Raw genomic sequence first — 96,357 nt, forward strand, 5'->3', positions numbered from 1 at the left:
TCTTGAGCTGGTAGCTGCTACGCTGGTCGTCCTGCTCAACCGCACCAAACTGATTAATGGTTCCGTTGGTGCTCACGTTGATGGTGAACTGTTTCAGGTTGCCATTGCTGCCTTTCGGCGTCAGAACAAACTCATCACCATTCTGTTTGATATTGTACTGCTGCCAGTCGCTGGACTGGTTACGCGCAATCAGCATGAAAGGCGTATTGCTGGTCGCGTCTTTCAGCCAGGTCGCAGTAGCCTGCTCGACAAACGGGTTGTAGAACCACAGGGTCTTACCGTCAGAAACCAGGATGCTCTCATCCGGCTGAGTCATATGCCAGTTAAACAGATTCGGGCGTTTTACCCACAAATCCCCCTGACCTTCCTGCACCGCATTGCCACTGCCGTCAGTCACTTTTTGCGTGAAGCTGGCGTGGAAACTGCTCACTTTATCCAGTCGGCTTTTAAGGTCGCTGGCTGCATCAGCCCAGACGCTGCTGGCGACAAAACTGGTGAGTAATGCACAGGCGATTGCGATTTTTTTCATTGTTATTCCTTAAAATACGTCATCCCAATATGGGGTTCTGCCCTCTATTGTGTACCTGCCCGAAGGCAGGCGACAGAAGAAAATGCTTAATTTTGGCTGATTTACCCTTCTTTGCAATCACTGAAGGTCAATCAAACGGGGGCGGCGCCAGCACCTCACGGTTACCGTTGTGCCCCTGCTCGCTCACAATGCCCTGCGCTTCCATCTGCTCGATGATGCGCGCTGCGCGGTTGTAGCCGATGCGGAACTGACGCTGCACACCCGAGATAGAGGCTTTACGTTTTTCGGTGACGAAGTTAACCGCCTGGTCGAATAACGGATCCAGCTCCTCGCCGCCGTCCAGGCCACCACCGCCGCCTTCGCTTTCGCTGTCGGAGGTAATGCCATCAACATATTGCGGTCGACCGCGCGCTTTCCAGTCCTGCACCACGGCGTGAACTTCCTGGTCGCGAACAAATGCGCCGTGAACACGCACCGGAGAGGTGGAGTTCGGGCCAGAGTAAAGCATGTCCCCCATACCCAGCAGCGACTCCGCGCCACCCTGGTCGAGAATAGTACGCGAATCAATTTTGCTCGATACGGTAAACGCGATACGGGTTGGAATGTTCGCTTTGATCAGACCCGTAATGACGTCCACAGACGGACGCTGCGTCGCCAGAACCAGGTGGATGCCAGCCGCACGCGCTTTTTGCGCCAGACGTGCAATCAGCTCTTCCACTTTTTTACCGACGGTCATCATCAGGTCAGCGAATTCATCCACCAGCACGACGATGTAAGGCAGTTTTTCCAGCACCGGATGTTGAGCATCCATGCTGTCGCCCGGTTTCCAGTAAGGGTCCGGAATCGGACGGCCCATCCGTGCCGCCTCGGCGATTTTCTCGTTATAACCGGCAAGGTTACGCACGCCCAGCGCAGACATCAGCTTGTAGCGACGCTCCATCTCATTAACGCTCCAGCGCAGAGCATTGGCCGCGTCTTTCATGTCGGTAACCACTTCTGTCAGCAGATGCGGGATACCTTCATAGACCGACAGTTCTAGCATTTTCGGGTCGATCATGATGAAACGGACATCTTCCGGCTGCGCTTTATAGAGCATGCTGAGGATCATGGCGTTCACACCGACGGATTTACCGGAGCCGGTGGTACCTGCCACCAGCAGGTGAGGCATTTTTGCCAGATCGGCCACCACCGGCTCGCCCGCAATATCTTTACCCAGAACCACGCTCAGCGGTGACGGGTTATCGCGGAACTTCGCGTTATCCAGGACTTCGCGCAGGTAAACGGTCTGACGTTTCTTATTCGGCAGTTCAAGACCAACATAAGGTTTACCCGGAATAACCTCTACAACACGCACCGCCACGGTCGACAGAGAACGCGCCAGGTCACGGGAAAGGTTAGAAATACGCGCGGCTTTTACGCCTGGTGCCAGATTAAGTTCGAAGCGAGTGATCACCGGCCCTGGGGAGTAGTTGACTACATCAGCCTTGATACGGAAGTCCGCCAGACGCGCTTCCACCAGACGAGCCATCTGCTCAAGAGCAAAGGTATCGACCGGCTCGACTTCAGCCGGCGGTGGGGTTAACAGATCCAGCGACGGCAGAGGCGTGCTTGGACGCTGCAACGGACGGCTGTCGCCGTTACGCATCAGCAGCGGGTGAATGAGACTCTCCTGCGGCTGTGCCTGAGGCTGCTGGAACTGCGGCGGCTGTGGTGGCTGCTGCGGTTGCACGTAAGCCTGCGGCGCCGGTTGTTGCGGCTGTGCATACGCCTGCGGCGCCGGTTGCTGCGGCTGTGCATACGCCTGCGGTGCCGGTTGTTGCGGCTGTGCATACGCCTGCGGTGCCGGTTGTTGCGGCTGTGCATACGCCTGCGGTGCCGGTTGTTGCGGCTGTGCATACGCTTGCGGTGCTGGCGCAGTCTGCGGACGCGTCGGTTCAGCGTCCGGCATCACGCTCGGCGTGAACAGCGGCTCGCTCGGGCCATCATCAACCAGATCTTTCATTGGCGAGAATTCAAAATCCGACAGCGAGAACGGATTCGCTCCGGCGGGCTGCTCACCGGCATAACGCTGCTGCTGCGTGGCCGCGAACTGGCGCGCTAATTCCGCCTCAGCCGCGTCATCTTCGTCTTGTGGATGATGCACTTCATGCTGGTATTCTTCGCCATAGCGCTGATGCTGCTGCGCGGCGAACTGGCGCGCCAGTTCATCCTGATGCATTTCATCAACGTCATCTTCATACTCATTCTCGCGTGCTTTCTCCTCAGCCATACGCTGAGAAGGGAGCTTGATACCGTAGGAGGCTAGCTCACGCCGCGTTGGCACGCGAACACGGTTTGGGCGAGGTAACTGCGGGCCAATGCCCTCTTTCACCTGTGGACGTGGCGCACCGCCTGTGGCGAGGCTAAAGACCGGGGCAGCCGCAGCGGCTGCCGCTGTAGCCTGCTTCACGCTTTCAGCAACAGGTGCAACGGCAGGCGTTGGATCAACCGGAGGAACCGAAACAGAAGGTGCTTTGGTTACAGGCTCCTGCACCGGTTCAGGCACAGGCTGATACCAGGCCGCCAGCTGTTCACGCTCGCGGGCACGACGCTCTTCGACCTCTTCAAAATAGTACAATGGCGGACGAGACGGTTTCGCCTCTTCCACCACGCCAGGCTCTGGCTGAGGCGCTACGTATGGCTGTTCAGGTTCAATCGGCTCCGGCACGTACTCCTGATGAGGCTGTGCGGCAGGCTGCGCGTACTGCGGATATCCCTGAGGCTCATATGCCGGCTCCGGCTGATAAGGCTGCTGCCAGGCTTCCTGCTGGACAGGAACATAGCTCTCTGGCTCTGGCGCAATAACCGGCTCAGGCGTATGAACGCCAGGGGCGGTTTGCCACTCCACCTGAGGTTGCTGAATGGCGGATTCGGGTGGTGGAACCGGTGCTGAAGGCATCACCGCATCGGCTGGAGCGGCATACGCCTGTGAAGCCGTAGTGGCGGTGGCCGCTGCAGCGACCGGCTCGGTCACGGAGTGACCATTTAACAGCGGGTCGTATTCATCAAACGCTCCCGGCGTGGCACGGTTGCCGGAGAAGAGCACATCGTTTGGATCGACAGCCGCACCGGCTGCACGATATTCAACCTGATCGTCTTCATCCATGCGTTTGCCGGAGAAGAGCGCCGCATCGGTTTTACGGCCTAGCGGGTTGGCAAATTTCTCGGCAACACGCTGACGACGCGCCAGCGCGCCGCGCATAATGCGGGCACGACGAGATTCGCGACGCTGAACGGGAGCATCGTCTTCCTCTTCGTACTCATCTTCATATTCATCTTCGTCAACCCACGTATCGTCGCGACGGGTACGGTTGCTGGCGAAGGTCAGGAGGGTGAGGATAAAGCTGCCGATCTTCTCGGCGATGCTCACCCACGACCAGCCGGTGAACAGCGTCAGTCCTGCCGCCCAGATACAGAGCAACGCAAGCGTGCCACCGCTGCTGTGAAGCATGGGCTGTAGCGCAGAACTCAACAGGCTGCCGATCACCCCGCCAGAGGCGAAATACCAGATATCATCGGCGTTGATAGCCGCCAGCCCACACGAGGTGAGGATCAGCGCCAGTGCGCCAATCAGGCGCAGCGACACCGCGAAATAGTCGATATAGTCATCGTTTTGACGATGGCGCCAGGCAAACCAGCATCCGCCAATGATAATGACGGGAAGGGTGTAGGCCATCACCCCGAAAATGAAGAAGAGCGTATCTGCAAGCCAGGCGCCGGGAACACCGCCTAAGTTATGGATAGGCTCATGCCAGGCGGTTTGTGACCAACTGGGATCTGAGGGGTTGAAACTGAGTAGGGCTGCCATCAGCCAGACGGCAAAAAGGGCAATAACAATCAGCAAAGCCTCGAGGAGACGACGTCCGCTGCTTAGCTTCGATAATGTGACTTCTTTGTCTTCAGTGTATTCCTGGCTCAAGAAAGGCTCTCCAGGTATCAGGCATATCCTGCCTGTTTGCTAAAACGGACAACAGCGCCGGGTATCCCCGGCACTGTTGCTGTATGGATTAACAGGAGTGTAATCAAACTACACTGATTTTGCACCTGTTCCGTGTTAGCGCGTCTTAATAACCAGACGATTGCTCTGTTTGACTTCTTCCATCACCACATAGGTACGGGTGTCATTCACGCCCGGCAGACGCAGCAGGGTTTCACCCAGCAGCTTTCGGTAGGCGGACATATCAGGCACACGGGTTTTCAACAGGTAGTCGAAATCACCGGATACCAGATGACACTCTTGAATTTCTTCAAGTTTTTGTACAGCGGCGTTAAATTGCTCAAACACATCCGGCGCACCACGATTCAGAGTAATCTCAACAAATACCAGAAGTGAGGCATCCAGATAATGCGGGTTCAACAGAGCCGTATAGCCCTGAATGAAACCCTGTCTTTCCAGTCGGCGCACACGCTCAAGGCACGGCGTCGGGGAAAGTCCCACACGTTTTGAAAGCTCGACGTTGGAAATACGCCCATCCTTTTGCAATTCATTAAGAATGTTACGATCGATACGGTCGAGATCTTTGCCAGGGCGCTTCTTGCTATCTACCATTATTATTGTCTCTCTGTATTCCTTCCCTACTCCTGCCTGGACCCTGTGCACATCACTGTTCAGAGCCTGTACCCGTTAGTCATCACATCGCCTGGTTATGTATTAGACGCGATGCGGATTCGGGTTCTGTTGGTAAGAAGACCGTTGCCCGAAGGCAGTCACCGATATCACGTATGGCGTCTGTCCACGCCATGCGTAGATTTCACTGACCCGGTAAAAATGGCATTTACGTGCATGCCTATGCGGCATGCGGTTAACGCGGTTTTTTTTCTTCCTTGAATGTTTTCGCAAAAGCGCAGGGGATTGTCAAAGCAAAACATCGATTTTTAGTACAACATGCCGGATATTCATTACGGCAGGGTATTAATCCTCATTTTATTGCCGTACAAACGAGCGAATTTCGGCGCAAAGCGTGATGTTATAGCGCTTAATTCATCGTCGCTGGCTATTGCACATATCGATATCAAAATTGCTGCGCTCTTTTTTTACGGCAACAAATTCCCTACAATCCAGCCAAATGTCTGCCAACAACAATGGGGATCTCATGGGCACGGCCAAACACAGTAAGCTGCTAATTCTTGGTTCTGGACCTGCGGGATATACCGCGGCGGTCTATGCTGCACGCGCTAACCTGCAACCGGTTCTGATTACCGGCATGGAAAAAGGCGGTCAGCTGACCACCACCACGGAAGTGGAAAACTGGCCAGGCGACCCGAACGACCTGACCGGGCCGCTGCTGATGGAGCGTATGCACGAGCATGCGACGAAATTCGAAACCGAAATTCTGTTCGATCATATCAACAAGGTTGACCTGCAGAACCGTCCGTTCCGTCTGACGGGCGACAGTGGCGAGTACACCTGTGATGCGCTGATCATCGCGACCGGCGCTTCTGCCCGTTACCTCGGTCTGCCGTCTGAAGAAGCATTCAAAGGCCGCGGCGTCTCCGCCTGCGCAACCTGCGATGGTTTCTTCTATCGCAACCAGAAAGTGGCGGTTATCGGTGGCGGCAACACTGCCGTGGAAGAAGCCCTTTATCTGGCGAACATCGCCTCTGAAGTGCACCTGATCCACCGTCGTGACACCTTCCGCGCAGAGAAGATCCTGATCAAACGTCTGATGGATAAAGTGGCGAGTGGCAATATCGTGCTGCACACCAACCGTACCCTGGAAGAAGTCACGGGCGATCAGATGGGCGTTGCCGGTCTGCGTATTCGTGATACCCAGAATACCGATAACGTCGAAACGCTGGAAGTGGCGGGTCTGTTTGTGGCGATCGGTCACAGCCCGAACACCGCGATTTTCGAGGGCCAACTGGAGCTGGAAAACGGCTACATCAAAGTGCAGTCCGGTATTCACGGCAACGCGACCCAGACCAGCATTCCTGGCGTATTCGCTGCTGGCGATGTGATGGACCATATCTACCGTCAGGCGATCACCTCTGCTGGCACTGGCTGTATGGCCGCGCTGGACGCTGAACGCTACCTCGACGGGCTGGCGGAACAAGGTAAATAATCTTTACAAGTCAGTAACAAACGTAAATAAAGGCGGCGATAAGTCGCCTTTATTGTCTCTCCGTTGTAACATTGCGCTGCCCAACTTCTAATAACGTCACCTGCTAAGTACGCAATGGAAAAAACCCGTCAACAAGAGTTAACACGCTGGCTGAAACAGCAAAGCGTTCTTTCCCGCCGCTGGCTAACCATCTCCCGTTTTCTGGGGTTTGTCAGTGGTCTGTTGATTGTTGCCCAGGCATGGCTGCTGGCCCGCATTCTTAATCACATGATCATGGAGAACATTCCGCGCGAAGCGCTCCTGTTACCCTTTATCGTCCTGATCCTGATTTTTGTTCTTCGTGCCTGGGTGGTCTGGCTGCGTGAGCGCGTGGGTTTTCACGCCGGACAGCATATCCGCTATGAGATCCGCCGTCAGGTGCTTGACCGCCTTCAGGAGGCCGGTCCGGCGTGGATCCAGGGTAAACCCGCGGGAAGCTGGGCGACGCTGATCCTTGAGCAGATTGACGATATGCATGACTACTATGCGCGCTATCTGCCACAGATGGCGCTAGCCGTCTTCGTTCCGTTGCTGATTGTCATCGCCATTTTCCCGGTCAACTGGATGGCAGCGCTGATCCTGCTGGGCACAGCCCCGCTGATCCCGCTGTTTATGGCGCTGGTGGGCATGGGCGCCGCGGATGCTAACCGACGTAACTTTCTGGCTCTGGGTCGCTTAAGCGGCCATTTCCTTGACCGTCTGCGCGGCATGGAAACGTTGCGCATTTTTGGCCGCGGTGAAGCGGAAACTGAAAATATCCGCCTCGCATCGCAGGATTTCCGTCAGCGCACCATGGAAGTGTTACGTCTGGCGTTTCTCTCCTCCGGCGTACTCGAATTCTTTACCTCGCTGTCGATTGCGCTCGTGGCGGTCTACTTTGGCTTCTCATATCTCGGCGCGCTGGATTTTGGCCACTACGGCACGGCGGTGACCCTTTCAGCCGGTTTCCTTGCGCTGATACTGGCCCCCGAATTTTTCCAGCCGCTTCGCGATCTGGGCACCTTCTATCATGCAAAAGCGCAGGCCGTGGGCGCGGCTGACAGCCTGAAGACGTTTATGGAAACGCCACTGGCGCATCCGGAACGCGGTGACGTGACGCTGAACGCCAAAGAGCCGGTTCCCCTTGAAGCGCGTGATTTCTCCATTCTGTCGCCTGAAGGCAACGTGCTGGCAGGTCCGCTTAACTTTACCCTTCCGGCCGGAAAACGTGTGGTGCTCGTAGGCATCAGCGGTTCAGGGAAAAGCTCTCTGCTCAATGCGCTATCGGGTTTTATGGCCTACACCGGATCGCTGCGGATCAACCAAACTGAACTGCGCGATCTCGATCCGCTTGCCTGGCGTAAACAGCTTAGCTGGGTGGGACAAAACCCTCAGCTTCCTGCCGCCACGCTGCGAGACAATGTGCTGCTGGCTCGCCCGGATGCGCGTGACGATGAACTGCAATCCGTGCTCGACCGCGCCTGGGTCAGCGAGTTTCTGCCGCAGCTACAGCAGGGTGTCGATACCGTTGTCGGTGACCAGTCTGCCGGCCTGTCAGTCGGTCAGGCCCAGCGTGTGGCGGTTGCCCGCGCGCTGCTTAACCCATGCCAGCTCATGCTGCTCGACGAGCCAGCAGCGAGCCTTGACGCACACAGTGAGCAACGCGTCATGGATGCCCTGAATGCGGCCTCGCGGCAGCAGACCACCCTGATGGTCACCCATCAGCTGGAAGGTATTGCTGACTGGGATCAGATCTGGGTCATGGAAAATGGTCATATTGTTGAGCAAGGCGATTACGCCTCTCTCGTTGCCGCGCAGGGCCCGTTTGCCACCCTGCTGGCAAACCGTCAGGAGGATATCTGATGCGTGCTCTGCTTCCCTATCTTGCGCTCTATAAACGCCATAAATGGATGCTGCTGCTGGGCATTGTGCTGGCGATTATTACCCTGCTTGCCAGCATCGGTCTGCTTACGCTCTCCGGCTGGTTCTTGTCCGCTTCGGCCGTCGCGGGGTTCGCGGGTTTATACAGCTTTAACTATATGCTTCCGGCGGCAGGCGTTCGCGGCACCGCAATCACGCGTACTGCCGGACGTTATTTTGAGCGTCTGGTCAGCCACGACGCCACTTTCCGCGTGCTACAGCACCTGCGCATTTACACCTTCAGCAAACTGTTACCCCTCTCCCCTGCCGGGCTGGCGCGTTTTCGTCAGGGTGAGTTACTCAACCGTGTCGTAGCCGATGTCGACACGCTGGATCACCTTTACCTGCGCGTGATCTCACCCATCGTGGGGGCGTTTGTGGTGATTGTGGTGGTCACGCTGGGGTTGTCGGTTCTGGACGTTCCCGTTGCGCTCACGCTGGGTGGCATCATGCTGCTGACGCTGATTATCCTGCCACCGCTGTTTTATCGTGCAGGTAAATCCACCGGAGAGAACCTGACGCGACTGCGCGGCGACTACCGACAACAGCTGACATCCTGGCTGCAGGGACAGGCGGAACTGACCATTTTTGGTGCCAGCACGCGTTATCGCAGTCAAATGGAAAGCACTGAGCTGAACTGGCATGAAGCCCAGCGCCGCCAGTCGGAGCTCACGGCATTCTCCCAGGCGTTGATGATGTTAATCGGCGGCGTGGCGGTCATCGCCATGCTGTGGATGGCTTCAGGTGGTGTAGGTGGAAATACCCAGCCCGGCCCTCTGATTGCTCTCTTCGTTTTCTGCGCCCTGGCCGCGTTTGAAGCGCTGGCCCCGGTGACGGGCGCCTTCCAGCATCTCGGGCAGGTCATCGCTTCTGCCCTGCGCATCACCCAGATTGCCGAACAGGAGCCGGAGGTTACGTTCAGCGGCGCTCAGACCGCAGTGCCGACGCAGGTTGCGCTGACCCTGGATAACGTCACCTTTGCCTATGAAAAACAGGCGCAGAACGCGCTGGAAGGGATCACGCTGTCTGTTAAAGCAGGCCAGCGGATTGCACTCCTCGGTCGTACCGGTTGCGGTAAATCCACCCTTCTTCAGTTGCTGACCCGCGCCTGGGATCCGCAGCACGGTCAGATTCGGTTTAACGATACGCCGCTGACCGACTTCAGCGAGCAGACGCTGCGCAAGACCGTGAGCGTGGTTCCGCAGCGCGTGCACCTCTTCAGCGCGACGCTGCGTGATAACCTGCTGCTCGCGGCACCTCAGGCCTCCGACGATGATCTGCGCGCCATGCTGGAGCAGGTTGGGCTGCAAAAACTGCTTGAGAACGACGGGCTGAACGGCTGGCTCGGGGAAGGCGGTCGTCAGCTCTCCGGCGGCGAGTTGCGCCGTCTGGCGATTGCACGCGCGTTGCTGCACGATGCGCCACTGATGCTGCTTGATGAACCCACCGAAGGGCTGGACGCAACAACCGAGAGCCAAATCCTTGATTTACTGGCCCATGTTATGACCGGAAAAACCGTGCTGATGGTCACCCACCGCCTGCGCGGGCTGGCGAGTTTTGATCAGATAATTGTGATGGACAACGGACATATTATTGAGCAAGGTAGTCACACAGAACTGTTGGCGAAACAGGGTCGCTACTACCAGTTTAAACAGCGTCTGTAGACTATATTTGTACCGATCCTAACTCGCGTATTGGAGTTCTGCTGTCATGCGCCTGGTCCAGCTTTCTCGTCATAACATCGCGTTCCCTTCGCCGGAGGGAGCGCTGCGTGAACCTAATGGGCTGCTGGCCCTTGGCGGCGACCTCAGTCCTGCGCGGCTTTTGATGGCTTACCAGCGCGGCATTTTCCCGTGGTTTTCACCCGGCGACCCGATTTTATGGTGGTCGCCCGATCCCCGTGCCGTGCTGTGGCCGGCGCAGTTTCACCTGAGCCGCAGCATGAAGCGTTTCCATGCGAAATCACCCTACCGCGTCACCCTGAATCATGCCTTCGGTCAGGTCATTGAAGGCTGTGCCGAAGACCGTCATGAAGGAACCTGGATCACCCGCGATATCATTACTGCCTATCACCAGCTGCATGAGCTGGGTTTCGCGCACTCCATTGAAGTCTGGCAAGACGGTGAACTCGTCGGCGGGATGTATGGCGTTGCGCAGGGGACGCTGTTTTGCGGCGAATCGATGTTCTCCCGTGCCGTGAATGCCTCGAAAACCGCGCTGCTGATCTTCTGCCAGGAGTTTGCCCAGCGCGGCGGAAAACTGATGGATTGCCAGGTCCTCAATGAGCATACGGCCTCGCTCGGCGCGGTTGAAATCCCCCGCCGTCACTACATAGAACATCTGGACGTTTGCCGTCAGGAGAAGCTGCCGCGAGACTTCTGGGTACCAAGAACGCTCTTTATGCCCAATGCCTAAATGTTTTCCGCATATTTTTTGTGAGGGTGTTATAATTATGCCGCAGAGTAGGTTCTGCCTGTTGCCTCGCCGCCGTTTGGGTCCTCCGCTTCAGATAACGTCCTGACGTTTATCCTGTTGTATCCCCTTTACGAATGCGCTTTCCGTTCGGTTGTACCGTGACGCTTGGGCAATGCGCCGAAACTATTTTGCTGCGTTTTAAACGCGCAATTCTTTACTTAATTGATGAATTTCGGCATTATCTTGCCGGTTCAAAACTTGGTAGTGATACCCCAGAGGATTAGATGGCCAAAGAAGACAATATTGAAATGCAGGGTACCGTACTTGATACGTTGCCTAACACCATGTTTCGCGTAGAGCTGGAAAACGGTCACGTGGTAACTGCGCACATCTCCGGTAAAATGCGCAAAAACTATATCCGCATTTTAACGGGCGACAAAGTGACTGTTGAACTGACCCCGTACGACCTGAGCAAAGGCCGCATTGTCTTCCGTAGTCGCTAATTGTTTTCGCCTGTAATGGCAGATGAATATATAAAGGTCGGGTTAACCCCGGCCTTTTTTATTTAACGGTTTAATGCCGGGCAGGAAGATGTATTGTCATGCGGGGCTGCGCCGGCGTGATTAAATCCCCGGCCATGGAATGCGCCATCTCATGCAGCAATCCCGTCAGGTACGGCAGCATATCCCGATCAAAATGGGACACCAGCAGCACGTGGTTTACTGCCCGGCAGTAGTCGCACTTTGTTTCGGTATCTTCCAGTAGCCACGCTTTTTGTCGCGGTGGTTCAGCGTCCTCCTCAAATTCCACTAGCTGAAAATCACGCATTGATTCTGTGAGTCCGGTTTTGACCTCTTCCAGATACGCGCCTAAACAGCGGCACACGGGCTGCGTTTGCGGGTGGGCGTTGCAGTCCAGCAGAATTTCGGTGAGCAGCATGCAGCGCCCGGCCAGGGTCGGGAGATCGGGGTTGAGGGAGAGTTCGCTGTAGAGCTGGGAGAAACAGTTTTCTGTATTCATTGGGTAATACCTTCACACACGTTGAGTTACCACCGCAGGAAACGCCAGATTCGCTGGCGGCGGACGAAAAGGAATTGGCGTACCAGTGTGTGTGCTACTGGCGCTTCAAAAGAAGCTTCCGATTCGCCCGCCAGATGCAGAATTATACCCTTTTCCTTAGGGCGAACGAAGCCTGCAGCAATGGTGCTGCTCACACACTTTCAGGACGCCAATCCTGACACCTGATTTTGCAGGTGCGCCGCCATTCTAGGACTGTGAATTTATACAGCAATGAGTGAGATGAAAATATGGAAAGCGCCTCGCAAAGTTTCGGTGCGAGCAGGCATAAAAAAACCGGGCAGTGAGTTGCCCGATTTTTAAGACTAATGCAGGAAATCAGTGAGCCGCTTCCGGCTTGTGCTTCTGCGCACTCTGGAAATCGTACGTCAGCTCATTCTTCTCCTGGTCCAGCGCGACCGTCACCTGACCGCCATCTACCAGCAAACCAAACAGCAGCTCGTTCGCCAGCGGTTTCTTCAGGTTGTCCTGAATCACACGCGCCATTGGACGGGCCCCCATCGCACGGTCGTAGCCTTTCTCAGCCAGCCAGTTGCGGGCCTCCTGGCTCACTTCCAGCGACACGCCTTTCTGATCCAGCTGAACCTGCAGTTCGACGATGAACTTATCCACTACCTGATGGATAACCTCGGTAGAGAGGTGATCGAACCAGATGATGTTGTCCAGACGGTTACGGAACTCCGGCGTAAAGATCTTCTTGATCTCTTCCATCGCATCGGTGCTGTTATCCTGATGGATAAGGCCGATAGATTTGCGCTCCGTTTCACGTACACCGGCGTTGGTGGTCATCACCAGCACTACGTTGCGGAAGTCCGCCTTGCGCCCGTTGTTATCGGTCAGCGTCCCGTTGTCCATCACCTGCAGCAGGATGTTGAACACGTCCGGGTGCGCTTTCTCGATTTCATCGAGCAGCAGTACCGCGTGCGGATGCTTGATCACCGCGTCGGTTAACAGACCGCCCTGATCAAAGCCCACATAGCCCGGAGGCGCACCAATCAAACGGCTGACGGTGTGACGCTCCATGTACTCGGACATATCAAAACGCAGCAGCTCAATGCCCAACGCTTTGGAGAGCTGAACCGTGACCTCGGTTTTCCCCACACCGGTCGGACCGGCGAACAGGAAGGAACCGACAGGCTTATGTTCATGCCCCAGTCCGGCACGGGCCATCTTGATGGCTTCGGTTAACGCCTCAATGGCTTTATCCTGCCCAAAGACCAGCATTTTCAGGCGATTGCCAAGGGTGCGCAGCGTGTCGCGGTCGCTCTGAGAAACGCTCTTCTCAGGGATACGCGCGATACGGGCCACCACGGTCTCGATATCCGCCACGTTAACGGTTTTCTTACGCTTGCTGGCTGGCATCAGACGCGCACGCGCCCCTGCCTCATCAATCACGTCAATAGCCTTATCCGGCAGATGACGATCGTTGATGTATTTCACCGCCAGCTCCACCGCCGCACGCACCGCTTTGGCGGTATAACGCACATCGTGGTGCGCTTCGTACTTCGGTTTCAGACCGTTGATGATCTGCACGGTTTCTTCAACAGAGGGTTCAGTCACATCGATTTTCTGGAAACGACGCGCCAGGGCACGATCTTTCTCAAAGATGTTGCTGAACTCCTGATAGGTTGTGGAACCAATCACGCGGATCTTACCGCTGGAGAGCAGCGGTTTGATCAGGTTAGCGGCATCCACCTGGCCACCCGAGGCCGCACCGGCACCGATGATGGTGTGGATCTCATCGATAAACAGAATGCTGTTGGTGTCCTGCTCGAGCTGTTTCAAAAGCGCCTTAAAGCGTTTTTCAAAATCGCCGCGGTATTTAGTGCCCGCCAGCAGCGAGCCAATATCCAGCGAGTAGATAGTGCAATCGGCAATCACTTCCGGTACGTCGCCCTGCACAATACGCCAGGCGAGACCCTCGGCAATCGCGGTTTTACCGACGCCAGATTCACCCACCAGCAGCGGGTTGTTCTTGCGGCGACGGCACAATACCTGGATCGCGCGCTCCAGCTCTTTATCGCGACCAATCAGCGGGTCGATACCGCCAACGCGAGCAAGCTGGTTGAGATTGGTGGTGAAGTTTTCCATACGATCCTCCCCGCCTGCTTGCTCTTCATTGTTATTGACCTGATTGCTGGAATCCGATGCCTGGTTCGGCTCGTCTTTACGCGTTCCGTGAGAGATAAAGTTAACCACGTCGAGTCGGCTGACTTCATGTTTGCGCAGCAGGTAGGCAGCCTGTGACTCCTGCTCGCTGAAGATGGCGACCAGCACATTTGCGCCCGTCACTTCGCTACGTCCGGAAGACTGGACGTGGAATACCGCACGCTGCAACACGCGCTGGAAGCTGAGCGTCGGCTGCGTGTCGCGCTCTTCTTCACTGGCTGGCAGCACCGGTGTGGTTTGTTCGATGAAGGCTTCGAGTTCCTGACGTAGCGCCACCAGATCCACGGAGCAGGCTTCCAGCGCTTCGCGGGCAGATGGGTTGCTAAGCAGTGCGAGCAGTAAATGCTCGACGGTCATAAACTCATGTCGGTGCTCACGCGCTCTGGCGAAAGCCATATTTAAACTGAGTTCCAGTTCTTGATTGAGCATAGGCACCTCCCCCAAATTTTATGCCTTATCAGGCCTTTTCCAGCGTACACAGCAACGGATGCTCGTTCTCCCTCGCATAATCGTTCACCATCGCGACTTTGGTCTCCGCCACTTCGGCGGTAAAGATGCCGCAGATAGCTTTGCCACGATAATGAACGGTAAGCATCAGTTGCGTTGCACGTTCTACATCATAAGAAAAGAACTTTTGTAGCACGTCAATAACAAATTCCATCGGCGTGTAATCATCGTTCATTAACATAACTTTATACATAGATGGCGGTTTTAGCGCGTCACGCACTTTATCTTCCGCCAGCTGGTCAAAATCCAGCCAGTCGTTGGTCTTACCCATTTTGCATAACCACTTTGAATCTACCTCAGATGTTAGATAACAATCATCTATTACTGTCATCCGCGATGTCTGTCACAAACTGTTGCAATAGCGTTAACTGCTTCAAACTTTGGTTGATTATTGTCCCATCTCAAGCGCCAAACGCTTGACGACTTCTTTCGTTTCTCTAAATTGTACAAGCGTGAGATGGCGAGGTTTTGAACAGCCCCCACTCCACCACCGGTTCATTCCATCTTAACTTATAAGATTTACGAAGGATGTCGAAGCATGGAAATGGGTACTGTTAAGTGGTTCAACAACGCCAAAGGGTTTGGCTTCATCTGCCCCGAAGGCGGCGGCGAGGATATCTTCGCTCACTATTCCACCATTCAGATGGATGGTTACAGAACGCTCAAAGCCGGGCAGTCCGTCCGGTTCGATGTACACCAGGGACCAAAAGGCAATCATGCAAGCCTGATCGTACCCATTGAAGCAGAAACGGTCGCATAGCTCTCTGTTTTATTGTGTACATCCCGCCGTCAAAATGCCAGCCCGATCGGCTGGCATTTTTATTTTCAGCCTATTCGCGAGCCAACGCATCCACAGGATCCAGATGCGCCGCATTGCGGGCAGGCAGCCAGCCAAACAAAATGCCGGTAAAAGTCGAACACAAAAATGCGGTAAGAATGGCCACCGGCGAGAAACCAATCTCCCAGCCGGGTAAAAAAAGCTGCAGAGCAAACGCGATCATCATCGACAGCGCAATGCCCATCGCGCCGCCCACCAGACACACCAGCACCGCTTCAATCAAAAATTGCTGCAGCACATCGCTGGCTCTGGCACCGACTGCCATGCGGATGCCAATCTCCCGGGTACGTTCCGTGACCGATACCAGCATGATATTCATCACCCCGATACCGCCAACCACCAGCGAGATCACCGCCACCAGCGTCAGGAACAGCTGAAGAGTACGTGTGGTCTTTTCCGCCGTTTTCAAGAGACCGTCCATATTCCAGGTGAAGAAATCTTTCTTCCCGTGACGCAACGTCAGCAGCCGTTCCAGCTGTTGCTCGGCCTGCGCGCTGTCGTAGCCCTCCTTCACGCGAACGGTGATGGAGTTCAGCCAGGACTGCCCCATAATCCGCCCGGAGATGGTGGTATAGGGTAGCCAGACGCGCAGGATCTTGCTGCTGCCAAACATCGACTGTTTCTCTTCCGCCACGCCAATCACCGTCGCAGGCATGTTTCCGACCAGGATAACCTCGCCCACCACGTTGGTTTTATTGGGGAAGAGCTGCCGGCGCGAGTTGGCGTCAAGCACCACCACCTGCGCCCGGCCCGCTAACTGCTCGGCATTGAAGGTGGCACCTTCGCTGAAGGTCATGGCATAGACGTTAAAGTAATCGCCGCTGACACCGTTGGCGCTGGCAGCAACGTCAACATTGCCTACCCGCAGACGGAGGTTTTGCGAGACCGCCGGCGTGGCCGAATTCACCCACGGCTGCTTCTGGATAGCCGCCAGATCGTCATACTTCAGCGCCTGCTGATACTGCGGCTCGTCATCGCCAAAATCTTTGCCGGGATAGACATCAATGGTGTTGGTCCCGATGGCCCGAATATCCGCCAGCACCAGCTGTTTGGCCGCGTCGCCCACGACCACAATCGATACCACCGAGGCGATACCAATGATGATGCCCAGCATGGTCAACAGGGTGCGCATTTTGTTGGCAGCCATCGCCAGCCAGGCCATGGTCAGCGCCTCACGAAACCCGCTGGAAAATTGTCCCCAGCCGGTTGACGCCGGCAGGACTTCTTTCGGTGCCGCCGCCCGGGCGTGTCGCGCCGGCGGGTTGCTGACCAGCTCTCCGTCGCGGATCTCAATGATGCGCTCGGCCTGTGCAGCCACCTGCGGATCGTGGGTAACGATGATGACCGTATGCCCCTGATCGCGAAGCTGGTGAAGGATCGCCATCACCTCTTCACCCGAATGGCTGTCGAGCGCCCCGGTCGGTTCATCTGCGAGGATCACCTGACCGCCGTTCATCAGCGCGCGTGCGATACTGACACGCTGCTGCTGGCCGCCGGAGAGCTGCGAAGGCTGGTACTCCACCCGCTCCGCCAGCCCCAGACGCGTCAGCAGCATCTGGGCGCGCTCAAGGCGTTTTTTCCTCTCGACGCCGGCATAGACCGCCGGCACTTCGACGTTCTGCGCCGCCGTCAGGTGAGAGAGCAGATGGTAACGCTGGAAGATAAAACCGAAATGTTCCCGCCGCAGTTTTGCCAGCGCGTCACCGTCCAGCGTGGAAACATCCATTCCAGCCACCCGATAGGTGCCGCTGGTGGGTCTGTCCAGACAGCCGAGAATATTCATCAGCGTCGATTTACCGGAGCCGGACGCACCGACAATCGCCACCATCTCGCCCGCTTCGACGCGCAGGGTGATCCCCTTCAGCACCTCAACCGGGCCATCGCCCGACGGATAGCTGCGACGAATGTCATTCAGCTCAAGCAACGCCGTCATTTAGCGGCTCCGGGCAGGCTTTCGCTGGTGACAACCTCCTCACCCTCTTCCAGCCCTTTGACCACCACCACGTCAGTGTCATTACGCGCACCAATGACCACTTCTCGCTCACGCGTTTCGCCGTTGCGCAGCACTTTCACTTTATAGCGGCTCTCGCCGGTGGATTCACCCAGCGCAGAGAGAGGAATGGTGAGCACATTTTTCACGCCAGTAAGCTGAATGTGCACCTGTGCGGTCATGTCCAGACGCAACACGCCCTGCGGGTTAGGTACCTCGAAGCGCGCATAGTAGAAGATGGCATCGTTCACTTTTTCCGGCGTCGGCAGAATGTCTTTTAGCGCGCCTTCATAACGCGTCTGAGGATCGCCGAGGACGGTAAACCAGGCTTTCTGCCCCGGCTTCAGATGAATAACATCCGCCTCTGAGACCTGGGCTTTCACCAGCATGGTGCTCATGTCCGCCAGGGTCAGAATGTTGGGCGCCTGCTGCGCCGCAATCACCGTTTGCCCCTGCAGCGTGGTAATTTGAGTCACTTCCCCGGCCATGGGCGCCACAATCTGCGTATAGTCGAGGTTGGTTTTGGCCGTATCCAGCGAGGCCTGGTTGCGCTTGATCTGCGCATCGATAGTCCCGATCTGCGCCTGCTTAACCGCCAGCTCGGTGGCAGCCGTGTCTAAATCTTGTTTCGAGATGGCCTGCGTTTTGGCCAGCGCCTGCTGACGCGTTAACGTTACCTGGGCCAGGTTGCGCTCAGCCTGCGCCTGCGCACGCTGGGCACGCAGTTCCATGAGCGTGGCTTCCACCTCACGGATCTGGTTTTGCGCCTGCTCAGGATCGATAACGCCCAGCAGCTGGCCTTTTTTCACCTTGTCGCCAATCTCAACCGACAGCGTTTTCAACTGACCGCTTACCTGTGCACCCACGTCAACCTTGCGCAGGGCATCCAGTTTTCCCGTCGCCAGCACGTTTTGCTGCAGCTCGCCCGGACGGACAATCAGTGTTTGATACTGTGGTACAGGGGCATTCAGGATCTGCCATAGCCAGAACCCTCCCCCGATAACAATTACCGCCAGCAGCAGAAACCACGTTCTGCGTTTTCCCTTGAGGTTCATAAATATTCCAAATAAATGTTCTGGCAATTATAAACGTTGATTCTATCTAAACGACTCCTCAACGAAACCCCCGCGCACCGAAATCGCCTCAATTTGTTGATGAGTTATTGAAATTTCGCCTGCTGAAATAGAGTCCTTCCTTCAGAAGCAGGATCTAACATGTCTTCCATCGTCGATACACTTTTTTCTCATCAGCCCCAGCCTAAATCCGGCTGGCAGCTCTTCAATAATCTGGCCTTCGGGAAGATCACTCCGGGGCTGGCATGGCAAAACCCCGCTTATCGACGTAAGTTCATGCTCCGTTCGCTGATGACACCGTTCAGCACCACGCGTCTGCTGTCAGAGCTGGCAAAGCAGCCGCGCCTGATGCAAATGTTGCAGGTGCAACCAGGGCTGCCGTGCCGCCTGCACCGCCCGTGGTTAACGGTGGACATGGATCGCCGACAGGCGCTGGAATCGCTGACCTGGCACTACCAGACCATGACGCGCCAGCTTCCGGCAACGCTGGTCAAGGGTTACCTTTCGCCGCAGGGGGCAACCCTGCTGACCCTGACCGGAAAAGACGAACAGCAGTTTACTGTGCGCCTGTGCGCCGACGCCTTCATGGATAAAGAGGGTGAAGCCACCCTCGTCTTTTGTAACCATCAGAATACCGTGCTGGCGGAAATGACCTTCACGCTGTGCCCGTTTGAAGGAAAAACAACGCTGTTCATCGGCGGCCTGCAGGGGGCAAAAGCACACGTTCCACATGAACTGATCCAGGGGGCGACCAAAGCGTGTCACGGCCTGTTCCCGAAACGCCTGCTGGTTGAAACGGCAATGACGCTTGGCGCAGCTTTCCCGGTTGAGCATATTGTCGCGGTGAGTAACGCCACGCATATCTACCGCAGCTGGCGTTACCGCAAGAAAAAAGAGGGAAAACTGCTGGCCGATTATGACAGCTTCTGGCTCTCCCTCGGCGGGCAAAAACAGGATAACGGCCACTTCATGCTGCCGCTCGCCATGCCCCGTAAGCCAATGGAAGAGATTGCGAGCAAAAAGCGCGCTGAGTACCGCCGCCGCTATGCGTTACTGGACAGCCTGACGCAACACGTCACGCAGGCGACCCGCGCTTAATCCGCTTTCCCGCGTGCCAGCCACAGCACGCGGGAGAACATCTTGCGCAGCAGCGTCGGCACGGACTCCACGCCACGTCTCCCCGCTTCCGTCGCCACCTCAATCGCTAAATCAGGTTTTGAAGAGCGGTGGATGGCTTTGGCAATCACGCGCCGCATGTTCATTGGCACATCCACCGGCACCATCGCAATCCGGTGGAACACGTCGTCGAACCCCTGACGGTACATAAAGTGCTCCATGTCCATGGCCGGCAGCATGGTTAGGTGGTCGCGCTCTTCTTCGCGCTCATTATTTAGCAGGCCACGCACGGTCGCGGCATATTTTTTCCCCGCCTCGTCACCATCCACCAGCACATGCCATTCAATGCCCATCCGCCGGGCGAATTTGATCAGCGGCTTGATCCCCGACTGGGCAAATTCGATGACCTTGATACCTTCGGCATCAAAATGGTGGCCGCACTGACGCGCCAGTTCGTTGATAACCCAGGTTTCCGTTTCTCCCTCAACCAGCAGCCAGCAGCGGGCGAACAGCGACGACGCACGATTAAAGCGGATGTGGAACGAGATACGACGTCCCTCTTCCGCGTTCATCCCGCCCGGCCCGAGGCGATAGGCGGTGACGCGGGAAGACTCACGTACCAGACGGCAGACGTGCTCAACCGGGGTCAGGGACAATAACTCGCCGGAATTGGTGGTGGTCACGCGCTGCAGCGGCAGCAGATTCAACAGGTGCCACGCCACCGAGAGCATGATCGGGTGCAGGCGCGTTTCCGGGTCTTCCACCAGCAGCAGCGGGCGAGCGTCACGGTCGAGACGAACGGTGCCCTTGGCCTGCAAGAGCGTCGAAAACAGCCCCAGCAAAATCACCCGATGGGTACGGCCACCGGGCCTGTCGATCATCCGGTTAATGATATCGAGGTAACGCCAGCTGCGTTGTTCATCGTGAGAACGGCGGCGCATCAGACGATGGCGCGACTCCGACGTCCCCTGCTCGGAAAAATAGTGTTCCAGCAGTTGTACCATTGCCGACAACCCCTGGCGGATTTGACCATCGGTCAGATTTTGCGGACGCGCCACCAGCTCTCGCGCCAGGAAATCCAGCTCGCGGGCGGTCACTTCCACTTCCGGCATATTCGGCACGGTGCCGTTGCGGATCCGCCGCATAAAACGCGCATCACGCAGGCGCAACACCGGCATCAGGCGAATCAGGTGGCGAGCCAGGTCGTCGATGTCATCCAGCGGAATAGGGTTGGCTTTCTCATCGAGGAAATCACGCAGGGTTAATACGCCCTCGTTTTCTGCCATCTCACCTTCCAGCCGGTAGAAAATCCGGTGGAAACCGTCGTCGCACGGGACCCAGCAGGGTGATAACGGCCGGAAGCGACGCACGCGGTGACGCCCCGGCTCGGATTCGCGGAATGTCAGAATAATGTGCAGGTGTTTTTCGCGGCCGTTCACATCGCCGGGAGGAAACCAGAAATCATCATGGGCAAAGTGATACAGATCGTCTTCGGGCGAAAGCAGCAGCGTCAGCGCATCCAGCAGGCTGGACTTACCCCACGCGTTCTCACCGATCAGGACGTTGTTCTGCTCAAGCTGCAGCGACAGGCGGTTAATACCGCGGAACCCAACAATTTCCACACGTTCGAGAAGCATAAATCCCCCGCGAGATGATCACTTTTTCCTTTAAGTTATCAGCAGTATAGCGGCAGGAACTTTGACACGACAGCACAACCTTCGTGCTGCAGAGAATTGGTCTATGCTCTATTTACCGTCGATTTGAACAAGGAATGACATCACGTTGCCATAAATCAAATTAACCGAATTAATTTTAGTGGCGAAGGGATGTTTTTGTTTTTAAAATAATGGCTCTTTGAGTCGTCATCCCTTTTTTGACGATATCCCGCACGCAGGAACGCGTGTGAAGTTTATTATTGAGGTGGTTATGTTTAGAAAATTAGCAGCAGAATGCTTTGGTACATTCTGGCTGGTGTTTGGTGGCTGCGGTAGCGCCGTTCTGGCAGCAGCATTTCCGGAATTAGGTATTGGTTTTGTCGGCGTTGCGCTGGCATTCGGTTTAACCGTATTAACCATGGCGTTTGCCGTGGGTCATATTTCCGGTGGTCATTTTAACCCGGCGGTGACATTAGGTTTATGGGCGGGCGGTCGTTTCCCTGCTAAAGAAGTCATTGGTTATATTGTGGCCCAGGTTGTTGGCGGTATTATTGCTGCAGCGGTTCTGTACGTTATTGCCAGCGGTAAAGCCGGCTTTGACGCCGCCGCAAGCGGCTTCGCCTCAAACGGTTTCGGCGAACACTCCCCTGGCGGTTACTCCATGCTCTCTGCCATCGTGATTGAAATTGTGCTGACCGCAGGCTTCCTGCTGGTGATCCACGGCGCAACCGACAAACACGCCCCGGCGGGCTTTGCACCTATTGCCATTGGTCTGGCGCTGACGCTTATCCACCTGATCTCTATTCCAGTCACCAACACCTCCGTAAACCCGGCGCGCAGTACTGCCGTCGCAATTTTCCAGGGCGGCTGGGCGCTTGAGCAGCTGTGGCTGTTCTGGGTAATGCCAGTCATCGGCGGTATTCTGGGCGGCGTGCTGTATCGCACCCTGCTGGAAAAACGCGATTAATTGCGTGTGCAGTCGGGTAGCACTTACGCTTACCCGACCTGCATGACAACACTCAGGCCGGGTCAGGCGTTGCTGCCACCCGGCTTTTTTGTTGCTCCTTTACCTGACAACGTTTATTGGGTAGTGTCTCTGGCGCTTAACAGATACTCACAAGGACCCGTTGTTCATGTTTTCAGGACTCCTCATCATTCTGCTGCCTCTGATTGTGGGCTACCTTATCCCGCTGCATCGCGAATCCGCGTTACGGCTTATCAACCGTTTTCTGAGCTGGATTGTCTACGTCATTCTTTTCTTTATGGGGATAAGCCTGGCGTTTCTGGATAATCTGGCCACCAATCTGCTGGCGATCCTGCATTATTCTGTCGTCACCTGCGCCGTTATTTTGCTGTGCAATATTGCCGCACTATTCTGGCTTGAGCGCACTATTCCGTGGAAAAATCACCACCATCAGGAAAAACTGCCGTCACGAATTGCAATGGCGCTGGAATCTTTAAAATTATGCGGCGTCGTGGTGCTGGGTTTTGTTCTTGGGCTGAGCGGATGGAATTTTTTACAGCACGCGACGGAAGCCAGTGAATATACCCTCATTTTCCTGCTGTTCCTTATCGGTATTCAGCTACGAAATAATGGCATGACGTTGAAACAGATTGTCCTGAATCGCCGTGGAATGATCGTCGCGGTTATCGTCGTCATAAGCTCACTGGTGGCGGGCGTGATTAACGCTTTTATTCTTGGCCTGCCGTTAAAAACCGGTCTGGCAATGGCCTCCGGATTTGGCTGGTATTCCCTTTCCGGTATTCTGCTGACCGAATCGTTCGGTCCGGTCATCGGGAGCGCCGCCTTCTTTAACGACCTGGCGCGAGAATTAATTGCCATTATGCTGATCCCGGGCCTGGTGCGCCGCAGTCGCTCGACCGCACTGGGTCTGTGTGGCGCCACGTCGATGGACTTTACCCTGCCGGTTCTGCAGCGTTCAGGTGGGCTGGAGATGGTGCCTGCCGCCATCGTACACGGCTTTATTTTGAGCCTGCTGGTTCCCATTCTGATGGCGTTTTTCTCCGCCTGATACTCCTCTGGCGGTAGGCTTTCTGCCGCCAAAATTGCGCTAAATCAATCTCCCTCTATTTTGTAGAAGAAAGCCCTTTTCACCGTTCAGTCACAGGCATAATCTCAAACATGTATATCAAATATAACTTTAACAGGTGTGATTATGTTTTGTGTGCAATGTGAACAAACCATCCGTACCCCGGCAGGCAATGGCTGCTCTTATGCGCAAGGTATGTGCGGCAAAACCGCAGAAACATCAGACCTGCAGGATCTGCTGATTGCCGCCCTGCAAGGCCTTTCCGCATGGGCATTCAAGGCCCGCGAATATGGCATTATTGACCACTATGTAGACAGTTTCGCCCCCCGCGCCTTTTTCTCCACGCTGACTAACGTTAACTTTGATTCCCCGCGCATCGTCGGCTATGCTCGCGAAGCAATTGCGTTGCGTGAAGCGCTGAAAGCGCAGTGCCTGAGCGCCGATGCCAACGCACGGGTAGAAAACCCAATGGCAGACCTGCAGCTGGTAAGCGACGACCTGGGCGAGCTGCAGCGTCAGGCAGCAGAATTCACCCCCAATAAAGACAAAGCGGCGATTGGCGAGAACATTCTCGGCCTGCGTCTGCTCTGCCTGTACGGCCTGAAAGGGGCCGCGGCCTATATGGAACACGCGCACGTTCTGGGCCAGTACGATAACGCTATCTATGCTCAGTACCACAAAATCATGGCGTGGCTGGGTACCTGGCCTGCCGAGATGAATCCGCTGCTCGAATGTTCAATGGAAATCGGCCAGATGAACTTCAACGTGATGCGTATTCTGGATGCCGGTGAAACCCGCACCTACGGCCACCCGACACCGACGCAGGTTAACGTTAAAGCGACCGAAGGCAAGTGCATCCTGATCTCCGGCCATGACCTGAAAGACCTCTATAACCTGCTGAAGCAGACCGAAGGCACGGGCGTTAACGTCTATACCCACGGCGAAATGCTGCCCGCACACGGCTACCCGGAACTGCGTAAATTTAAACACCTGGTCGGGAACTACGGCAGCGGCTGGCAGAACCAGCAGGTTGAGTTCGCCCGTTTCCCGGGCCCCATCGTGATGACCTCTAACTGCATCATCGACCCCACCGTTGGCGCGTATGACGACCGCATCTGGACCCGCAGCATCGTTGGCTGGCCGGGTGTGAGCCACCTGGAAGGGGATGATTTCGGCCCGGTCATCGCCCAGGCGCAGCAGATGGGTGGCTTCCCGTACAGCGAAATCGAACATCTGATCACCGTCGGCTTTGGTCGCGAAACCCTGCTCGGTGCCGCGGATTCACTGATTGACCTCGTGAGCCGTGAAAAACTGCGCCATATCTTCCTGATTGGCGGCTGTGACGGCGCGCGCGGTGAGCGTAACTACTTCACCGATTTCGCCACCAGCGTACCGGAAGATTGCCTGATCCTGACGCTGGCGTGCGGTAAATACCGTTTCAACAAGCTGGACTTCGGCAACATTGAAGGTTTGCCACGTCTGGTCGATGCGGGTCAGTGTAACGATGCCTACTCTGCCATCATTCTGGCCGTCACGCTGGCGGAAAAACTGGGCTGCGGCGTCAACGATCTGCCGCTGTCGCTGGTGCTCTCCTGGTTTGAACAGAAAGCGATTGTCATCCTGCTGACCCTGCTCTCTCTCGGCGTGACCAACATTGTGACCGGCCCAACCGCACCCGGCTTCCTGACACCGGATCTGCTGGCCGTGCTGAACGAGAAGTTTGGTCTGCGTTCCGTGACCACCGTAGAAGAAGATATGCAGCAGCTGCTGAGCGCGTAAGGAGTTATTCATGACCATGCCAACCTCACAATGTCCGTGGCGGATGCAGGTTCATCACATCCATCAGGAGACGCCGGATGTGTGGACGCTGTTCCTGCTGTGCCATGACTACTATCCGTACCGTGCAGGTCAGTATGCGCTGGTCAGTGTCCGCAACTCAGCGGACACGCTGCGCGCCTACACGATCTCCTCAACGCCGGGCGTGAGCGAGTACATCACGCTCACTATCCGCCGTATCGATGATGGCGCAGGCTCGCAGTGGCTGACCCGGGACGTGAAGCGCGGGGATTACCTCTGGCTGTCGGACGCACACGGGGATTTCACCTGTGACGATAAAGCGGAAGATAAATTCCTGCTGCTGGCCGCCGGGTGTGGCGTCACGCCGATCATGTCAATGCGTCGCTGGCTGGCGAAAAACCGTCCGCAGGCTGATGTTCAGGTGATCTTCAGCGTGCGCTCGCCGGAAGATGTGATCTTCGCCGAAGAGTGGCGTAACTATCCGGTGACGCTGGTGGCGGAACATAACGCAACCCACGGTTTTGTCGCCGGACGTCTGAGCCGTGAACTGCTGCAAAGCGTCCCGGACCTCGCGGATCGTACCGTGATGACCTGTGGACCGGCGCCGTATATGGATATCGTTGAGCAGGACGTGAAAGCGCTGGGCGTGACCCGCTTCTTCAAAGAGCAGTTCTTCACCCCGGTCGCGGAAGCGGCAACCAGCGGAATTACGTTCACCAGACTGCAGCCTGCTCAGACTTTCTTTGGCCGGGTCGGCACCACGCTACTGGACGCGCTGGAAAGTAACAACGTGCCGGTGGTGGCAGCATGCCGTGCTGGCGTGTGTGGCTGCTGCAAGACCAAAGTGGTCTCCGGTGAGTACACCGTGACGAGCACCATGACGCTGACCGAGGCAGAAATCGCCGACGGATACGTGCTGGCGTGCTCGTGTCATCCACAAGGGGATCTTGTGCTGGCGTAATCAGCCAACGCGCGAATGACGGGGGTAAGCGCTCGCGTTTACCCCCGGTTAGTACGCCTACCGCCAGACCGGCGCTTTCCCCAACGCAAAACGCCCAGCGCCTAAGCATGCTATCGCCAGCGCACCGATAAAGAAGTACACCAGGCTCTCTATCGCCCAGGCACCTACCGCGTCCAGCGCAAAGGTTTCCCCCATCCCGACCATCAGCCACGCCACAATCATGGTAAACGCCAGCACCAGCGCCGCCGGGCGCGTAAAAAGCCCCACGATAATCAGGACAGGCGCCACCACTTCGCCAATGAGCACGCCGTAGGCGATAAACCCCGGTAATCCTTTTTCCACCAGCATGCCGCTGATGAACCCCACGCCACCCAATAACTTGTGTAAACCGTGAAAAAGCATCAGCCCACCGACGGCAAGTCGTAACAAGAGTTTGCCGGCATCGTCGCACGATAGCTTTTCATTAACAGCAATTAACAATGATTTAACCATTTGAAATGATTCCTGTTTTCATCTGTGTGATGACCAGATTATGCCGAATCATTGCGGGTGAAAAGCACCTTTTAATAAGGGGGAAAGCGCGGCAATACAGTGACTTTCTTCTAAGCTTGTAAGCGATATCACTTAAAGGAGATGGACACCCATGAAACAAACCGTGGCTGCATACATAGCAAAAACCCTCGAGCAGGCAGGCGTAAAGCGCATCTGGGGCGTAACCGGCGACTCCCTGAACGGGCTGAGCGATAGCCTCAATAAGATGAAGACCATTGAATGGATGCCAACCCGTCATGAAGAGGTTGCCGCCTTCGCGGCTGGTGCGGAAGCGCAGGTGACGGGTGAACTGGCCGTCTGCGCCGGATCGTGCGGTCCGGGCAACCTTCACTTGATCAACGGTCTGTTTGACTGCCACCGCAATCACGTACCGGTCCTGGCGATTGCCGCCCACATCCCTTCTTCCGAAATCGGCAGCGGCTATTTTCAGGAGACGCATCCTCAGGAGCTGTTCCGTGAATGCAGCCACTATTGCGAATTAGTTTCCTCACCAGAACAAATCCCTCAGGTTCTGGCCATTGCAATGCGCAAAGCCGTACTTAACCGCGGTGTTTCGGTGGTCGTTATTCCCGGTGACGTGGCGCTGAAGGCCGCGCCTGAGGGTGCCAGTTCGCACTGGTATCACGCCCCACAGCCTGTCATCACGCCGGCTGAAGAAGAGCTCAAAAAGCTCGCGCAGCTGCTGCGTTACTCCAGCAATATCGCCCTGATGTGCGGCAGTGGCTGTGCAGGCGCGCACAAAGAGCTGGTGGAATTTGCCGGCAAGTTAAAATCCCCGATTGTTCACGCCCTGCGCGGCAAAGAGCACGTCGAATATGACAATCCGTATGACGTGGGCATGACCGGACTGATCGGTTTTTCCAGCGGTTTCCACACCATGATGAATGCCGACACGCTGATCCTGCTCGGCACCCAGTTCCCGTACCGCGCGTTTTACCCGACGGATGCCAAAATCATTCAGATTGATATTAACCCAGGCAGTATTGGTGCCCACAGCAAAGTCGATATGGCGCTGGTAGGGGACATCAAATCCACCCTCGCCGCCCTGCTGCCGCTGGTGGAAGAAAAAACCGACCGGAAGTTCCTCGACAAAGCCCTCAGTGATTACCGCGATGCACGCAAAGGACTGGACGATCTTGCCAAACCGAGCGACAAAGCCATTCATCCCCAGTATCTGGCGCAGCAAATTAGCCATTTCGCGGACGACGACGCCATCTTTACCTGCGACGTAGGCACCCCGACCGTCTGGGCGGCACGCTATCTGAAGATGAACGGCAAACGCCGTCTGCTGGGGTCGTTCAACCACGGTTCGATGGCCAACGCCATGCCGCAGGCGCTGGGGGCCAAGGCCACCGCACCAGAGCGTCAGGTGGTGGCGATGTGCGGCGACGGCGGGTTCAGCATGCTAATGGGCGATTTCCTGTCGGTTGTGCAGATGAAGCTCCCGCTGAAAATCGTGGTCTTTAACAACAGCGTGCTGGGCTTTGTGGCGATGGAGATGAAGGCAGGTGGCTATCTGACGGACGGCACCGAGCTGCACGACACCAACTTCGCGCGCATCGCTGAAGCCTGCGGCATCACGGGTATTCGCGTAGAGAAAGCCTCAGAAGTCGATGAAGCCCTGCAGCGCGCCTTCTCCATCGACGGTCCGGTACTGGTGGATGTGGTGGTGGCGAAAGAAGAGCTGGCGATCCCACCGCAGATTAAACTCGAGCAGGCCAAAGGATTCAGCCTCTATATGCTGCGCGCCATCATCAGCGGACGCGGTGATGAGGTAATCGAACTGGCAAAAACCAACTGGCTCAGGTAAAACATTTCACATAACCTCTTAAATTAAAGGGATGTGAAATGATTGATTTACGCAGTGATACCGTTACCCGTCCGGGTCGCGCCATGCTCGAAGAGATGATGGCCGCCCCGGTCGGGGACGACGTCTACGGTGACGATCCGACGGTGAATGCGCTGCAGCGTTATGCCGCCGAGCTAAGCGGTAAAGAGGCTGCCCTGTTTCTGCCATCCGGCACCCAGGCCAACCTGGTGGCGTTGCTCAGCCACTGCGAACGCGGTGAAGAGTATATTGCCGGTCAGGGTGCGCACAATTACCTGTACGAAGCAGGCGGTGCGGCGGTACTGGGCAGCATTCAGCCTCAGCCGATTGATGCCGCCCCGGACGGCACCCTGCCGCTCGACAAGGTCGCGGCGAAAATCAAAGTCGATGATGTGCATTTCGCCCGCACCAGGCTGCTCAGTCTGGAAAACACCCACAACGGCAAAGTGCTGCCGCGCGAGTACCTGAAAGCAGCGTGGGAATTCACCCGCGAGCGCAAACTCGGGCTGCACGTGGACGGCGCGCGCATCTTTAACGCCGTGGTGGAGTATGGCTGCGAGCTGAAAGACATCACGCAATATTGCGATTCGTTCACTATTTGCCTGTCTAAAGGGCTGGGGACGCCCGTTGGCTCGCTGCTGGTGGGCAATGCGGACTACATCAAACGCGCGGTCCGCTGGCGTAAGATGACCGGCGGCGGGATGCGCCAGGCCGGTATTCTGGCGGCAGCCGGACTGTACGCCCTGAAAAACAACGTGGCCCGCCTGAAAGACGACCATGAAAACGCCGCGTGGATGGCCGCACAGCTACGCGAGATTGGTGCAGACGTTATGCGCCACGATACCAACATGCTGTTCATTCGCGTGGGCGAAGAGCACGCTGCCGCGCTGGGTGAGTTTATGAAAGCCCGTGGCGTGTTGATCAACGCCTCGCCGGTGGTACGCCTGGTTATGCACCTGGACGTTAATCGTCAGCAGCTGGCAGACGTGGTGAAACACTGGCAGGCGTTTTTACAGCGCTAAGGAGCAGAGCGTGCCGCAGCGTATTCTGGTACTCGGTGCCAGTGGGTATATCGGTCAGCATCTCACCACTGCGTTAAGTCAGCAGGGACACCAGGTGCTGGCCGTAGCACGCAACACGGAGCGTCTGCAAAAGCTGCACCTGCCCGGGGTGACCTGTCACAACGTCGATCTCAACTGGCCCACGACGCTGCCGGCGTTACTGGAAGGGGTCGACACGCTTTACTACCTTGTTCACAGCATGGGCGAAGGGGGCGATTTTATCGCCCACGAGCGTCAGGTGGCGATGAACGTCCGCGACGCGCTGTTGCGCACACCGGTGAAGCAGGTGATTTTTTTAAGCTCGCTGCAGGCGCCTGCTAACGAGCAGTCCGATCATCTTCGCGCCCGTCAGCTCACGGCTGAGACCCTGCGCGGCGCCAATATTCCCGTCACCGAACTGCGGGCGGGGATCATCGTCGGGGCCGGCTCCGCCGCGTTCGAAGTGATGCGCGACATGGTGTACAACCTGCCGGTGCTTACCCCGCCGCGCTGGGTGCGATCGCGCACCACGCCGATTGCGCTGGAAAATTTACGCCATTATCTGGTGGCCCTGCTGGACCATCCGGCTGAGCAACACCGCGTGCTTGAGGCTGCCGGCCCGGAAGTGCTGAGCTACCAGCAACAGTTCGAACATTTTATGCGTGTCAGCGGCCGCCGACGCTGGCTGATCCCCATTCCCTTCCCTACCCGATGGATCTCGGTGTGGTTTTTAAACGTCATTACGTCCGTGCCGCCGACGACCGCAAAAGCGCTGATCCAGGGGCTCAAACACGATCTGCTGGCCGACGATCGCGCGTTGCGTGCGCTGATCCCCCAGACGCTGATCCGTTTCGATGACGCGGTACGCAATACGCTCAAGGAAGAGGAACAGCTGATGAACTCCAGCGACTGGGGCTACGACGCCCAGGCGTTTGCCCGCTGGCGGCCTGAGTACGGTTACTTTCCTAAACAGGCGGGCTGCACGGTGAACACCCCGGCAAGTCTGGCGGACCTGTGGGAGGTGGTGAATCAGATTGGCGGCAAAGAACGCTATTTCTTCGGCAATATCCTCTGGCAAACCCGTGGCGCACTGGATCTGCTGGTAGGACACAGGCTGGCGAAAGGCCGTCCTGCGCACCCGTATCTTGCGGTAGGCGATACGGTTGACAGCTGGAAGGTGATCATCGTCGAGCCCGAAAAACAGCTGGCGCTGCTGTTTGGCATGAAAGCGCCCGGTCTGGGACGGTTGTGCTTTACGCTAAAAGACAAAGGCGACCATCGAGAACTGGACGTTCGTGCCTGGTGGCACCCGCACGGTATGCCGGGGCTTTTCTACTGGTTGTTAATGATCCCCGCTCACCTGTTTATCTTTCGCGGAATGGCGAAACGTATCGCGCAGCTGGCAGAACAAAAGACGAAAATAACTCAATAAAACTCTTATTCTTTCACCTTTCCCATTGCAACCCGCCGTAATTCACGAAAGAATGCGCACGAAATTCTTTTTCAACACAGTGGATTGATATGAAGGTACTGGTTACCGGGGCGACCAGCGGCTTAGGCCGAAATGCGGTCGAGTTTCTGCGCAACAAAGGCATCAGCGTCAGGGCCACCGGTCGCAACGAAGCGATGGGTAAACTGCTGCAAAAAATGGGCGCAGAGTTTGTCCATGCCGACCTGACGGAGCTGGTCTCCTCTCAGGCCAAGGTGATGCTGGCCGGTATCGATACGCTGTGGCACTGCTCCAGTTTTACCTCCCCGTGGGGCACCCAGGAAGCTTTTGACCTCGCCAACGTGCGTGCCACCCGTCGTCTGGGTGAATGGGCCGTGGCCTGGGGCGTGCGTAACTTTATTCATATCTCCTCCCCGTCTCTCTATTTCGACTATCACCATCACCGCGACGTGCAGGAAGATTTTCGCCCGGCGCGCTTTGCCTGTGAGTTTGCCCGCAGTAAAGCGGCCAGCGAAGAGGTGATCGATCTGCTGGCGCAGTCGAACCCGCACACCCGTTTTACCGTATTGCGTCCTCAGAGCCTGTTCGGCCCGCATGACAAAGTGTTTATCCCGCGTCTGGCGCAGATGATGCACCACTACGGCAGCGTGCTGCTGCCCCGCGGTGGCGATGCGATGGTGGATATGACGTACTACGAAAATGCGGTCCACGCCATGTGGCTGGCAAGCCAGCCGGACTGCGATACCCTGATTTCCGGTCGCGCGTACAATATCACCAACGGTGAGCCCTGCACGCTGCGCAGCATCGTGCAAAGGTTGATTGACGAGTTGCAAATCGACTGCCGTATTCGTTCCGTGCCCTACCCGATGCTGGATATGATTGCCCGCAGTATGGAGCGTCTTGGGAGTAAATCGGCGAAAGAGCCTGCGTTGACGCACTACGGTGTCTCAAAGCTCAACTTTGATTTTACGCTGGATATCACCCGTGCAGAGAACGAACTGGGGTATAAGCCGATTGTCTCCCTGGATGAAGGGATTGTGCGTACTGCCGCCTGGCTGCGTGACCACGGCAAATTGCATCGCTAGTTGAGCGCGTTCATCTCAGAGAACAGAGACGAAAACGGCAACCCGAAGGTTGCCGTTTTGTTTTACAGCGCCGTCCAGGCGTCTGACCACGCCAGACCCGCGCCTGGCTCGTAGTACGCCGGGGCATTGTTACACCAGCCGCTGTACGGGAACGGTTTGCACTGGAACAGTTTACCGTGGTTATTCACGATATCGCCTGCCTTGTACTTGCTGTTCGCGCTCCACGCGGCATAAGCACCAGAGGTACCGTCGTTTTCAGACGGCGTCGTGGCTTTCGCTTTAACGTTCAGCAGATAGGAAGTGGTGCTGCTCAGCTCGCCATCGCTCACGGTCAGGCTGACTTCGTACTGTTGAGCCGTCGCAGACTCTGGCGCGGTAAAGGTCACCACCGCCTTGTCTTCACCGGTGACCGTCTGGCCATCCTGTGAACGCCAGGTGTAGGTCAGCGTGTTGCCGTCCTGGTCAGTGGATCCTTCTGCGCTCAGGGATACCTGCGCGCCCGCTTCCACCGCACCGATTGGGCCCGCAATCTGCGCGACCGGTGCGTGGTTCACCACGGTCGGTTCTGCCGGCGTTTCATCCGGAACCGGTGCCGGTGCCGGGGTTTCATCTTCCGATGGCGTCGGTGCCGGAGTGACCGGATGCTCGTCCGGCGTCACGGCGGAACCGTCATCGTTGATGATGTTGACGTTATAGAATTTCTTCACGCAGTTCGTGTAGTCACCCTCTTTAAAGGCGCTGAACGGCGTCTGATAACCGACCAGCTGGCAGGAATACGTTTTACCGTCTGGCGTATCGGCACTCCATCCCCAGTCCTGCTCCCAGTAAATCTTCAGCGCACCGGAGCCGCCTTCATCGAACTGCTTCATGTTGGCACAGCCGAGCACTTCATTTGCCGGGACAGGCACTTTCAGGTACTTCGCAAACTCTTTGTAGTACTTGATACGGTTTTCAGACTGGGCAATCTCAGTCGGGCCGCCACACTCTACGCCACCGTTAATGATCTGGGTGGTCACGCCGAAGCCCGGAACCAGGCCGTTGGCTTTGTCATGATCGTTTGGCTGCCAGGTGCCGTCGATAACCTGCAGCATGCTCGGCTTCGGCGGCTGCGGATAGGCGAAGAAGAAGATGGCGCTTGCCAGGTTTAGCCAGGTGTCAGCCACCAGCTCCGGCTTGTCGAGCAGCGTGCGGACAGTGCCGAACATCGCTTCAGAGAACGGACCGTAGTTGTAGTTATAAGACAGCTGTTTTGCCCCACGGCCAAAGTAACTCACGAAATCGCCGTCTTTGTCTTTGCCGCACGGCCAGGTTTGTCCCTGCCAGATATCAGGATTACATTCGCCGTTGTAACCGCCTTTCTGCCCTTCGGTCCAGCCCATTTCGCGAACGTGAACCAGCGCCTGACGCCATTCGGCTTCCGGACGCCAGCTTTCGTGGCCGCCGGTTTCCTGTGCGAAGTGGGCAAACATGGTGGCCAGCTCTTTACGGCAGATGGCGTCGCTGTCACGGCCGTCGTTGTAGGTCTTACACAGCGCCGGGAATTTGCCTACCGCTTTCAGGAAGTTATTGTAGGTGTAGGACTGCGCTCGCATCGGGAAAAGGTATTCCCAGTCGCTGGCCTTCACAATGCCTTCAACGCGTTTAACGTTATCCGGGTTCGCTGCACGGCCTGGCTCAATCAGCTCAACCTGGGCATTATCCAGCGTACGAATGGTGTCTTTAACCGACGCCATCAGTGGAAAGTTAGTCAGTTCCTGTTCTTTCTTCGCCAGATCGCTGGCTTTCAGGGTGAACGGCTCGCTGGTGGTTGCCTGCAGCGTCGCAGCCTGTGCCATGAAAGGCGCAATGCATGCACCCGCAACGAGCACGCTCAGTAAGGTCCTTTTGGTCATTTCAACTCATCCTATATATAGCAACAAGGGTTAATGCAATCACGGTTTATGTATTATTCCCTTAATAAATAAACCAAAGAGTGCGGTAATTTTTCATTTTCTGAAGCGCACCGCCGGGTACGCTTCAAAAAACAAAAAGCAGAATTAATAAGAGGAACGAGGTTTTATTTCCTGATATTTCACCCAGACCTTGCGGGCATAATTCATACGCTTTGAATAATTCTCTTTTTTCACTCCCGCGTTATAAGCACCGACGGCTTCCCAGTTATAGCCATATACGTTGATCATCGTCGACAGTATTGATGCGCCCACCATAATGGAGGTGCAGGGCTCGGTCACAAGCCGGTTCTCGTCAATGCCCTGGCGCTGCAGTTCGCTGAAATGCGTGCTGTTAATCTGCATTAATCCCACATCCCGCGAGCCATCCTGATTCCACCCCACGGCATTCGGATTCATACCGGATTCCACCTGCGCAATGGCATATAATAAATACGGATCGACATGATAATAATGCGCCGCTTTATCCCAGCAATTTGCTGCCGCACTCTGACTTAAAATAAGCAATAACAATAAAAAGCGTTTCATCTCATTACCTGTTTATTTACTGACGATCCTTCTCCTTGCGCACGCTGTCTTATTCCGGAAGGGGTTGACCACACCCGAAACGGGGTGTGGTCAACGATTGCAGGCGATATCAAACCCGCAACCTCAGGCTAAAAAGGTTATTTGCAGTCTGCTGACGCGCCTTCTTTCACCCATACATCGCTGTTACCTGGTTTATCACCACGGGTCCACCATTTCGCACGGTAGACATACCCCTGGTAGGTGGTCGTATCGCCACCGTTGTAAACCACATCGGAACGCCAGTTCATTTTCACCTGGCTGACCAGCTCCCACGCATCCGCGTCAAAGCCAGGTTTATTGCCCTGTGTCCAGTACTTCGCTTTCCACACCAGGTTGTCGGCGCTCACGGTGTCACCACTGTTGTAGATTTTGCTCGCACTCCAGGCCGGGTACTGGCTGGCATTGGCATCAACAGGTGCATCACAACTGCCGGTGGCAGAGCCTTCATCAGAAGGTGGCGTGACCTCATCGGCAGGTGGTGTCACCTCGTCAGATGGCGGCGTGACCTCATCGGCTGGTGGTGTTACCTCGTCAGATGGCGGCGTGACCTCATCGGCTGCTTTTGGCGTGACAATAATCTGCACGTTCGATTGAACGCTGGTTTTACCGTCGCTGACCACCACGCTCAGGGTGTAGGTGGAATCGGAAGCAACAGCCGGTGCGGTGATATTCACGTTCGCGGTGTCAGTACCGGTTGCGTTCATGTCCGCCGGCACGCTCCAGGCATAGGTCAGCGCGTCACCATCCGGATCGGCTGCCTGTGCATGCAGGGCATAGGTTTCACCCGCCTGCAGCGTGATGCTTTCCATCGGGTTGACCACCGGTGCCTGGTTCGCTTTAGGTGCTTTGTTCACGACCTGAACATCAATGGCGTTCGTCAGGCCTTTCGCATCTTTCACCGTCAGGCGGAAGGAGAGCGTCTGGTTCTGAGTCACTGCCGCCGCGCCGAAGGAGGCTTTGGCTTTCGTGCTGTTGGTAAGGGTCACGGCTGGACCGGAAATCTGGGTCCACTTATAGGTAATGGCGTCGCCGTCCGGATCGCCAGACGCAGAGCCATCGAGGGTGACGGTAACAGGCCCGGTCACGGTCTGATCGGCAGCCGCAGCGATCGGCGCATGGTTGGTGACAACGGGATCAACCGGCGTTGAACCGCCGCCCAACAGGCTTTCGTTCATCGCATTAAGGATGTCGCCATTGTCCGAGTCGATGGACCAGGAGAACAGACCGCCCAGGTTTTTCGCCAGCACATACTTACCTTTTGCCGTGGTAGAACGCGCGTCTTCATAGGTAATCAGATCGCCGGTGGCTTTATTGAACAGATACGGCGCTTCTGCCGCGGCATCGTATTTGTATTCCCAGCCTGGCTTGCCTTTGTACTCGTTCGCAATCTGACGGTAGTCAACCACGCCCGGTTCCCAGGTGCCTTTGACCGCGCCCGTTGCCGTACCTGTGAACGGATTGTCGCCGGTGTAGCCATGAACGCCGGTCCAACCGCGACCGTACATGCCCGCCCCTACAACAATCTTGCCCGGCTGCACGCCCTGTTCCAGCAGCGCGTTCACGCCGTTTTCAGTGGTGTAGTTGGTGTCCGGTTTCCACTCCGCGCCGTGCAACGCCGCCTGGTGGCCGAGATCAGTGTTGCTCCAGCCGCCGTAGAAGTCGTAGCTCATCAGGAAGATGTGGTCGAGGTACTGCTGCGCCGTGGTGTAATCCACGTCTTCAATTTTGTCTTTACCGGAACCAATGGCGGTGGTCAGTTCGTACGTACGGCCCGTTTCTGCTGACAGCTCGTTCAGCATCGCGCGCAGATCGTGCATCACCGCGGTATAGGTGGCTTTGTCCTGAGCAGGGTTGCCAAGATTTTCCGACACGCCACCACCCCCCGGGAATTCCCAGTCAATATCGACCCCGTCGAAGAATTTCCAGGTTTTCAGGAACTCTTTCACGGAAGAGACGAAGCGCGCGCGGATCGCGGAATCATGCATCTGGAAGAATGGATCGGACATCGTCCAGCCGCCAATGGAAGGCAGCACTTTCAGATCCGGATGGGCTTTTTTCAGCGCCATCAACTGACCAAAGTTACCTTTGTAGGGGTCGTCCCAGTTGGTCACGCCGGCCTGCGGTTTTTGCAATGCCGCCCACGGATCGTGAATGGCCACGGTGTAATCCTGACGGCCCGCACAGGCGCGCTGCAGCGCGGCGAAGCTGTTGCCGTTCTCAACCGTTTTTAATCCGTCGTTGATGCCATCACCGCCACAGATCGGAATGAAACCGTACAAAATGTGGTTCAGGTTCGCCGCAGGGATTTTATCCACCGGGAACTCACGCCCATAGACGCCCCACTCAGGGAAATAGGCACCCACCACTTTGTCCGTATGTTGAGAGAAAGTTTTGTTATTTTCCTTCAGGGTGGTGTTCAGCGGCAGCAGATGGCTCCCGTCCGTGTCCGCCACGATGATCAGTTTGCTGGCACTTTTAGAACACCCGCTGGCGTTACAGAGTTCAACCTGCTCCTGATAGCGTCCGCCCTTTTTCACTTTGAAGGTGGCTGACCCGGAGGCGCTTGCGGCACCACTCCACACGGCCTGACCATCCAGAAGTACTTTCGCCGAGGTTGGCGCATCGCCGCTCCAGACGTTCCACTCAACTTTCACATCCGCGCCATCATGGACTTTCACAAGGCTGTTATAGTCTTGCGCTGCCTGGTCAACTTCAACAATCGCAAACTTATCATTGCCACTGCTGAGGGTTGGCGTACCTGGCGCCGCCGCGAAGGCAGAGCTGGACGCCGCTGCAACGAAAAGCGCCAGATATTTAGGCTTCATAAATTTCATTTTTATTTCCTGATAAATTTATTTGTAAACGTTAATGACCCATGTCTTCCTTTAAAACATGGAATAGTTTTTTACAGACTTTGAATTTCAACTTAAGCAATAATCGTTAACCGCTATTTCTGTGGCGCGCTGTATTCCTCCATTAAAAGATACAAGCTCGAATTCCGTGAAGCTTATGTCTTTAACGATACGCTGAATAAATATTGTATTCCTTTCTTTCCCCAATCGAAAAAATCACTAAAAAAACTTGACCGGTGTATTCAGAATGTGGAACAGGCAACCTGATAAACAAAAACCGTCATGCCGGCAAAAGCTAAATAAGGACCGAAAGAAATAATGCGGTTATTTTTATTCGCATGTGTTGTCGCGAAATATCCGACTATACCGCTTAACGCGGCAATCAATTCCAGGGTGGGCAGTGCCTGCCAGCCGCACCAGGCGCCTAACGCCGCCAGAAGTTTAAAATCGCCATAGCCTAATCCTTCTCGTCCGGTAAGCAGACGAAATGCCCAGTAGAGAGACCAGAGCGAAAGGTAGCCAGCCACCGCCCCCACCAGCGCATCCTTAAGCGGCAGCGTGTGGTCAACGAGGTGTAACAACAGTCCTGCCCACAGCAACGGCTGGGTCAGACAGTCAGGGAGCAACTGATGCTGCCAGTCAATCATCGCCAGCGGCAGCAGAAACGCGGCCAGCAACCACAGCGAGAACAGCGCCGGTTCGCCCGGAATGCATAAGGCGGTGAGGCCAAAAAAGAGCGCGGTGACGAGTTCGAGCATCAATAAGCGCAGCGGGATGGCCGTGCCGCACTGCCTGCAGCGCCCGCGCAATACTAGCCAGCTGACCAACGGGATATTCTCCCAGGCCGCGAGATCATGCTGGCACACCGGGCAGTGAGAGGCCGGAAACAGCAAGTTGCCCGCGCCTTCCTCCTCCATCACCATGCCCGGCACGCGCTCGGCGACAACCCCCAGAAAACTGCCCACCATGCTGCCCAGGATCGCACTCATCACCGGGAACCCCACCGGGTAGATTTCCCGCATCAGCGCAACGGTGTTCATGCGGTTTTGCGCCAGGTGAGCTGCACTTCGGCTTTCACGTCACTGAGGTGATCGACCGGCGTAAGGTCCATTTTTTGCAGCCTGACGCCGGAGGTCTGGTTGATTTCCCGCAGCCAGTTTTTTAATTCATACACGTTTACGCGGTTCACCACGAACGATAAGGTTTGCCCGTCCTGACGCACCTCCGTCAGGGAAAGGTTAATTTCATGAGCGCTGTTCTCCACCACCGTGCGCGGGTTATCCGTTTTAATGATCATCACCGGAAGGTGGTGTTTATCTATTTCTCTGCGCATCCAGTTCAGCGTCTCTTTTTGTCGGGTCAGCGTTGATTTGCTATTTTGAATCATATTATCCAGTGGCATCATGCCCGCGTAATAAACAGCCGCGGCCAGGAGGGCAACGGCACCGGTTTTGAAAATATATTTCTCCCGGATGCTGTATTGTTGATAACGCGACGTAAGCTTCGTGATTCGCTCTTTCATTTATATTTCCCTGCGATCATGGCGGTATAAGGTGCAGTGGTAGAAACAGGCTGTAGGGTGAAATCAAAATGCTCCCCTGTTTTCTCCACAAACGACTGCAGCGCGGTCTGGCTTTGCGCACTGACGCTCAGGGTCAGCGCATTTTGTTGCGCATCGTACTCAAGCAGGGAGATCTCAAGTGCGGGTACGGCCTGCCTGGCTTGCTCAAGATCATCCAGCTGCAGGAATACCCCTTTGTGCTGCTTTTTCATGTTTTGACCAAAGTGGTATTTGATATTGGTCTGCTGGCGCATGCTGGGAAAATGGTGCTGATAAACCTGAACGATCTCCTGCTGAACCCGATTTTCCTGTTGTACCAGCATCCAGGCCATCGCGATCCGCGGACCCAGCAACAGCCCGAGAGACAGCAGGCCCGCCGCCGCCATCGCGATTTTTATTCCTTTAGACGCGCTGCCTTTCCCTGCCTTCGGGCTGAATTCACCGTGCAGGAGGGTGATCCGACAGGATTGCCACTGGGGCTGGATCAACACCAGCGGATGCTGCCACGGGTGCAGAAGATCCACCCCAACACCGGCTGGCGGTTCGCCGTAACAGCACACGTCACCGTCTGGTTTTTTTTGCATCAGCAGCGGCAGCAGGCTGGCCTCCATTTCGCTGGCGACATGGGGCGACAGGCGCAGCCAGTAGCGGTCATCCAGGGCAACCAGCGTGCTTCCTCCTGCCGTCACCGGCAGCAGCCAGGCATCCGGCAGCACCTGAATCACCTTCAAACCGGCCTCCTGGCAACGGGCTAACCACCCGCGCAGAAGATCGGTATCAATCGCCACCGCGTCAACGTCGGCCCCCTTTTTGTGAAGCACCGTCCAGTGAAGGTTATCCACCTCGCCAATGAGCGTCTCTTCCGCCAGCCACGAGAACGCCGCCGTCTGAGAGGCAACTTTTTTCGGCAACGTAAAATGGCGGAAGATCATGTTGCCCGCGGGCAACAGTAAACAGACCCGGGCCGCGAGAGGATGGTCTGCCAGCGCGTCAAGGCGCTCCACAACGTCAACCTGCTGGCTGCCGGAAGCACACCACATTATTTTCCCGCCCTCACGGCTGTCGGGACGAACAAAAAGTACCTGTTTCATAGCCATCTGCTTTTCTTATTCAATCATTCGGTAACGACGTTGCCACGTCACGATCTCACCGGCTTCGTTATTGACCTGAAGCTGGCTTACCACGCGAAGCGTTAGCGCATCGGTGTTGCCGGTATAGTTAACGCGGAAGTACCGGCTTTGGGTGGAGAGTTGTCCGGCCACCTGCGGAAGGTCGTCTTTCACCTGCGGGAAGGCCTGCTCCAGCGCGTTGCTGAAGGTTTCCATATTTTCCCAGCCGGTTTCAGGTCGCGATTCAATCAGGCGAACGGCATCGTCTTGTGTTATTTTTCCGGAGAACATGGCGGCCAGTAAGGCGGCCTGTTCCGGTTTCAGGGTGTTCACATCCACCTTGCTGGCGGTATCCGGTAAGGCACACAGCAGCGTGCTCACCTTCCGGTATGCCGTTGCCGGAAATGCCGGCAGCAGCGTGATCTCAGCGATCGTGCGCATCATCTGGTTTGCGGGCTGCCGGGGGGGCACCACGCCCGCCCAGGCATCGCTCTCCGCCCCCTCGCTGGCCGTGGTGGTATCGCCATCCAGATAGTCCACCAGCTGCGAGTAAACCTCGTGCGCCATGGACTGGCTGAGGCCACTCCCGGTCAGGAGTTGCTCAACAATCTGCTCTTTCCGCGGTTTTTCCGGCACCGCGGGCGCATTTTGCCCCTGCGCGATGTCATCGGCCGCCAGCAGGTTATTCACGTTGAAGCAGTCCTGGGCGTCTTCCACCTGACTGACCACCGTGTAATCGTCACCCCGGGTCTCCAGCGGCTGGTGCCAGTCACCCTGCAGGCTAAGGGCTTTACTCTCACCGCTGGCGTCGCTCTGCAGACGATCTTTGACCACCTTCTCCTGAGCCTGCATGGCCCAGCGCAGCTGCTGCTGACTCACCTGGTAATGGGTTTTCTGCAGATTGCGGCAGAACTGCTGGCTGATTCTGGCAGCCAGCGCCGACATCATGACCAGCAGGATCAGTACCACCAGCAGCGCGACGCCTTTCTGTTTACGTAAAGCCTTCATGATGTCGCTTCCGCTGCAGGTGGCGCGGCAGGTGCGTCTGCGGGCGCTGGCGCGGCGGCCTCGGGGATATCGCCCGGCGTCGTAAACACCCAGCGCCAGGTTTCCCCGTTTTCCATCGTCAGCGTCAGCTCGACGCCATCCGGCAGATGTGCCGGGTCGTTCCAGCTTTTTTGCCAGCCCTGACGGTAAAAACGCCACTGCAGGGATTTCACCTCGCCGACAATCGGCACCGCATCGGGTCTGGCATCCGCCGGGCTGTCAATCACCGGCCAGACATCCCGGTACAGTCGCCCCTCTTCCAGCCGCCAGCGCACGCGCTCCAGCTGTACGGTTCCGCTCACGCCGTTCAGCGTGGTCAGCTCAAGGCCGTCATCCCCCTGACGAAATGTATCCGGCTCGTTGCGCGGCGCACGCGCCTGAAGCTGATAGAAATCGCGTTCCATCAGGCTCCAGGCACGCTGCAGCTGATTGAGCTTTGCCGCACTGGCCTCCGTCGCCGAACTGGTGCGCATCGCCCCGTCGAGGATTTGCCAGGCCAGGGTGCTGATCACCGCAAAAATGGTCAGCGCAATCATGATCTCCAGCAGGGTAAATCCCCGCTGGCGTCGGATTTTCTTCACGGTTCCTCTCCCGGCGCGATGACCTGCAGTGAAATAACCGGCTGGCTTTCATCGCCTTCGGCATAGACGCGGATGGCATTCGCCCAGCCGTTAGCCGCGGTTTTTATGCGCTGCTTTCGCCAGGCCCAGCTGCGCCCGCCCATGACCTCTGCCCCCTGCGCTTCAGCGTCAGGAAAATCACGTCTGTTGAGCTGCGCCTCCGCCAGTTGATTTTCGGCGACCCAGCTGGCCTGCAATGTATCGGCCAGCCCGTGGGTGAAACGCACGTTCAGGGAGACCGAGTTCATCAGCGCCAGTGCGGCGGTGGAGAAGATGACCAGCGCGACCATCACCTCCAGCAGCGTCATCCCCTTTTGCTTTCTCTTGCCGTTAGCCATCGTTTTCTACCGTTACAGGGGCCGCGCCTTGCGACACCACGCGGAAATGGTGCGCGTTGTCGCGGCTTTGCAGCGCCAGCGTAAAGCGGCTGATTTCACCGTCCGGCAGAAATAACACCTGCGGTTCGGATGTCACCGTGGCGGCGAGACGCTGCGGCGTGAGCGAGACGTGCATCTCCGGCGGGAAATCACCCCGGGTCGTTATCCGCCCCGCGGATAACGACACCCAGTGACGTTCACCGTTTTTATCCTCGAGCGTCACTAGCCGGTATTTATCCGCGGTCATAACCAACCCCACGATATTTCCGTCCATCACTGCCCGGTCTGAGCCATAATCAACGAGGGCTTTTAATTGCTGACCAAATATATCCGCACCGCTGCGTGAGGGTATTGTTGAAACCACCATCATGGCGCAGCTGGCAAATATCACCAGCGCCAGAATAATTTCCAGCAACGTAAAGCCGCGTTGACGTTTCATTATTTCTCTTTCTTATCCAGAGACCAGTTTGTAATATCATCGGCGGTATTGGCTTCGCCATCCGGACCTGCGGAGAAAACGTCTACGGCACCGTGTTCACCCGGGCTGACCAGAATATAATCCCCGCCCCACGGGTCCTGCGGCAGGCGGCGGATATAACCGTCCGCACGGTAGCCGTTGGGAATGGGCGCAATCTCTGGCTTCGTGACCAGCGCCTGCAAGCCCTGCTCGGTGGTGGGATAGCGGTGATTATCCAGCTTATACATATCCAGCGAGCCTTCGAGCGCGACGATATCGCTGGTCGCTTTTTGGGTATCCGCTTTTTCTTTATTACCCATTAAATTGGGTACCACCATACTCGCGAGTACGCCGAGAATAACAATAACCACCATTAATTCGAGCAAGGTGAAGCCCGCCTGGCGAGCCAGGTGTTTACGTTTTATAGCCATGATTTAACCTACCATATTATTAAGTTGCAGAAGCGGTTGTAATATTGACAGGACGATGAATAAAACAATCGTCGCCATAGATACCACCAGTGCCGGTTCAAATACCGACAACGTTAACGTAATACGATGCTGTAATGCCGATTCCTGGTTTTCCGCCGCGCGGTCCATTAAATGGCCTAATTCCCCACTCTCTTCCCCGGAGGCAATCATATACAGCATGGTCGGCGGGAATAATTTCGCCTGCTCCAGAGCCGCATAAAGCGATGCCCCCTGGCGCACGGTATCCGCCGCCTGCTCCAGCACCTGTCGGGCATACCGGTTTTCGATCCCGTCCATCGCGATATACATCCCCTCCAGCAACGGCACGCTGCTGGCCTGCAGAATGCTCAGGGTACGGATATAGCGAGCGCTGTTGATGGCGCAGACCAGCTTTTTGACGGGCGAACCGTTCACCAGCCAGCCGTGCCAGCGAAAACGATTTTTAGCGTTTCGAAGCCAGGCCTTAAAACCCATCATCCCGCCTGCCAGGCTGCCGACGATATAGAGGCCGTAAACCTGCAGGAAATCACTCACCGCGATCAGCGTGCGGGTGGTGATCGGCAGTTGCTGTTTCATATGGGTGAACTGCTCAATCACCTGGGGTACAACCGCCACCAGCAGAATGCCGATCACCGCGATGGCCACCACGGTCAGGGTGATCGGGTAGACCATCGCCTGCGTCAGTTTACTTTTCATCTTCTGACGCTGCTCGTTGTACTCGGCCAGCTTTTCCAGCACGTCGCCCAGATGGCCGGTCTTTTCACCGGCCATTACCAGCGTGCAGTAGAGCTTGTCGAAGCTGCGCGGAAACTGGCTGAAAGCGTCAAACAGCGTATGCCCTTCCACTACCTTCTCGCGGATGTCCACCACCATCGCCGCGAGCTTTTTATCCTCCGTCTGTTTCGCGATTGCCTTCAGCGCGCTCTCCAGCGGCAGCGCAGCGTTGACGAGCGTCGACAGCTGACGGGTAAACATCGACAGCACCGGCGTGGAGAGTTTTGCCCCGGCGTTCGCATTACCGGCAGCCGCAACCTCACGGGTTTCGTTGATGCTGACGGGCATCAGCTTTTGCTCGCGCAACATCTGGCGGACCTGCTTTTGCCCCTCAGCCTGCAACGTGCCACGCCGGGTTTTGCCCGCGGTATCCCTCGCCGTCCAGGCGTAGAAGGCCATTACGCATCTCCTCCGCGCTCGGCGGTGACGCGCATCACCTCTTCCAGCGAAGTGACGCCACCGATCACCTTCAGCAGCCCGTTCTCACGCAGGCTATAGGCCTGCTTAAAGAGTTCGGTTTCGATGGCCATTTCGTCTTTATCTTCATGAATGGCGCGGCGCAGGGTGCTGTCGACCACCAGAAACTCATGAATACCGGCGCGCCCCTGATAGCCGCTCTGGCGACAGTGTTCGCACCCCACCGCGCGATAAATCGCGTGTGGCGGCTGGTCCATAAAGCTGAACAGCGCCTTTTCATTGTCATCCAGCGGACTGGTGGTACGGCAGTGCGGACACAGCCGACGCACCAGACGCTGGGCAATGACCCCCAGTAACGATGAACCGATTAAAAACGACTCCAGCCCCATATCCCGCAGGCGGGTTATCGCCCCGGCGGCGCTGTTGGTGTGCAGCGTAGACATGACCAGGTGACCGGTGAGCGACGCCTGCACCGCAATTTGTGCCGTCTCGGCGTCACGGATTTCGCCGATCATCACCACGTCCGGGTCCTGGCGCAGAATCGCGCGCAGCCCGCGGGCAAAGGTCATGTCCACGCGCGGGTTAACCTGCGTCTGCCCCACCCCTTCCAGCTCGTATTCAATGGGATCTTCTACGGTCAGGATGTTGCGCTCATGGCCGTTCAGCGCCGAGAGAATCGCGTACAGGGTGGTACTTTTACCGGAACCCGTTGGCCCGGTGACCAGGATAATGCCGTGCGGACGGTCAATCAGCCCTTGTAACTTCTCCCGTTCTTCATCAATCAGCCCAAGCTTGTTGATATCAGGCTTGAGATTGCTTTTATCGAGCAGACGCATGACCACGCGTTCACCATACTGGGACGGAATGGTCGATACGCGCACGTCGACCGCCTTACGGCCAATGCGCAGGGAAATACGGCCATCCTGCGGCAGACGTTTCTCCGCGATATCCAGCCGGGACATCACCTTGATACGCGAAACCAGCAGCGGCGCGAGCTTACGCGCGGGCTGCAACACCGGTCGCAGCACGCCGTCGACGCGAAAGCGAATGCTCAGCGTACGCTCGAAGGTTTCAATATGAATATCCGACGCGCCCTCTTTTACCGCCTCGCCGAGAATGGCGTTGATCAGGCGGATCACCGGCGAGTTTTCATCGTTATCGAGCAGATCTTCGTTGTCCGGGATCTCCTCGGTTAACGCCATCAGATCGATATCGGCGTCCATATCGTCCACCAGTTGCTGGGACACCCCGCTGCTCTGCTGCCAGATCCTGGCCAGCATTTCATCGAAGGCTTCCGCCGTCAGGGTGACCGGGACAAACGCGCGTCCCAGCACCCGACGCACTTCCAGCAGCGCGAGTGCCGGGGTGTCATCACGGATATAGACCGCATCGTGAAAAAATAAAACGCCGTTATCTTTTGCGTAGCCGCTGCTACACAGGGTTTTGCTCAGTTCGTCCACGTGATACCTCCGCCTTACTCTTTAAACGGATTGCGGGACGCGCTGGTTTTCACCGATGCAGCACTCGCAGCAGGGAACGCGGGTAACACGGCGTTATCCGCCGGTTCAATGATCCCGAGCTTTTTCTCCTCAACGCGCTGCTGCTGGCGGGCGCGGATCTGGTCATATTTCTCTTTCGACGCCGCGCTGTAGTTGTCATCGTCACGCAGCACGGTGGTATGAATAAAGACCATCAGGTTGCGTTTGGACGCGTCCTGCGAGGTGTAGCGGAAAAGCTGCCCGACCAGCGGAATATCCCCCAGCAGCGGCACTTTGGAGACCGACTGCTTAGTGACATTCTCCATCAGGCCACCGAGCACCACCGTTTGCCCGCTGTGCACCATCACTTCGTTATTGATGGTTCGGGTATTAAAGGTTGGGCCAAGGCTGGCGTCTTCCGTTGCGCTGTTGTCGACGCTTGAGACTTCCTGCTCAATCTTCAGGTGGATCATGTCGCCGTCGTTGATTTGCGGCACAATTTTCAGTTTGGTCCCCACCGTCTTGCGCTCTACGGAGTTAAAGACATTATCACCACTGGTGGTCTGCGAACCGGAAAGCACCGGCACGTCCTGACCGACATTGAATGACGCCTCTTTGTTATCCAGCGTGACCACGCTTGGCGTGGAAAGAATGTCGTTTTTGCCGTCGGTTGAGAGCGCGGTCATCAGCGCACCGAAATCACCGTTAAAGAAGCCGGTCGCCAGGCCAGTAAAGCTGGCGCCCTTGATGGTGCCATTTTTTATCTGACTAATGGGCAGGCCGGTGGAGCCGAACTGGACGCCACCGTGCTTGCCAGTCCACTGCACGCCGAGATCCAGACCGTTGCCGTCCTGCACTTCAGCAATGATGGCTTCCACCAGCACCTGCGGACGGCGGATGTCGAGCTTGTCGATCACCTTCTCAAGGGAGTTCATCACGTTAGGCTGCGCGGTGATCACCAGCGAGTTGGTTGACTCGTCGGCGGTAATATTCAGATCGGTTGCCGCGGTGGCGGTTTTCGCCTTCGCGGTGCCGGCTTTGTCTTTCAGCTGTTCGCCAATACCGGTGAGCACCGGAACCACTTTAGTGGCGCTGGCGTACTTGAGATAGAAGACGCGGGTATTCCCCTCGTTGTTCTGCTCGCGATCTAACTCATGGATCAGGCTGCGGGTACGCGTGCGCGCATCTTCCGAACCGCTGATCACCAGGCTGTTGGTTTCGTCATCCGCCACCACTTTGGTGGCCAACTGCGGCGCGTTCTGCCCTTTCTGCTCTTCGTTGTTGAGATTATTCAACATGTCGGAGAGCGCTTTGGCGGAAGCAAAGCGCAGGGGGACGATTTCGCGACGCTGAACACCGTCTTTATCCACGCGCTGGACCAGATCCACAAGCCGGTTCACCACGGACGCTTTACCGGTTAACAGCAGCACGTTGGAAGGCTCGAAGTGCACCACGTTGCCGATGCCGGTGGCATCGTTCAGTTGACGCAACAGCGGCGCGAGCTCACGCACCGGCACGTTTTCCATGCGCACGACACGGGTAATAATCTCATCGCCTTTGCCCGGGTTTGTGCTATCTGCCAGCGGCGCACCGGCGGTGCGGGCCACGCTTGAGCGCACCACTTTAACCATGCCGTTATCCATCGGGATCACCGAGAGACCGTAGAGATCCAGCACGCTCAGGAAGAACTGGTAATACTCATCCTCCGTCAGCACGTTGTAGGTTCTGACAGATACGGAGCCCTGAACCGACGGGTCGACGAGAATGGTTTTGTTAAGGTTGCGGCCTACCGTATCGATAAACTCGCGGATATCGGTATTTTTAAAACTCGCGCTAAAGTTGGCTGCGAGCAGCGAACCCGAATATAACGACAATGCGGTCAGCGCCACGCACGCCCATGGAAATTTCTTCATGTCTGTACACTTATTAATTGTTAAGAACATTGACCCGAATATTTTCAAGGTGAGCGTGACGTCTGACGACAACCTCCGCTTCTTTCATTTTTGACCATTCAGCAATAATATTTTTTGCCTTTACTTCATCGGTCATATCGACAGCATTCACTTCGACTGCCACATCCCCTTTTTCCAGTCCTGAATGGCTATAAAAGGAAGAGGCATTCCGGGGATTAATGGCATAGCCTTCCAGTTGGCCTTTTTCGACAACCGGTTTTAATACCAGATAATCATTCAGATGCAGCGTGTCTGCGCCTGCATCTTTTGTCGATTTGGTTACCGGGCCGCTATCAACGCCGCCCTTGAAATAATCCGGTTTCTTTAAGGCCAGCGTCTGCGTGATGCCTCCATAATTCACGACGACACTGTCTTTGTTAATTTCCTGAATAAAGGCATCGTTAAAACCGGTCAGCGGCTCCCCTTCGCGGTAGCTCTTCTGGCCCGCGGGCGTTTTAATAACAGCGAAGGAAAGCCAGGGGTCATCACTGCGCACAATGCCTTCTATTTCCGCCGCCAGCGGGGCTTTTAGCGCAGCCGGCACAGTGTCCTGACGTGTTGCCGCCGTGAAAAGCGTGAATATTTTCTCTTCGCGGCGGTTTTTCAGCGGCTGCGCATCAGAGTTAGCCAACCTATTCGTAACCTTTTTATAATCTTTAAACGTGAAATACCCTTGCTGGCCGCTAAAAATTAACAGCGCCAACATCATGCAAGGGGTTATCCACCGTGACAGAAATGAGAACCTCATTTTTCATCTGGCCTTTAACAAAGCGAAAATAAGCAGCATCACGCTGCGACAAAACGTGTGAAGAGAGTAATGAGACGCGGTGAATACGACCATCGACTTCGCCACCAACTTTAATAAAGAAAATTATTGACCGTCTAAAACCGAGGTGTTAGGACATTTCTGCCGGATATTTTTACCCAGTTGAAAAATTGATCGCCCCGTCTCCTTACCGTAATTTCACGACCTGTTGCTATTCCTAATCAGAGACGGTAAGTCGTTATGTATCAGAGCCACTTTACTTTTAAAACCCCGCCCTTCAGGAAGGTCACCCGCTTATCCGGGGATTTTCTGGTGCCTTATCATCAGGACGTCTTTAACCTGCTGAAAGAGAAAACCCAACAGGCGGGAATATGCGGGCTCTTTAGCGACGATACCTCGCTGTTGGGCCAGTTCAGCGATGCGCTGAAAAACAGCGACAACCGCGTTCTTGCCATCAACGCGTTTCCAAAACTGAGCGCCAGTAGCCTGCTGTACAAGCTCAGCCCGGACACGAAAGCAATCGCCAGCCGTATTCAGGCGGTCGATACCGTGCTGCAGCAGTGGCAGGCCGGGAAAACGCAGGCCACCGTGCTGGTCATTTCCCATACTGAAGCCATGAAAGAGACCTGCCGGACGGTGCTGGGGATGTTGCTCACCCGTGCGCAGGAGCTGGGGTGTCATTTATCGGTGGTGCTGACGGGCGCGGAAAAACAGGCGGCGCTGCTACAGCAATCTGATCTGCGTGAATATGTGCATACCCACCACACCTTGCGCCCCCTGACCTGCCGTGAATATCTCAGCTACGTGCAGGCGCAGTGCGAAGAGCACGGAGGCGAAAGCTCACCGTTATCCCCGGCGCGCGTGCGTAAGATGCACGCAATGACAAAAGGGAAAATCAGTGAACTGAATGCGCTGGCGCACCTGTCGATGCTCGCGGCCTGGACCGAACGCGCAAGCCAGGTCAGTCCGCGACATTTACGCCTGGCAGCTGCAGAGGTGCTTCCCGCGAAAAAACAGGGTAAGCGTCTGGCAACGGTTTCACTGTTTGCTTCTGTGCTGTTCGCGGCTTGCGGCTGGTATTTTACCGCCTCAATGACAGCTCGCCTCCCGGTTACGCTGCCGGTCCCGACAAGCTGGAAACACCCGGCCGCCCCCCTTCAGGCCCCCGTCGTGCCGGTTATCGACAAGGAAATAGTCAATCAGCCGGACGCGATGCATCAGCTTTATCTGATGTGGGGGTATGACGCCTCGGCGGACGATGCGCTGTGTCAAAATGCGGTGAAGGTAAACCTGATGTGTAAGCAGGGAAATGCCTCTCCGGATGCGCTGGCAGGCGAAGGTTATCCGTGGGTGAGCGAGCTCAAAACCGGCAATCATCTTAACTATGCGGTGGTCGCCCGCGTCGGAGAAACCTCGATGGACTTACTGATGAATAACCGGACCTGGCAGGTCAGTCGTAACTGGTTTAACCAACATGCAACCGGAAACTATACGCAACTGCACCGCCTGACGCCGGAAGGTAAAGACGCCATCAGCGCAACCAGTGACGGCAAAGAGATGACCTGGCTTGATCAGCAGCTGAGCCAGGCCCTTTCTCAACCTGAAACCCACGCTCAGCGCTGGACTGCGGAGATGATGAAACGCACCCGCGCGTTCCAGCAAAAAATGCATCTGCATGTGGACGGTATTCCCGGCGAAGAGACATTGATGCAGTTAATGCGGGAAACCAACACCACGCCAAGCGTATTGATCCAGGCTTCGCATGCAATACCGGATGCGAAAATGCAGGAGAAGCATTCCTGATGTCTACTATCAGCCTTGCGGCTCAGCGCAGTTACACCACCGGGGAAGCGGTCTGGTTTTCATATCGTCTTCCCGGACTGAGAAACGTTTTTGCCCACACCGTTTTAGGACTCCTGGGTCTGTGCGCCATGCTGATGGCCGGGTTGTACGCGCATGTGTATTGGGATCTGCGCCACCCTGCCCCCGCCCCCATCAACGCGAGCAGCGCCAGACCGGAAACACAGCTTTCAGATATGCATTATGTGTATGTGAGCAAACCCTTCCCGCATCCGCACCCTAAACCTGCGCCGGTGCATGAGGATATGCCTGCCCTGCAGGATCTGCCGATTAACGGCGATGATACCGACTGGCAGCAGGCACCTGAAGGAGCGGCTCAGCACGATACCGCGCGGGATACGTTACCCGGAACCGGGGCGCACACCGACGCTTCTGCACGGGCTGGCAGCGACAGTTCCTCATTAACAGAATTGTTTAAGCAGGCGTTAAAAGAACAAGAGCAGGATTATTCGCAAGGCAAAATTCCCGCGCCGCCGGTTGACGAAACGCAGGATATTTCCCGGTCCCCTTTACGTCATAAAGGAGACCGGCTGGAGTAATTAATATTTTTCAGGCAAGGATGTCAGGTTAAGGAGCCGCCCCTTTTCCACCACAATATACTGGCCTTTTTTCAGGTCGGAGAGAATTTTAATAATGGTACTGCGTGCCAGGTTGGTGTATTCCTGAATATAGTCATATATATTGATATCACGCTGATGTTGAACAATCAGTTCATTAATCTCGTATAAAAATTCGCGCACCACCGAATAGGCGCTGCGGGCAACCAGCACATCGTCACGCTTGCTCAGCATACAAATATACCAGGAGAGCACTTTCGTCAGTTCCGGCCACAGATTTTTTTCAGTCATTAGCTGGGCGAAGGCCTCTTTTTTTATCGAGCGCACGACGGTATTTGACCGAATGAGGCCATACATGTGCGTGGCGCTGTAAAACATAGAACAAAGCCCAAATATACACGGCCCCTGAACGGTGAACATGCACAGTTCATCAGATTCGCGGCGGAACTCAACGTCGCCACTGACGATAATATGAATATACTGTGAATCACTGGTAGATATTTTCTGCCACTTTTTTAACGTCTTCTCTTCAAATCCTGACGTTGCAGAAATAATTGCGTTGACTTCGTTTTGCGGACGTAATTTTTTACCGTAAATGCTTAACATTATTATACCCAATTTAAGATGTGAAATATAAAACTCAGGATTGGGACGTAAGGCCTCAACCCAGGAATATTTTCCTGATGAAACACTCAAGGAGAAAATAAAAGTAGAAATTGTTTACGTTAATTTGCTGCTTTACTTAGCAAGCTATGTGTCCATCTTAAATCCGGATAATTTTAAGTCAATTAACTAAAAATGAATTGAGTTTGTACTTAAGATTAATCTTACTTAAATTACGCGAAAAATACTCACGAGGGGGTATCCCGCAGGATCACCCCTGTCCGTACTTTTCCAGAAGCGCTTCAGCGATGGCCAGCGTTTCACGGTCAGCCACACCATTCCACAGCTGTGGACGGAAGTGCATTTGAAACACGGTAATCACTCTTTTCTGCTGCTGGGCTGTGGCAGCCTCCGGCACTTCATAGCCATACCGCGCTAACAGATCGAGCAGCAGTGCGCTGTCCACTTCCTGATAGCGTGGCTGGCCATTGAGATAAAAGTTGACGCGGTCCGGATCGGGCCAGGCACCAATTCCCTGCTGCGCCAGTTCGCGCCAGGGGAACAGCGGGCCGGGATCGTCTTTACGCTGGGGGGCAATATCAGAGTGCGCGACGACGTTCTGCGGCTTAATGTCGTAGCGGGCGATAATGTCTTTGGCGAGCGGGATCAGAGCCGCAATTTGCGCCGGCTCGAACGGGGTGAAATGTTTTACTCCCGCCGTTTTTAGCCAGCCCCGGTTTTCCAGCTCAATCCCCACGGAGGTGTCATTAATACGGTTAGTGCCGCGCCAGAAGCTGATGCCGGCATGCCATGCCAGTTCGCTCTCCGGCACCAGCTGCCAGATACGCGGTTTGCCCTCAGGGGTAGGCGGTTTGGCGGGGATCAGGTAGTGAGAGCTGACATTCTTGTCGGTTAACGTCGCCAGCGAGCTGTCAAAGTCATCGGCGGTGTAGTGGATCACCAGCACCTTTATACGCGGGTAAGCCGCCTGGGCCTGATGGCGGGTATCCAGCTCATAGGCACCTTTATCAATAATGCCTTTTTCCGTGGCGCACCCTGCCAGCAACAGTGCCAGCAGGAGTGTGGCAAGCGAGCGCTTCATCGACGGGTTTTCACCGCCGTACCGCTTACGCTCACCATCAGCATGCTGGCATCTTTACCGACCGTTTCGTAGTCAATATCGATGCCTACCACGGCATCTGCACCCAGCGCCTTGGCCTGCTCGCCAAGCTCTTTAAACGCAATTTCGCGGGCTTTGCGCAGCTCTTTCTCATACGCGCCAGAACGTCCCCCCACGATATCGCGAATGCCGGCAAAGAAGTCCCGGAAAATGTTCGCGCCCAGTATGGCTTCGCCGGTGACCACGCCGCAGTACTCGGTAATAGGTTGCCCTTCCAGGGTAGGCGTTGTTGAAAACTGCATACTTTCTCTCCTTCTTTAGCGTTCAATGCCTTAGGTACAGCATTATCGGTTCGTTACGCTATGATTGAAAGGATAGTTAATAAATAAGGAAATCAACATGCGCTATTCAGCTTTAACACTTTTCGTGCCCTGCGCGCTGGTGCTCAGCGCCTGCACCACCACGGTCACGCCAGCCTTTAAGGATATTGGTACCCGCAGCGGCCCATGCATTGAGGGCGGCCCGGATACCGTGGCACAACAGTTCTATGATTACCGCATACAGCACCGCAGCAATGATATTACCGCCCTGCGTCCGTATCTGAGTGACGGCCTGGCGAAACTGCTGAGCGACGCCACCCGCGATCCGCAGCATAACGCGCTGCTTAAATCCGATCCGTTCTCCAGCCGCGCCACGCTGCCTGACAGCGCCGAGGTCACCAGTGCTTCAACGATCCCAAACACCGATGCGCGAAACATTCCCCTGCGCGTCAAACTGACCCAGGGAACCCAGACCTGGCAGGATGAAGTGCTGATGATCCGTGAAGGTCAGTGCTGGGCGGTGGACGACGTAAGGTACGTCGGTGGCAGCGTTCACGCCCCGGCAGGCACGCTCCGCCAGTCGATTGAAAACCGCTAAGCCTCCCGTTTAAAAAGCGTTAACCCCGTAAAATGTGCGGCATTTCATGCGGAATGCCGACATTTATACTCGCCGACATTGCCGTTCGCTATTTTGTGCTATGTTTAGAGGGTATTGCGGGTTATATTTAACTTTTAACGCAGAAATATTGCATAACTATTCTGTCAACGGTACTATCTGCGGCCTCAATTGCTATAGATTGCCTGGATGAGTAAAGACTGCCCCGATGAGTATTAAACTAAACGGCATTAACTGCTTCTACGGCGCACACCAGGCGCTGTTTGACATCACGCTGGACTGCCCGGAAGGCGAAACGCTGGTTTTGCTTGGCCCAAGCGGTGCAGGTAAAAGCTCCCTTCTGCGTGTCCTTAATCTGCTTGAAATGCCCCGTTCGGGTACGCTGGCTATCGCCGGTAACCATTTTGATTTCGCGAAAACACCGTCTGATAAAGCGATTCGTGAACTGCGTCAAAACGTTGGCATGGTCTTCCAGCAATACAATCTCTGGCCGCATCTGACCGTACTGCAAAACCTGATCGAAGCCCCGTGCCGCGTGCTGGGCTTAAGCAAAGATCAGGCGATCGCGCGTGCGGATAAGCTGCTGGAGCGTCTGCGCCTTAAGCCTTACAGCGACCGCTATCCGCTGCACCTGTCCGGTGGTCAGCAGCAACGTGTGGCGATTGCCCGTGCGCTGATGATGGAGCCTGCGGTACTGCTGTTTGATGAACCGACCGCGGCGCTGGATCCCGAAATTACCGCCCAGATCGTGAGCATCATTCGCGAGCTGGCGGAAACCCATATTACTCAGGTCATCGTAACCCATGAAGTGGAAGTGGCGCGCAAAACGGCCAGCCGCGTGGTCTACATGGAAAACGGGTATATCGTTGAGCAAGGTGATGCGAGCTGCTTCTCAAACCCGCAAACCGATGCGTTCAAAAACTATTTATCTCATTGATTGTGTCAGGGGAAATGATAATGAAAAAAGTATTACTTGCCGCGCTGCTCGCCAGCGTCACCCTTTCCGCTACCGCAGCCCAGACGATTCGTTTCGCGACTGAAGCGTCTTATCCTCCGTTTGAATCCATTGATGCGAACAATAAAATTGTCGGCTTTGACGTGGATCTGGCAAACGCCCTGTGTAAAGAGATCGACGCAACCTGTACCTTCAGCAACCAGGCGTTCGACAGCCTGATCCCAAGCCTGAAGTTCCGCCGTATCGACGCCGTTATGGCCGGAATGGATATCACCCCTGAGCGCGAAAAACAGGTTCTGTTCACTACCCCTTACTACGACAACTCCGCCCTGTTTATTGGTCAGAAAGGCAAATTCACGTCGGTTGATCAGCTGAAAGGCAAGAAAGTGGGCGTGCAGAACGGCACCACGCACCAGAAATTCATCATGGATAAACACCCGGAAATCACCACCGTTCCGTATGACAGCTACCAGAATGCGAAGCTGGATCTGCAGAACGGCCGTATTGATGGCGTGTTCGGCGACACCGCCGTGGTGACCGAGTGGCTGAAAGCCAACGATAAACTGGCGCCAGTGGGCGATAAAGTGACCGACAAGGATTACTTCGGCACGGGTCTGGGTATTGCCGTTCGTCAGGGCAACACTGAGCTGCAGCAGAAATTCAACGCTGCGCTGGGAAAAGTGAAGAAAGACGGCACCTACGAAACCATCTACAAAAAATGGTTCCAGAAGTAATTCCTGATGAATGAAATTTTTCCTTTAGCAAGCGCCGCCGGGATGACCGTCGGCCTTGCCGTTTGCGCACTGATTATCGGCCTTGTGCTGGCGATGATCTTTGCGGTATGGGAATCAGCAAAATGGTTCCCTGTCGCATGGGCCGGCTCAGCGCTGGTCACCGTGCTGCGCGGGCTGCCTGAAATTCTGGTGGTCCTGTTTATCTATTTTGGCTCCTCGCAGCTGCTGTTAACGCTGTCGGACGGCTTCACCCTCAATCTGGGTGTGGTGCAGATCCCGGTGCAGATGCAGATTGAGAACTTTGACGTCAGCCCGTTCCTGTGCGGCGTGATTGCCCTCTCTCTGCTTTATTCCGCGTATGCTTCGCAAACCCTGCGCGGTGCGCTGAAAGCGGTTCCGCAGGGACAGTGGGAGTCTGGCCAGGCGTTAGGCTTGTCGAAATCGGCGATCTTCTTTCGTCTGGTGATGCCGCAGATGTGGCGTCATGCGCTGCCCGGGCTGGGTAACCAGTGGCTGGTGCTGCTGAAAGATACCGCGCTGGTAAGCCTGATCAGCGTGAACGATTTAATGCTGCAAACCAAAAGTATCGCGACCCGTACCCAGGAGCCGTTTACCTGGTACATCGTGGCGGCGGCTATCTACCTGGTGATCACGCTGGTGAGTCAGTACATCCTCAAGCGCATTGATCTGCGTGCGACGCGCTTTGAACGGAGACCAGGCTGATGCTTGAATATTTTCCGGAGCTGATGAAAGGGCTGCACACCAGCCTGACGCTGACCGTCGCATCGATCATCGTGGCGCTGATCCTGGCGTTGATCTTTACCATCGTCCTGACGCTAAAAACGCCGGTGCTGGTATGGATTGTGCGAGCCTACATTACTTTGTTCACCGGTACACCGCTGCTGGTGCAGATCTTCCTGATTTACTACGGCCCGGGTCAGTTCCCGTCGCTGCAGGAGTATCCGGTTATCTGGCACCTGCTTTCTGAGCCATGGCTGTGCGCCCTGATTGCCCTTTCGCTGAACAGTGCGGCCTATACCACGCAGCTGTTCTACGGGGCTATCCGTGCCATCCCGGAAGGGCAATGGCAGTCCTGTGGTGCGCTGGGCATGAGCAAGAAAGACACGCTGGCTATTTTGCTGCCGTACGCGTTTAAACGTGCGCTCTCCTCCTACTCCAACGAAGTGGTGCTGGTTTTCAAGAGTACGTCTCTGGCCTACACCATCACGCTGATGGAAGTCATGGGCCACGGGCAGCTGCTCTACGGACGCACCTATGACGTCATGGTGTTCGGTGCCGCGGGCGTGGTCTATCTGGTGGTGAACGGTTTGTTGACGCTGATGATGCGCCTTATTGAGCGTAAAGCGCTGGCGTTTGAGCGCCGTAATTAATCACCGATTTGCATAAATTTTATTGACGAAGACGGGCAAGTCTAATGACTGCCCGTCTTTTTTTATGGATTAAATAATATTTAATCATTTTTATTGAATATAAATTCATTAAATGGCATTGTATTTCCATGCCGCAGACACGGCGCATAAGACAGACTGACAGACGGGAGCATTACAATGAAAAAGTTAGTTCTGGCCGCTTTACTGGCCACTTTCGCCGCTGGCGCATCAGCTGCAGATAAAATCAACTTCGGCGTTTCGGCCACCTATCCGCCGTTTGAGTCGCTGGATGCCAGCAACCAGATTGTCGGTTTTGATATCGACCTCGCCAAAGCCCTGTGCAAACAGATGCAGGCCGACTGCACGTTCACTAACCATGCGTTTGACAGCCTGATCCCGTCGCTGAAATTCAAAAAATACGACGCGGTGATCTCCGGGATGGACATCACCCCAGAGCGTAGCAAGCAGGTCACCTTCACCGACCCGTACTACGCCAACTCGGCGGTGGTCATTGCGAAGAAAGGGGCTTACACATCCTTTGACCAGCTGAAAGGCAAACGCATTGGGATGGAAAACGGCACCACGCACCAGAAATACCTGCAGGACAAACATCCTGAAGTGAAAACCGTGGCCTATGACAGCTACCAGAATGCCATTATCGACCTGAAAAATGGCCGTATTGATGGTGTCTTCGGTGACACTGCGGTGGTGAACGAGTGGCTGAAAACCAACCCACAGCTCGGCACCGCGACCGAAAAAGTGACCGATCCACAGTACTTCGGTACGGGCCTGGGCATTGCGGTGCGTCCGGATAACAAAGCCCTGCTGGAAAAACTGAATGGCGCGCTGAAAGCAATTAAAGCTGACGGCACGTACAAGAAAATCAGCGATCGGTGGTTCCCGCAATAACAGCTTTTGTCGGGTAGCCTGGCCTACGGGGGTGGTCTGTAGGCCGGGCAAACCCGGCAATTTCACAGTGGAACAAAGAAGCGAAAACGAGCCCCGTTCGTGGACTCCATCAGCCTGATCCCCCCGCCGTGCAGTTCCAGCATGCGTTTCACAATCAACAGCCCCAACCCGCCACGGTTTTCCCGTGATGCCTGCGGATTTAACGCCGAAGGACGCTCAAACAGATCGTTGCGAAGAGAAGCATCAACGCCGGTTCCATTATCAGCCACCTCAACCTGTAGCTGCGCGTTCTCCTGCCAGACCGCCAGACGGACCTCTCCACCGGTCGGCGTATGCCGCATCGCGTTATCCAGCAGGTTAGTCACCACCCGCTCAATCATCGAGACATCGGCATTCACCAGCGGCAACGGGCCCGGTACATCAATGCGCAGGTTCACCTCCCGCGTGCGGGCCGTGAGTTCAAATTTCTGCGCCACGTCTGAAATCAGCTCACCCATGGCAAAACGCTCGCGCTGCGGTTTGATGCCGCCGTGCTCAAGGCGCGCCAGTTCAAACAGCTGCTGCGAAAGATGACGCACTTTCTGCCCCTGGCGCAGCGCCGTGGCGAGATACTGCTGGTGCTCCTGCGGCGTCAGCGTCGCGGATTTCAGCGACAGCGTTTCGAGATAGCCCAGCAAGGAGGTGAGCGGCGTGCGTAAATCATGCGAAATATTGGCGATAAACTCCCGGCGCTGGCGATCGCTGTCGGCCAGCTGATCCCACTGCAGGGTGATTTTACGGGCCAGCTCGATAAACGTATTGCGCAGCGTGGCCACTTCATCCTTTACCGTGGTTTCAGTAGGCTGCGCCGCCAGCTGTTTAATGGCGCTAATGCTGTCCTGCTCCAGCCCGGCCACTTCCTGCGTGAGACGTTTGACCGGACGCGTTACCCAGTACCAGACCAGTAACCCCGCCAGCACACCAAACAGCGCGACCCACATCAATGACCACAGGACGGTGCTCCAGAGCGCCTGATGCCAGGCCATCTCCGCCAGCGCGTTTGACTCTTCGCCCTGCAGAATAATGTACAGATAGCCTTTCAGTTCTCCGTCCTGACGCAACGGCGTTGCGCTGAAAACCTTTTTGTTCTGGCTTCGCGGGTCATCACCCAGTACCGGCCGCGCGGCATCACTGAGGAAAGTCTGCACCGGCCCGAGGTCGATTTTTTGCCGCTGGATATGCCCCGGCGGCGCGGCGTCAGCCAGCAGTTCGCCATCAGGCGAGACAACGTACAGTTCGACGCTTGGATTGAAGGTCATCAGCCGGTCAAAGAGCGGTTTCAGCGCGTGGCGGTCAACCCTGCCCTGCGCATCCAGAATCGGTTCCCGCTGGACAATCTGCTGCGCCAGGCCACCGGACAGCCGCTGCACCATCGCATTACCGTACTGCGTGGTGCTGTAAAGTTGCACCGCGCAGGCGATGGTCGCACAGAGCGTCAGCAGCAGAATAAACAGCAGCGTCAGGCGCTGGCTCAGGCTAAAGCGGCGCATCGTTTGGCTCCGCAAATTTGTAGCCTTTGCCCCAGACGGTGCGAATGATCTCCGGCTCGGCGGCGTCCTTCTCAATCTTGATGCGCAGGCGGTTAATGTGGGTGTTGACGGTGTGTTCGTAACCTTCGTGCTGATAGCCCCAGACCTGTTCCAGCAGCGCCAGACGCGAGAAAACTTCACCGGGATGACGGGCAAAGAAGTACAGCAGTTCAAACTCGCGCGGGGTGAGATCCACCACCTGGCCGTGCAAAAGCACGCTGCGCGCCAGCGGGTCGAGCGTCAGGCCGTGAGCCTGAATATTCCCGGCACTTTGCGTCTGCCCCATCGCCTGCTGGCGTCGGAACAGCGCCTTGATGCGCGCGATCAGCTCCTGTACCGAAAACGGCTTGGCCAGATAATCGTCCGCCCCGGTTTCCAGCCCGGTAATGCGGTCGGTTTCGCTGCTGCGGGCGCTGATGATGATCACCGGCAGGTAGCGGGTCATCTGGCGGATGCGACGGCAAATCTCAAGACCGTCGACGTTGGGGAGCATTAAATCGAGGATCACCGCGTCCCACGGCTGCTTTTCGAGGCGCTGTAAGGCATTGCCCCCGTCGGGCTCGTGGGTGATGGCGTAGCCTTCATCTTCTAAGTTGAGGCGCAGAAGCGCCGCGATATCGTGGTCATCTTCCACCAGCAGGATCTGCTTCATGGGTAAGCCTTCTTCAATTCTGATGAGATAAGCTTACCTGATTTCGCAGGCGGACAGAGTTCACATTTTGTTTAAGATTTAACGAGTAGCGTCAGGACTTCATAATGCGCGGTATGCGGGAACATATCGAACAACTGGACGCGTTCAATGCGGTAGCCCGCCAGCGTCGCGATATCTTTTGCCATCGTCTGCGCGTTGCAGCTGGAGTAGACGATGTAGTCCGGTGCCATCTGGCTCAGATAGTCGCACAGCACTTTCCCGATGCCCCGGCGCGGCGGGTTCACCAGCACCAGTTCAGGCACATTATCCTGCCCTGTCGCGAACTGCGTGGAGTCCAGCGCCTGGAAGTGCAGCCGGGTCAACCCAAGCTCTGCGGCAGACTGTCTGGCACAGGCAATCGCTTCGGCGGAGATCTCAATCCCGGTAAGCTGCATGTCTGGCGTGGCGCAGTGCAGACCGAAGCCGCCCACCCCGCAGAACAGATCCCACATATGATGGATATTTAACGCCCGCACCCAGTCACGGGCGGTGGCATAAAGCGCACTCGCGACGGTCGGGTTGGTCTGGAAGAAGCTTTGCGGACGGATCCACAGCGGTACATCGTTGAACGTTTCTGCCAGCGCATGCTGTTCGGTGAAGAAGATCTCCCGCTCCCCTTCCATGATAGCCATATGCACCGGCTGAATATTCGCGGTGATAACGGTTAACTGCGGAAGCTGTTGCTGAAGCCATGGCAACGCCGCGCGAAGCTGCTCCACCTTGGCTTCTGAGCGCAGAACAAAGCGCAGCATCATGCTGCCGTTTACCTGGCTTTCGGTAAGAAGAAGGTATTTGAGCTCGCCGCGCTTGCGGGCAACGTTATAGGGCGTTAATCCGGCACGGGCAATAAACGGTTTGAGCGCAGCAAAGACCGGGGCGAACGAGGCGGGATAAAGCGGACAGTCGGTTAAATCTTCAGGCGTACCCTCGCGATGCAACATGCCCAGCAGCGGTTTTTCAACGCTGCCGCTCACCACCATTTTGGCTTTATTACGAAAGCCCTGCTCCGGCCCGCTGACGGGTGCGCACCATTCCCCCACGGCATGGTCTGCCAGCAGGTGTTGCAGGTCGGCCATTTTGGCGGTGAGTTGCTGAGAAACCGGCTGTTCTATCCACTGACAGGAGCGGCAGCGACCGGCGTCATAGAGTGCGCACTGCATATCAAAACCTTAAGAATCACGAGGGCTGCGATTATACACATTATTGCAGCTGGAAGAACCGCCGACTGGAAGCAGGCACGAACAGGAAGAACAGCACCAGCATATCCGGGAGTTTTTGCAAAAACAGCGCGTGCAAAATCTCGCGTTTTGATCCACCCGCAATGCTGAACAGTTCTGGATAGCCATACCCCAGCGAGGCGGCCCACAGATAGCTCGCCGCCGTAATTTGCGTCAGCAAATAGACCCAGCGCGCCCAGTTGCGTCCTCTGACCAGCGAAAAAGCGCAGTAAATCTCGATAAACACCAGTACCAGGCTGCTCAAAAAGACCAGCGTCAGGTTCCACGTCTGTACGCTGCGGTGAATGAATTCAGCCATACCGCGCACACCCAGGGTGTTAAGGATCATCAGCACATCAAGACAGCGGATCATAATAATAGCGAGCGCCGCCACCTGCACCAGTGCAGGAACGTTTGGACGAGCGTGCGTAAGACGTGATTTTTTTAATAATCCCAATGTTTTACTTCCCTGAAAAACAGTGCCGCGTCATGCGCGGCACATCACTGGAAATTTTAAATCCTTCAGCCGCGTCTTGCACGCTGGATATCACGCACACGTTGTTTTTCCGCGCGCGCCATCAAATACCAGGCGATAAATCCGACAATTCCGACCACCCCGAGGATGATCGAGGCCAGGGCGTTAATCTCCGGATTGACCCCCATGCGTACGCTGGAGAAGACCAGCATAGGCAGCGTCGTCGCGCCCGGTCCTGAGACAAAGCTGGCGATAACCAGATCGTCGAGCGACAGCGTAAACGCCAGCAGCCAGCCGGAGATCACCGCCGGCATAATCATCGGCAACGTGATGATGAAGAAGACCTTCAGCGGCGTCGCACCGAGATCCATCGCCGCCTCTTCAATGGAGCGGTCCAGCTCGCGCAAACGCGAAGAGATAACCACCGCCACGTACGCGGTACAGAAGGTGACGTGCGCCAGCCAGATGGTGAGCATGCCGCGATCTGCCGGCCAGCCAATGGCATGCGCCAGGGCGACGAACAGCAGCAGCAGCGCCAGACCGGTGATAACATCTGGCATAACCAGCGGCGCGGTGATCATAAAGGCAAAGCCGTTCGACCCCCGAAAACGCCCGAAGCGCACCATGACCAGCGCGGCAATGGTCCCCAGCACGGAGGCCATCGTGGCCGCCAGCGCGGCGATGGTCAGGCTCAGCCCCACCGCGCTCATCATCGCGTCATCATGGAACAATTCGCCGTACCAGCGCGTCGACCAGCCGGCCCATACCGTTACCAGTTTGGAGCTGTTGAACGAGTAGATCACCAGCATCAACATGGGTGCATACAAGAAGGTAAAGCCAATCACCAGGATGGCAATTCGCCACGGGGAGCGCACTACCGGTAAGTTGTTCATCCGTGGTCTCCCATCTGTTTCTGCTGATGTTTGTGGAACCACATGATCGGTACGATCAGCAGGAGCAACATCACGATCGCCACCGCAGACGCCACAGGCCAGTCGCGGTTATTAAAGAATTCCTGCCACAGCACACGCCCAATCATGATGCTGTCCGGGCCACCGAGCAGTTCCGGGATCACAAACTCCCCTACCGCCGGGATAAAGACCAGCATCGACCCGGCAATAATGCCGCCCCGGGTCAACGGAACGATAACGCTGAAGAAGGTTTTAAGCGGACGGGCACCAAGGTCAAGCGATGCTTCCACCAGCGAATAATCGATACGCGTCAGCGCCGTATAAATTGGCAGCACCATAAACGGCAGATAGGCGTAAACAATCCCGATATAGACCGCGAGATTGGTATGCAGGATCGTCAGGGGCTGATCGATAACCCCAAGCCACATCAGGAAGTTATTCAGCACGCCGTTGTTTTTCAGGATCCCCATCCACGCGTAGACGCGGATCAGGAACGAGGTCCATGACGGCAGGATCACCAGCAACAGCAGAATGTTGCGCGTCGACGATTTACTGTGCGCCACTGCCCATGCCAGCGGGTAACCCAGCAGCAGACAGCAGATCGTCGAGATCGCCGCCACCTGCAACGACTGCAGATATGCTTCGAAATAGAGCGGATCTTCCGTCAACTGCAGGAAATTGCCGAGGTTAAGGGTCAGCGTCAGCTGTCCGTCAGCCCAGTCCAGCAGGTTGGTATAGGGCGGGATCGCCCGCGCCATTTCCGCCAGGCTTATCTTAAAAACGATCAGGAACGGCAGCAGGAACAGCAGGATCAGCCACACGTAAGGCATGGCAATCACCAGCTTGCGTCCGTGGTTCATCTGCATGCGCGCCAGCCAGTGCGCAAAGCCACCCGGTTTTTCAACGCGGGCTGGAGGTTCTAAGGTACTCATTGTCCGCTCCTTATACCGTCAGCACTACACAACTGTCTGCATCCCAGCACAGGCGCACTTCATCGCCCCAGGTCGGCTGTCCCTTGCGATAACGGTGTTCATTCTGCAGCTGGGCGCTGAGCATCTGCCCGCTTTTCAGACGCACATGGTAGATGGAGAGGTCACCCAGGTAAGCAATGTGCACCACTTCCCCGACGGCGAAGTTAAAGCCATCGGCCGGTGGATCTTCGCACAGCATGATCTTCTCCGGGCGGAGCGCGACATACACCGGCACGTTATCCACCACCGAGCTATCCGGATCGACCTTAAGCGGATGCTGCAGCCCCGGCGACTCGATTACCAGACCGTCATCCTCGCGCGATTTCAGCAGCCCTTCGAAGACGTTGACCGACCCGATGAACTCCGCGCTGTAGCGGGTGGTCGGGTGCTCATAAATCTCTTCCGGCTCGCCAATCTGTACGAACTTACCGCGGTTCATGATCGCAATACGCCCGGCCATGGTCATCGCCTCTTCCTGGTCGTGGGTAACCATCACGCAGGTCACCCCCACGCGCTCAAGGATATCCACCACTTCCAGCTGCATACGGTCACGCAGTTTTTTATCCAGGGCACCCATCGGTTCATCGAGCAGCAGCAGCTTTGGCCGTTTCGCCAGGCTTCTGGCCAGCGCCACGCGCTGACGCTGGCCACCAGAGAGCTGATGCGGTTTACGCTTCGCGAACTCCTGCATGTGCACCAGACTGAGCATCTCTGCCACGCGGGCGGTGATTTCGGCTTTCGGCAGTTTGTCCTGCTTAAGACCAAAGGCGATATTCTGCTCCACCGTCATATGGGGGAAGAGCGCGTAAGACTGGAACATCATGTTTATCGGGCGCTGATACGGCGGCACGCGGGAGAGATCGACACCATCCAGCATGATTTGCCCGGCGGTAGGCTGTTCAAAACCGGCCAGCATACGCAGCAGGGTCGATTTACCGCAGCCAGATGCGCCCAGAAGGGCAAAAATTTCACCTTTGTAGATAGTCAGGCTGACGTCGTCCACGGCATGCTGACCATCGAAAGATTTGGTGAGGTTACGAATTTCAAGAAGCGGGGTCAGCGCTTTACGGACTTTCGCCTGCGGGCGGGGGATCGCGTCATTCACGGGGTGCTCTCCGGCAGAAATCAAAACTGGTGCAAACGCACCATCAGGGTGCGCATCGTCGGGCGGCGCTCACGCCAGCCCGACCGACGGGTTTAGCAGGCCCGGTGAGCGTTTTCGCCACCGGGCAACCGTACCGGACGCCGTTATTTACCGCTTTTCACTTTGGTCCACGCACGGGTACGTACGCGGTCAATTTTTGGATCCTGAACTTTCAGGGTGAACAGCTTGGCAAACACATCCGCCGGCGGATAGATAGCCGGGTTATTGCGGATCTCTTCGCTGACCAGCGGCACAGAGGCCTTGTTGCCGTTAGCGTAGTAGACGTGATCGCTGATATGCGCGATGACTTCCGGACGCATCAGGTAGTTAAGGAACTGGTAAGCTTCGTCTTTGTTTTTCGCGTCAGCCGGCATGGCGAAGACGTCGAAGAACGCCAGCGCGCCCTCTTTCGGAATGAAGTAGGAAACATTCACGCCGTTTTTGGCTTCTTTGGCGCGGTTAGCCGCCTGCCATACGTCCCCTGCCCAGCCAATCGCCACGCAGATGTCGCCGTTTGCCAGGTCGTTGATGTACTGCGAGGAGTGGAAGTAACGAATGTTCGGACGCAGCTTCAGCAGCAGTTCGGTTGCCGGGCCGGTGTAATCATCGGCCTTGCTGCTGTTAGGATCTTTGCCCAGGTAGTTCAGCACGGTGGCGAAAATCTCTTCTGGCGCATCCAGGAAAGAGACGCCGCAGCTTTTCAGCTTCTCAAGGTTTTCCGGCTTCAGCACCACGTCCCAGCTGTCGAGTTTGACATCTTTACCCAGCACCGCTTTGACTTTATCGACGTTATAGCCAATACCGGTGGTCGCCCACAGATACGGCATCGCGTATTTGTTGTCCGGGTCATGCTTGGCGACCAGTTTAAGCACTTCCGGATCGAGGTTTTTCCAGTTCGGTAATTTGCTCTTATCGAGCGGCTGGAAGACACCTGCCGTCAGCTGACGCTCAAGGAAACTTGCGGAGGGTACCACCAGGTCAAAACCGGTACTGCCCGCCATCAGTTTCCCTTCCAGCACTTCGTTGGAATCGAAAACGTCATAGACCACTTTAATGCCGGTCTCTTTTTCGAAATTAGCGACGGTATCCGGCGCGATATAGTCAGACCAGTTATAAACGTGCAGCGTTTTTTGTTCCGCAGCGAGCGTGCCGGCAGAGACGGCCATCAGAGCACCCGCAACCAGACCCGATAACCATTTTTTATTCAAGGCGATCATATCGTTATTCCTTCTGAAAGCTCGTTAACAAACGAACTAAAACTGTGCAATCTGAAGATATGCAATAATCATGCATAGTTTGTCGCTCTGCACGAAATAAAAAGAAACCTCTTTACCCGGCAGGATCCGCTCGCTTTTTTAAGCATCGCAAGAATAACTGTAGCCCGTGTCTCCGGCTATAGCCCAGACGAAAAAACGCCTTTTATCAATTTTTTATGCAGGTTATGTCTACGTGATAAGCCGAAATGGCGTTTGGGGAGGTGAAAAATTCTTTAAAGAAAGGTTGAAAGCAGCAGAAAAAATGGCGTTATGCAGCCGCTATGGCAGCGACTGCGCAAAAGTCAGACAGGCTTAGTGAAGAAAATTGGGAGATGCATCATTATTCTCTGCATCATCTTCCGCGCTATACAGCAAATGGTGCGCATTGGCTTCCATCATTACCATCGAAATTTGCTCTTCACTCAAGCGCATAAACCAGGAGAACTGCTTGAATGAGAGGCCGGCACCGGAGAATAAAGACTGGCAAACGACCAGTTTTGGCAGATTATCATCCTGTATATCGAGAAATGCTTTCACCGTCAAAGAACTGGCGTTGATGGCCGACAGGTCAGAGGCCAGGGCCAGCAGCGCAGACGGTTTCACTTCGGCCAGCGCAGAGAAGAGGATCACGTCGTTAATGAGATCGATTTTGGCATCGAAAATACCATCGAAATTTTGCATATGAGGCAAATGCAGCGCCTGGCAGGAATCACATTCAAAGAAAGTGATACCGGCATCATCGAGCCATTGACGTAACGTATCCAGTGTTGGAACGACCTGTAAATCCATCGCGGTGCAGCCTCTTTAATAAAAACTTCGCATAGAGTACGCAAAAAGTGCGCTGTAATCCATTTAACCGCCCGTTTTCAGACAGTAGCCCGGCGTTGCGTGGCGCTCGACCCATGAGATCATTTTACCCGCAATATCGACCCCGGTGGTTTTTTCCACCCCTTCCAGTCCCGGTGAGGCATTCACCTCCATCACCAGCGGCCCGCGCGTCGCCCGCAGTAAATCAACACCCGCCACATCCAGCCCCAGCGTTTGCGCCGCCTTCACGGCAATCTCACGCTCGCGATCGCTGATATACGCGACTCTCGCCACGCCGCCACGGTGCAGATTAGAGCGGAAGTCGCCCTCTTTTGCCTGACGTTCGATGGCCGCAACCACCTCGTTACCGACAACAAAACAGCGAATGTCGCGCCCTTTGGCTTCTTCAATGTACTCCTGCACCAGAATATGGGCATTCAGCCCACGAAAGGCGTCAATCACGCTTTCCGCCGCCTGCCGCGTTTCGGCCAGCACCACACCGATGCCCTGAGTGCCTTCCACCAGCTTGATCACTAACGGCGCGCCACCCACCATATCGATTAAATCGCTGGTGTCGTCCGGTGAATGCGCAATGCCGGTAACCGGAAGATCGATTCCCTGCCGGGCAAGCAGTTGCAGCGAACGGAGCTTATCGCGGGCGCGAGATATCGCAACGGATTCATTGAGCGGATAGCTGCCCAGCATCTCAAACTGGCGCAACGCGGCCGTGCCGTAATAGGTTATCTGGGAGCCGATGCGGGGGATAACCGCATCAAAATGCGGGAGCTTGCGGCCTTTGTAATGAATCGATGAGGCAGCAGGATCAATGTTCATATAGCAGGACATCGGATCGAGGATCTCAACCTGATGCCCCCGTTTTGCCGCCGCTTCTCGCAGGCGTTTACATGAATAGAGCGTTCCATCCCGGGACAAAATGGCAATTTTCACCCTGCACCTCTCTAAAGACATGGAAAAAGCCTGCGTATCATACACGCAGGCAGGCGCAGGATGAATGGGCTATCGTGTCGCCCAGCCCTGTTTGTGCAGATAGTCGAGAATAAACGGGCGATTCTCTTTAATGATGGTGCGACGAATGTGGTCACTCCAGGTATCGCGACGGTTATTGCTGTCGCGCGTCATGTAGTAGTGCGCCAGCTCTTCATCGTATTGCGCCAGCACATCCTGATCGACAGGCTGGTAGTGGTTTTCATGCACCAGCATCGCCGCAGGCAGGCGCGGCTTGAGGTCCGGGTTATCCGCAGGCCAGCCAAGGCACAGGCCAAACAGGGGCAGAACATGTTTTGGCAGCTTCAGCAGTTCGGTAACGCTTTCGATATTGTTACGCAGCCCGCCGATGTACACGCCGCCCAGCCCCAGCGATTCCGCCGCCGTGAACGCGTTTTGCGCCATCAGCGCGGTGTCCACGACGCCCAGCAGCAGTTGCTCGGCAAGGCCAAGCTCGGCTTGCGGGCAGATCTGCAGGTGGCGGTTAAAATCAGCGCAGAACACCCAGAACTCGGCTGCCTGTGCCACATGCTTTTGTCCACCGGTGAGGGTCACCAGTTGTTCACGCATTGCCGGGTCGGTAATGCGAATAATGGAGCTGCACTGCAGGAAGCTGGAGCTGGATGTCGCCCTTGCACTGTCAATAATGGCTTCACGCTGCGCCGGCGTTATCGGCTCGTCGGTGAAGTGGCGAATTGAACGATGGGAACGTAGCAGGTCTATGGTTGGCGTCATCTTGTCTCTCTTTGTCTTGCGTGAATCATATCGCAGCCAGTATAGGCAATGATGCGCGCGATGTAATTGGCGAAACATAGCTGAGAGGTATTATAACGACAGGCGAAACCTTCTTTAATGACGGCAGGTTATCGGGCACTATAGACCCATTCGCCGTCAGGCTTGTTTTCGAGGAGAGAGAAATGTTTGCAGTAATTTTTGGTCGTCCAGGGTGCCCTTACTGTGTGCGCGCGAAAGAGCTGGCTGAGAAACTGACCGAAGAGCGTGATGATTTTAACTTCCGTTATGTTGATATCCACGCGGAAGGGATCAGCAAAGCCGATCTGGAAAAAACCGTGGGTAAACCGGTTGAAACCGTACCGCAGATTTTCCTCGATCAGAAACACATCGGCGGTTGCACAGACTTTGAAGCATACGCTAAAGAGCATCTGGGCCTGTTTGCCGCTCAGTAATGCTAAGACGCCCTCACCCTGAGGGCGTTTTTATTTGTGCTGTCTGCGCCGGGCCAACATGCTATGAACAAACAAAAAGCATAGCGCTCCCAGTGCGCACCAGAAGACGCCACTCAGCAACCACGCCAGCTCCTGCCAGAAACTTCGCGTTGAAATATACAGTGACCGCATCAGCAGCAGACACAGCGGCGCTGCAAGTATTGCGCCCAGTAACGGTTTCACCACTTCCCCCCGGCGGGAGAGAAAACTGGCAGCAGCCCCTGGCAGGGTGAAAAAGAGCAGCCCCAGCTCCGGATGACCCGACGCCCTGAACGCTCCCTTCACATTAAAAGCGAGGGACATGCAAACGACAATGAACAGCAAAAAGCAGCTGATCACCCCCGCCCAGTTTCGTTTAATGTTCAAACTATCCTCCTGACTTATCTCTATCAAATACACTTTCGTCGGGTAGACGCCCAGTCAGATAAAGCAATGCGGCAATCCTTGCCAAAGTACACACAGGGTGAAGCGATAATAGGTGGCTGTCAGTAGCTAATACGATTAAACTAACCGCCAGCTAATGTTTTAGGGAATAAAGCTGGAAACAGGGAGCGTTAAAGCCTTTCCCTGACCCAGAAAACAGTAGCCCAAAAAGTCCTTTCATTCAACAACTTACTGGTAAACAAGAAGTTAGCCTCCGTGAATATAAACGTCGCAGACTTGTTAAATGGGAATTACATCCTGTTATTATTTGTGGTACTGGCGCTGGGCCTTTGCCTGGGTAAATTGCGCCTTGGTTCGGTTCAACTTGGTAATTCCATTGGCGTTTTAGTCGTCTCACTATTATTAGGCCAGCAGCATTTCAGCATTAACACGGACGCGCTCAACTTAGGCTTTATGCTGTTTATTTTTTGTGTTGGTGTGGAAGCCGGGCCCAACTTTTTTTCAATTTTCTTCCGCGACGGCAAAAATTATCTGATGCTGGCGCTGGTCATGGTCGGCAGCGCGCTGCTGATCGCCTTAGGGCTGGGTAAACTGTTTGGCTGGGATATCGGGCTGACGGCCGGTATGCTCGCCGGCTCGATGACCTCCACGCCGGTATTGGTGGGTGCAGGCGATACCCTGCGCCACTCCGGCATGGCCGGTGCGCAACTCTCTACCGCGCTCGACCACCTGAGCCTGGGCTATGCCCTGACCTATCTGATTGGTCTGGTGAGCCTGATTGTGGGCGCCCGCTACCTGCCAAAACTGCAGCACCAGGATTTGCAAACCAGCGCTCAGCAAATTGCCCGCGAACGCGGTCTGGACACCGACAGCAAGCGTAAAGTCTATCTGCCCGTGATTCGCGCCTACCGCGTTGGGCCAGAGCTGGTTGCATGGGCGGACGGGAAAAACCTCCGCGAGCTGGGGATTTACCGCCAGACAGGCTGCTATATCGAGCGTATTCGCCGTAACGGCATTCTGGCAAACCCGGACGGCGACGCCGTGCTGCAGATGGGCGATGACATTGCCCTGGTCGGTTACCCGGATGCCCACGCCCGCCTCGACCCGAGCTTCCGCAACGGTAAAGAGGTGTTTGACCGCGATCTGCTCGATATGCGTATCGTCACCGAAGAGATTGTGGTGAAAAACCATAACGCCGTCGGCCGTCGTCTGGCGCAGCTGAAGCTGACCGATCATGGTTGCTTCCTCAACCGCGTGATCCGCAGCCAGATTGAGATGCCAATTGACGACAACGTCGTGCTGAATAAAGGCGACGTTCTGCAGGTCAGCGGCGATGCGCGACGCGTGAAAACCGTTGCGGACCGCATCGGCTTTATCTCTATTCACAGCCAGGTCACCGACCTGCTGGCCTTCTGCGCCTTCTTTATCGTTGGCCTGATGATCGGGATGATCACCTTCCAGTTCAGTAACTTTAGCTTTGGCATCGGTAACGCTGCCGGGCTGCTGTTCGCCGGCATCATGCTGGGCTTCCTGCGAGCGAACCACCCGACCTTCGGCTACATTCCGCAGGGGGCGCTCAATATGGTGAAAGAGTTTGGTCTGATGGTCTTTATGGCGGGTGTCGGCTTAAGCGCCGGTAGCGGCATTGGCCACAGCCTGGGGGCTGTTGGCTGGCAGATGTTGGTTTCCGGACTTATCGTCAGCCTGGTACCGGTAGTGATTTGCTTCCTGTTCGGTGCCTACGTGCTGCGCATGAACCGCGCCCTGCTCTTCGGGGCAATGATGGGGGCCCGTACCTGCGCCCCGGCAATGGAAATTATCAGTGATACCGCACGCAGCAATATTCCTGCGCTGGGCTATGCGGGCACCTACGCTATCGCTAACGTACTGCTTACGCTGGCGGGTACGCTGATCATCATCATCTGGCCTGGACTCGGATAACTCTTAAGTTCTGCGCGTAACGAAAAAATTTTCGTTACGCGCAGAACTTTTTTATCAGGGGGCAGTCATAACTATTGCCACTGCTTTTCTTTGATGTCCCCAATTTGTGGAGCCCATCAACCCCGCCGTTTTGGTTCAAGGTTGATGGGTTTTTTGTTGCCTGCTACTATAACCCCTTCTAATCAATCAGTTAGGAACTAAGAATTGCGACTGTGGCGGCAAAGTGGCGACAGCGCTCTACTTCCCGTTCCTTAGGCCTGTATCATGTCATCAAAAAATCAATCCCAGTATTTTTCAATTGCTGTGTACATTCCTGAGGAGTTGAAGCAGACTTTTGTAGAAGAATGCACTAGTGTCGGTATTGACGCCAAAAGAGTACAATGTTTCTCCTCCAATCCAAGCATACGTGAATATCTGAGCATTTTAGTTGAACGTGGGCAGAAGTTTGCGCCATACCTTCTTAAGGTACTGAACTTGTTGCAGTCAAAATCCAAAATAAGAATTGAAGTCGCAGCCGATAGAAAAATCATAGACTTACAAGGTGTAAGTGTTGATGATGCTTTAAAGTTGATTCAAGCCGCTGATGCCATTCGGGTAATTGACCAGCAAGAACTGGAAGATACGAACAGTGATTCCGCAAAACACACAATCTGACAAATTGAGAATTCCAGTGAATTATATAGATCAATTTATCAATTTTGTTTCTACCTTGTACACTCCTAGAAGAGCCTGCACAACATTATTTATGATATGTGGAGGCGTCCTATCCTTATGTATAATATTACCGCTTCTAAATTTATGGCTAACACCTGCAATAAAACCGATAGCACAAAACTATGAAACTTATATTTTATTAATTTCAATTGTATTAGGTGTTTCATTAGGAATTGTAGTTTTCAGCATAGTTGATTTGATTGTTTTAACAATCTATGAGCACCTCATTTCTAAAAAGAAAAAATCCCAAAGTCAGTTAAAAGCGATTAAGGAAAAGAATATACGTGACGAGGTAATATTTTCAAATTTTAAAACTGCTTACTTCCATCTCAGCATTGATAAGATTAAGATTATTAGAAGCTTAATCACATTCCCTTCCCTTAGCTTTCATAGCGAACATGAAGATGTAAAATTCCTTGAAAAATCAGGATGGATTGAAGCGTTAACTTACATCAGTGATGAGGAGAAGGTATATCAACTTAATCAAACAATAAGGTTATATGCTGATGATAGATGGAACGAGGAAGTAAATCTCAACACGGAACACTTTCATAGCTTTGACGCTGAAACAGCTATAGTCATTATTAATGCCATGTCCGATGTAAAAATCAAGGCAGAATTAGATGAGTTCAACTTTTCTTTTTATAAGAGCGACATTGAAAAATGTTTTGAAGTAAGTGAGTTTACCGAGACTCTTTACTCTTTAAGATTCAAAGAAAGATATGAAAAAAATTTTTCCGAGCTACATCTCAAACCTTTCAGAAGTGAGCGATTATTTTCTATTAAGGTTCGTGAAAACATTCCAGATTTAGACATTCCTTTTTAGGGTAACAGTGATTTTTTGAAAGTTCCTAATTGTCACTTTTTTCAGCACAGAAATCTTCTCAATATGCTGTCTGCGCTTGTCCTAGCTGACATACAAACATATCCATCTAAGATGGCAGACAAATACGGCTCTTACATCAAACACACTCAAATCCACCCTTAACCTTAATTATCAATAAATTACCACTAAAACAAGAAATTTTCTGTATCTTCAAAAATGAAAAACACTGAAATTCTTTTCAACCTTTTCAGTTTTGGATTTCTGCTCAACCGCCAGCACTGGCGCGGCCAGGCAGTCTGGTTTGAAGAAAAATAAAACTGAAAAATTTTTATGATCCAAAAACCGCAGGCGGGTGCGGTGTAGTGCGATTTTGGTCTGCGAAAGAATTTTTTGGCCGTGCTGTGACGCGCCAGCGCCCCGCTGTGCGCACGATCTTTTTTAATGGTGGCTCTGAGTGTCTGGAAAGGCCGAACGCGCCAGAGCGCCGCTGGCAGCGCGTAGCGATAGCCGCTTGTGAGGAAAGAAAAGAGATATCCCCGCCAGGGGATGAAGGGCATAAAAAAACCCGCTTTCGCGGTTTATGTTCAGGGCTGGTTTACTTGCCAATCACCGGGGGAGTATTTGCCGTTCAGCGTATCCGCTTTCGTTCCGGTGTTCCGAATGGCTCCCGCGTTGGTCGGTGCGCCCGTATTACTGTGCGTGTGGCTTGCCGTTTGCTCTGCCAGCTCTTTTACCACGTCGAGTGTGTCGAGCATCAGCTGTGCCACGTTGATAGTGCCAGAGCCAATCCACACCACCGGGGCAATAATCTGCTGTTGGACGGACGCCACGCTTTTGCGTATCTGGCCAATCTTTTCAATCAGGTCTTTACCCGTTGTGACTGTCTGGCTCCCGGCTATGTCCGTTTCATCATCGCCGCCGATACTCGCACGCGGTTATTTACTGTCTGGCTGTAGACCCTCGTGCATACCTGCTGGATGCTCCGGCCAGCAATGTGGATGTGCCCAGTATGGTAATTTTATTCCTGGACTTAACAGTCGTTTCGCGGCTGACCAGCTCCCGCAGCTCCTTATCGGACTTAACCATCCGCACCAGAAAGGCTTCACTATTCCCCTCTTCAACATTCCGCCTTCCCTCTTTCCATCCAAACATATATGCTTAACCATATATAACCAACCGCAGGAAAGCCGATGCTACATCCGGTCCAACTTTTCAAAGCCCTCTCCGACGAGACCCGCCTGTCCATCGTCATGCTTCTGCGCGAAGCCGGGGAACTGTGCGTCTGCGATCTCTGTTCCGCCACGGCTGAATCACAGCCCAAGGTATCGCGCCATATGGCACTGCTGCGTGAATCCGGGCTGGTGAGCGATCGCCGGGAGGGGAAATGGGTTTATTACCGTTTGTCCCCCACTATGCCGGCATGGGCTGCCACTGTGATTGACAACAGCTGGAATTGCTTGCGGGAAGAGACCCGCACAAAGCTGAAAAACCGTCTTCCGGGCGCGTGTTAAAACACATTCATAAAAACAGATATAACGGAGTTCACGATGTTTCTGGCTGGGGCAATTTTTCTGTTTACACTGGTGCTGGTCATCTGGCAGCCCAGAGGGTTAAGTATCGGCTGGAGCGCCACAATGGGTGCTGTACTGGCGCTGGTCAGCGGCGTGATCCACATTAACGATATACCGGTGGTGTGGAATATTGTCTGGAACGCGACGGCCACGTTTATCGCCGTCATCATCATCAGCCTGCTGCTTGATGAGTCCGGATTTTTCGAGTGGGCGGCGCTGCACGTGGCCCGCTGGGGTAATGGCAAGGGCCGGTTGCTGTTTACGTATATCGTTCTGCTGGGTGCGGCCGTTGCGGCGCTTTTTGCCAACGACGGCGCGGCGCTTATCCTCACGCCCATCGTTATCGCCATGCTGCTGGCCCTCGGGTTCAGCAAGCAGGCCACGCTGGCGTTTGTCATGGCGGCTGGATTTATCGCCGACACTGCCAGCCTGCCGTTGATCGTTTCGAACCTGGTCAATATCGTATCGGCAGACTTCTTCTCGCTGGGGTTCAGCGAATACGCCTCGGTGATGATCCCCGTGGATCTCGCCGCGATTGCGGCCACGCTGGTGATGCTGCACCTGTTCTTTCGAAAGGACATTCCGCCGGTATACGACCTGTCAAAACTCCGCGAGCCTTCCCGCGCGATTAACGATCTTCCAACCTTCAGAACGGGCTGGATTGTTCTGTTACTGCTCCTTGTCGGGTTCTTTGTACTTGAACCGCTCGGCATTCCGGTCAGTGCTATCGCGACAGCAGGCGCGTTGATTTTGTTTGCCGTTGCAAAGCGCGGGCATGCCATTAATACGGGAAAAGTGCTTCGTGGCGCACCGTGGCAAATCGTTATCTTCTCGCTGGGGATGTATCTGGTGGTGTATGGCCTGCGCAATGCCGGGCTGACGGAGTATCTGTCAGGGGTTCTCAATCTCCTCGCCGGGCATGGCCTGTGGGCCACCACGCTCGGTACCGGGTTCATCACGGCGTTCCTGTCATCCATAATGAACAATATGCCGACCGTCCTGATTGGGGCACTGTCTGTCGATGGCAGCACGGCATCGGGTGTGATTAAAGACGCGATGATTTATGCCAACGTCATTGGCTGCGACCTGGGTCCGAAGATCACGCCTATCGGCAGCCTGGCCACCCTGCTCTGGCTCCATGTCCTGGCGCAGAAAAACATGACGATCACCTGGGGCTATTATTTCCGGACAGGCATCATCATGACGTTGCCGGTTCTGTTTGTGACGCTCGCCGCGCTGGCGTTACGTCTCTCCTTCACACTGTAATGAGTAACGGATATGAGCCATATCACCATTTACCACAATCCAGCCTGCGGCACCTCGCGCAACACGCTGGAGATGATCCGCAACAGCGGCACTGAACCCGAAATTATTCTGTACCTTGAGAACCCACCGTCACGTGATGAACTGACCAGACTGATTGCTGAGATGGGGATTTCCGTGCGGGATTTGCTGCGCAAAAATGTCGAACCTTATGAACAGCTGGGCCTCGCCGGGGACCGGTTTACCGACGACCAGCTTATCGATTCTATGCTGCAGCATCCGATCCTGATTAACCGTCCGATCGTGGTGACGCCGCTGGGCACTCGCCTGTGCCGCCCTTCCGAAGTCGTACTCGATATCCTGCCTGATGCACAGAAAGGGGCGTTTACGAAAGAAGATGGCGAAGCGGTGGTGGACGCCAGCGGAAAAAAAATCTCCGGCAGCTAATCTGCTGATAGTGATGCCGTAAGTCTTGTCAGCCACATACCCTGCCCCGTGGCGGAGTTGCATCCGCCGTCACCCGACCCATAATTTGATGGACCGGTCTGGTGAGGGGATGCAGGTATGAGTCTCAAAAATAAAACCGCCGTTATCTTTGGTGGCAGCGGCGCTATTGGCAGCGCCGCTGCGTACGCGCTCGCCCGTGAAGGAGCAACGGTCTACCTCGCGGCACGCGATCAGGCCAGGCTGGAGCACGTCGCTAACCGCATTCACGCCGCTGGCGGGTCAGCCCGGCTGTTTGTTTTCAATGCCCTCAATGCCGACGCGACGCTCCCGGACGTTACCGGCATTGATATCGTCGTGAATGCCACGGGCTTTATGCATGACCAGGGTAAACGCCTCGACGCATTAACGCTCAGCGAATTCAGACAGGGGTTCGACCCTTTTCTGACCGCCTATTTCAACATCGCCAAAGCTGTCGCACCCCGTATGGGCGGTGAGCGTGCCGGAACGCTTATCACCGTCGTTGCTCCGGCTGCAAATATGGCGATGCCGGGACATCTCGGGCATATCGTTGGCTGTGCGGGAACGGAAGCGTTAACCCGTGCGCTCGCGGCGGAGCTGGGGGCAAAGAATATTCGTGTCCTGTGCGTACGTTCGCATGCGATAGCCGACGCGGTTCAGGCCGGTTCCTGTGTGGGTGACCTGTTCGCCATCAAGGCACAGGCGATGGGCATTACCGTGGAGCAGTTTCTGGAGGGCGCGGCACAGAGCACGATGCTGAATCGCCTGCCGACGCTGGAGCAGGTGGCAGACACCATCGCGTTTCTGGCGTCAGATGCAGCCGGTGCCATCACGGGAACAACGGTAAACATGACGGCCGGCGCGACCACAATCTAACGTCCGCTCTCGCCCGCAATCCTGCCGACCATCGCCCGGATCTCCTCCCGGGTGAGCGGGGCTCTGTCGGTCACAAAGTGCAGCGTCATCCCTTCGATAAAGGCATCCAGCGCGCGGGTAGTCACCGGGTCGAACCACTGCTCAAGCGTGGTCTGGCTCATCTTCATCCAGTCCTGCATTACCGTTTTGAGCGCCGCACTGCGGTGCATAAAGGCATAGAGCTGGTACATCAGCGCCATATTCTGCGGCGTCGTGACCTGGGAACTGTGGATCAGCGTGGTGATGGATTCGCACGCCATTTCTGGCCCGGTCACGCCGGCGAAGAAATCCCGATACTGCTGCGACATCTGCCGGGTAAACCACGTAAAGGCCTCTTCCAGCAGCGACTCCATACCGTCAAAATAGTAGGTCATCGACCCCAGCGGCACGCCCGCGCAGGTGGCAATTTTCCGGTGCGTCACGGCATGAATACCGTGCTCTGCAATGGTGTCCAGGGTCGCCTGCAGGATCTTCTCCCGGCGTTGAGGATCGTTCGGTGCTCTGCTCATAAATTCCCCACGTGGTTTGTGTACAAATGTACACAAACTTGCTAGTGTTGTCGCTATTGTTGTACTTCCGGTGCTGACTTCAATGACTCTGACCTCCCCCCGTAGAACCCTGCAGCTGCGCATGTGGGCGCTGTTTATGTTCTTCTTTATTCCCGGTCTGCTGATGGCCTCATGGGCCACGCGTACCCCGGCCATTCGCGATATTTTATCCGTCTCAACGGCCGAGATGGGCATCGTGCTGTTTGGCCTGTCGATAGGCTCTATGAGCGGTATTCTGTGCTCCGCGTGGCTTGTCAAACGCTTCGGTACACGGGCGGTCATCCGCACCACCATGTGCTGTGCCGTGTTCGGGATGCTGGTGCTGAGCGTGGCGCTGTGGCTTGCCTCGCCGGTGCTGTTTGCCCTTGGGCTGACGGTGTTTGGCGGCAGCTTCGGTGCCGCTGAAGTGGCCATTAACGTTGAAGGGGCATCGGTTGAACGTGAGATGAATAAAACCGTACTGCCGATGATGCATGGCTTTTACAGCCTTGGCACGCTGGCCGGTGCGGGTGTGGGAATGGCGCTGACGGCCTCGGGCGTCGCCGCGAACCTGCATATTCTGCTGGCCGCACTGGTATGTATTATCCCCATTCTGACCGGTATCCGGGCGATCCCTGACGGCACCGGCAAGAACATCTCTGACGAACACGCCACCGCGGAAAAAGGGCTGCCGTTTTACCGCGACATTCAGCTGATGCTGATCGGCGTGGTGGTGCTGGCGATGGCCTTTGCGGAAGGGTCCGCTAACGACTGGCTGCCGCTGCTGATGGTTGACGGCCACGGTTTTAGCCCAACTTCCGGCTCCCTGATCTACGCCGGTTTCACCCTCGGGATGACCGTCGGGCGCTTTACCGGCGGCTGGTTTATTGACCGCTACAGCCGCGTGGCGGTGGTGCGTGCCAGCGCCCTGCTGGGCGGGCTGGGGATTGCGATGATCATCTTTGTGGACGTGGACTGGATTGCCGGCGTGTCGGTGATCCTCTGGGGTCTGGGGGCTTCGCTTGGCTTCCCGCTCACCATTTCAGCCGCCAGCGACACTGGCCCGGATGCACCGACCCGCGTCAGCGTGGTGGCCACCACGGGCTACCTCGCCTTCCTGGTGGGGCCACCGTTGCTCGGCTTCCTCGGCGAGCACTACGGGCTGCGCAGCGCCATGCTGGTGGTGTTAGGGTTAGTGATCATCGCAGCGCTGGTAGCGCGCGCGGTCGCGAAGCCGGAAACGGAACAAACGACACTGGAGAAGGGATATGAGCGTTAAACTGATCGCCGTCGACATGGACGGCACGTTTCTGAGCGATGCCAAAACCTATAACCGCCCGCGTTTTCTGGCGCAATATGCACGAATGAAAGCGCAAGGCATTCGCTTTGCGGTTGCCAGCGGCAACCAGTACTACCAGCTGATTTCCTTTTTCCCGGAGATTGCCCATGAAATTGCGTTTGTCGCGGAAAATGGCGGCTGGGTGGTCAGCGCCGGGGAAGATGTCTTTAACGGTGAACTGTCGAAGACGCACTTCGACACCGTTGCCGCCGTGTTAAACGATGTGCCGGGCATTGAGATTATCGCCTGCGGAAAAAGCAGCGCCTATACGCTGAAGCACTATGACGACGGCTTTAAGGATATCGCGGCAAAGTACTACCACCGTCTCGAAATGGTGAGTGATTTCGGCAACCTGAACGATATTTTCTTCAAATTCGGGCTTAACGTCTCTGACGACGACATCCCGCGTATTCAGGCGATGCTGCACGAAAAGCTGAACGACATTATGGTGCCCGTCACGACCGGCCACGGCAGTATCGACCTCATCATCCCCGGGGTGCATAAAGCCAACGGTCTGCGAATACTGCAAAAGCGCTGGGGCATTGATGACAGCGAAGTGGTGGCTTTTGGCGATAGCGGGAACGACGTAGAAATGTTGCGCCAGTCAGGGTTCAGCTTTGCGATGGCAAACGCCAGGCCGCATATTAAGGCGGTGGCGCGCTTTGAAGCCCCGCACAATAACGACGAAGGCGTGCTGGATGTAATTGATAAGGTGTTGAACGGCGAAGCGCCGTTTCATTGACGCCACCATGGCCCTCTCCCGCCGGGAGAGGGAAAACAGCTTACGGCTGTAAAGCATTCCCGACGCGTTTATCCTTCAGGAACACCACGATAAGCCCAACCCACAGCACGCCGTTAGCCAGATTAAACAGGCTGAACAGACCGTTGCCGCCAAATGCGTAGGCGTGTTTGCTCACCTCGATTCCAACGGTGAAAATCAGCATTTGCAACATGCCCATCGCCGCTGACACCGTGCCTTTGCTCATCTCGCTGGCGAACAGGGTCAGGCGCACCAGCCCGGCATTCGCCACACCGATACCGAACGCGTAAACGCTTAATCCTGCGGTCATCCACAGATACGCATGGGACGACACCACTGTCGCGACCGCCGCCAGAACCAGCCCGGCAGCGATGGGCCAGCCGCCCATAATGATCAAGGCACGCACCGTACGGCGGGATGTGAGACGCGCCAGCACCAGGTTACCGATAATCAGCGCGCCAAAAATCGGCACCTGCAGCAGGCCATACTCATAGCTGCTGAGCTGCTCACCGCTAATGATAATGACCGGCGACTGGGCAATCCACGCCAGCAGAGGCAGGCTAACAAACCCCGTCGCCAGCGCGCCCGCCACAAAGCGGCCGTTCTTCAGCACTTCTTTGTAATCCCGGCCCAGCTCTTTTAGCGACAGTTTCTCACCCAGACGGGTAGCGGTTTCCGGCATCGCGCGGTGCAGGCCAAAGAAAGCGACGGCGGCCAGCACGGCAAACAGCACGAACATCCCTTCCCACGGCGCAACGTGTACCCAGGCAGCGCCCACCAGCGGCCCCAGCAGGGGCGCGATCAGCGCCACGTTCGCCATCAGCGCGGTAATCTTGATACACACCGCTTCCTCAAACGACTCCTGGATGGCGGCATACCCGACGGCACCGATAAAGCAGAGGCTCACCCCCTGCAGGAAGCGCAGCAGGGTAAATTGCTCAATATTTTGCGCCAGCAGCGTGGCGAGGCAGGTCACGATAAACCACACCACGCCCGTCAGCATCACCGGACGACGGCCAATACGATCCGACAGCGGCCCTAACAGCCACTGCAAAAACATGCCGCCAGCCAGATAGGCAGTCATGGAGGTCGGTACCCATTCGATCCCTGCGTTGTACTGTTCGACAACGGCCAGCATGCCGGGCTGGATCATATCGTTGCCGATGTAAGTAGAGAATTCGTAGAGCACCAGACACAAGGGGAAAAGCAACGCCTGACGACCCAGACGTGAACCAGAAGAAGAACGGTTTAACATGCAATCTCTTTATCGTGACAAAATCGCGACGAGTGTAATGAAATGCCCTGGCCCGAGATAGTGATTTATCCAGAAGAAACAGAAATAAAGCACATATCGTCTTTGTTTAAGGTTTCCTTAAGTTGACAGATTTATGATAGCCCCATTTCTCGTCAACGACTCCGGATTATGGCACCCACTTCCAGCCGTTCAGAATTGTCTAACTTACAGACAAATAAGACAAAACGACTTTACCGTCTACCACCCCGCTTTTATGGTTATCAGCTTTTAATACTGATAGCCCTTGCCGTGCTGTTTACCTGGCTATCCCGCGATGAAACGCTCGACAGATGGATCACCGGTTTATGGTATGACGCGGCTGCTCACCGTTTTCCACTGCAGCAAGACCACCTGCTGGACCTGCTGAACCATCGACTGGCGAAGTACATCGCCATCGCCGCAGGTGCTGTTGCGCTCATTTATGGCGCGTTCAGGCGCAATGCGAGACTGGTCACGGCCGCGCTGCTGATGGGGCTTGGCGCGCTGGTGGTTGGCGTACTGAAAAGCATAAGCCATCACAGCTGCCCGTGGGATCTGGTGGAGTATGGCGGTAAGGCCGTTTCTTATCCGCTGTTCAGTGCCGCTCCCGCTGACAGCGGTCCGGGGCGCTGTTTCCCCGGCGGTCATGCCTCCAGCGGCTTTATGGTGATGGGACTGTTCTTTGCCTTCTGGCGCGAGCGTCCGCGTCTTGCCTGGTGCTTCGTCGTGCTGGGCGTCGTTTTAGGTCTGGCGATGGGTTACGGCCAGGTCATGCGCGGGGCGCATTTTTTCTCTCACAACCTGTGGGCTGGGTGGTGGGTCTGGTTTTCCCAGTTGGTGGTCTACGGTCTGGTCTCCACCTGGTTTGCTAAAGAGTGACAACGCTATGTTAGAGAATTTGAATTACCAGCTGTTTTATCTCATCAACGCCACTCCGGCCTCGCCAGAGTGGATGATTGATTTCGCCACCTTCCTGGCAAAAGATCTGATCAGTATCGTGCCGGTGCTGGCGGCGATCCTCTGGCTGTGGGGGCCGAGAAGACAGGTGAAGGCGCAGCGCCAGCTGGTAATCAAGATGGCGATGGCCCTCGGGATCAGCGTGCTGGTCAGTTACATTCTGGGCCTGACGTTCCCGCACGACCGTCCCTTCGTCGACCACGCGGGGTATACCTTCCTGCACCATGCTCCGGATGACTCGTTCCCAAGCGATCACGGGACGGTTATCTTTACCTTCGCGTTGGCCTTCCTGTTCTGGCATCGTCTGTGGTCGGGTGCGGTGCTGATGGTGGTGGCCGGGGCTATCGCCTGGTCTCGCGTTTATCTCGGCGTCCACTGGCCGATGGATATGGTGGGGGGGTTGCTGGTCGGTCTCATCGGCTGCGTCAGCGCAGCGCTCCTGTGGAATCTCTTCGGTGAAGCGCTCTACCGCGGCCTGTCTTATCTTTATCGCACCCTTTTTGCTATCCCGATCCGCAAAGGCTGGGTACGTGACTAACCCCAGTCTGACAGGTTACACTTGAACCCCCGCCCTGCGGGGGTTCACTTTTTTATCCCGAGGAACTATGGAAACACGTCGCGATGACCGCATTGCTCAGCTGATACAGGCGCTGAAGCGCAGTGATAAGCTTCATCTTAAGGAAGCCGCCAGTCTCCTCGGGGTCTCTGAGATGACCATTCGCCGGGATCTGAACAGCGACAGCGCGCCTGTCGTGCTGCTGGGCGGGTACATTGTGCTTGAGCCGCGTAGCGCCAGCCATTATCTGATCAGCGACCAAAAGACGCGCCTGGTGGAAGAGAAACGCAAAGCCGCCCGGCTTGCGGCCTCGCTGGTGCAACCGCATCAGACGCTGTTTTTTGACTGCGGCACCACCACGCCGTGGATAATCGAAGCGATCGACAGCAGCATCCCGTTTACGGCGGTGTGTTACTCGCTGAATACCTTTCTGGCACTGCAGGAGAAACCCGAGTGCCGGGTGATCCTCTGTGGCGGTGAGTTTCACGCCAGCAATGCCATCTTTAAGCCGCTGAATCTGCAGGATACGCTCAGCAACGTATGTCCGGATATCGCGTTTTATTCCGCAGCGGGGGTCACTGTCCGTCAGGGAGCAACCTGCTTTAACCTGGAAGAGTTGCCGGTCAAGCACTGGGCATTAAGCGCCGCGCAGTACCATGTGCTGGTGGTCGATCACAGCAAGTTTGGCAAGGTTCGTCCGGCAAGAATGGGGGAGTTATCGCGCTTTGACGCCATCGTCAGCGATTGCCGTCCGGATGAAGAGACCGTGGCCTACGCGAAAGCGCAGCAGGTGAAGTTGATGTACTGAGTCAGGTGCAGAGGTCATGCCGGGTGGCGCGATGCCACCCGGCAATGGAGGCTTAACTGAACCAGCTGCCAAACCATCCGTGGAATTTCATCATGACGAAGTCCCACATCCGGCTAAAGAAACCGCCCTCTTCTACCGCTTCCATCACAATCAGCGGACGCTGTTCAATCGATTTGCCATTAAGCTGGAAATCAATCGTCCCGACCACCTGGCCTTTTTTCAGCGGCGCGGTGAGCTGGCTGTCGGTCAGGGTGTAGCTGGCTTTCAGGTTTTTCAGCTGGCCACGGGGAATGGTCACCGACCCGCCTTCACCCGCCCCCAGGTTCACTTCACTCTTGTCACCAAACCAGACGCGCTGGCTGATGAACGTAGCATCCGGTTTAATGGGCGTGACGGTTTCATAGAAGCGGAAACCCCAGGTCAGCAATTTTTCTGATTCATTAAAACGAATACGGTCGGTTTTGGTGCCCAGCACGACCGAGATCAGGCGCATATCGCCCTGAGTTGCGGAAGCGACCAGGTTATAACCCGCGCCAGCCGTGGTGCCGGTCTTCATACCGTCGACGTTGACGTTACTGCTCCACAGCAGACGGTTACGGTTCGGCTGGCGGATTTTGTTGAAGGTAAACTCTTTCTCTTTGTGGATGGCATATTCATCCGGCACGTCGTGGATCAACGCTTTGCCTAACAGCGCCATGTCGCGCGCGGTACTGAACTGACCCGGCGCATCAAGACCGTGCACGGTTTTAAAGGTGGTATTGGTCAGGCCCAGTTTTTGCGCGTAGCCGTTCATCAGGCCAATAAAGGAGTCCTGACTGCCCGCAACGTAATCGGCCAGCGCAATACAGGCATCGTTACCGGACTGGATAATGACCCCTTTATTCAAATCAGACACTGACACCTGATCGCCGGGTTTGAGGAACATCACCGATGACCCACGCAGCGCCGGGTTGCCGGTCGCCCAGGCGTCCTTCCCGATGGTGACCATATCGTCAAGCTTGATTTTGCCCGCTTTCAACGCCTGACCCACCACATAGCTGGTCATGATTTTCGTCAGGCTTGCCGGGTCAAGTTTCTCATCCGCATTGCCTTCCGCCAGCACTTTACCACTGGAATAATCCATCAGGATCCAGGCGCGCGCATCCACAGGCGGCGCTTCGGGCGCAGCCTGTTCCGCTGCGTAGAGAGTTGGTACAAACAGGAAAAGGAGCGCAGAGCCTGCCGCCAGGCTGCGCAGAGAAGTCGTTTTTCGCGTCATAAATGCCACCCGAGTGTCCATTCAAAAATTACGTCACATCACCGTGTCGCAAGAAGCGATGAGTAATAGCGCACTAAAACGGTTAAAGAAACCTAACCAAGGTAAAGTTATTAAAGTTTATGCAATAACATTCAGATACGCTTTGATTCAGGCGATTTTTTTGTCTTCTGTTGCGTAATTGTTAGGTTTATCTCACCATGGCAAATCGCTGGCGTTGATTCACATCTCAGGTTGTTTGACTATTTCGGGAGTTTCTATGATTACGCTGTGGGGCAGGAACAATTCAACCAACGTTAAGAAAGTCCTCTGGACGCTGGAGGAGCTGGATTTACCGTTTAAGCAGGTGATGGCAGGTTTGCAGTTTGGGGTAAATAAAGATGCCGACTATCTGGCCATGAACCCAAACGGTCTGGTGCCCTTGCTGCGCGACGAAGAGACCGACGTGACGCTGTGGGAGTCCAACACCATCGTGCGTTACCTCGCGGCACAGTATGGTCAGAGCCGCCTGTGGGTGGACAGTCCGGCCCAACGCGCTCAGGGTGAAAAGTGGATGGACTGGGCAAACCAGACGCTCTCCCCCGCACACCGAGTGATCCTGATGGGGCTTGTGAGAACCCCCGAAGCTGACCGCGACTATCCTGCCATTCATGCAGCCCAGGACACCTGTGAAAACCTGTTTGCGATGATGGACGACGAACTGGCGAAGCATCCGTGGTTCTCAGGCGAACGCTTCGGCGTAGGCGATATTGCCGTTGCGCCCTTCATCTGGAACCTGACCAACATTGACGTTACCTGGACGCCGCGCCCGCACCTTGCGCGCTGGCTGAAGCAACTGACCGAGCGCCCGGCATACCGTCACGTGGTGATGATCCCGGTGACCTGATTACGATCCGGACGGGCTGACTTTCAACAGTTGCCCGTCCGTCTCATCGGTCAGGACATACAGATACCCATCCGGCCCCACCCGCACATCGCGAATGCGCTGGTCTCTGTCACCTAAAATTCGCCCCTTCTCGGTGACCGTGTTGCCCTCCACGCTCAGCACGATAACGTCTTTCTCCTTCAGCGCCCCGACGAACAGCGTGTTTTTCCACTGCGGGAATACGTCACTGTTGTAAAACGCCATCCCGCTCACGGCGGGGGACACTTTCCAGACAAACAGCGGCTTTTCCGTTCCCTCGACGTGCTCGCCCTGGGCTTCCGGGATCTTCAGGCCGCTGTAGTTGATACCATGCGTCGCCAGCGGCCAGCCGTAGTTTTTGCCTTTCTCCGGGATATTGATTTCATCCCCGCCGCGCGGACCGTGCTCGTTAAGCCATAGCGTGTCGCTCCAGGGGTTCATCGCCATCCCCTGCGGATTACGAATGCCGTAAGACCAGATTTCGGGCCGTGCGCCGGGAATGTTCACAAACGGATTATCGGCAGGTACTTTGCCGTCCTCCGTCAGGCGCACAACTTTGCCCTGCAGTTTATCCAGATCCTGCGCCGTCGGACGCTGGTTGTTCTCGCCCAGACCAATAAACAGATGGCCTTTACCGTCGAAGACCAGTCGACCACCGAAATGGTTACCGGTGGACAGTTTCGGCATCTGACGGAAGACCACCTGGAAACCTTCAATTCGGGAGAGATCATCGCTTAAGCGGGCATAGCCAACCGCCGTTCCCGCTTTGCCGTCATTCCCCGCCTCGGCATAGCTCAGCCAGACGCGGCGCGATTTTTCAAAATCCGGGGCGAGTGCCACGTCCAGCAACCCGCCCTGGCCGTTTGCCCAGACCTTGGGTACGCCGACGATCGGGTCGGAAAGCCCTTTTCCGGCCTGCCAGTGCTTTAACTGGCCTCCCTTAAGGGTCACCAGCAGCCCTTTATTGTCCGGCAGGAACGCCATCGACCAGGGATGATCGAGCCGGTTTTGCACAACGTCGACTTTTACCGCGTCGGGGGCGGCGAGGAGAGAAAACGGGAATAACAACGCAGGCAGGAAAATCAGCGAGGATCGATGCATAACGCGCTCCTTTATCGGTTTATGGCATAAAGGTTAGCCACTGGGTCCGGGCACGTTATCACTTTTACAAAAGCTTAATCAGAAGGGGGAGTTGCCTCCCCCGGTGTCAGTGTTGTTCAAGCGTCTCGTGCTTGTTCAGACACATGATGCATAGAGAGAGCGTGGTCAGGCAGTTTTCAAGCTTCTCCGCGTTAACAGCGATAAAATTCGGGCAGTCGTGGCGTCCGTTCATCAAACATACCCCTGCAATGGAGAGCACCTCGGCGGCGCGGCGCAGCGCAACGAGTTCGCTTTCGGCGTATTCCGCTTTCAGGACGGGTGCTTTTTCACGCATGAAGTTGCAAAGTTCAAAGAGATTATCACGCAGATGTTCGCTTTCGCTGACTGACATATACCCTTTTGCCTTCCTCAATTGCAGGTACGCGGCAAGGTCGATTCGGGCATTGATCAGCTTGTTAAGCAGATCGCGTTTCAGTCTGTCAACGGACATGCTCTTTCCTCCTCTGTCAGCCATTGTGCACATTCAGAATAAGGTTATTTTTTGTACAGTTTAATGCCTGAGATCAATAATTCTTAACTGATTAACATTATTTACAATGTTACAACCTTCTCGCCGGTCATCCGCCTCGCAAAGAGTGTATAAATCCCCCGCGGAACGCTGTAAAATCCCGCCCTGATAACTCCATAATTGATGGATTTTTAACCTATGAGCAATGTTACGCACCAGCCTAAAATCGGCTTCGTCTCCCTGGGCTGCCCAAAAAACCTGGTGGATTCTGAACGCATCCTGACCGAACTGCGCACCGAGGGCTATGACGTGGTGCCAAGCTACGACAACGCCGACATGGTGATCGTTAACACCTGCGGGTTTATCGACAGCGCGGTTCAGGAGTCACTGGAAGCCATCGGTGAAGCCCTGACGGAAAACGGCAAAGTGATTGTGACCGGCTGTCTGGGCGCGAAAGTGGACCAGATCCGCGAAGTGCACCCGAAAGTGCTGGAGATCACCGGCCCGCACAGCTACGAGCAGGTACTGGAGCATGTTCATCACTATGTCCCTAAACCTAAGCACAATCCGTTCCTGAGCCTGGTGCCAGAACAGGGCGTGAAGCTGACCCCGCGTCACTATGCGTACCTGAAAATTTCCGAAGGCTGCAACCATCGCTGCACCTTCTGCATTATCCCGTCCATGCGTGGCGATTTGGTCAGCCGTCCGATTGGTGAAGTGCTGGCAGAAGCCAAACGTCTGGCAGACGCAGGCGTTAAAGAGCTGCTGGTCATTTCTCAGGATACCTCGGCCTATGGCGTCGACGTGAAGCATCGCTCTGGTTTCCACAACGGCGAGCCGGTGAAAACCAGCATGGTTGGCCTGTGCGAACAGCTTGCCAAACTGGGTATCTGGACACGTCTGCATTACGTCTACCCGTATCCGCACGTTGACGATGTCATCCCGCTGATGGCAGAAGGGAAAATTCTTCCGTATCTGGATATCCCGCTGCAACACGCCAGCCCGCGTATTCTGAAGCTGATGAAGCGTCCTGGCTCCGTCGATCGCCAGCTGGCACGCATCAAACAGTGGCGTGAAATCTGCCCGGACCTGACCCTGCGTTCCACCTTCATTGTGGGCTTCCCGGGCGAAACCGAAGAAGATTTCCAGATGCTGCTCGACTTCCTGAAAGAAGCACGTCTGGACCGCGTAGGCTGCTTCAAATACAGCCCGGTCGAAGGCGCGACCGCTAACGAACTGGCGGATCAGGTTCCGGAAGAGGTGAAAGAAGAGCGCTGGAACCGCTTCATGCAGCTGCAACAGCAGATCTCTGCTGAACGTCTGCAGGAAAAAGTGGGCCGCGAAATTCTGGTCATCATCGATGAAGTGGACGAAGAAGGCGCAATTGGCCGCAGCATGGCGGACGCCCCTGAAATCGACGGCGCGGTCTACCTGAACGGCGAAACCAGCGTTAAGCCGGGCGATATTGTCCGCGTGAAAGTTGAAAACGCCGACGAGTATGATTTGTGGGGAAGCCGGGTTTAACGGCGTTTACCCTTCCCTTCACCCTCTCCCGCCGGGAGAGGGTTTCCATCCTACCCTTTAATCCTCGGATCCAGCGCGTCGCGTAACCCGTCACCCAGCAGGTTAAACGCCAGCACGGTCAGGAAAATGGCCAGGCTCGGGAAGATGGCCACGTGCGGTGCAATGACCATGTCCGCTCTTGCTTCATTCAGCATCGCGCCCCACTCCGGTGTAGGCGGTTGCGCACCCAGCCCCAGAAACGACAGGCTGGCCGCCGAGATAATCGACACGCCGATACGCATAGTAAAATAGACCACAATAGACGACACCGTCCCCGGCAGAATATGGCTGAACAGGATAGTGGCATCGCTGGCCCCCATGCTGCGCGCAGACTCAATAAAGGTTTGCTGTTTGAGCACCAGCGTGTTGCCTCGCACCAGACGCGCAAACGCCGGTATTGAGAAGACCGCAACCGCAATAATGACGTTAGCCATACCGCTGCCCATTATCGCCACTACCGCAATCGCCAGCAGAATGCCCGGGAAGGCAAACAACACGTCGCAGATACGCATGATGATGCGGTCCCACCAGCCTTCGTAATATCCGGCGACCAGACCCAGCACGGTGCCGATTGCCGCGCCAATCAGTACCGCAAAAACCCCGGCGGCGAGAGAGATCTGCGCCCCCACCAGCACGCGGCTGAAGATGTCGCGCCCAAGCGAGTCCACGCCGAACCAGTGCAGCATCGACGGTCCATCATTGAGACGGTCGTAATCAAAATAGTTTTCCGCATCAAACGGTGCGACCCACGGCGCAATGACCGCCACCACAATCAGCAGCAGGACAAACAGCCCCGCCGTCATGGCGACCGGCTGACGGCGAAAACGCCGCCAGAATTCAGACCAGGGCGTGCGGATATGGTCCGGCTTTAGCCCCGGCATAGCGTTTAACATGGCCTGACGACGCCAGTTCAACAATCGCATTTTACTTATACCTGATGGCCGGGTTAATGGCGGCGTAGAGCACATCCACCACTAAGTTGATAAGAATAAATTCCAGTGAGAAAAGCAGGACTTCGGCCTGAATAACCGGGTAATCACGCATTTCGACTGAATCCACCAAAAGACGTCCCAGCCCCGGCCAGTTAAAAACTTTCTCTACCACAATCGAGCCGCCCAGCAGAAAACCAAACTGGAGCCCCATCATCGTCACCACCGGGATCATCGCGTTACGAAAGCCGTGTTTGAGGATGACCCATTTCTCGCTGACCCCTTTCGCCCGGGCGGTGCGAATATAATCTTCGCTCAGCACGTCAACGAACGAGGCGCGGGTAAAGCGGGCCATCACGGCCGCAACGGCCGCGCCCAGCGTCATAGAGGGCAGAATGTAGTGTTTCCAGGTGTCGGCCCCGACCGTCGGCAGCCAGCCCAGTTCCACGGAGAATATCTGCATCAGCAGCATCCCCAGTGCAAATGCCGGGAAGGAAATGCCCGTGACGGCCAGAGCCATACCGAGCTTATCCGGCCAGCGGTTGCGCCAGACGGCAGCGACAATTCCTGCGCCAAGACCAAACAGCACCGCCCAGCTCATGCTGGCAATGGTTAACCAGAACGTGGGCATAAAGCGGCTGGCAATCTCTTCCGACACCGGACGACGTGACACCATAGAGGTGCCAAAGTCACCCTGCAGAACGTTGCCAATATAATGGAGAAACTGCATATACAAAGGCTGGTCGAGGCCCAGTTGTTTTCGCACCAGCGCGATAACCGTTGCATCCGCATCTGACCCTGCAACCAGACGTGCCGGATCGCCCGGCAGCATATGAACAAACAAAAACACCAGCACCGCCACAATCAGCAGCGTCGGGATAAGCCCCAACAGGCGTTTACAAACATAATTCAGCATGCCTTTCCCTCTCATCCCACAGGCGGTGGCCTGCGGGCATGAGTATTATTTTAAATCTGCTTCATCAAAGCTAAAGCCCGTATCCGGCATGATGTAGAACCCGGTCAGCGCTTTGTTATGCGCGGAAACCAGTTTTTCCACCACCAGCGGTACCCACGGCGACTCTTTCCAGATGATATCCTGCGCCTCTTTATACAGGCGCGCTTTCTCTTCCGGTTTGGTCGTTTTCAGGGCATCCGCCAGGTCTTTATCCACCTTCGGGTTGCTGTAGAAGGCCGTATTGAACAGGGTCGGCGGCCAGTTCTGTGAGGCGAACAGCGGCGACAGCGCCCAGTCCGCTTCACCGGTAGAGGCCGACCAGCCGGTGTAGAACATCCGTACGCCGCTCTCTTTCTGCCCTTTCCCTTCCACTTCAGCCGCACGCTGACCGGCATCCATCGCGGTGACCTGCGCCTTGATACCTACCTGCGCCAGCTGCTGCTGGGTAAATTGCAGCACCTTCTGAGCGGTACTGTGATTATGCGACGACCAGAGCGTGGTGCTAAAGCCGTTCGGGAAACCCGCCTCTTTTAACAGCTCACGCGCTTTGGCCGGATCGTAAGGCCACGGTTGATAGTTTTGCGAATAGGCGATCGCCGGAGGCAGCACGCCGGTAGCCGGCGTGGCATAGCCAGCAAAGGCGACTTTTACCAGCGCCTGGCGGTTAATGGCGTAGTTGATGGCCTCACGCACTTTTGGATTATCAAACGGCTTTTGCGTCACGTTCATGCTGATATAGCGCTGCATAATGGACGGGCTGGCGACCAGCTCCAGCTTGCTGTTTTTCTGCAGAATGGCGGCTTGCTCATAGGGGATCGGGAACGCGAACTGCGCCTCGCCGGTCTGCAGCATCGCCGCGCGGGTGTTGTTGTCCACCACCGGACGCCAGGTAATGGTGTCCAGCTTCGGCAGGCCCGGCTGCCAGTAACCCGCAAACTTCTTAACCTTCACAAAGTCGGTCTGGTTCCAGGTGAGCAGCTCGTAGGGGCCGGTCCCCACCGGATGGAACCCGATCTCTTTGCCGTATTTTTTCAGCGCGGCAGGCGAAATCATCGCCGTGGCCGGATGCGCCAGAATATTGATAAACGCCGAGAACGGCTCTTTCAGGGTGATCTTCACCGTCGTCGGGTCGACCACCTCGGTGCTGGCGATGTTTTTATACAGGTTGTAGCGCTTGAGGCTATTTTCCGGGTTGCTGGCGCGATCGAGGTTTATCTTCACCGCCTCCGCGTTGAAATCTGTACCGTCCTGGAACTTCACACCGGTTCTGAGCTTAAGGGTATACACCAGCCCGTCGCTGGAAACGGTATACCCTTCCGCCAGCACATTTTTAAGTTTCATCTCGCTATCCAGGCCAAACAGCCCTTGATAGAACGATTTCGCCACCGCCTGGGAGAGCGTATCGTTGGCATCATACGGATCCAGCGTGGTGAAATTGGAACCGACGGCGACCACCACATCTTTGGCAGCGAACGCCGGCGCGGCGGCCAGGGCTGCCGTCACGCTCGCGGCGAGTAACCATCTGCGCGCTACAAATTTAACCATTGTGTTCTCCTGCCTGTTTTAAGTTATAACCGCGAGAATGCATTGTCCTGACGCGGGGGGGCCACAAAATGCCCCGGGCCAACCTCGCGCAGCGCCACGCGCTCCACCGCCTCGCCCCGTTTACGAATATTGCTCGGCATTTCGTCCTGCAGCAGCACACGCTGGCCGTGGCGATGCTCAGGGTCGGCAACCGGCACCGCGGCGATAAGCTTGCGTGTGTAAGGGTGTTGTGGATTTTCAAATACCGCCCTGCGCGGTCCTATCTCCACAATTTGCCCCATAAACATCACCGCGACACGGTGGCTGATACGCTCAACCACCGCCATGTCGTGGGAGATAAAGAGGAAGGCAATCCCCATATCCCGCTGCAGGTCGAGCAGTAAATTAATGATTTGCGCCCGGATAGAGACATCCAGCGCCGAGACGGATTCATCTGCAATCACCACTTTCGGGTTAAGTGCCAGCGCGCGGGCAATGCAAATACGCTGCCGCTGACCGCCCGAAAACTCGTGCGGATAACGCCAGGCATGTTCCGGCTTCAGCCCCACGCGCTCAAGCAGCCAGGCCACCCGACGCTGCGCGGCTTCACCGTCGAGCAGGTTATGCACCCGCAGCGGCTCCATAAGCGAATACCCCACCGTGTGGCGCGGGTCGAGGGAGGCATACGGATCCTGGAAAATAAACTGGATATCTCGCCTCACCGCCTGCAGTTTGCTGTCCGGAAGGGTATCAATGCGTTCCCCGTTAAAGGTTATGCTGCCCTCTTGGGATTCTACCAGCCTGAGCAGCGCCCGCCCGGTGGTGGATTTTCCGCAGCCTGACTCTCCCACCAGCGCCAGCGTTTCGCCTGGCCATAAATCAAAACTGACGTTTTCAACCGCATGCACCTCGCGCTTCACGCGGTTAAACATTCCGCTGCGCAGGGGAAAACGGGTCACCAGATCGCGCACTTCCAGAATCGGCTTTCCGGGTACCACGGTATCCTGCTCGATTTCATCTTCCTGCTGGCCTGCCGCTTCGAGAGAAATCAACGGGAACCGGCGCGGTAAATCGCTGCCGTTCATCGCCCCCAACCGCGGAACCGCCGCCAGCAGCGCTTTGGTGTAAGGATGAACCGGCGCATGGAAAATCTGCTCAACCGTGCCGGTTTCCACGGCGTTGCCCTTGTGCATGACCAGCACGCGATCGGCAATATCGGCGACCACGCCCATATCGTGGGTGATGAAAATCACCCCCATCTCCATCTCCTGCTGCAGCACTTTGATAAGCTGCAGAATTTGCGCCTGAATAGTCACATCCAGTGCCGTCGTGGGTTCGTCGGCAATCAGCACCGCAGGACGGCAGGAGAGCGCCATCGCAATCATGACGCGCTGACGCATACCGCCAGAAAGCTGATGCGGGTAGCGCCCCAGAATGGCCTGCGCTTCCGGTATGCGTACCAGGTCAAGCATGCGTTTCGCTTCACGAAGCGCCTCATCACCACTCAACCCCTGATGCAGGCGGATGGACTCGGCAATCTGTTCCCCGACCGGAAAGACCGGGTTCAGCGAGGTCATCGGCTCCTGGAAGATCATCGCAATATCGGCCCCGCGCACGCTCTGCATCTGCGAGGCGCTCAGCTCATTTAAATCAATGACCTGGTGGTTACGCCGGCGCAGCAGCATTTTTTCGCAGCTGACCTGTCCGCCGGTCTGTTCCAGCAGACGCATCAGCGCCAGTGCGGTGACCGATTTCCCTGAACCGGACTCGCCCACAATCGCCAGCGTTTCGCCGCGGTTGAGCGAGAACGATAAATTCTGTACTGCGGGGATGAACTGCCGCTCTTCCTGAAACGCAATATTCAGTTGATGGACAGCCAGCACTTCACGGTTGTCCAGCTCTTCACTGTGCGGCACGCTTTGCCCCCTTATTCACGATAGATCCCCGTACTGGGTTCATCACCGGCATAACCCCACGCGCGGTACATACCTTCGCTGTTAAACGGCAATGCCACGTTGCCCTCACGATCCACCGCAATTAACCCACCGATACCCCCCAGTGCGGGCAGTTTCTCCATCACCACGCGCTCACAGGCTTCGGCCAGGCTTAACCCGCCGTAATCCATCAGCGCGGTGATGTCATACGCCGCGAGGGCGCGAATAAACACTTCACCGGTTCCGGTGCATGACACTGCCGCCGTGGCGTTATTGGCATAGCACCCTGCCCCCGGCAATGGACTGTCACCTACCCGGCCCGGCAGTTTGTTGGTCATACCGCCGGTCGACGTGGCCGCAGCCAGATTCCCGGCTTTATCAAGAGCCACCGCCCCTACCGTGCCCATTTTGCTGCGCTCATCGAGCGGCGCGGTATGGTCAAGCTGCGCCACGTTTGCAGAGCGCGCCTCAAGCAGCTGTTGATAACGCTCCGGCGTTGAAAACAGATCGGGAGAAACTGGCGTCATGCCATGTTCCGCGGCAAACGTCTCCGCCCCGGCCCCGGTCAGAAGAACATGCGGGCTCGCCTCCATCACCAGACGCGCGGCCAGCACCGGATTACGCAGATGGCTCACCCCCGCGACGGCGCCCGCTTTAAGGGTGACACCGTCCATGACGCAGGCATCCAGCTCGTGCGTTTCATCGCGGGTAAAGACCGAACCAATGCCCGCGTTAAACAACGGGCACTCTTCCAGCAGACGTACCGCCTCGGTAACCACATCCAGCGCGCTCTCGCCCGCCTCCAGCATCCGCTGGCCCGTTTCCACAATGGCATACAGCGCATCAATATAACGTTTTTCCTGCTCGGGACTGAGCAGGGCACGGGTGATTGCCCCGGCGCCACCATGAATTGCGATTACCGCATTAACCATTCCCATCACCGTTAGCCTGATTTGCGGCTTTTTCTATAAATATCATTATCGTCGCTGAAACTTCAGATGATTTTTGAATATAGAAAGACGCAACTGTGATGTAAAGCGTACACCCATCGGGTCATACAGTTAGTGGCACTTTTCTGCCATAATGGACGCTTTCGTCGTTACTCCGCAGGAGCCCACCATGGATTTTACCGCCGGACTGATGCCGCTTGAGGCGGCACTCACGCAGATGCTTGACCGAATTTCCCCCCTGCACGACCACGAGACGCTGCCATTGGTGCGCTGTTTTGGTCGTATTGCCGCGCGCGATATCGTCTCTCCGCTTAACGTTCCCGGGTTCGATAACTCCGCAATGGACGGCTACGCGGTACGCCTGGCGGATATCCGGACGGATACGGCGCTGCCCGTGGCGGGTAAAGCATTTGCCGGTCAGCCGTTTAACGGTGAGTGGCCTGCGGGTAGCTGCATACGCATCATGACCGGTGCCCCCGTACCGCCAGGCTGCGAAGCGGTGGTGATGCAGGAAGAGACCGAACAAACGGAAGCGGGCGTCCGCTTCACCGCGAGTGTTAAAGCGGGACAGAATATCCGTCGTACCGGTGAAGACATCACGCGTGGCGCAACGGTATTTGCCGCCGGGCAGAAACTGACGGTGGGCGAACTGCCGGTGCTGGCCTCGCTCGGCATCGCAGAAATTGACGTTATCCGCAAGGTACGCGTGGCGGTCTTTTCCACCGGCGATGAACTCCAGCTTCCGGGCCAGCCACTGCAGGACGGCCAGATTTATGACACTAACCGCCTCGCGGTACACCTGATGCTTGAACAGCTGGGGTGTGAGGTCATTAACCTTGGCATCATTCCAGATGATCCGGAAAAACTGCGCGCCGCGTTTATTGAAGCGGACCGGTCGGCGGACGTGGTAATTAGCTCCGGCGGCGTTTCCGTAGGTGAAGCGGATTACACCAAAACCATTCTTGAAGAGCTGGGGGAGATCGGCTTCTGGAAACTGGCCATCAAGCCGGGCAAACCGTTCGCGTTTGGTCAGCTGAAACACAGCTGGTTCTGCGGCCTGCCGGGTAACCCGGTTTCCGCCGCCCTGACCTTCTACCAGCTGGTCATTCCGCTGCTGGCAAAACTGTCTGGTAACCAGGCCCACCCGCTGCCGGTTCGCCAGCGCGTACGTGCGGCGACGCGCCTGAAGAAATCACCGGGCCGTCTTGATTTCCAGCGCGGTATTCTGACGCGCAACGCTGAAGGCGAGCTGGAAGTGAGCACCACCGGACACCAGGGCTCACACATCTTCAGCTCGTTCAGCCAGGGCAACTGTTTTATCGTTCTCGAGCGTGAACGCGGCAGCGTGGAGCCGGGTGAATGGGTTGAGGTGGAAAGCTTTAACCACCTCTTCGGAGGCTAACATGACGGCTGAACTCAGCGACCAGGAGATGATGCGCTATAACCGCCAGATTGTTCTGCGCGGTTTTGATTTCGACGGCCAGGAAGCGCTTAAGGCAGCACGGGTGCTGGTCGTGGGGCTGGGGGGGAT

General features: G+C 55.8%; 91 protein-coding genes and 1 pseudogene (1 of these 92 cut by a window edge). 40 read left to right on the forward strand and 52 right to left on the reverse strand.

Features of this window, described 5'->3' with window-relative positions; all coding sequences use genetic code 11:
• From lolA to lrp, 3 genes are all read right to left on the reverse strand, one after another.
• On the reverse strand, nt 1-529 hold the 5' portion of the coding sequence (gene lolA / locus BJP35_RS01870; RefSeq protein WP_014169368.1) for an outer membrane lipoprotein chaperone LolA. 86 nt of this gene lie to the left of the window's left edge; 529 of the gene's 615 nt are visible here — the first part of the coding sequence; the start codon lies at nt 527-529; its stop codon lies beyond the left edge, outside the window.
• A 127-nt stretch (nt 530-656) separates the two neighbouring features.
• A complete protein-coding gene (gene ftsK / locus BJP35_RS01875; RefSeq protein ID WP_086462871.1) occupies nt 657-4,487 on the reverse strand; it encodes a DNA translocase FtsK in 3,831 nt (1,276 codons plus the stop codon).
• A gap of 135 nt (nt 4,488-4,622) precedes the next feature.
• Nucleotides 4,623-5,117: a leucine-responsive transcriptional regulator Lrp gene (gene lrp, locus BJP35_RS01880; protein ID WP_000228469.1), complete on the reverse strand. Its 495-nt coding sequence runs from the start codon at nt 5,115-5,117 to the stop codon at nt 4,623-4,625.
• 544 nt (nt 5,118-5,661) lie between these two features.
• On the opposite strand from lrp, the gene trxB reads away from it, so the two are divergent.
• The 5 genes from trxB (at nt 5,662) to infA (ending at nt 11,486) form a co-directional block, all read left to right on the forward strand.
• Nucleotides 5,662-6,630 carry a thioredoxin-disulfide reductase gene (trxB, locus tag BJP35_RS01890; protein WP_025204565.1) on the forward strand — a complete coding sequence of 323 codons (969 nt, stop codon included), beginning with the start codon at nt 5,662-5,664 and terminating at the stop codon, nt 6,628-6,630.
• A gap of 114 nt (nt 6,631-6,744) precedes the next feature.
• Entirely contained in the window at nt 6,745-8,511 is a 1,767-nt protein-coding gene (cydD, locus tag BJP35_RS01895) for a cysteine/glutathione ABC transporter permease/ATP-binding protein CydD (RefSeq protein WP_047742459.1), read from the forward strand.
• Complete coding sequence (gene cydC / locus BJP35_RS01900; RefSeq protein WP_086462872.1) at nt 8,511-10,232, forward strand: cysteine/glutathione ABC transporter ATP-binding protein/permease CydC; 1,722 nt, start codon at nt 8,511-8,513, stop codon at nt 10,230-10,232. The genes cydD and cydC overlap by 1 nt, the downstream gene beginning before the upstream one ends.
• 46 nt (nt 10,233-10,278) lie before the next feature.
• Entirely contained in the window at nt 10,279-10,983 is a 705-nt protein-coding gene (aat, locus tag BJP35_RS01905; RefSeq protein ID WP_014169362.1) for a leucyl/phenylalanyl-tRNA--protein transferase, read from the forward strand.
• Nucleotides 10,984-11,267: 284 nt separating this feature from the next.
• Nucleotides 11,268-11,486, forward strand: a complete 219-nt coding sequence (infA, locus tag BJP35_RS01910; RefSeq protein ID WP_002211347.1) for a translation initiation factor IF-1 — start codon at nt 11,268-11,270, stop codon at nt 11,484-11,486.
• A gap of 70 nt (nt 11,487-11,556) precedes the next feature.
• Here infA and BJP35_RS01915 read toward each other — a convergent pair whose 3' ends face one another.
• From BJP35_RS01915 to clpS, 3 genes are all read right to left on the reverse strand, one after another.
• Nucleotides 11,557-12,003 carry a hypothetical protein gene (locus BJP35_RS01915; RefSeq protein ID WP_086462873.1) on the reverse strand — a complete coding sequence of 149 codons (447 nt, stop codon included), beginning with the start codon at nt 12,001-12,003 and terminating at the stop codon, nt 11,557-11,559.
• Between the two features lie 375 nt (nt 12,004-12,378).
• A complete protein-coding gene (gene clpA / locus BJP35_RS01920; protein WP_020884836.1) occupies nt 12,379-14,658 on the reverse strand; it encodes an ATP-dependent Clp protease ATP-binding subunit ClpA in 2,280 nt (759 codons plus the stop codon).
• A gap of 28 nt (nt 14,659-14,686) precedes the next feature.
• Nucleotides 14,687-15,007: an ATP-dependent Clp protease adapter ClpS gene (gene clpS, locus BJP35_RS01925; RefSeq protein WP_006174393.1), complete on the reverse strand. Its 321-nt coding sequence runs from the start codon at nt 15,005-15,007 to the stop codon at nt 14,687-14,689.
• Nucleotides 15,008-15,274: 267 nt separating this feature from the next.
• On the opposite strand from clpS, the gene cspD reads away from it, so the two are divergent.
• Nucleotides 15,275-15,496 (forward strand): cold shock-like protein CspD, encoded by a 222-nt coding sequence (cspD, locus tag BJP35_RS01930; protein WP_008499993.1) that lies wholly within the window; start codon nt 15,275-15,277, stop codon nt 15,494-15,496.
• A 70-nt stretch (nt 15,497-15,566) separates the two neighbouring features.
• Here cspD and macB read toward each other — a convergent pair whose 3' ends face one another.
• Nucleotides 15,567-17,507, reverse strand: a complete 1,941-nt coding sequence (gene macB, locus BJP35_RS01935) for a macrolide ABC transporter ATP-binding protein/permease MacB (protein WP_086462874.1) — start codon at nt 17,505-17,507, stop codon at nt 15,567-15,569.
• Entirely contained in the window at nt 17,504-18,619 is a 1,116-nt protein-coding gene (macA, locus tag BJP35_RS01940; protein WP_020884838.1) for a macrolide transporter subunit MacA, read from the reverse strand. Before macA ends, macB begins: the two co-directional genes overlap by 4 nt.
• Nucleotides 18,620-18,778: 159 nt before the next feature.
• Between macA and BJP35_RS01945 the strand changes: the two genes are divergently transcribed.
• Nucleotides 18,779-19,735, forward strand: coding sequence for a VirK/YbjX family protein (locus BJP35_RS01945; RefSeq protein ID WP_047355717.1), 957 nt, complete (start codon nt 18,779-18,781; stop codon nt 19,733-19,735).
• On the opposite strand, the gene BJP35_RS01950 is transcribed toward BJP35_RS01945, so the two are convergent.
• Complete coding sequence (locus BJP35_RS01950; protein WP_014169354.1) at nt 19,732-21,390, reverse strand: ATP-dependent endonuclease; 1,659 nt, start codon at nt 21,388-21,390, stop codon at nt 19,732-19,734. The two genes, BJP35_RS01945 and BJP35_RS01950, sit on opposite strands and share 4 nt — an antisense overlap.
• Before the next feature lie 289 nt (nt 21,391-21,679).
• On the opposite strand from BJP35_RS01950, the gene aqpZ reads away from it, so the two are divergent.
• The 4 genes from aqpZ (at nt 21,680) to hcr (ending at nt 26,217) form a co-directional block, all read left to right on the forward strand.
• Nucleotides 21,680-22,375 carry an aquaporin Z gene (aqpZ, locus tag BJP35_RS01955; protein WP_086462882.1) on the forward strand — a complete coding sequence of 232 codons (696 nt, stop codon included), beginning with the start codon at nt 21,680-21,682 and terminating at the stop codon, nt 22,373-22,375.
• A 166-nt stretch (nt 22,376-22,541) separates the two neighbouring features.
• Nucleotides 22,542-23,441 carry a lysine exporter LysO family protein gene (locus tag BJP35_RS01960; RefSeq protein WP_086462875.1) on the forward strand — a complete coding sequence of 300 codons (900 nt, stop codon included), beginning with the start codon at nt 22,542-22,544 and terminating at the stop codon, nt 23,439-23,441.
• A gap of 144 nt (nt 23,442-23,585) precedes the next feature.
• Nucleotides 23,586-25,238 (forward strand): hydroxylamine reductase, encoded by a 1,653-nt coding sequence (hcp, locus tag BJP35_RS01965; protein ID WP_032677785.1) that lies wholly within the window; start codon nt 23,586-23,588, stop codon nt 25,236-25,238.
• A 10-nt stretch (nt 25,239-25,248) separates the two neighbouring features.
• Entirely contained in the window at nt 25,249-26,217 is a 969-nt protein-coding gene (gene hcr, locus BJP35_RS01970; RefSeq protein WP_086462876.1) for an NADH oxidoreductase, read from the forward strand.
• 57 nt (nt 26,218-26,274) lie between these two features.
• Here hcr and BJP35_RS01975 read toward each other — a convergent pair whose 3' ends face one another.
• Nucleotides 26,275-26,709, reverse strand: a complete 435-nt coding sequence (locus BJP35_RS01975; protein WP_086462877.1) for a DoxX family protein — start codon at nt 26,707-26,709, stop codon at nt 26,275-26,277.
• A gap of 151 nt (nt 26,710-26,860) precedes the next feature.
• Here BJP35_RS01975 and poxB point away from each other — a divergent pair, with 151 nt between their 5' ends.
• The 4 genes from poxB (at nt 26,861) to BJP35_RS01995 (ending at nt 32,172) form a co-directional block, all read left to right on the forward strand.
• Nucleotides 26,861-28,579, forward strand: coding sequence for a ubiquinone-dependent pyruvate dehydrogenase (poxB, locus tag BJP35_RS01980; protein WP_014169348.1), 1,719 nt, complete (start codon nt 26,861-26,863; stop codon nt 28,577-28,579).
• 38 nt (nt 28,580-28,617) lie between these two features.
• The gene (ltaE, locus tag BJP35_RS01985) at nt 28,618-29,619 is read left to right on the forward strand and encodes a low-specificity L-threonine aldolase (RefSeq protein ID WP_025204576.1); all 1,002 of its coding nucleotides are present in this window, start codon (nt 28,618-28,620) and stop codon (nt 29,617-29,619) included.
• A gap of 10 nt (nt 29,620-29,629) precedes the next feature.
• Nucleotides 29,630-31,069: an SDR family oxidoreductase gene (locus BJP35_RS01990; RefSeq protein ID WP_025204577.1), complete on the forward strand. Its 1,440-nt coding sequence runs from the start codon at nt 29,630-29,632 to the stop codon at nt 31,067-31,069.
• 89 nt (nt 31,070-31,158) lie between these two features.
• Nucleotides 31,159-32,172, forward strand: a complete 1,014-nt coding sequence (locus BJP35_RS01995; protein WP_020884845.1) for an NAD(P)-dependent oxidoreductase — start codon at nt 31,159-31,161, stop codon at nt 32,170-32,172.
• A 62-nt stretch (nt 32,173-32,234) separates the two neighbouring features.
• Here the strand turns inward: BJP35_RS01995 and BJP35_RS02000 are convergent, their stop codons facing one another.
• The 15 genes from BJP35_RS02000 to gspC all read right to left on the reverse strand — a co-directional run bounded on the left by BJP35_RS02000 (nt 32,235) and on the right by gspC (nt 48,508).
• Complete coding sequence (locus BJP35_RS02000) at nt 32,235-34,064, reverse strand: chitinase (RefSeq protein WP_047742448.1); 1,830 nt, start codon at nt 34,062-34,064, stop codon at nt 32,235-32,237.
• 144 nt (nt 34,065-34,208) lie between these two features.
• Nucleotides 34,209-34,649, reverse strand: a complete 441-nt coding sequence (gene iagB, locus BJP35_RS02005; protein WP_047742446.1) for a type III secretion system invasion protein IagB — start codon at nt 34,647-34,649, stop codon at nt 34,209-34,211.
• 137 nt (nt 34,650-34,786) lie between these two features.
• The gene (locus BJP35_RS02010; RefSeq protein ID WP_047742444.1) at nt 34,787-37,522 is read right to left on the reverse strand and encodes a glycosyl hydrolase family 18 protein; all 2,736 of its coding nucleotides are present in this window, start codon (nt 37,520-37,522) and stop codon (nt 34,787-34,789) included.
• Nucleotides 37,523-37,782: 260 nt separating this feature from the next.
• A complete protein-coding gene (locus BJP35_RS02015) occupies nt 37,783-38,580 on the reverse strand; it encodes an A24 family peptidase (RefSeq protein WP_014169341.1) in 798 nt (265 codons plus the stop codon).
• A complete protein-coding gene (gene gspM / locus BJP35_RS02020) occupies nt 38,577-39,062 on the reverse strand; it encodes a type II secretion system protein GspM (RefSeq protein WP_047742441.1) in 486 nt (161 codons plus the stop codon). The genes BJP35_RS02015 and gspM overlap by 4 nt, the downstream gene beginning before the upstream one ends.
• On the reverse strand, nt 39,059-40,192 hold the full coding sequence (gspL, locus tag BJP35_RS02025; protein ID WP_086462883.1) for a type II secretion system protein GspL: 1,134 nt from the start codon (nt 40,190-40,192) through the stop codon (nt 39,059-39,061). Before gspL ends, gspM begins: the two co-directional genes overlap by 4 nt.
• 15 nt (nt 40,193-40,207) lie before the next feature.
• Nucleotides 40,208-41,218, reverse strand: a complete 1,011-nt coding sequence (gspK, locus tag BJP35_RS02030) for a type II secretion system minor pseudopilin GspK (protein ID WP_047742438.1) — start codon at nt 41,216-41,218, stop codon at nt 40,208-40,210.
• On the reverse strand, nt 41,215-41,838 hold the full coding sequence (gspJ, locus tag BJP35_RS02035) for a type II secretion system minor pseudopilin GspJ (protein WP_020884854.1): 624 nt from the start codon (nt 41,836-41,838) through the stop codon (nt 41,215-41,217). The genes gspK and gspJ overlap by 4 nt, the downstream gene beginning before the upstream one ends.
• Nucleotides 41,835-42,215, reverse strand: a complete 381-nt coding sequence (gene gspI / locus BJP35_RS02040; RefSeq protein ID WP_040017033.1) for a type II secretion system minor pseudopilin GspI — start codon at nt 42,213-42,215, stop codon at nt 41,835-41,837. The genes gspJ and gspI overlap by 4 nt, the downstream gene beginning before the upstream one ends.
• Complete coding sequence (gene gspH, locus BJP35_RS02045) at nt 42,208-42,693, reverse strand: type II secretion system minor pseudopilin GspH (protein WP_014169335.1); 486 nt, start codon at nt 42,691-42,693, stop codon at nt 42,208-42,210. Before gspH ends, gspI begins: the two co-directional genes overlap by 8 nt.
• Nucleotides 42,693-43,142 (reverse strand): type II secretion system major pseudopilin GspG, encoded by a 450-nt coding sequence (gspG, locus tag BJP35_RS02050; RefSeq protein WP_014169334.1) that lies wholly within the window; start codon nt 43,140-43,142, stop codon nt 42,693-42,695. The genes gspH and gspG overlap by 1 nt, the downstream gene beginning before the upstream one ends.
• Nucleotides 43,143-43,145: 3 nt before the next feature.
• Nucleotides 43,146-44,354: a type II secretion system inner membrane protein GspF gene (gspF, locus tag BJP35_RS02055; protein ID WP_014169333.1), complete on the reverse strand. Its 1,209-nt coding sequence runs from the start codon at nt 44,352-44,354 to the stop codon at nt 43,146-43,148.
• Nucleotides 44,354-45,832: a type II secretion system ATPase GspE gene (gene gspE, locus BJP35_RS02060; protein ID WP_047355707.1), complete on the reverse strand. Its 1,479-nt coding sequence runs from the start codon at nt 45,830-45,832 to the stop codon at nt 44,354-44,356. Before gspE ends, gspF begins: the two co-directional genes overlap by 1 nt.
• Nucleotides 45,833-45,846: 14 nt before the next feature.
• Nucleotides 45,847-47,763 carry a type II secretion system secretin GspD gene (gene gspD / locus BJP35_RS02065; RefSeq protein WP_047742434.1) on the reverse strand — a complete coding sequence of 639 codons (1,917 nt, stop codon included), beginning with the start codon at nt 47,761-47,763 and terminating at the stop codon, nt 45,847-45,849.
• A gap of 13 nt (nt 47,764-47,776) precedes the next feature.
• Nucleotides 47,777-48,508, reverse strand: coding sequence for a type II secretion system protein GspC (gspC, locus tag BJP35_RS02070; protein ID WP_047742547.1), 732 nt, complete (start codon nt 48,506-48,508; stop codon nt 47,777-47,779).
• 300 nt (nt 48,509-48,808) lie between these two features.
• On the opposite strand from gspC, the gene BJP35_RS02075 reads away from it, so the two are divergent.
• Nucleotides 48,809-50,371, forward strand: coding sequence for an ExeA family protein (locus BJP35_RS02075; RefSeq protein WP_047742432.1), 1,563 nt, complete (start codon nt 48,809-48,811; stop codon nt 50,369-50,371).
• Nucleotides 50,371-50,967 (forward strand): hypothetical protein, encoded by a 597-nt coding sequence (locus BJP35_RS02080; protein WP_047742431.1) that lies wholly within the window; start codon nt 50,371-50,373, stop codon nt 50,965-50,967. Before BJP35_RS02075 ends, BJP35_RS02080 begins: the two co-directional genes overlap by 1 nt.
• Here the strand turns inward: BJP35_RS02080 and BJP35_RS02085 are convergent, their stop codons facing one another.
• The 3 genes from BJP35_RS02085 to BJP35_RS02095 form a co-directional block, all read right to left on the reverse strand.
• On the reverse strand, nt 50,968-51,591 hold the full coding sequence (locus BJP35_RS02085) for a helix-turn-helix domain-containing protein (protein WP_047742429.1): 624 nt from the start codon (nt 51,589-51,591) through the stop codon (nt 50,968-50,970).
• Nucleotides 51,592-51,859: 268 nt separating this feature from the next.
• Nucleotides 51,860-52,690, reverse strand: coding sequence for an N-acetylmuramoyl-L-alanine amidase (locus tag BJP35_RS02090; protein WP_047742427.1), 831 nt, complete (start codon nt 52,688-52,690; stop codon nt 51,860-51,862).
• Nucleotides 52,687-53,010, reverse strand: coding sequence for a heavy metal-binding domain-containing protein (locus tag BJP35_RS02095; RefSeq protein WP_006174327.1), 324 nt, complete (start codon nt 53,008-53,010; stop codon nt 52,687-52,689). The genes BJP35_RS02090 and BJP35_RS02095 overlap by 4 nt, the downstream gene beginning before the upstream one ends.
• A gap of 97 nt (nt 53,011-53,107) precedes the next feature.
• Between BJP35_RS02095 and BJP35_RS02100 the strand changes: the two genes are divergently transcribed.
• The 6 genes from BJP35_RS02100 to artJ all read left to right on the forward strand — a co-directional run bounded on the left by BJP35_RS02100 (nt 53,108) and on the right by artJ (nt 57,633).
• On the forward strand, nt 53,108-53,626 hold the full coding sequence (locus BJP35_RS02100; protein WP_014169325.1) for a lipoprotein: 519 nt from the start codon (nt 53,108-53,110) through the stop codon (nt 53,624-53,626).
• A 226-nt stretch (nt 53,627-53,852) separates the two neighbouring features.
• Complete coding sequence (gene artP / locus BJP35_RS02105) at nt 53,853-54,581, forward strand: arginine ABC transporter ATP-binding protein ArtP (RefSeq protein WP_014169324.1); 729 nt, start codon at nt 53,853-53,855, stop codon at nt 54,579-54,581.
• Nucleotides 54,582-54,601: 20 nt separating this feature from the next.
• Nucleotides 54,602-55,333 carry an arginine ABC transporter substrate-binding protein ArtI gene (artI, locus tag BJP35_RS02110; RefSeq protein ID WP_086462878.1) on the forward strand — a complete coding sequence of 244 codons (732 nt, stop codon included), beginning with the start codon at nt 54,602-54,604 and terminating at the stop codon, nt 55,331-55,333.
• A 6-nt stretch (nt 55,334-55,339) separates the two neighbouring features.
• Entirely contained in the window at nt 55,340-56,056 is a 717-nt protein-coding gene (artQ, locus tag BJP35_RS02115) for an arginine ABC transporter permease ArtQ (RefSeq protein ID WP_014169322.1), read from the forward strand.
• Nucleotides 56,056-56,724 carry an arginine ABC transporter permease ArtM gene (artM, locus tag BJP35_RS02120; RefSeq protein ID WP_014169321.1) on the forward strand — a complete coding sequence of 223 codons (669 nt, stop codon included), beginning with the start codon at nt 56,056-56,058 and terminating at the stop codon, nt 56,722-56,724. Before artQ ends, artM begins: the two co-directional genes overlap by 1 nt.
• A gap of 177 nt (nt 56,725-56,901) precedes the next feature.
• Nucleotides 56,902-57,633 (forward strand): arginine ABC transporter substrate-binding protein ArtJ, encoded by a 732-nt coding sequence (gene artJ, locus BJP35_RS02125; RefSeq protein WP_040017023.1) that lies wholly within the window; start codon nt 56,902-56,904, stop codon nt 57,631-57,633.
• Between the two features lie 62 nt (nt 57,634-57,695).
• Here the strand turns inward: artJ and BJP35_RS02130 are convergent, their stop codons facing one another.
• The 11 genes from BJP35_RS02130 to nfsA all read right to left on the reverse strand — a co-directional run bounded on the left by BJP35_RS02130 (nt 57,696) and on the right by nfsA (nt 68,413).
• Nucleotides 57,696-59,162 (reverse strand): ATP-binding protein, encoded by a 1,467-nt coding sequence (locus BJP35_RS02130; RefSeq protein WP_047742425.1) that lies wholly within the window; start codon nt 59,160-59,162, stop codon nt 57,696-57,698.
• Entirely contained in the window at nt 59,149-59,853 is a 705-nt protein-coding gene (locus BJP35_RS02135) for a response regulator transcription factor (protein ID WP_032677763.1), read from the reverse strand. The genes BJP35_RS02130 and BJP35_RS02135 overlap by 14 nt, the downstream gene beginning before the upstream one ends.
• A 71-nt stretch (nt 59,854-59,924) precedes the next feature.
• A complete protein-coding gene (gene rlmC, locus BJP35_RS02140; RefSeq protein WP_047742422.1) occupies nt 59,925-61,052 on the reverse strand; it encodes a 23S rRNA (uracil(747)-C(5))-methyltransferase RlmC in 1,128 nt (375 codons plus the stop codon).
• A 40-nt stretch (nt 61,053-61,092) separates the two neighbouring features.
• Complete coding sequence (locus BJP35_RS02145; RefSeq protein WP_014169315.1) at nt 61,093-61,566, reverse strand: YbjO family protein; 474 nt, start codon at nt 61,564-61,566, stop codon at nt 61,093-61,095.
• A 65-nt stretch (nt 61,567-61,631) separates the two neighbouring features.
• The gene (gene potI, locus BJP35_RS02150) at nt 61,632-62,477 is read right to left on the reverse strand and encodes a putrescine ABC transporter permease PotI (protein WP_020884869.1); all 846 of its coding nucleotides are present in this window, start codon (nt 62,475-62,477) and stop codon (nt 61,632-61,634) included.
• Nucleotides 62,474-63,427 (reverse strand): putrescine ABC transporter permease PotH, encoded by a 954-nt coding sequence (gene potH / locus BJP35_RS02155; protein ID WP_014169313.1) that lies wholly within the window; start codon nt 63,425-63,427, stop codon nt 62,474-62,476. Before potH ends, potI begins: the two co-directional genes overlap by 4 nt.
• A 10-nt stretch (nt 63,428-63,437) precedes the next feature.
• The gene (potG, locus tag BJP35_RS02160) at nt 63,438-64,571 is read right to left on the reverse strand and encodes a putrescine ABC transporter ATP-binding subunit PotG (protein ID WP_020884870.1); all 1,134 of its coding nucleotides are present in this window, start codon (nt 64,569-64,571) and stop codon (nt 63,438-63,440) included.
• Nucleotides 64,572-64,714: 143 nt separating this feature from the next.
• Nucleotides 64,715-65,827 carry a spermidine/putrescine ABC transporter substrate-binding protein PotF gene (gene potF, locus BJP35_RS02165; RefSeq protein WP_047742420.1) on the reverse strand — a complete coding sequence of 371 codons (1,113 nt, stop codon included), beginning with the start codon at nt 65,825-65,827 and terminating at the stop codon, nt 64,715-64,717.
• A gap of 351 nt (nt 65,828-66,178) precedes the next feature.
• A complete protein-coding gene (locus tag BJP35_RS02175) occupies nt 66,179-66,655 on the reverse strand; it encodes a YbjN domain-containing protein (protein WP_014169308.1) in 477 nt (158 codons plus the stop codon).
• Between the two features lie 63 nt (nt 66,656-66,718).
• Entirely contained in the window at nt 66,719-67,621 is a 903-nt protein-coding gene (gene rimK / locus BJP35_RS02180) for a 30S ribosomal protein S6--L-glutamate ligase (RefSeq protein ID WP_047742418.1), read from the reverse strand.
• A gap of 69 nt (nt 67,622-67,690) precedes the next feature.
• Nucleotides 67,691-68,413: a nitroreductase NfsA gene (gene nfsA / locus BJP35_RS02185; protein ID WP_025204598.1), complete on the reverse strand. Its 723-nt coding sequence runs from the start codon at nt 68,411-68,413 to the stop codon at nt 67,691-67,693.
• Between the two features lie 182 nt (nt 68,414-68,595).
• Between nfsA and BJP35_RS02190 the strand changes: the two genes are divergently transcribed.
• Nucleotides 68,596-68,865 (forward strand): GrxA family glutaredoxin, encoded by a 270-nt coding sequence (locus tag BJP35_RS02190; protein ID WP_014169305.1) that lies wholly within the window; start codon nt 68,596-68,598, stop codon nt 68,863-68,865.
• A 30-nt stretch (nt 68,866-68,895) separates the two neighbouring features.
• Here BJP35_RS02190 and BJP35_RS02195 read toward each other — a convergent pair whose 3' ends face one another.
• Nucleotides 68,896-69,270 (reverse strand): inner membrane protein YbjM, encoded by a 375-nt coding sequence (locus BJP35_RS02195; protein WP_020884874.1) that lies wholly within the window; start codon nt 69,268-69,270, stop codon nt 68,896-68,898.
• Nucleotides 69,271-69,543: 273 nt separating this feature from the next.
• Between BJP35_RS02195 and BJP35_RS02200 the strand changes: the two genes are divergently transcribed.
• The 3 genes from BJP35_RS02200 (at nt 69,544) to BJP35_RS02210 (ending at nt 72,769) form a co-directional block, all read left to right on the forward strand.
• Entirely contained in the window at nt 69,544-71,229 is a 1,686-nt protein-coding gene (locus tag BJP35_RS02200) for an aspartate:alanine antiporter (RefSeq protein WP_014169303.1), read from the forward strand.
• Between the two features lie 264 nt (nt 71,230-71,493).
• Nucleotides 71,494-71,883, forward strand: coding sequence for a hypothetical protein (locus BJP35_RS02205; protein WP_047742415.1), 390 nt, complete (start codon nt 71,494-71,496; stop codon nt 71,881-71,883).
• Between the two features lie 16 nt (nt 71,884-71,899).
• Nucleotides 71,900-72,769 (forward strand): hypothetical protein, encoded by an 870-nt coding sequence (locus tag BJP35_RS02210; RefSeq protein ID WP_131797431.1) that lies wholly within the window; start codon nt 71,900-71,902, stop codon nt 72,767-72,769.
• Between the two features lie 185 nt (nt 72,770-72,954).
• Here the strand turns inward: BJP35_RS02210 and BJP35_RS24410 are convergent, their stop codons facing one another.
• Nucleotides 72,955-73,326, reverse strand: coding sequence for a hypothetical protein (locus BJP35_RS24410; RefSeq protein WP_165602345.1), 372 nt, complete (start codon nt 73,324-73,326; stop codon nt 72,955-72,957).
• Nucleotides 73,327-73,353: 27 nt separating this feature from the next.
• On the reverse strand, nt 73,354-73,599 hold the full coding sequence (locus BJP35_RS24555) for a hypothetical protein (protein ID WP_240485675.1): 246 nt from the start codon (nt 73,597-73,599) through the stop codon (nt 73,354-73,356).
• A 360-nt stretch (nt 73,600-73,959) separates the two neighbouring features.
• Here BJP35_RS24555 and BJP35_RS02220 point away from each other — a divergent pair, with 360 nt between their 5' ends.
• The 4 genes from BJP35_RS02220 (at nt 73,960) to BJP35_RS02235 (ending at nt 76,944) form a co-directional block, all read left to right on the forward strand.
• Nucleotides 73,960-74,280 (forward strand): metalloregulator ArsR/SmtB family transcription factor, encoded by a 321-nt coding sequence (locus tag BJP35_RS02220; RefSeq protein ID WP_032677759.1) that lies wholly within the window; start codon nt 73,960-73,962, stop codon nt 74,278-74,280.
• Between the two features lie 36 nt (nt 74,281-74,316).
• Nucleotides 74,317-75,606, forward strand: coding sequence for an arsenic transporter (locus tag BJP35_RS02225; RefSeq protein ID WP_078774817.1), 1,290 nt, complete (start codon nt 74,317-74,319; stop codon nt 75,604-75,606).
• Between the two features lie 12 nt (nt 75,607-75,618).
• Nucleotides 75,619-76,050: a glutaredoxin-dependent arsenate reductase gene (arsC, locus tag BJP35_RS02230; RefSeq protein WP_025204600.1), complete on the forward strand. Its 432-nt coding sequence runs from the start codon at nt 75,619-75,621 to the stop codon at nt 76,048-76,050.
• A 117-nt stretch (nt 76,051-76,167) separates the two neighbouring features.
• Nucleotides 76,168-76,944 carry an SDR family NAD(P)-dependent oxidoreductase gene (locus BJP35_RS02235; protein ID WP_086462879.1) on the forward strand — a complete coding sequence of 259 codons (777 nt, stop codon included), beginning with the start codon at nt 76,168-76,170 and terminating at the stop codon, nt 76,942-76,944.
• On the opposite strand, the gene BJP35_RS02240 is transcribed toward BJP35_RS02235, so the two are convergent.
• The gene (locus BJP35_RS02240) at nt 76,941-77,492 is read right to left on the reverse strand and encodes a TetR/AcrR family transcriptional regulator (protein ID WP_020884879.1); all 552 of its coding nucleotides are present in this window, start codon (nt 77,490-77,492) and stop codon (nt 76,941-76,943) included. The two genes, BJP35_RS02235 and BJP35_RS02240, sit on opposite strands and share 4 nt — an antisense overlap.
• A gap of 82 nt (nt 77,493-77,574) precedes the next feature.
• Between BJP35_RS02240 and BJP35_RS02245 the strand changes: the two genes are divergently transcribed.
• Both BJP35_RS02245 and BJP35_RS02250 read left to right on the forward strand, forming a co-directional pair.
• On the forward strand, nt 77,575-78,789 hold the full coding sequence (locus BJP35_RS02245) for an MFS transporter (protein WP_047742404.1): 1,215 nt from the start codon (nt 77,575-77,577) through the stop codon (nt 78,787-78,789).
• The gene (locus BJP35_RS02250) at nt 78,779-79,591 is read left to right on the forward strand and encodes a Cof-type HAD-IIB family hydrolase (protein WP_020884881.1); all 813 of its coding nucleotides are present in this window, start codon (nt 78,779-78,781) and stop codon (nt 79,589-79,591) included. Before BJP35_RS02245 ends, BJP35_RS02250 begins: the two co-directional genes overlap by 11 nt.
• A 40-nt stretch (nt 79,592-79,631) precedes the next feature.
• On the opposite strand, the gene BJP35_RS02255 is transcribed toward BJP35_RS02250, so the two are convergent.
• On the reverse strand, nt 79,632-80,864 hold the full coding sequence (locus BJP35_RS02255) for an MFS transporter (protein ID WP_014169295.1): 1,233 nt from the start codon (nt 80,862-80,864) through the stop codon (nt 79,632-79,634).
• Nucleotides 80,865-81,032: 168 nt separating this feature from the next.
• Here BJP35_RS02255 and BJP35_RS02260 point away from each other — a divergent pair, with 168 nt between their 5' ends.
• From BJP35_RS02260 to deoR, 3 genes are all read left to right on the forward strand, one after another.
• Nucleotides 81,033-81,761 (forward strand): phosphatase PAP2 family protein, encoded by a 729-nt coding sequence (locus BJP35_RS02260; RefSeq protein WP_014169294.1) that lies wholly within the window; start codon nt 81,033-81,035, stop codon nt 81,759-81,761.
• Nucleotides 81,762-81,768: 7 nt separating this feature from the next.
• Entirely contained in the window at nt 81,769-82,377 is a 609-nt protein-coding gene (gene ybjG, locus BJP35_RS02265; protein ID WP_047742400.1) for an undecaprenyl-diphosphate phosphatase, read from the forward strand.
• A 67-nt stretch (nt 82,378-82,444) separates the two neighbouring features.
• Nucleotides 82,445-83,203 carry a DNA-binding transcriptional repressor DeoR gene (gene deoR / locus BJP35_RS02270; protein WP_047742398.1) on the forward strand — a complete coding sequence of 253 codons (759 nt, stop codon included), beginning with the start codon at nt 82,445-82,447 and terminating at the stop codon, nt 83,201-83,203.
• 52 nt (nt 83,204-83,255) lie between these two features.
• On the opposite strand, the gene dacC is transcribed toward deoR, so the two are convergent.
• Nucleotides 83,256-84,461, reverse strand: coding sequence for a serine-type D-Ala-D-Ala carboxypeptidase (gene dacC, locus BJP35_RS02275; RefSeq protein WP_047742543.1), 1,206 nt, complete (start codon nt 84,459-84,461; stop codon nt 83,256-83,258).
• Between the two features lie 256 nt (nt 84,462-84,717).
• Here dacC and BJP35_RS02280 point away from each other — a divergent pair, with 256 nt between their 5' ends.
• On the forward strand, nt 84,718-85,344 hold the full coding sequence (locus tag BJP35_RS02280) for a glutathione S-transferase family protein (protein WP_086462880.1): 627 nt from the start codon (nt 84,718-84,720) through the stop codon (nt 85,342-85,344).
• On the opposite strand, the gene BJP35_RS02285 is transcribed toward BJP35_RS02280, so the two are convergent.
• Both BJP35_RS02285 and bssR read right to left on the reverse strand, forming a co-directional pair.
• Entirely contained in the window at nt 85,345-86,463 is a 1,119-nt protein-coding gene (locus BJP35_RS02285; protein WP_047742395.1) for a PQQ-dependent sugar dehydrogenase, read from the reverse strand.
• Nucleotides 86,464-86,569: 106 nt separating this feature from the next.
• A complete protein-coding gene (gene bssR / locus BJP35_RS02290; protein ID WP_020884887.1) occupies nt 86,570-86,953 on the reverse strand; it encodes a biofilm formation regulator BssR in 384 nt (127 codons plus the stop codon).
• A 216-nt stretch (nt 86,954-87,169) separates the two neighbouring features.
• Between bssR and rimO the strand changes: the two genes are divergently transcribed.
• The gene (rimO, locus tag BJP35_RS02295) at nt 87,170-88,495 is read left to right on the forward strand and encodes a 30S ribosomal protein S12 methylthiotransferase RimO (RefSeq protein ID WP_014169287.1); all 1,326 of its coding nucleotides are present in this window, start codon (nt 87,170-87,172) and stop codon (nt 88,493-88,495) included.
• A 50-nt stretch (nt 88,496-88,545) separates the two neighbouring features.
• Here the strand turns inward: rimO and gsiD are convergent, their stop codons facing one another.
• The 5 genes from gsiD to iaaA are packed head-to-tail and all read right to left on the reverse strand — an operon-like array spanning nt 88,546 to nt 94,808.
• Nucleotides 88,546-89,457 (reverse strand): glutathione ABC transporter permease GsiD, encoded by a 912-nt coding sequence (gene gsiD, locus BJP35_RS02300; RefSeq protein ID WP_020884888.1) that lies wholly within the window; start codon nt 89,455-89,457, stop codon nt 88,546-88,548.
• 1 nt (nt 89,458) lies between these two features.
• Nucleotides 89,459-90,379 carry a glutathione ABC transporter permease GsiC gene (gene gsiC, locus BJP35_RS02305; protein ID WP_020884889.1) on the reverse strand — a complete coding sequence of 307 codons (921 nt, stop codon included), beginning with the start codon at nt 90,377-90,379 and terminating at the stop codon, nt 89,459-89,461.
• A 45-nt stretch (nt 90,380-90,424) separates the two neighbouring features.
• A complete protein-coding gene (gene gsiB / locus BJP35_RS02310) occupies nt 90,425-91,963 on the reverse strand; it encodes a glutathione ABC transporter substrate-binding protein GsiB (protein ID WP_014169284.1) in 1,539 nt (512 codons plus the stop codon).
• A 23-nt stretch (nt 91,964-91,986) separates the two neighbouring features.
• Nucleotides 91,987-93,858, reverse strand: a complete 1,872-nt coding sequence (gene gsiA / locus BJP35_RS02315) for a glutathione ABC transporter ATP-binding protein GsiA (protein ID WP_014169283.1) — start codon at nt 93,856-93,858, stop codon at nt 91,987-91,989.
• Nucleotides 93,859-93,869: 11 nt separating this feature from the next.
• Nucleotides 93,870-94,808, reverse strand: a complete 939-nt coding sequence (iaaA, locus tag BJP35_RS02320; protein ID WP_047742541.1) for a beta-aspartyl-peptidase — start codon at nt 94,806-94,808, stop codon at nt 93,870-93,872.
• Between the two features lie 187 nt (nt 94,809-94,995).
• Between iaaA and moeA the strand changes: the two genes are divergently transcribed.
• Together moeA and BJP35_RS24110 are read left to right on the forward strand one after the other, a co-directional pair.
• Nucleotides 94,996-96,228, forward strand: a complete 1,233-nt coding sequence (gene moeA, locus BJP35_RS02325; RefSeq protein ID WP_047742394.1) for a molybdopterin molybdotransferase MoeA — start codon at nt 94,996-94,998, stop codon at nt 96,226-96,228.
• Between the two features lies 1 nt (nt 96,229).
• Nucleotides 96,230-96,357: pseudogene (locus BJP35_RS24110) on the forward strand (molybdopterin-synthase adenylyltransferase MoeB); the annotation flags it as partial.

Source organism: Enterobacter sp. J49 (genome assembly GCF_002148625.1).
Taxonomy (GTDB): domain Bacteria; phylum Pseudomonadota; class Gammaproteobacteria; order Enterobacterales; family Enterobacteriaceae; genus Enterobacter; species Enterobacter ludwigii.

Bases quoted from the DNA above. Each gene is read 5' to 3' on its own strand.
- lrp (WP_000228469.1), bottom strand. From the start codon at position 5,117: ATGGTAGATAGCAAGAAGCGCCCTGGCAAAGATCTCGACCGTATCGAT.
- BJP35_RS01960 (WP_086462875.1), top strand. From the start codon at position 22,542: ATGTTTTCAGGACTCCTCATCATTCTGCTGCCTCTGATTGTGGGCTAC.
- gspG (WP_014169334.1), bottom strand. From the start codon at position 43,142: ATGGCTATAAAACGTAAACACCTGGCTCGCCAGGCGGGCTTCACCTTG.
- BJP35_RS01915 (WP_086462873.1), bottom strand. From the start codon at position 12,003: ATGAATACAGAAAACTGTTTCTCCCAGCTCTACAGCGAACTCTCCCTC.
- hcr (WP_086462876.1), top strand. From the start codon at position 25,249: ATGACCATGCCAACCTCACAATGTCCGTGGCGGATGCAGGTTCATCAC.
- artJ (WP_040017023.1), top strand. From the start codon at position 56,902: ATGAAAAAGTTAGTTCTGGCCGCTTTACTGGCCACTTTCGCCGCTGGC.
- macA (WP_020884838.1), bottom strand. From the start codon at position 18,619: ATGAACCTCAAGGGAAAACGCAGAACGTGGTTTCTGCTGCTGGCGGTA.
- BJP35_RS02080 (WP_047742431.1), top strand. From the start codon at position 50,371: ATGTCTACTATCAGCCTTGCGGCTCAGCGCAGTTACACCACCGGGGAA.
- BJP35_RS02245 (WP_047742404.1), top strand. From the start codon at position 77,575: ATGACTCTGACCTCCCCCCGTAGAACCCTGCAGCTGCGCATGTGGGCG.
- moeA (WP_047742394.1), top strand. From the start codon at position 94,996: ATGGATTTTACCGCCGGACTGATGCCGCTTGAGGCGGCACTCACGCAG.
- deoR (WP_047742398.1), top strand. From the start codon at position 82,445: ATGGAAACACGTCGCGATGACCGCATTGCTCAGCTGATACAGGCGCTG.
- infA (WP_002211347.1), top strand. From the start codon at position 11,268: ATGGCCAAAGAAGACAATATTGAAATGCAGGGTACCGTACTTGATACG.
- gspD (WP_047742434.1), bottom strand. From the start codon at position 47,763: ATGAAGAAATTTCCATGGGCGTGCGTGGCGCTGACCGCATTGTCGTTA.
- BJP35_RS02090 (WP_047742427.1), bottom strand. From the start codon at position 52,690: ATGAAGCGCTCGCTTGCCACACTCCTGCTGGCACTGTTGCTGGCAGGG.
- aqpZ (WP_086462882.1), top strand. From the start codon at position 21,680: ATGTTTAGAAAATTAGCAGCAGAATGCTTTGGTACATTCTGGCTGGTG.
- BJP35_RS02095 (WP_006174327.1), bottom strand. From the start codon at position 53,010: ATGCAGTTTTCAACAACGCCTACCCTGGAAGGGCAACCTATTACCGAG.
- BJP35_RS02205 (WP_047742415.1), top strand. From the start codon at position 71,494: ATGTCATCAAAAAATCAATCCCAGTATTTTTCAATTGCTGTGTACATT.
- poxB (WP_014169348.1), top strand. From the start codon at position 26,861: ATGAAACAAACCGTGGCTGCATACATAGCAAAAACCCTCGAGCAGGCA.
- BJP35_RS02255 (WP_014169295.1), bottom strand. From the start codon at position 80,864: ATGTTAAACCGTTCTTCTTCTGGTTCACGTCTGGGTCGTCAGGCGTTG.
- BJP35_RS01975 (WP_086462877.1), bottom strand. From the start codon at position 26,709: ATGGTTAAATCATTGTTAATTGCTGTTAATGAAAAGCTATCGTGCGAC.
- nfsA (WP_025204598.1), bottom strand. From the start codon at position 68,413: ATGACGCCAACCATAGACCTGCTACGTTCCCATCGTTCAATTCGCCAC.
- BJP35_RS02260 (WP_014169294.1), top strand. From the start codon at position 81,033: ATGGCACCCACTTCCAGCCGTTCAGAATTGTCTAACTTACAGACAAAT.
- cspD (WP_008499993.1), top strand. From the start codon at position 15,275: ATGGAAATGGGTACTGTTAAGTGGTTCAACAACGCCAAAGGGTTTGGC.
- trxB (WP_025204565.1), top strand. From the start codon at position 5,662: ATGGGCACGGCCAAACACAGTAAGCTGCTAATTCTTGGTTCTGGACCT.
- BJP35_RS02075 (WP_047742432.1), top strand. From the start codon at position 48,809: ATGTATCAGAGCCACTTTACTTTTAAAACCCCGCCCTTCAGGAAGGTC.
- BJP35_RS02085 (WP_047742429.1), bottom strand. From the start codon at position 51,591: ATGTTAAGCATTTACGGTAAAAAATTACGTCCGCAAAACGAAGTCAAC.
- gsiC (WP_020884889.1), bottom strand. From the start codon at position 90,379: ATGCTGAATTATGTTTGTAAACGCCTGTTGGGGCTTATCCCGACGCTG.
- artQ (WP_014169322.1), top strand. From the start codon at position 55,340: ATGAATGAAATTTTTCCTTTAGCAAGCGCCGCCGGGATGACCGTCGGC.
- BJP35_RS02240 (WP_020884879.1), bottom strand. From the start codon at position 77,492: ATGAGCAGAGCACCGAACGATCCTCAACGCCGGGAGAAGATCCTGCAG.
- BJP35_RS02190 (WP_014169305.1), top strand. From the start codon at position 68,596: ATGTTTGCAGTAATTTTTGGTCGTCCAGGGTGCCCTTACTGTGTGCGC.
- BJP35_RS24410 (WP_165602345.1), bottom strand. From the start codon at position 73,326: ATGCCCTTCATCCCCTGGCGGGGATATCTCTTTTCTTTCCTCACAAGC.
- gsiB (WP_014169284.1), bottom strand. From the start codon at position 91,963: ATGGTTAAATTTGTAGCGCGCAGATGGTTACTCGCCGCGAGCGTGACG.
- BJP35_RS01950 (WP_014169354.1), bottom strand. From the start codon at position 21,390: ATGCTTCTCGAACGTGTGGAAATTGTTGGGTTCCGCGGTATTAACCGC.
- BJP35_RS02000 (WP_047742448.1), bottom strand. From the start codon at position 34,064: ATGACCAAAAGGACCTTACTGAGCGTGCTCGTTGCGGGTGCATGCATT.
- clpS (WP_006174393.1), bottom strand. From the start codon at position 15,007: ATGGGTAAGACCAACGACTGGCTGGATTTTGACCAGCTGGCGGAAGAT.
- arsC (WP_025204600.1), top strand. From the start codon at position 75,619: ATGAGCCATATCACCATTTACCACAATCCAGCCTGCGGCACCTCGCGC.
- aat (WP_014169362.1), top strand. From the start codon at position 10,279: ATGCGCCTGGTCCAGCTTTCTCGTCATAACATCGCGTTCCCTTCGCCG.
- gspL (WP_086462883.1), bottom strand. From the start codon at position 40,192: ATGAAACAGGTACTTTTTGTTCGTCCCGACAGCCGTGAGGGCGGGAAA.
- clpA (WP_020884836.1), bottom strand. From the start codon at position 14,658: ATGCTCAATCAAGAACTGGAACTCAGTTTAAATATGGCTTTCGCCAGA.
- ltaE (WP_025204576.1), top strand. From the start codon at position 28,618: ATGATTGATTTACGCAGTGATACCGTTACCCGTCCGGGTCGCGCCATG.
- potI (WP_020884869.1), bottom strand. From the start codon at position 62,477: ATGAACAACTTACCGGTAGTGCGCTCCCCGTGGCGAATTGCCATCCTG.
- BJP35_RS02280 (WP_086462880.1), top strand. From the start codon at position 84,718: ATGATTACGCTGTGGGGCAGGAACAATTCAACCAACGTTAAGAAAGTC.
- dacC (WP_047742543.1), bottom strand. From the start codon at position 84,461: ATGACGCGAAAAACGACTTCTCTGCGCAGCCTGGCGGCAGGCTCTGCG.
- BJP35_RS02235 (WP_086462879.1), top strand. From the start codon at position 76,168: ATGAGTCTCAAAAATAAAACCGCCGTTATCTTTGGTGGCAGCGGCGCT.
- ybjG (WP_047742400.1), top strand. From the start codon at position 81,769: ATGTTAGAGAATTTGAATTACCAGCTGTTTTATCTCATCAACGCCACT.
- artM (WP_014169321.1), top strand. From the start codon at position 56,056: ATGCTTGAATATTTTCCGGAGCTGATGAAAGGGCTGCACACCAGCCTG.
- macB (WP_086462874.1), bottom strand. From the start codon at position 17,507: ATGACGGCGTTGCTTGAGCTGAATGACATTCGTCGCAGCTATCCGTCG.
- gspF (WP_014169333.1), bottom strand. From the start codon at position 44,354: ATGGCCTTCTACGCCTGGACGGCGAGGGATACCGCGGGCAAAACCCGG.
- BJP35_RS02015 (WP_014169341.1), bottom strand. From the start codon at position 38,580: ATGAACACCGTTGCGCTGATGCGGGAAATCTACCCGGTGGGGTTCCCG.
- cydD (WP_047742459.1), top strand. From the start codon at position 6,745: ATGGAAAAAACCCGTCAACAAGAGTTAACACGCTGGCTGAAACAGCAA.
- potF (WP_047742420.1), bottom strand. From the start codon at position 65,827: ATGATCGCCTTGAATAAAAAATGGTTATCGGGTCTGGTTGCGGGTGCT.
- BJP35_RS01995 (WP_020884845.1), top strand. From the start codon at position 31,159: ATGAAGGTACTGGTTACCGGGGCGACCAGCGGCTTAGGCCGAAATGCG.
- BJP35_RS02250 (WP_020884881.1), top strand. From the start codon at position 78,779: ATGAGCGTTAAACTGATCGCCGTCGACATGGACGGCACGTTTCTGAGC.
- cydC (WP_086462872.1), top strand. From the start codon at position 8,511: ATGCGTGCTCTGCTTCCCTATCTTGCGCTCTATAAACGCCATAAATGG.
- BJP35_RS02010 (WP_047742444.1), bottom strand. From the start codon at position 37,522: ATGAAATTTATGAAGCCTAAATATCTGGCGCTTTTCGTTGCAGCGGCG.
- gspC (WP_047742547.1), bottom strand. From the start codon at position 48,508: ATGTTGGCGCTGTTAATTTTTAGCGGCCAGCAAGGGTATTTCACGTTT.
- BJP35_RS02130 (WP_047742425.1), bottom strand. From the start codon at position 59,162: ATGCGCCGCTTTAGCCTGAGCCAGCGCCTGACGCTGCTGTTTATTCTG.
- gspH (WP_014169335.1), bottom strand. From the start codon at position 42,693: ATGAAACGTCAACGCGGCTTTACGTTGCTGGAAATTATTCTGGCGCTG.
- BJP35_RS02135 (WP_032677763.1), bottom strand. From the start codon at position 59,853: ATGAAGCAGATCCTGCTGGTGGAAGATGACCACGATATCGCGGCGCTT.
- gspK (WP_047742438.1), bottom strand. From the start codon at position 41,218: ATGAAGGCTTTACGTAAACAGAAAGGCGTCGCGCTGCTGGTGGTACTG.
- BJP35_RS02285 (WP_047742395.1), bottom strand. From the start codon at position 86,463: ATGCATCGATCCTCGCTGATTTTCCTGCCTGCGTTGTTATTCCCGTTT.
- artP (WP_014169324.1), top strand. From the start codon at position 53,853: ATGAGTATTAAACTAAACGGCATTAACTGCTTCTACGGCGCACACCAG.
- bssR (WP_020884887.1), bottom strand. From the start codon at position 86,953: ATGTCCGTTGACAGACTGAAACGCGATCTGCTTAACAAGCTGATCAAT.
- artI (WP_086462878.1), top strand. From the start codon at position 54,602: ATGAAAAAAGTATTACTTGCCGCGCTGCTCGCCAGCGTCACCCTTTCC.
- rimO (WP_014169287.1), top strand. From the start codon at position 87,170: ATGAGCAATGTTACGCACCAGCCTAAAATCGGCTTCGTCTCCCTGGGC.
- rlmC (WP_047742422.1), bottom strand. From the start codon at position 61,052: ATGCAGTGCGCACTCTATGACGCCGGTCGCTGCCGCTCCTGTCAGTGG.
- BJP35_RS02100 (WP_014169325.1), top strand. From the start codon at position 53,108: ATGCGCTATTCAGCTTTAACACTTTTCGTGCCCTGCGCGCTGGTGCTC.
- potH (WP_014169313.1), bottom strand. From the start codon at position 63,427: ATGAGTACCTTAGAACCTCCAGCCCGCGTTGAAAAACCGGGTGGCTTT.
- BJP35_RS02220 (WP_032677759.1), top strand. From the start codon at position 73,960: ATGCTACATCCGGTCCAACTTTTCAAAGCCCTCTCCGACGAGACCCGC.
- BJP35_RS02175 (WP_014169308.1), bottom strand. From the start codon at position 66,655: ATGGATTTACAGGTCGTTCCAACACTGGATACGTTACGTCAATGGCTC.
- hcp (WP_032677785.1), top strand. From the start codon at position 23,586: ATGTTTTGTGTGCAATGTGAACAAACCATCCGTACCCCGGCAGGCAAT.
- gspM (WP_047742441.1), bottom strand. From the start codon at position 39,062: ATGAAAGAGCGAATCACGAAGCTTACGTCGCGTTATCAACAATACAGC.
- BJP35_RS01945 (WP_047355717.1), top strand. From the start codon at position 18,779: ATGTCTTCCATCGTCGATACACTTTTTTCTCATCAGCCCCAGCCTAAA.
- iaaA (WP_047742541.1), bottom strand. From the start codon at position 94,808: ATGGTTAATGCGGTAATCGCAATTCATGGTGGCGCCGGGGCAATCACC.
- BJP35_RS02225 (WP_078774817.1), top strand. From the start codon at position 74,317: ATGTTTCTGGCTGGGGCAATTTTTCTGTTTACACTGGTGCTGGTCATC.
- gspI (WP_040017033.1), bottom strand. From the start codon at position 42,215: ATGGCTAACGGCAAGAGAAAGCAAAAGGGGATGACGCTGCTGGAGGTG.
- gsiD (WP_020884888.1), bottom strand. From the start codon at position 89,457: ATGCGATTGTTGAACTGGCGTCGTCAGGCCATGTTAAACGCTATGCCG.
- iagB (WP_047742446.1), bottom strand. From the start codon at position 34,649: ATGAAACGCTTTTTATTGTTATTGCTTATTTTAAGTCAGAGTGCGGCA.